Genomic DNA, 81,465 nt, shown 5'->3' on the forward strand with positions numbered 1-81,465 from the left:
AAACCAGTCGAAATTGTTCGGACCGTTGCCGCTTACCGTACGTGAGGGTCCACCCAGGCTGAAGTTGTCCTGGGTACCTCCATAAATGTTGTAAAATGGTTTGGCGTTATCCACAGCCACCTTGTAAAACTGGGTAACTGGCAAATTGGGCTTGAAAGACCAGTGTTTACCGCCATCCCAGGATTCGTACACCCCACCATCATTACCCGAAAGCAGGTGCATATTATTGTTTGGGTTGATCCAGATCACGTGATTATCAATATGCTTGAAATCTTCCCCAACATAGTCAAAGGTCTTTCCCCCATCGCTGGTAACGCGCATCCAGTTGTTCATGGCGTAAACGCGGTCCGGGTCTACCGGATCGGCTATAATCTCCTGATAGTAGTTACCACTGGTTGCGTAGCTGTTTCGCTTTTCCCAGGAAGCACCCCGGTTGGTGGAAATAAAGAAGCCTCCCTTGCCTTCAGCCGCTTCAACAATCGCATAAATATATTCGGGATTGGCGGGGGAAATAGCAAGACCGATCCTACCCAGCATGGTTTTGGGCAGTCCCTTGTTGATTTCCTTCCAGGTCTTGCCACCATCTTCGGATTTGTGCAGGCCTGAACCGGGTCCACCTCCAATGTAAGTAAAGACATGGCGCCTCCTTTGGAAGGTTGAGGCATACAAGACATCAGGGTTCCTGGGGTCCATGACTACATCGTTAACCCCGGTATGCTCATCCACCGTAAGTATGGCATTCCAGGTTTTACCGCCGTCTTCGGATTTGTACAAACCACGGTCCCCGCCTGCACTCCATAGAGGCCCTATAGCGGCTACATATACCACGTTGGAGTTATCCGGGTGGACAATGATCTTTCCAATGTGCTCGGAATTTTTCAAGCCCATGTGCTCCCAGCTCTTGCCCCCATCCAGCGACTTATAAACCCCGTCTCCATAGGAAACACTGCGCTGGTTGTTGTTCTCTCCCGTGCCTACCCAAACAATATTCGCATTGTTGGGATCCAGGGTGATACAGCCAATGGAGTAACTCCCCTGTCCGTCAAATACAGGCTGGAAGGTATTACCGGCATTGATGGTTTTCCATACACCCCCTGCAGAAGTGGCCACATAATACTCATTGAAATCATCAGGGTTAACCGCCAGATCAGAAATACGACCAGAGGTAAGTGCAGGGCCTATACTCCTGAATTTCAGGCCGGAAAGATTAGCCTCTTCCAGGACCGTTTTAGTAGTTTTTGAATTTGTTTGCTTTTTACGTTGTGCTGCTAATGATAATGTGCAAAGCATGATCACCAGAAGGAAAGTATTTCTCATTCTCATATAGATTGGTTTGAACTTAAATTGAACTGAAAGGTATTGAATATTCCTGTTCCAGTCATCCCAAAAAGACAAAAACTGTCCTGCCAGTTTAATTCCCCTCCTGCCTTTCCTGGCATCTAAAAAAATAGGGAGGTCTATCTGCAGTATTTATCCTTTGAAACCTCATTTTTAAATAATCTCGATTACTTTTTATGACTTATATCATAGGCAGTAAAAAGGAGCTGTCAGACCTTTGAATACTGCAAAAAAGGAAACTTTAGAGGTAACTATTTATAAACCTGAAAATCTTCCATTTGTACTCGCAAGAACAGACGCATTCAGTGTATAAATGCCTTCGTAGAATGATGCTGAAAATGCCTTCTCCCGTATTTTCTGGTATACAAGACCAAACAGTAATAACATCCTATAATCAATTGTAACATGGCTACACAAAACAGAAGCTTCGTAATACTGGGGGCAACCCTAATTCAACTGGCACTGGGCGCTATTTATGCCTGGCCTGTATTTACTCCTGTATTGAAAGATGCGGACTGGAGTAAAACCGAAACCCAGATCGTATTTGCGGTGGGACTGGCCATGTTTGCCCTTTCCATGATCTTTGCCGGTAAGAAAATGAAAACCTGGGGCCCCCGAAAGCTGGCAATTTTGGGAGGTATTGTCCTTGGGGCAGGCTACTTGTTTGCGGGGCTTTTTGGAGCTACTGATTTTATAACCTTGCTGATCAGTATTGGAGTCATTGGCGGGATAGGGATCGGACTGGCCTATGTAGTTCCCATAGCTGTGGGCATTCAATGGTTCCCCAACCGCAAGGGAATGATCACGGGGATTGCCGTGGCCGGCTTTGGATTTGGTGCCTTATTCTGGGTAAAACTGGCGGGTTCCTGGGGAGATCTGCTGATCCAGATAGGCATCGCCAAAACGTTTATGCTCTATGGGGCCCTTTTCTTTTTGATGATCGTATTGGGCAGTATCTGGATGAAAAACCCTCCGGCAGGCTGGGAACCCGAAGGAGGTATCAAGGAAGAGGAAAGAAAAAAAACAACTACGGTGGTTCGGGAAATGAGTCCCAAAGAAATGCTGCGTACTCCGCAATTCTACATGATCTTCCTGACCTTTGCCTTTAGTGCAGGTGCCGGGCTGATGTCTATCGGCCTCATGAAATTATACCCTATGGAAGCTCTTATGGCAAACGGATTTTCAGAACTCCGGGCCAGTGCTATAGCCGGCACGGCTATTGCTGTGTTCTTTAGTCTGGCCAATGGCCTGGGAAGGATCTTATGGGGTGTTATCAGCGATGCCCTGGGCAGGAGGCGATCTATCATCATCCTGACCTTTACACAGGGAGTATTCGTAATACTTTTCACCTATATGGCTGGAAGTGAACTGTTGCTATACCTTGCAGCAACCCTTATTGGCTTTAATTACGGCGGACTTTTTGCACTATTCCCTGCAACTACAGCAGATGTCTTTGGTTTAAAAAGTGTGGGGCAGAACTATCCCTATGTGTTCCTGGCCTATGGCTTTGGCGGGATCTTCGGACCTATACTCGGTGGTTACCTGGGCGACCTCGGCAATTTCCCGGCAGCCTTTACCATATCAGGGGTTCTGGTATTGTTAAGCACCCTGCTGATCTATTTTGTAAAGCACGTGCGGGAAGCCCGTTCTTAAGTAATATTGTAAACCCGACTTAATTCAGGTTACGGAATTCGTTAGGTGAATGCCCTACTTTTTGTTTGAATAAGCGGCTGAAGTGCTGGGGGTATTTAAATCCGAGCTCATATGCAATTTCACTGACGGATTTGCTGGGGTCGAACACCTTTTCCTTGGCCACCTCGATTAGTCGGTTCTGTATATATTCCTGTGCCGACTTCCCGGTTTCTTTCTTGACCATATCCCCAAAATAATTAGGGGACAAATGGAACTGGTCTGCAAAATAACTTACGGAAGGCAAGCCTTGTTTTTGGGGTAGCTCCGATGAAAAATAATCGCCCAGCATGCTGTCGAACTTCTCCAGGGATTCCTGATGAGCTACTTCCCGGGTCAGGAACTGCCTATCGTAAAAGCGCAGGCAATAATCCAGCAACAGTTCCAGGTTGGAGACGATCAGTTTTTTGGTGTGCTTATCCATGTTTTGTTCCAGCTCAAACTGGATCTTATCTAGCAAACTAAGAATAATCTTGCGTTCCCTGGTCGAAAGGTGCAGGGCCTCCTTTACCGAATAGGAGAAAAAAGTATAGGCATGGATTTTTTTGGCCAGATCGGTACCCTGAAGCAGATCAGGATGAAACATCAGAGCATAACCTTCGGGCTTATAATTTGGATCCGGACTAAGGCCAACGGTTTGATCCGGACCTATAAAAACCAGGGTCCCCTCATCGTAATCATAAGACTTACCCCCGTATTTGATCTTGCAGTGTTTGCTGTCTTTCAGGAAAACGGCATAACAACTAAAATGCAGTCCATCGTAGCCTTTGTTAGAATATTGTCCGTGGTCAAATTTTGAATAGTCCAGAATGCTGATCAGCGGGTGTAAGACTTCATAATTACGCAACTTAAAATAATCGGATACCGAGTTGACATGCAAAATATTTTCCATGGCCTGCTAAATTTTTACCTAAAGATAAGCTATTGATTTCCAGGAAATCAAATCCAAATCCAGGAATCCGTAATTAAGGTATAAACATCCGTAATTTGGGTAATAAAGGATGGCAAATGAAGGACTAATTTTGTCGTAGTTCCATTTATAAGAAAGTATGTCATTCTCACGTTCCCTTTTCCTGGCTACTTATTTATTTATCGGAGCTATTGGTTTCAGCCAGAACAGCTCCAAGCAACTTAAAGCTAAATTCATTGAAGAAGAGCTGGTCCTGGACGGATACCTTGACGAAGCTGTTTGGGCGGAAGCCGAGGAAGGCAAGGATTTCATGCAGTTCTTCCCTACCGATTCTGTTCAGGCCACTCACCAGACCAAAGTTAAGGTGGTGTATTCTGAAACTACGCTGTACGTAGCATTCTATGCCGAAGCACCGGATGGTGCCTACGTGGTTTCTTCTCTCCGCAGGGATTTTGGTGGGACCACCAATGACAATGTCTCCCTGCTATTCGATACCTTCAATGACGGGACCACAGCTTTCTTTTTTGGCATTACACCTTACGGGGTTCGTCGGGAGGGGCTGGTGTCCGAAGGAGGTACGAGCTTCAACAACACCTGGGATGTCAAATGGAAGGCCGAGGCACAACGCTACGACGACCATTACACCGTTGAAGTAGCCATACCCTTTACTTCCCTAAAATTTGTGGAGGGTGCCACCCGCTGGCGGTTTCGACCCTATCGCTGGAACATACAGACGAACGAACAGAGCACCTGGGTAGGCGTTCCCCAGCAGCAAATATTTTCAAGCCTGGCATACATGGGGGAATTAATCTTTGAGAAGCCTCTGGGACGATCCCGCACGCCATTTACCCTTATTCCCTACATTAATACCCTGGCCGATTATAATTATGCAACCGACCAATCCGAAACCAACTTCAAAACCGGGGGCGATGCCAAAGTAGCCGTGGGCAATAGTATGAACCTGGATATTACCCTGAATCCGGATTTTTCAAATGTAGAGGTCGATGATATCTTTACCAACCTCACCCGTTTCGAGTTGAGGCTTCCCGAAAAACGACAGTTTTTCATTGACAACAGCGACCTTTTCGAAAGTTTTGGGAACACCTTTAACGAGGCCCGTCCGTTCTTCTCCAGGAGAATTGGCCTGGCACGGGATACCCTGGGCAACCTTATCCAGAATGATATTATCGGTGGGGTGCGCCTTAGTGGAAAATTGAACAAGGACTGGCGACTTGGGGTACTCAACATTCAGACCGAAAAGGACGCCGCGAATGAAATTGCCTCTAACAACAACATGATGCTCGCCTTACAGCGCAAGGTGGGTAAACGTTCCAATATAAGTGCGTTCTGGGTAAACAGGCAGGCCATGGGCGACAGGGAGTTCCTGCAGCCCGAAGAAGCGTTTAACCGGGTCATCGGGGCCGATTACAACTTGGCTACGGCAGACAACATTTGGACAGGCCGGGCTTACCTCCATAAATCGTTTCAACCAGGGGATTCCAAAGGCAACCTTTCTTCCCAGGCTACCTTTACTTATAATCCGAGACGTTGGCGCATAGTGCAGGATCTGGTCTACGTGAACCAGGATTTTCAGGCCGATCTGGGCTTTGTTCCCCGTACGGACTTCATCAAGTGGGGTAATGGCATACAGCGCATCTTCTACCCCTCCAAAGGAATTTTTAACACCCATGGGCTGCGGTTTTTATCCATACTCTACTGGCGCCCTTCCCTGGACTATCAGAATACAGACCGGCTCTTTAACTTAGAATGGGAGACCGCTTTTAAAAACAATGCAACAGCCCAGGCCTCCTTTGCCCATAATTATATTTTCCTGGCAGCACCCTTTGACCCTACACGGACTCCTGGAGCAACTCCATTGCCAGGCAACCAGGGCTACCATTTCAATCAGTTGCAGTTTCGATACCAGTCCAACAACACTAGCCTGGTCACCTACGGCGCCAATGCTGCTGTCGGCCGCTTTTTTAATGGTGAAGTACTTACGCTGGGTGCCCAGTTGGGATATCGTTTCCAGCCCTGGGCCAACGTACAACTGGGGGTTAATTATGACGGGATTCGGTTACCCGAACCCTATGCCGATGCAGATATCTGGCTGGCCACGGCAAGAACGGAGATCACCTTCAGCAAATCCCTTTTCTGGAATACGCTGATCCAATACAGCAACCAGCGGGACAACTTTGGGGTCAACTCCCGACTACAATGGCGGTTTGCCCCCTTATCTGACCTGTTCCTCGTGTATAACGACAACTATTTTACGGAAACCTTTGCGCCCCGGTTCCGTTCGATCAATTTAAAACTGACCTATTGGTTGAACCTTTAACTAAAATCATTACAGGAGGATTTGAGTCTCAAAAAATCGTAAATTCAGAGAAACTATATATCATGGCAAATTTCAAACTAAACATCAATGGCAAGATACAGGAGGTAGATGTAGATCCGAACACCCCATTGCTTTGGGTATTGCGTGAACATCTGAACCTCGTGGGGGCAAAATACGGTTGCGGAATTGCACAATGCGGCAGCTGTACCGTACATGTACAGGGCGTAGCAGTGAGATCCTGTATGCTTGCAGTATCAACTGTGGGCAATCAGGAAATAACCACCATAGAAGGACTTTCAGAAAACGGGGAGCACCCGGTTCAAGAGGCCTGGCTGGAACTGGATGTGCCCCAGTGCGGGTACTGCCAGACGGGGCAGATAATGACTGCAGCAGCATTGTTGGAGAACAACCCAAACCCATCGGATGAAGAAATTGACATGGCTATGAACGGGAACATATGCCGGTGTGGTACCTATGTACGAATCAAGAAAGCCATCAAACTGGCTGCCAATTCCTAATCCTCAAAAATCAGAAAAATGAAACTCGTACAAACACAAATCGGAAGACGCGCTTTTATTAAGAACACAAGTCTGGCTAGTGGCGGATTGGTACTGGGATTTAGCATTTTAAATTCCTGCAAGCCCAAGGATATAGAGACGATGGCTGTTAAGGAAATGCCCAATGAATGGTTTGAAATCAATGCCTATCTGAAAATTGGCGACAATGGCCTGGTTACCATCATGTCGCCCAACCCGGAATTTGGGCAGGGTGTAATTACTTCCATGCCTATGATTGTGGCAGATGAACTGGATATTGCCTGGGAGAATGTGCTTGTTGAACAGGCTAACCTGAACGCAGAGGATTACGGATGGCAGTTTACGGGCGGAAGCCAGGGGATTAGACGCAGGTGGCAGGGTCTCCGGATGGCAGGGGCTACTGCCAGACAAATGCTGAAAGAAGCGGCTGCTGAGTCCTGGAAGGTACCGGTATCTGAAATCACCACTTCAGAAGGGATCCTCCTCCATGAAAATAGCGGCAATTCTGCAGGATACGGTGAAATGGCCTCTTTGGCTGCGCAGCGAGAAGTACCTGAGGAGGTCCCATTGAAGGAAGTCAAAGATTTTACCATTATCGGCACTCCTAAAAAAGATGTAGAGGCCAGGAAGGTAGTTACAGGTAAGCCGTTATTCGGAGTAGATTATCAGTTCAAGGGGGCACTGGTTGCCATGGCCACGCATCCCCCGGCATTTGGACTTAAATTAAAATCGTATGACGACAGCGCCGTAAGAAATATGCCCGGAATTGTTGATGTCTTCCCGATTAAATCCCTGGAGGAGGGCGCCACACGCGGTTATTTCGACACCACTGCCTTTACCGATCTGGTTGTGGTGGTTGGTAAAACCACCTGGGAGGTCATGAATGCAAGGAAGCAATTAAGGGTAAGCTGGGAACCCATTGCAGACCACAAGTTAACCATTGACCGCTTTGGCAACCAAATGGAAATTGATGTACCCAAGGGGCTTGAAAATACAGACCAGCATTATGCCCAAATGAATGAAATGGCCAGCATGCCGGGTACAATTGCACGTAAGGACGGTGATCCGGAAAAGGCTTTTAAAAATGCTGCCAAGGTCATAGAGAGATCATACAGTTGTCCCTTCCTGGCCCATAATTGTATGGAGCCCATGAACTTCTTTGCGAATGTGACGGAAGAAAAGGCGTTACTTGCTGGTCCTTTACAGGCACCGGCTCTTGCAGAAGCAACTGTGGCTGCCCGTTTGGGCATACCCATTGAAAACATAGAAGTAGAACTCACCCGCATGGGAGGCGGTTTTGGAAGAAGGGCTTATGGCCACTACGCCGTGGAAGCGGCCGTTATTTCAAAACAGTTAAAGGCCCCTGTTAAACTGGTATACGATCGGGAAGACGATATGACCTTTGGAATTTATCGTCCCTCCTATCATGCCACTTACAGGGCTGCCCTGGATGAAAACAACAATCTGGTCGCTTTTCATGTAAAAGCGGGAGGCGTACCAGAGACTCCCCTATTTGCCAACCGGTTCCCGGCCGGGGCGGTTGACAACTACCTGGCGGAACAATGGGAGATCAATTCCAATATCACCATCGGTGCCTTCAGGGCCCCGCGTTCCAATTTTATGGCAGGTGTGGAACAGGCCTTCCTGGATGAAGTTGCGGAACTCGCCGGTAAGGATCCGATAGATTTCAGGTTGGAGCTTTTGAAAAAAGCAAAAGATAATCCCGTTGGTGAAAACAATGATTACGATCCCGTACGCTATGCCGGAGTACTCGAATTGGTGCGGGAAAAATCAAATTGGGATAATTCCCCTGCGAATGCCAATAGGGGTGTTGCGGCCTATTTCTGTCATAACAGTTATGCAGCCCACGTACTCGATGTGATCATGGAAAATGGCCAACCCAAAGTAGAAAAAGTGGTTTGTGCCCTGGATTGTGGAATAGTGGTTAACCCGGATGCTGCAGCAAACATGGCCGAAGGTGCCATTGTAGACGGAATTGGCAATGCCATGTACGGAACGCTTTCCTTTACGGATGGCAAACCCGATCAAACCAATTTTGATCGTTATCGCATCATTCGCCATGCCGAGGCGCCGAAAGAGATTGAGGTGCATTTTGTTAAAAACGAAATCGACCCAACAGGTTTAGGGGAACCTCCTTTCCCACCTGTACCCGGAGCCTTGGCCAATGCCCTATACAAAGCCACCGGTAGAAGGTTATACCACCAGCCATTTATCAACGACAGGCCTCCTCTGGTTGGTTAATCCTAACTGGAGCAATGCACCTGTGAATGAGTAAAAAAAACATTTTTGAAAGACTGAGGTCCGGTGAGGTCATCCCTATGGACGACCCGGACTATGGCCATATTCGGGAAGCCGTAAATACAACCCTGGGCATATCGAAAAAAATGAACAATGCCGGTAATCTGGATGAAATACGCCAGTATCTGGGAGATATCATAGGGAAACCGGTTGATAAAACCACTACGGTTTTTACACCTTTTTACACCAATATCGGAAGGAACATTTCTCTTGGAAAAAATGTCTTTATCAACCATGCCTGCAGTTTTCTGGATTTGGGTGGAATCGTCATTGAAGATGGGGTAATGATTGGCCCGAAAGTAAATATTACCTCAGAGAGTCATCCCACGGAGGCTGGTATCAGAAAGACCATGGTGCCAAAAATGGTGATAGTAAAACGCAATGCGTGGATCGGTGTGGGGGCCACCATCCTGCCAGGGGTTACTATAGGTGAAAATGCGGTAGTGGCAGCCGGGGCTGTGGTCAACAGGGATGTACCCGCCAATACCGTAGTAGCAGGAATACCGGCCAAAGTAATTAAACATTTGAATTAACATTAAAGACGCTATAATGAAAAAGTTATTTGTTGTATCAGGCATTTTCTTTTTGGTAGCAGTTTCCTGCAAGGATGCAGCAGAAGGGAAATCTGAAGAAAACGAACAGGCAGAGGCCATCTTTCCAAAAGGTCAAAAAGGTCCTTCTGAATTTTTTACCGGTAATGCCTATCCCTATGGCCTGGTGGCAATGGATTCTGTCTATACCACCCTGGCCGGGAATGTCTACTTTGAGCCTGGTGCCAGAAGCCATTGGCATTCCCATCCCCCCGGGCAAATATTGATTGTAACCGGGGGTGTTGGCTATCACCAAATTGAAGGGCAGGCCAAAGAAACCATAAAAAAGGGTGATGTGGTTCAATGTCCCCCAAATACCAAGCATTGGCATGGCGCCTCAAAAGATGAAGGTATGTCTCACATTTACATCATACCCAACACGGAAAAAGGGGTGGTTAATTGGATGGAAGCCGTTACGGATGAACAATATTTGAACAATTAATATTTCAATATGAAAAGAATAGAAATTCTTACGGCCCTTTTCCTGCTTTCCACAGTTGTTACTGCCCAGCAGGACATATTTACACGACGTGGCCTTAGCTCTCCCGAGATTCATGAAGATGGTACCGTAACGTTTCGGGTCCAGGTACCCAAAGCCTCAGAAATAGCTATTTCAGGGAGTTGGATGGCTGCAGAAGGGCTTGCCCCAGGAGTAGCCATGATGGAAAAAGAGAATGACAGCGTCTGGAGTTTTACCACGGACCCTTTGAAAGCAGAAATGTATCGCTACAACCTGTTTGTCAACGGGGTTCGGACCCTTGATCCGGCAAATGCCCATGCCATCCGTGATGTGGCTAACCTTTCCAACGTTTTTATTGTAGGGGATGGTCAGGCAGACCTGTACCGTGTAAACAAAGTACCCCATGGGACCGTGACCTTCCGATGGTATCCCTCTCCTACTGTTGATAAAACCCGAAGAATGGCGATCTATACACCTCCGGGCTATGAAAATAATCAAGAAGATTATCCTGTTTTGTATTTGCACCACGGTATAGGAGGGGATGAAGAGGCCTGGTTAGGCTCCGGAAGGGCTGCCCAGATCATGGATAATCTTATTGCCAGGCGTTTGGCCAGACCTATGATCGTGGTTATGCCCAACGGCAATGTGTTCCAGGAAGCTTCCCCGGGAAATGGAAGCAGGGGTTTTGTACAACCCACCTTTATGCTGCCCAATACCATGGATGGCAAGTTTGAAGAATCTTTTGGAGACATACAAGCATTCGTCGAAAGCAATTACAGGACCATTGCTAAAAAAGAAGGCAGGGCCATAGCAGGTTTGTCCATGGGCGGCTTTCATACAGCGAATATTTCGCTGAATTATCCCAATACCTTTGACTATGTGGGACTGTTTTCTTCCGCGCTTGGCGTGCGGCCCATGGGCGACAGCACTTCTGAAATGTATAAGAACAAGGATCAAAAATTAAAACAGCAAATGGAGAATGGCTACAAGCTCTATTGGATGGCCATTGGGGACGGCGATATGGAAATGCTGTTAAAAGGAAATGCTTCTTTTAGAAAGAAGATGGATGGTATGGGTATGAATTACGAATATCTGGAGACTGGAGGCGGTCATACCTGGGACAACTGGAGAAGCTATTTAAGCATATTTACACAAAAAATATTTAATTAATCATTTTATACTTTACTGATGAAACAAGTGAAAATAGCAGTGATAGGTTTGCTCTTAATAGGCATTTCGGCTTGCAGGAGCGAAAAGGAGAGGCCTGAAAAGAATATCCCTGATATAGCATTGCAAAAAACCTCGGTCAAAACCGAAATGGAAGGAATGGTCTTTCGGGACCTGAATAAAAATGGTAAACTGGATGTTTATGAAGACATAAATGCACCTATTGAAGCGCGTGTCAATGACCTGGTGTCACAAATGACCCTGGAAGAGAAGGCTGGTGCCATGTTTATGCCCGGAGTACCTGTGAATGAAGATGGAACACTGGAAAAAAATCCAAACGCCACAGGCCCTGGAGCACGGTACCCTGCAGCTATAGACAATATTGATCAGGGAAAACTGAACCATTTCAATGTTTGGGCCATTCCCTCAGAACCCAGGTTGATGGCCGTCTGGTATAACAGGCTCCAGCAACATGCAGAACAATCCCGGTTGGGCATTCCGGTAACCATCGCCTCGGATCCAAGGCACCATTTCAGCAATACTATATTTTCCATGGCTGCCAATGGGTTTACACAGTTTTCTGAAACTCCCGGACTGGCTGCTATTGGTAATGATTCCCTGGTAGAAACATTTGCAGAAATTGTGCGAAAGGAATACCTGTCAGTGGGCATACGCGTGGCACTCCACCCCCAGATCGATTTAGCCACCGAGCCCCGGTGGGCGCGGATCAGCGGTACTTTTGGTGAAGATGCAGAGCTGACAGCCCGTATGGTAACCGCCTATTTAAAGGGACTTCAGGGTGATGAAGTAAATGAACAAAGTGTGGCCTGCATGGTGAAACACTTTCCTGGTGGCGGACCACAAAAGGAAGGTCTGGATCCCCATTTTGCCATCCAGAAAGGGCAGATCTATCCCGGTGATAATTTTGATTACCACCTCATTCCCTTCGAAGCCGCTTTCAAAATGAACCCGGCTTCCATTATGCCCTATTACGGCATACCTACCGGCCAGACCGATGAAGATGTGGCCATGGCTTACAACAAAATGATCATAACAGACTTGTTACGGGAAAAATACAATTATGATGGAGTAGTCTGTACGGATTGGGGGCTTATCACCGACGTTCAGATGGGTCCCGATATTACCTGGCCTGCACGCGCCTGGGGGGTTGAAGACCTGGAACCAGTACAAAGGGTCAAGAAAATTATTGAAGCGGGCTGCGACCAGTTTGGCGGGGAGAACCGTCCTGAACTCGTCCTTGAACTCGTCAATTCCGGCCAGCTCAGTGAAGCACGCCTTGATGAATCGTTAAAACGGCTCATGAGGCAAAAGTTTCAGCTGGGGCTTTTTGACAATCCCTTTGTTGACGAGGAAAAGGTACCTGAAATAGTAGGTCGTGAGGAGTCTCGTAAAATAGGTGACCAAAGCCAACAGCATGCTATGACGCTCCTCAAAAATGAAGCGTATACCCTGCCATTGAAATCAGGGGAGCATAAGGTATACATACAAGGGATGGACAGTACCGTGGTGGCTGCGTATGCCACAGTGGTATCTACACCGGAAGAAGCCGATTTGGCCATAATTCGATTAAACACCCCATGGTATCCAGCGGATACCCGAAATCCATTTGCACTCTCTTTCCATCACGGCGACCTTGATTTTAAAGGTGAAGAAAAAGAAAACATCCTTTCGCTGTTGAAGAAGGTTCCTACGGTGGTTGATATTTATTTAGATCGGCCGGCAGTATTACCGGAAATTGCAGCTGCTTCAAATGCATTGATTGCAGATTTCGGGGCCAGTGATAAAAATGTTTGTGAGGTACTTTTTGGCAATTCCAGGCCAATGGGTAAACTCCCGTTTGAATTACCCTCTTCCATGGAGGAGGTGCGCGAGCAATTAACCGATGTACCCTATGACACCGAGAATCCATTATTTGAATTTGGTTTTGGCCTCTCGTATCAATAATGCATAGACAACTATAGTGCTTTAGTCTCGATTACGCGTCTGAAGCAGGCCTCCAATAGCCAGAAAACCTCCGGGTTCGGAAGAATTATTAAACTCAATGCCCTTTGCCTTTCTGCAGGCAGAGGGCAGTTGTATTTTTTTCGTTTACTTTTCCCTATTTTTGATGGATTTTTAAAAACCCTGAAAAAATGAAAAAATTGTTATGGCTATCCCTGGTACTGATATGGGCCTGTAATTCCACCCAGAAATCTGCAGGCACAGAGGCAAGTGCAGAGGATACTCCTGTAAGCGTGGATCCCGTAGATTATGCCAGCACTATTACCGAAGAAGACCTTAAGGAGCATTTATACATATACGCTTCCGACGAATTTGAAGGCAGAGAAACTGGTAAAGAAGGTCAGAAAAAGGCGGTTGAATATCTGAAAGCTACCTACGAGGAGCTCAACATACCCGCCGCACAGGAAAACGGTGATTATTTTCAGAAAGTCCCCCTGGAAATGTCAAAACTCCCCGTAGGATCAATCAACATAGAAGGTAAGGAGTTTGAGATTGGGAACGAGTTCCTGGCCTTTACGGCTGGAGAGGGCTCCTTTGACGAAATAGTTTATGTAGGCTACGGAATAGAGGATGAAAATTACTCTGATTACAAAGATGTTGAGGTTAAAGGCAAATTGCTCGTGATGAAGTTTGGCGAGCCCCAAAATGCGGATGGAACCTATGTATTGTCAGGTAACGAAGAAGCTTCGGTCTGGAGCAACATGTCCGAAGCCATTGGTAAGCGCACTGAGGTTGCCAGCGCAAAAGGAGCTAAGGGAATCCTTTATTTTGATCCCGCTAATTATGCCCGTTACAAGGGGTATTACCAATACATGAAACGCAACAACAGCGGACGCATGGCGATCAAGGAATCTGCAGAAAATCCGGTTCTTGTGATAATGGATCAGGAAATGGGAGATGCACTTATGCCTAATATGGATGGGGATTCAAAAGCACAGCAAGTTGCAAAAAGTGTAGAGGTTAAACTGCAAAGTGTAAATGAAGATGTGGATTCGGAAAATGTTGTGGCCATTATCCGTGGATCCCAATACCCTGACGAATATGTAGTGATCTCTTCTCACCTGGACCACGTAGGGGTGAATGACAAGGGAGAGATACATAACGGGGCTGATGACGATGGCTCAGGTTCTGTTGCCATGCTGGAAATTGCCGAAGCCTTCAAGATTGCGGCCAGCAAAGGGGTGAGACCAAAAAGGTCTATCGTATTCCTTCACGTTACCGGGGAGGAAAAAGGGCTGCTGGGATCGCAATATTATACGGATTTTGATCCTATTTTCCCGCTTACCCAAACCGTGGCCAATTTAAACATCGATATGATAGGAAGGATAGACCCGAAACGAGAGGGAGACCGAAACTACGTATATCTCATCGGTTCAGATAAATTGAGCAGTGAGTTGCACCAGTTGTCTGAGGAAGTTAATACCAAATATGCCGGAATAGAGCTGGATTACAAATACAATGACGAGAATGATCCCAACCGTTTTTATTACCGAAGCGATCATTACAACTTTGCCAAAAACAATATTCCTATAATCTTTTATTTCAATGGTACCCATGACGATTACCACCGGCCTGGTGATACCCCGGATAAGATCAACTATGACTTGCTAAGAAATAGGACCCGACTTGTATTTCACACTGCCTGGGAAGTAGCTAACAGGGAGCAACGGGTAGCCGTGGATAAGATGGCAAAATAAAGCCGTTCATCGGCTTCAAAAAACAAACCCCGACATACACATCGTCGGGGTTTTTATATTAAGCCGTATTTCCGGATAAAGCGGATTTTCCTTCTTCGGCTCAGATTCTTGAGCTTTCTTTCTAGTATTATCGCTTCCTTTAAATTTGGCTTTTCAATTATGCATTCCAACTGCCATGGGATACCTTTAGAAGTGTAAGCGGACATCCCCTGATTGTGCTCAAAGATACGTTTGGATATGTTATTAGTCTGGCCTACATAAAACCGTCCTAGTCTTTCTGAAGAAATTATATAGACGTAAAAGGGCATATAAATCCTTTTTAAGTCAATATAATATCAGGACAGGTAATTGTTCTGCGGTATAAAAAAGTAGTGCTGACGATCCTTTTTGGATGTCAGCACTGCTTCCGCTAGCTCTTTGGTCTAAAGGCCTTGTGACAGAAGAAACCAAAAAGACGTGGCAAGTATACCGTGTCCCGTTCGCTTTTGTTTTGGAAACTAGTACGTATTCTGAAGAAGGGAGATCTTGCCAAAAAAAGTAGTGCTGACGATCCTTTTCGGATGTCAGCACTGCTTCCGCTAGCTCTTTGGTCTGAAGGCCTGCTGACCGATCGACGGGAGTATCCGTAGGATCGACCAAAGAGAGCGTCAGTAGGGTGGAAGACCGGGTTCGAACCGGCGACCTCTGGAACCACAATCCAGCGCTCTAACCAGCTGAGCTACAACCACCGTTTGTAAGCGGAGCCAAAGGTACTTCATTTTCTCCTATGAATCCAAAAAAATACATCGCAATTTGGGAGGAATCAGATCAGTTTATGTCATTTGAGAAAGCAAGGCATCTGGCGGTAAAGGACCTCTAAAAATGCATATTTATCGACAAAATACACGAAATGTCAGATCAAACACACAAAAAATGGCGTTTCACAACATTAATTGGTGCCGCCAGATATGAGGGCCTACTTTTAGGAGTTATAATAAAAAAGGAATATGCCCTCTAAACCAGCCCTTTTTCCACATGCCTTATTCTTCTGGAAAAATAAGAAGGCCGTTTCAATTCTGCTTGCCTTTTTTTGGGCCTGTCTTTCTTTTGCCCAAAGCGCAAAAGTAGAACAGCTATACGATTCTATCAGTCAGCTGCGTTCACAACCTGAATTTACGGAGAGGGATACCACACATATCAACCTGCTCAACCAGCTGGCAGCAAGCCTCAGATATTACGATGTGGAGAATGCCTATAATATTGCAAAAAAGGCACTGGAGTTAAGTCGTGAGACCCAATACAGCCTGGGAGAGGCCACTGCCCTGTTAAGAATTGGTGATTACTTTTCCGATAAGGGACAAAGCGATAAGGCCATAGAGAATTTTGAGCAAGCCCTTGAAATTGCCAATAAACTTGACGATACACTCACCCCCTTCAGGATCATTAATAACCTGGCATCCGAACACACCTATAAAGGCGATTTTGCCGAAGCACTTAAGGGGTACTTGCATGGCATTGAACGCATCAACGTACTCCTGGAGGAAGGCGAAGAAGATGACAAGAAGCTCATCGTGGTCCTGTCAATTATGAATGAAAACATCGCCAACCTTTTTGCTTCCCAAAAAGATTATGAGCAATCCCTGAAATACTATGAAAAAGTAAGGAAGATCAACACCGAAATTGGCGATCCCATAATCATGGCCGAGACCAATAGTAATCTGGCCTCGGTATACGCAGAGAAGGGTGCCACGGATGATGGTGTGCAAAAAGATTTTGAATATGCCATGTTCCACGTGAACAGCAGCATCCAGACTTTTGAGAAAGATAAGATCATGGACTGGCTGGCCTATGCATACGAAGTAAAAGGCAAAATCCATCTAAAGCAGAACAATCACAAGTGGGCGCTGCACTGGTACAAGCAAAGTGAAACGATTCATGAAGAAATTGAAGACGACAGGGGTAAAATTGATCTGTACAACGGAATGGCCCAGGCCTATTTAGCCCAGGGAAATGACAGCCTGGCTAAAAACTATGCCCTGAATGCGTACGCGATTTCGGAAAGGATCAAAGATTCCGAAGGAACACAGGAATGCGCTAAAACCCTTTACAAGGTGCATGAGAAAAGTGGAAACTTCAAAAAAGCGCTTGAATACCTGGAACTCTACCAGGAACTGTCGTCCAACATATACCGCAACGAAAACAAAAAGAGCCTCGTACTGATTAAAACCCAATCCGAATATAATGAGCAGATCAAAGCAGAAAAGGAAGCTAATGAAAAGGCGCTAGCCAGAAGGGACCTCTATGTTTGGATTTCCATTTCCATATTAATTGCCCTGCTTATAGTGATCTTCCTGGTACAGCGCAACCAAAAAATACAGAAAAGGCTCAATGGGGTTCTGAACGCCAAGAAAGAGCTACTGGAAAAACGTGAATCCGAGCTGAGGGAAAACAACGAGACCAAAACAAAGCTCTTTTCTATTATTGGTCATGACCTAAGGGGGCCTATTGGTGCCTTGCAGGGGCTATTGAACATGTTTGGGGAAGGCGAGATTACCAAAAAAGAATTAATGGATTTCCTGCCCAAACTCCGGGGAGATGTAGACCATATCTACTTTACACTGAACAACCTGCTATCCTGGGGGCATTCTCAGCTTAATGGCTCTGTTACCAAACCTGAAGTGACTGCGGTTGAAGCCATTGTAAAAGAGAATATCAACCTCCTTTCCGAACAGGCGCAGAACAAATCCATACGCATTGTAAATGAACTTCCTGACAATACCCATACCTGGGCAGACGCCAACCAGATAGATATCGTAATCCGCAACCTTATGAGCAATGCCCTGAAGTTCACCCCTGAAAACGGCATGATTAAAATTTCCGGAGAGGAGTATGCAGACCACTGGCAAATTTCTGTTCGAGATACAGGAGTGGGTATGGATCAGGCCACGGTGGATAAGCTATTCGACAAAAATTCCAATGTAACTACCTATGGTACGAATAATGAAAAAGGTACCGGACTGGGGCTTTCACTCTGCAAAGAAATGGTAGAGAAAAACAAGGGAAAAATATGGGTAGAAAGCACCCTTAGAAAGGGTAGCACCTTCCACTTTACGCTACCCAAAATCAAACAGAGTTACCCAAAGGCGAGCTAAATCAGATCGTCCAGATGCTTTACGCCTATAAAGCGTTCTACTGTAAATCCTTCGGCGTACTCCACCCCTATCAACCTGCCCAGATCCCTTGCTCTGTAGCGGACACTGTCTGTAAAGTTCTTACTGCTAATCGGTGTATCGGGTTCCTTGCTGTTAGGGTCATAGAACTGAGAAGCATAAGCATTGATGGCTTCCATCTTCTTGTCGATAAAATCAGACACATCCACAACAAAATCCGGTTCCAGGTTCTTCCATTGTATATAGTGATATACCTTTTTAGGCCTCCATGGATCCTGCCACTCATCATCCCCTACCCACTTGGTGTCTATTTTGAGCAGGCCGCTAAGAAAGCAGGCATCGCTTACCAGCTTACTGCCCTTGGCGTGATCAATGTGGCGGTCTTCAACAGCATTGCAGAGTACAATATCAGGCCTGTACTTCCGAATAACCTCGATGACCTGCAATTGATGCTCCTTATCGTTGACAAAAAAACCATCTGCAAATTCCAGGTTGATCCTAGCGCTCAAGCCGAGAATATCTGCAGCCTTCCTGGCCTCTTTATCTCTTAGTTCAGGGGTGCCCCGGGTGCCAAGCTCTCCACGGGTCAGGTCTACGATACCCACTTTTTTTCCATTCGATATTTCCTTGGCTATGGTGGCTCCTGCCCCCAGTTCAGCATCATCAGGATGCGAACCAAATACTAAAATGTCCAGTTTCATTATTATTTATTTCTTGAATATTTAGACGGGTAACGCCTTTTTTCCCTGACTAATGGACCTGAGCGCCTGCTCAAGGTCGGCAATAAGATCTTCGGTTTCCTCTATACCCACGGAAAATCGGATAAGGCCATCTGATATACCCTGTTGTAGCCTTTCCTCAGCGGAAAGCAAGGCGTGGGAGGTCTTAGCCGGACTCAGCAAAGTGCTTTCCACTCCTGCAAGGCTCATGGATGATTTAACTAGCCTTAGGGCATTCTGGAATTCCGGTGTCTTTTTCGCATGTTTCAGTTCAAAAGAAAGCATCCCCCCAAATCCATGCATCTGGCTTTTGGCCAGTTCATGCTGGGGATGGTCTTTCAAACCAGGGTAATATACCCTTGCTACATCCTTGTGGGCCGACAGGTATTCTGCCAGTTTCTGTGCGTTTTCATTCTGGGCCCTAACTCGCAGTCCCATGGTCTTCAGGCTGCGCTCCAGCAACCAGACTGTATAATCGCTAAGGCTTCCACCCAGATTTTTAGCAAGCTGGAAGATGCGTTCCATATAAACCCCGGAAGAAGCCACAGCCCCGGCGCAGATATCGGAATGCCCACCCATATACTTGGTAGCACTATGTATAACTATGTCTATTCCAAAATCCAAAGGGTTCTGGTTTACAGGACTGGCAAAGGTATTGTCTATCATGGAGACCATGTTGTTCCTTTTGGCTATCTCAGCTATTCCCCTGATATCAGTTAATTGAAGTAAAGGATTGGAAGGTGTTTCTATATAGACAACCTTTGTGTTTTCCTGAATTTCTGCTTCAAAATCGGAAACCTCCATTCCCCTGGTAAAGGAATAGGCAATGCCGTATTTATCAAATTCCTCCAGGATCAGGTTATGGGTACCTCCATAAATCTGGTTTTGCAAAACAATATGGTCTCCTGCCCTCAGGAAAGCCAGTAAGGAGGTACTTATTGCAGCCATCCCGCTTCCAAAAATGAGCGCAGCTTCCGCATTTTCCAAAGCAGCAATTTTTTTGCACAGGGCTTCCTGATTGGGTGTGTTGAAATAACGTGGATAGCGCTTAATATCCACGTCCTCATAGGCGTAGGAAGTACTCATATACAAGGGAGAGATGGCGCCTTTATAGACTTCATCCTCTATTTCCCCCACATGGGTACAGATGGTATTGATTCCCTTTTTCATCGTGCTTTAACTAAGATTCAGACAAGTGTTAAAGGTACGAAATTCGCTTAAACCTCTACTTTTTTCCAATGTCCTTTGCGGAACCAGATAATAGCAATTATGGAAAGCAGAACTTCGGCCAGCGTAATGGCCAGAAAGACTCCCAGGGCACCCATGTTGAAGGTAATCGCCCCAAGGTAGGCGAACGGCAGCTGGAAGATCCAGAAGGCTATGAAATTGATCTTTGTAGGAGTGCGGGTATCCCCTGCACCATTAAATGCCTGTGATATAACCATCCCGTAAGCATAGAACAGGTAACCAGCAGCAACAACCTGCAAACAAAGCGCCCCATTTTCAACTACGCTGGGCGTATCGTTAAACAGGGTGATAATTTCCCTGGCAAAAAACAGGTAAAAAAAGGAAATGGCAAGCATAAAAATTGCGTTGTAACGCCCGGTTAGCCATACGGATTTTTCCGCCCGATCCGGTTTTTTAGCCCCCAGGTTTTGCCCTACCAGTGTAGCGGCGGCATTGCTCATCCCCCAGGCCGGCATAAAGGTGAACATCATAACCCGGATGGCAATGGTATAGCCCGCCAGGACTTCACTCCCAAATTCAGACATGATTCGCATTAGGAAAACCCAGCTGGAAGTCCCGATCAGGAACTGAGCAATACCCCCAAGGGAAACCCGGATCAGATTCATCATTACCTCAAAACGCAGGATAATATCCTTCAAAACCAGCTTTATCCTGCCCCATCCATAAAAGAGAATAAGCAACTGGAATAACACTGCTGTACCCCTGCCTATATTGGTAGCTATGGCGGCACCCATTACCCCAAATTCCGGGACAGGCCCCAGACCAAATATAAAAATAGGGTCCAGGATAATGTTTAGTGCGTTGGACAGCACAAGCGTCCACATGGCCATGGAGGCATCCCCTGCCCCTCGGAATATGGCATTGATTAGAAAAAGAAGCAGGATGGTAATGTTTCCGCCTATAAGAAGTTTGGTATAGCCATAGCCTTCTTCAATCAGGTCGGGCTCTCCTCCCATTAAGGCCAGTATTTCCTTGGAATACAAGAATCCCAGAACCCCGATGATGGCTGCGACAAATACGCCCAGGAGTATGGCCTGCATGGCAGCCTCCTGTGCTCCCTTGACATCCTTTTCCCCTATCCGCCGTGCCACCACTGCAGTGGCTGCCATACTTAACCCGATGGCAATAGCGTAAACGAGAGTAATAACAGATTCTGTAAGGCCAATGGTGGCCACCGCATTAACACTGACCTGGGATACATAGGCAATATCTACGACTGCAAATATGGATTCCATCATCATCTCCAGAATCATGGGAATGGATAACATGAAGATGGCTTTTCGAATACTGCCTGAGGTAAATTCAGTTTCCCTTCCGGTTATGGCAATAATGAAATAGCGAAAAAATTTATTGATTGGGTTGTTATTGTGGGTCATGATGTGAAATTATGCTGTTAGAAGGAGAAAATAGTCTTGTTTAAACCCTGTTGTTCAGGGTTTTATCGGATGGCAATCGCCAGCAAGACATTTACGGTAAACATAATTTCTATTGCTTCATGATGGAGCAAAGATGCGATTTTTTTTAAAGAAGTAAAATTTTTATTCGATGGGGCAGATTTTTATAGTTTGGTTCGAATCCTTGATCTCAGAAACTCAATCTAGTTTTTGAGGTCCTTCTGAAGTTTCATTGATCACCCAATGTTCATTCTGGATAGACTTATATCTGATCTCGTAAGGAATTCGTTCCAGTAATTCAATCAACCTTAGTATTTTAGGCCGATCTTCTTCGGTAAAATTCACCTTAAAAATATTATAGGTGGTATTAGCTGGAATAGCTATACCCTTATTCAGTGTTGAAGTAGAAACGCTTTTAAGGCTATCCAGGATCGAATCTTGTGAGACAAGTAATTCCCAAAAATAGTCATGGTATTCTTTCAGATCTAAGAATTCTCCCTGCATTTCAGATTTCACAGATTCAATAATTGCGGGGCCTACTCCGTGATTCGATATATCAACAGAAAAAGTCCCTTCAGCGGTATTATTTGACGTAGAAATCTGCAAATAAGGCAATATGGAAAGGTAATTTTGCTTGCTCATCAGGTTGGTCTGATAAATAAAAATGACGAGGGTGATGAAACTAATACTCATCGCACTCATACTCAGGATACGCTCGGAATTCCATTTGATCTTAAAATTGGCCATATGCGCAGTAATCGATATCCTTAAAATAAATTTTATTACCCTTTAAAAAAGTGACTTTATTTGTTCCTGTAGTTCACCTGATACCTCCAGTAACTGATAGCTCCCAGGATCAGGATACCCAGCACAGTATACCAGACAAATGAAGGGGTAATTACCTGGTCACCACTCGCATAACTATGCAGCCCAACGAGGTAAAAATTCACCCCAAAATAGGTCATCATAATACTTCCAAAAGCTATGATACTCAAAAAGTTAAATGTCCATCGCCCCCTTAAACCGGGTACAATTCTGGCATGCAGTACAAAGGCATAAACCATAATGGAAATCAGGGCCCAGGTCTCCTTGGGATCCCAGCCCCAGTATCTACCCCAGCTTTCGTTGGCCCACTGTCCGCCCAGGAAATTCCCAATGGTAAGCATGATTAACCCGACGGTAAGCGCCAGTTCATTAATCACGGTGAGCTCTTTGAGGTTATGCTCCATGCGTTTCCTGTTTCTTTTGTTGGTCAATACGATCAGCAGCAGGGCCACAATACCCAGTATCATACCAACAGTAAGGGGGCCATAGCTGCCTACAATTACGGCCACGTGTATCATCAGCCAGTAACTGTCCAGTACGGGTACAAGGTTGGCAATGGCCGGGTCTACCCAGCTTTGGTGGGCAATCCACAGTAGCATTGAGGTAACGAAAGCCGTTGCCGCGATGGTGATATCACTTTTCCGTCCCAGTGACAACCCCATGGCCATCGTTGCCCAGGATACATAGAGGATGCTTTCATAGGCATCACTCCAGGGGGCATGCCCGGAAATATACCATCGCATAATAAGTCCGGCCGTATGCCAGAGGAAAAAGATGATTATGATGCCCTTGAAGAAATAGGTGGCTACCTTCCAGATCTCTCGCTCCTTGAATATCCGGAAGATAAGCACGAAGAACATCAGGATACCAACCATAGCATACCATTTATAAAGTCGGTTGAAGATATCCAGTTTATTGTAGATAATCTCCGCCCTTACCTTTTCCCTGGGAGGCAGTACTTCACTGCCAAAATCGGCCTGGTTCTTGTGAAATGCCTCCAGGATCTTTTCTGCATCCGTGTAATCTCCGTTCGATAGCCCTGTTCTTAGGGACAACAGATAATATGGCAAGCCGTTACTAATAAAATTAGCATAAAGGCTATCGGAAACCTGGTACCTCCCTGAACGGAATTCCACAGCGGATATCCACTTGTTGTTTTCATCATTCTTCAGTGGGAAAATCTTGAATATTTCCCCACTCAAAGCCCTGTCGAGCAAGCTCAGTCGAAAGTAGGCGTCTTTGAAATCTGATTGAAACTTATTAGGTGTATTGGTGGCAAATGCCTCCTGCAGATAAGGTCCCAATTTGTTATTTCCTTTTTCATCGAAAAAATCCGTGGCTTTGATTAGTTTCTGCCCTTTTGGTATACCTATAATGCTCCGTATACTGTCGTTCTGCCCTTTTTTATCCAACGCTATAAATTCATTATTATACCACAAGGGCGGGTTCAGCATCATCGACAGGAATACCTGGTTGGCATCGAGGTCTTTGTATGAGTCCTTGAAGCTAAGTTTTCGCAGTAATTCGGAAGCAAAGGTGTTAACAGGCTTCATTCGCCCGCCATCATCCTGAATAACCAGTTCCCCGAAGAGTGCTGCATGCTCTTTGGGCACGGTACTCTGGCGGATCAGGGAATCTACCTCTTGCTGAGTTGGAGGCTCCGTATGAATATGATCCTGGGCTGGAACCTCAGTATGAACATGCCCATCGGCATCCTGAACCTCCTGTGCATGGACAGGGAACCAAAGAAACAGTATGAGCAAAGTGGCCAGTTTGGTCCGCTTGCGCCTGAGTTTATCCAAGGTATTGGCCAGTTCCTTAAATCTGGTTTTACCGTAAAACATGATACCCAAAAGCCCCAGGTATAGCAGGAAATAGCCGATGTAGGTAATCCATGTTCCCCAAAGGTCGTGGTTTACTGAAAGTACAGTTCCTTTTTCGTCCTGATCAAAACTGGCCTGGAAAAATCGGTAACCTCTATGATCCAGTACATGGTTCATGTAAATATCGTAGTCGAACGGCCGCTCATCGTTCACGGTAATACGGCTCATAAATGAGGAGTAGCCTTTCTCAGTACCCGGGTACTTTTCCGCTATAAAGTCATTGAGTTTTATACTAAACGGCAATTCATAAACCTTTGACCCGTAACTCATCGTGAATTCGAGCTCGCCTACTCTGATCTTGTCTGAGTAGGTTGCCCTGCCTTTACCGCCCAGCAGTTTGGCCTGGACTTTTTCACCTCCGGAAGTAATGTCCAGGATCAGGGCATCGGGGTCAGCATCCGTCTTCTCATCCTCCGGAACAGGTACCACATCGTATATTCCATTCATCAGGGGTTCGGGAAGTACAAACTGTATTCCAGCTACATTGTAGAGGGATCGCAGGTATAAGGTTTGCAGGCTGTCTGCAACAACTTCTCCGCGCAGCTGATCAGCCATGCGCATAAATCCACCCTCAAAGGGGGATTGAATTTGATAACCCTCATCATTGGCTATGATATTTATGGCTCCTTCTGTGGGTTTATTCAATGAAAAAAGCACGTTATGGATACTGCTTACCGTTCCACTTTCCAGGTAGTGATCATGGCGGCCACCTCCTCCGGATTCCACAACTTTTAAAAATTTTTTGCCATCGGGATCCCTTACCAAGGCTTTTTTAGCTCCCTGAATAAAACCGCCATAGGCAACAGTGAAATCAGTCCCGTTAAAATCCAGTTCCCAGGGCAGATTTGTCTTTAATGCTTCCGGCGTTACCATCAATTCGGACTGGAAAGTCCTGCGCATTAATTCGCCATCAATATCCCCGTCAACCAATAGGGTGAGATAGGTTTTATCCGAGTAAAAGATGTTGGAAGTATTTCCCTCCCTTATAGGCATCATACCCTCATAACTGATGTATCTGGTAACAAAAGCTCCAACAATGATCAGGATCCAGGACAGGTGCAGGGTTAATACGGACCATTTCTCTTTCCTTAGTAACTGGTATCGCTTGATATTACCGATAAAATTGACCAGAAAAAAAGCCATTATAGCTTCGAACCACCAGGCGTTATAAATCCAGATCCTGGCTGTTTCGGTGCTGTACCAGCTCTCTATAAAAGTTCCGAAAGCCATTGCTGTGGCAAATACCAGAAAAAGAATAGCCATTAATCGCGTAGAAAAAAGAGTCTTTCTAAGAAGATCTTGCATTTTTAGAGGGTTTTATTTAGAGCAAGTAAAAATAAGGTCTTTTTCTCTATTAACACGGGATTATTGGGCATAAAAAGTTGAACACTTTTGTTAATAATTACGAAAGCCCTGTGGGTGCTAAAATTCGTATTTTTGGGCATGCTAAAAATAGTTCTTCTGGGTACCGGAAATCTGGCAGTACATCTTTTTGATGCTTTGGCCACTAACAAGTTCGCCACGGTGATCCAGGTTTTTGGACGTAATAAGGAAGCCCTTTCCTACTTCCAGGACAGAACCGATATAACTGATAGCAAAGACAATATTCGGGATGCAGACCTTTACATCTGCGCGGTTAGCGACGATGCCATAAAAGCAGTTTCGCAATACCCCCGTCATAAAGAGGCTATAATCCTGCACTGCTCCGGGGCTGTTCCCCTAACCGCCCTTCCTGGCGACTGTAAACGAGGGGTGTTCTATCCGCTGCAAACCTTTAGCAAGGGTAGAAGCATCGATTTTACAAAGGTCCCCATTTGTGTTGAGGCAGAGAATAATGAAGTACTGGAAGTGCTGCTAGCTCTTGGAAAGAGTATTTCTGAAACCTGTGTGGCCATTGATTCGGATCAACGCAAAGCGCTACACCTGGCTGCCGTATTTGCCAATAATTTCACCAATCATTTATTTGAACGAGCGGCTGCAATCTGTGCAGATAACAAGCTTCCTTTTAACTTGTTGAAGCCCCTTATAGAAGAAACAGTCGCCAAACTGGACACGTTAAGCCCACTCGAAGCCCAGACCGGACCGGCCAGGAGAGGTGACCAATATACCCAGGAGAAACATTTAAATTTAATGACCGACCTCCGGGATCGGGAAATATATCGGATACTTAGTCAAGCAATCGAGGAAAAATATGGAAACCAGCTATAAAAAATACCTCAAAAACATTACCACCTTTGTTTTTGATGTGGACGGTGTCTTCACAGACGGTACCGTGCTTATTACAACAGAAGGAGCACTGCTTAGAAAAATGAGCATTCAGGACGGTTATGCGGTGAAGACCGCGCTGAAAAAAGGATACCGCATCTGCGTAATTACCGGAGGCACCAATGAAGGGGTCAGAAAAAGGTTGCAGGGCCTGGGTGTAACCGACATATACCTCGGCGCAGATCTAAAAGAACAAACCCTTGAGGAATATCTGGAACTTTATGAGATAGATCCTGCAAACGTGCTTTACATGGGAGATGACTTGCCGGATCTGCCCTGCCTGCAAATGGTTGGACTGCCCACCTGTCCGCAAAATGCCGTACCGGAAATCAAAGCCCTGAGTAAATATGTTTCTCCCAAATCAGGGGCAGAAGGATGCGTCCGTGATGTGATTGAACAGGTACTTAAGGTCAAAGGTGACTGGCAGGATAATTTCAGCGCTGCTAACGACTAGATTATGCTGGTTGAAAAACTCAAACATTTACGGGTTATTCTCGCTTCCGGGTCCCCGCGCAGGCAGCAACTTCTCAATGAGATGGGTATCGCTTTTACCTTATTTAAAAATACAGTTGATGAGGACTACCCCCTTCATCTTCAAGGAGAAGCTATTCCATCTTACCTGGCCAAAAAGAAGGCTGAAGCTCTTTTAAACCGGCTAAAACCCAATGACATTCTCATTACTGCTGATACTGTAGTCTGGCACAAAGGAAGTTCATTGGAAAAGCCTGCAGGTAAAACCGAAGCTCAGGCCATGTTGAAGGCATTGTCTGGCGACTGGCATGAGGTATTCACTTCCGTTTGTATTACGCATGCGGGTAAACATCAGGTGGTTTCAGACATTACCCGGGTGAAATTTGCATCCCTTGGTCAGGAAGAGATTAACTTTTATATAGACCAGTACAAACCCTTTGACAAGGCCGGAGGGTATGGAATACAGGAATGGCTGGGCCTGGTGGGCATAGAGGAAATATCAGGATCTTACACCAACGTTGTAGGCTTACCCACCCAAAAACTTTACAAAACGTTAATGGACATGGTCGTACCTCCTGCATAAGGTACTTTCGTTAAAAATTTAAGCTATGAAAAGATTGGCCAAATACGGCGTATTACTGTCCCTTGTTTTTATATCAGGATTCCTTTTGTACGGTTGCAACGATACCGCGAAAGCCAGCGCGACTGAAGTAAAATCTTCACCTGATCTGACAAAGCCAACTGCACCGCCTAAAGCAAACGCCATTTCCAAAGAGTTTAAATCGTACTGGTATGCAGGGGAAGCAGAGGTAAGCAGTTTTGAACTGGAATTGCTTCGCTATGGGGAGCTTAGAAAGGGACACGCTGTTCAGGTGTTCGTTACTGAACCCTTCCTTGCTGAAGAGCAGGTCAAAGCCAATTACAGCAGAGCCGATAATATTCCTGTGCTTAAATTGAATAATGTAAAAAAGTTCCTGACCGGTATCTACCCTTATTCCATAATGACAAGTACTTTCTCACCAGTCCGCCAGCCAGATCATGCCTTGAAGGTTACCAATTCCGTGCAGGAGTGGTGCGGACAGGTATATACCCAGATAAACAACAGGGATGTTTTTGAGGTTGTTTCCCATTCCTATTTTGAGGGAGAGGCAGATCAAAGCCTGAGCCTTGAAAAAGCGGTCCTGGAAGATGAGCTCTGGAATTTAATCCGTCTAAGGCCGGAAACATTGCCCACTGGAAATTTTAAAGCCATTCCTTCCCTGGAATATTTGCGGCTAAACCATAAAAAAATTACTACTTACTCCGTTACGGCAAAAAGAACGTTTGAAGATGGCAGAGTAAATTATATGCTCAATTATCCCGAACTGGGCCGTTCACTGCAGATTAGCTATGCCCTGGAGTTTCCCCATCAGATAGAGGGTTGGACTGAAAGCCTAGGCAGCCGATCAGGAGGTAACGCAAGAACTATTACTTCAACAGCACGTCGCATAAAAACCATAAAAACTCCTTATTGGCAAAAAAACAGTAACAGGGACGTTATTTTAAGGGACTCCTTAGGGTTACCACAATAGGAACCGGCTGTTAAAGAAGTGTAAAATACCCCGTGAGGGCACGCAATCTTTCTATCTTTGGGTACCAGCTAACTGTATATTTTATGCGGAAGTCCTACCTTATCCTCCTGGGGAGTATATTTATCCTTTCTACAACACTGGCCCAGGCACCTAAAAAGCATAGCTCATCTGAGTCGTACCAGCTCTTGGAAAAACTGAATTTCCTGGGGTCGGCCCTTTATATAGCCGCTCACCCTGACGATGAAAATACAAGACTGATATCCTACCTTTCAAACGAGCTCAAAGCGCGTACCGGATACCTTTCAATAACCCGTGGTGACGGGGGTCAGAATTTGATCGGAACGGAACTGCGAGAATTACTGGGTGTTCTTAGGACTCAGGAATTACTGGCGGCAAGACGTGTTGACGGGGGGGAACAATTCTTTACAAGGGCCAATGATTTTGGGTACTCCAAACACCCTAATGAAACTCTTCGTATTTGGGATAAGGAGGCCGTGCTCGGTGATGTGGTACGAGTCATAAGGAATTTCCGTCCGGATATCATTATTAACCGTTTTGACCACCGTACCCCCGGTTCAACGCATGGGCACCATACCTCATCCGCAATTTTGAGTGTTGAGGCCTTTGACATCGCCGGGTCCAAAGAGGCTTATGCAGAACAACTGCAGACATTATCACCATGGCAGCCCAGGCGCATTTTCTTCAATACTTCATGGTGGTTCTATGGCAGCCCTGAAAATTTTGAAAAGGCCAACAAGGACAATATGCTCCAATTCGATATTGGCACTTACTACCCCATGAAGGGCCTTTCCAACAATGAGATTGCTGCGAAAGCAAGCAGTCAGCACCTAAGCCAGGGATTTGGCAGGGTCTCAGAAAGGGGATCTCAACCTGAATATATTGAATTGCTCAAGGGGGACCTTCCAGAGGACAAAACAGATCTTTTTGACGGGATCAATACTACTTGGACCCGAGTGTCCGGGGGTAAAGCCATTGGCGAAATCCTGGATAAGGTACAGGCCAATTTCAATTTTAAAGATCCATCAACGCATCTTCCCGAATTAATGAAGGCTTATGATTTGATCACTGAGCTGGAAGATGCCCACTGGCGTGCAATCAAAACACGCCAGATGCAGGAATTGATCGTTGCGGTATCCGGGCTTTTTATCGAGGTTTCAGCAGCTGCCTCGGAGGCAACCCCGGGAAGTACGGCAGACCTCAATATTGAACTGGTTAACCGCAGTAAAGCCAATATGCGTCTGGTTTCTGTACAACTTGCCAATGGAAGGACGGACAGGAGAACTATTGAACTGGTCAATAACCAAAAGACAGAATTTACATTACAGACTCAAATAAATCCAAACACAACCTATACCAGTCCCTACTGGCTGGCAAAAAAAGGATCGCTGGGAATGTACAAGGTGGCAGACCCTGATCTCATAGGGAAACCGGAAACACCTCGTGCACTGGTGGTTTCTTTCAATATGGAGATCGAAGGAAAACCCATAACCTTTGATCGAGATGTCATCCATAGATACTCCAAACCCGATAAAGGTGAGCTCTATGAACCTTTTGAAATCCTTCCGGCTGCCACTGCAAGTTTCAAGGACAAGGTGCTTTTATTCACGGACGTCACTCCTAAAGAGGTTCCGGTAACCGTTGTTGCCCACAAGGATAATGTGGAAGGAGAGGTTGAGCTTAAAACAGCAGAGGGTTGGAAGGTTGATCAGTCTATTCAGAGGTTTTCCATTGACAGGAAAGGAGAGGCTGTTACGCTGAATTTTATGCTTGAGCCACCTACAGGCGAAGCAGAAGAATATATCTACCCGATTATAAGGATTAACGGCAAGGAGATCACCCACCAATTGGAGGTTATCCCCTACTCCCATATCCCAAAGCAGTCGGTACTGCTGCCTGCTGAAGTTAAAGTAGTGCGCCTCAACCTGAATAGAGCGGGAGAAAATATTGCTTATATACCGGGAGCCGGAGATAATGTTGCGGAGAGTTTAAGGCAAATAGGTTATCATGTTCAGGTTTTGGAACCTGAACAGATCCAGCAGGGAGAACTTGATAAATTTGATGCCGTAGTGGTCGGAATCAGGGCCTACAATGTATCCGAGGACCTGAAGTTCCGGCAACCCTTACTTTTTGAGTACGTGGAAAACGGAGGCACCCTGGTTCTGCAATACAATACTGCAGGCCGCAGGGACAGACCCTATGAAGAACTCGCTCCATACCCCATCCAACTCTCCAGGGACCGGGTAACAGATGAGAATTCTGAGGTAATCTTTCTGGCTGGGGACCATCCCGTACTGAACTTTCCCAATACAATTACCAAAAAGGATTTTGATGGCTGGGTGCAGGAACGCGGCTTGTATTTCCCTAATGAGTGGGACGAGCGTTTTACTCCTGTTTTATCAATGAATGATGAGGGAGAATCTCCAAAATCGGGCAGCTTATTAGTCGCACCCTATGGAAAAGGTCATTATATTTATACAGGGCTGAGTTTTTTCAGGGAACTACCTGCCGGGGTACCAGGAGCGTTCAAGTTATTTACCAACATCCTTTCAATAGGCAAGCAAGACCTGAAAAAGAAACCCAATATAAAGGGATAATATGAAACACGATTTTATCTGGAAAAAAGCATACACCTGGGTTCTTGTTTTGAATGCCCTGTATATCCTTTCCTTTTATCTAATCATGAAAGGATACCTGTAGGATGGCTTCACTGGACTGGATAATATTATCAGGGGCACTCCTTTTCATTGTGATCTACGGTGTGCTGAGGACCCGCGGCAGCAAAGATGTTTCGGACTATGTGCTGGGCGGCAAAAAGGCTAAATGGTGGACTATTGGTCTTTCCGTTATGGCCACACAGGCCAGCGCCATCACCTTCCTTTCTACTCCGGGCCAGGCTTTCCATGACGGGATGGGCTTTGTGCAATTCTATTTTGGCCTTCCATTGGCCATGATTATCATATGCATTGTATTCATTCCACTGTACCACAGGCTGAAAGTCTATACAGCTTATGAATTCCTCGAAAAGCGCTTCGATCTTAAAACCCGTACTCTGGCTGCTATACTCTTCCTTATCCAGAGAGGACTCGCTGCAGGAATTACCATTTTTGCGCCTTCCATAATCCTTTCTGCCGTATTGGGATGGGATCTGCGTACCCTGAATATTATCATTGGCCTCCTGGTTATTATTTACACGGTTTCCGGCGGAACCAAAGCCGTAAGCGTTACGCATAAGCAACAGATGTTTATTATCATGACCGGAATGATCATGGCCTTTTTCTTTATCCTTGGGTACCTCCCTGCAGATATCACTTTTGACAAGGCTATGAAAATTGCTGGTGCCAGTGGAAAGTTGGAAATACTGAATTTTGACCTCGATACTTCCAGCAGGTATACCTTCTGGAGCGGTATCACCGGAGGTCTTTTCCTCGCTCTGGCCTATTTCGGAACTGATCAAAGCCAGGTACAGCGATATCTGTCCGGCCAATCCGTTAGGGAAAGCCAATTGGGGCTTATTTTCAATGCCATTTTCAAGATACCCATGCAGTTCTTTATACTGCTGGTGGGCGTGATGGTTTTTGTTTTTTACCAGTACAATCCCTCCCCGCTGAACTTCAACCCAGCTGCAACGGAGGCTATTCTCAATTCCGATCGGGCAGAAGAATACCAGCTTCTCCAACAGGGGCATCTGGAAATTGAAAAAGAGAAAAAGGCAGCTCAGGATTCCTATTCCCTTGCTCTTGACTCTGGAAATCAGGATGAGATCCGCGGCGCCGAGACCCTGCTTACGGAAGTTATACAGATTGAAAAAAATAACCGGGATGCGGCACGGAGCCTTATTGCCAAAGCAGATGATGTTGTTGAGACCAATGACAAAGACTATGTCTTTATCCATTTCATCCTCAACTATCTGCCCACGGGCCTAATTGGCTTGCTGCTGGCGGTAATCCTGTCTGCTGCCATGTCTTCCACGGCTTCGGAACTCAATGCTCTTGGAACCATAACCGCTATAGACCTTTACAAGCGAAACAGAAAAGATTCCTTTGCAGCCAAACATTATGTAATGGCCTCCAAAGGGTTTACCCTACTTTGGGGTATAATAGCAATACTGATTGCCTGCGTCGCGAACCTGTTTGATAACCTGATACAATTAGTGAATATTATCGGATCTATATTCTACGGTAACGTGCTGGGGATTTTCCTTCTGGCATTCTTCTTCAAGTTTGTAAGGGGCAATTCGGTTTTTATTGCAGCAATTGCCACACAGGTAATTGTTATTATAGGATTTAGCCTGGATTGGATGTCGTACCTCTGGTTAAACGCCTTCGGTTGTGGTTTGGTGATCCTGTTGGCCTTACTGCTGGAGGTTTTTGACCGTTTCCAGAATAATCCTACCCTCGATAACATAAAAAAACCGACGGGTTAATGACCGCCGGTCTTTCTTAAGCTGTTTTCTCTTGGATTACATTGCACCCCATTCTTTGAGGGAATCCATGTTCATTTTTACATAATCCGCATTGTTGGCTGCCTTGGCATCTGCCAGTGATTTTTTAGCAGCTTTGATAGCTCCGGCCTTATCTCCCATCTTAGCATAAATAAGGGACTGTTGTCTGCTCATCCAAAAGGCCTGGTCGTTCATAGAAACGGCTTTGTCAATCCACATCTTGGCCTTGTTCAGATCCAAATCCTCCTGTAAATAGTAAAGGGCTGCAGAGAAATAGTCGTTAGCGGACGGCCCACCCATGGCGGCTTCGATGCTTTGTTGTGCCTTAGCTCTGGTAGGAACCGCAAAAGGTACTCCTACTAAGGTTTTTTCCCACATCATACCCAGCGCGGCCCCGTTATTGGTAAGATTGTAGAAATTCATAGTAAATGTTTGGACATCGTCCGCAAGTGCGTATACCGGAACATTTATCTGTGCCGCTATCTTTGATTCATCCCAGTTAGAAGGTGTGCCTCCACCTGCTGTATCGGTGTAGAAGTAAATGTCCCAGCTGGATTGTCCTGGTTTGGTGAAAATCGCATACGTGCCGGCCTTAAGTGTAGTTTCACCAATGGTTACATCATCACTAAAGGTAATTTTAGTTCGTGCATTGGCACCGGTACGCCAGACCTTATCAAATGGTACCAGGTCTCCAAAAATGGTGCGGCCTCTCATGGATGGCCTGGAATACTCCAGGGTTACATCAGTAAGTCCAACTACCTGGTGAATTTTGGAAAATGGACTGGGCTGTGGGGTGGAAATTTGCCCCTGCAGGCTAAAAGACATTACTGCAGCAGCTACTAAAAGCAATAATTTTTTCATATCAAAAGGTTTACGTGTTCCACACAAAGCTAAAGATTAACGCAGGTGCAGATTGTTAAGAAATCCTTAAATAAGCAACGTTTAGACAATTCAATCCAGAAAAAAAGGTTTGGCAATTGTTGTGCCCCGGAGGTAAAAAGCTAGGTAGTAAACAGAACTGCTTAATGCAGATATATCAATTTGATTACCAGTGTTTTGATCGCCAATTAGCCCATCTACTCTGCGACCTGTCGTATCAAATATTTCCCAGCCAATAACCTCCCTGTTGGTTTGCAGGGTATACTCCAGGGTCTTGGTTCCAAAAGGCACGAATACGGACAATTGGGTGCTCACTGTCTCTTCACCGGTATCACCGTTATCTTCAGGTTCTTCAACGATATCCTCAGTTTGCAGGCTGAATAGCGAGGGATTTAAAGTGATTGGAGGTGAATCCCTGCTAAAAGCCTCGGAAGACAGCAAATAGTTGTTTTCATCAATAGCAGCTATGGCCTCAATCTGCGCAAATCCAATATCCAGATTAAAACGTTGTCCCGATCCCGTTAAACTGAAAGGAGTAGCAAGGTCTGTAAGACGATAGAGGAAAGGCTGTAGTAAAGTGCTGTATCCCACAAAATAAACCACCTCTGACCCCGTATGGTAAGCTGCTCCGGTTACCAGCCCGTTAATGGCATTGCTGCCTGCACGCTGCGCAATATAATCACCGGGTGTTTTGGGCAACGTATATGCAACAGTTCCAAGGGACTGCCATTGTTTGGTAAATACAATGAGTTCATCTCCATAAGAAATAAGCGCTTCAGCGTCCCAGTCACTATCGGTTTCCGCATCAAAAACAGTTTGGTCTGCGTACGAATAACTAATGACCTCGGCAGTTGCTGCAGTTCCTGTATCCAATTCCGATAAGAGTACACGATAAATCCTCAGGTCCGTCCGGGCACCCAGGTTATTACCAATATCACCGATATAGAGGTAACGCTCATCTCTGGCCAGGTCTTCCCAGTCTATATTCTGCGCTCCGTTAATTTGAATGGTTCTTCGGATGCTGAAATTAAGGGTGTCAATTTCGTAAATCACTGCTTCTGATCCGGAGTCGTTATGGGTGTAAACCTTACCGTTGTAAAACATAAGACCGGAAGTTTCCCGTATTTCCTGAGGCAAGGTACCCAGGAAGGACAGTTGTGGTTGTGCTTGAAGGCCAAACCCCAATAGCAATACAAGTATTTGTCCGAACCGGATAATAAGTGTTCCCATATCTCGCGGAAAAGGTACGAAATCGAGCCCAGCACAACCAAAAATTCGGCCATTCCGCTTTTTAAATAGCTGTCTGTATCCAGAATTTATTTTTGTTTAACAATATAAAAGCATATATTAAACAAAATGAGTTTATCTTTGTTCAAAAGCAAAGATGAAAATCTACTCCTTACATGCCAGACAAGCGCTGCCTATCAAGAGGGATCAGGCCTGGGAATTTTTGTCTGATCCGGCTAACCTAAAGGTAATTACCCCAGATCATATGGGTTTTAAGATTCATTCCGGCGCAGAAAGATCCATGTATGCAGGACAGATCATACAATATAAAGTTTCTCCTTTTCCAGGATTTACAACCAAGTGGGTAACCGAGATCACTCATGTGGAAAAGGGCTCCTATTTTGTGGACGAGCAGCGTTTTGGGCCATACAAATTATGGCATCACAAGCATTTTATTCACCAGATTGATGAGGGAATGGAGATGGAAGACCTTATCCATTACAAACTACCCCTGGGATGGCTGGGCCAGTTAGCACACCCCATTCTGGTTAAAAAGCAGTTAAAGCAAATCTTTTCCTACCGGGAAGCTAAACTCAAGGAGTTGTTTGGATCGGTTCCAGGTAAGGAAACCCAACTAAAATTCGATAGTTTTTAATATGAAAAAGAACATTCTACTAATTGGAGGCTCCTATGGAATTGGCAATGCTCTTGCGTCAATGCTCCAAAACGGAAATCAGGTTTTTGTAGCTTCCCGGAGCAATGAAGGATTGGAAGGCATGAGTGTTACCCACATCCCTTTCGATGCCGCTTCGGATTCACTGGATTTAAGTGCCCTGCCCGGGGAACTTCATGGTTTTGTATATTGTCCGGGTAGCATTAACCTTAAGCCGTTCAAGATGATGAGTACGGAATCCTTTGTTACGGATATGCAACTCAATTTCTTCAACCTCGTCAAGGTTACCAAAGAAGTTATGCCATTGATGGCAACGGGTTCCAGCATTGTTTTTTTCAGCACAGTTGCGGTAGGTACAGGAATGCCTTTTCATAGCAGCGTGGCAGCAGCTAAAGGCGCTATTGAGGGCTTTGCCAAATCTCTGGCAGCTGAATATGCCCCTAAAATCAGATTCAATGTAGTAGCGCCATCCCTCGTGGATACGCCCCTAGCTTCCCGATTGCTGAGCAATGACCGCAAACGTGAAATGATGGCAGAACGCCATCCATTAAAGCGCTTTGGAAAAGCAGAAGATATTGCTGCAGCGGCAGCTTTCCTCTTGTCTGAGGATAGTAGCTGGATGACCGGCCAGATACTCGGTATAGACGGTGGCCTTTCTACCTTAAACGTAAGCTAAATGGCTCAGGAAGTCTGCTTGTTCTGGTTCAGGAGAGACCTGCGAATTGAAGATAATGCAGGTCTTTTTTCAGCTTTGAAATCGGGTTACCCTGTTCTGCCTCTGTTTATTTTTGATTCGGAAATCCTTAATTCCCTGCCAGAAGACGATGCCCGTGTGAGTTTCATACACCAGAACCTACAGCGTATTCGGGAATCCCTCAAACAATCAGCCGCATCATCCTTAGCTATATTTCAAGGTAAACCAGGAGAAGTTTTTCAAAATTTACTGGAAACATATGACGTTAAGTCCGTTTATACCAACGAAGACTACGAACCCTATGCCCTAAAACGGGATTCAGCCATATCAGCACTCCTGGCTGACCGCCAGATCCCTTTTATATCCTGTAAAGACCAGGTAGTTTTTGCTAAAGATGAGATTACCAAGGACGATGGAAACCCTTATGTGGTATACACCCCCTACATGCGAAAATGGAAAGCTTCGCTGGAGCCGGTAAATCACCTGCAGGAGCATAACAGCCAGGATCATCTCAATGCCCTGATAAAGGATACTGACCTCCCCAACCTGAGTCTGGAGGAAATCGGGTTCAGACCTTCGGAGATACAAGTACCGCCATATAAAGTAGATAGTTCCATAATTGACCAGTATGGTAAAAAAAGGGATTTCCCGGCCGTTAATGGCACCTCACGCCTTGGTCCACACCTCCGTTTCGGAACAGTTTCCATCCGTCATCTGGCTAAAAAAGCCCTCAGGAGCAAGGAGGAAACTTTTCTTAATGAACTTATCTGGAGGGAATTTTTTATGCAGATCCTATGGCATTTCCCCAGAACGGTACACGAATCCTTTAAAAAGCAATACGATAATATTGTTTGGAGAAATGATCAATCCGAATTCGAAAAATGGAAAGAAGGAAAGACAGGATATGCCCTTGTAGACGCCGGCATGAGGGAACTGAATGCAACAGGCTATATGCACAACCGAGTTCGCATGCTGGTTGCCAGTTTCTTATGCAAGCATTTGCTCATTGACTGGCGTTGGGGAGAAGCCTATTTTGCAGAAAAGCTCCTGGATTTTGAACTGAGCAGCAATGTGGGCAACTGGCAATGGGCCAGTGGTAGCGGGGTGGATGCAGCTCCTTATTTCCGGATTTTCAACCCCATGACGCAAATCGAAAAATTCGACAAGCAACGACGATACATAAAAAGATGGGTTCCGGAATTTGAAACGGAGGCTTATCCCGAAAAAATAGTCGACCATAAAATGGCTCGCGAGCGCTGCCTGGAAACTTACAAGGCAGCCCTGAATTAAGCTTCATTTTTTCCTTATATTTAAAGCAGGCCGATTTGACATTTGGTGCTTTCCTGACATTTTGGTTTTTCACCCTTAAAGAAATGTTTTTAGGATATTAAACAGACTAAACCTATGAAACGTATTATTACTTTTTTACTGCTATTATCTATTTCTTCTCCCTTGTTAGCTCAAAATATGGGAAAGAACAAAAGGGATGTTATTGCTGCCATAGAGGAGAACAGGGAAGCATTCATAAATGCCAGTGATTCCATCTGGGCACTGGCTGAAACTGCATTTGATGAAACTGTTTCAGCAGAAATCCTGGCCAGTATGGCAGAATTTAATGGGTTTAAGGTTGAACGCGGTGTGGCGGGCATGCCTACTGCTTTTGTTGCCACTTATGGATCAGGAAAACCCGTTATTAGTGTACTTGGTGAGTTTGATGCCCTTCCGGGTATCTCTCAAAAAGCGCAACCTGAAAAAGAAGCCTTAAAAGAAGGGGCGGCTGGGCACGGATGCGGACATAATCTCTTTGGTGTGGCCAGCCTGGCATCGGCCATTGCAGTCAAAGAACTCATCGAAGATGGAAAACTTAAGGGAACCGTAAAATTCTTTGGAACCCCTGCCGAAGAGAAGTTTTTTGGAAAGATTTGGATGGTACGTGAGGGGCTCTGGGATGATGTGGATGTAAACCTTAGCTGGCATCCGGGAGCAAACACCGAAGCAGATGTGCAAAGCACCCTGGCACTGGTTGATTTTAAGGTAGAATTCTTCGGGCAGGCTGCCCATGCTTCTGCCGATCCCTGGAACGGGAGAAGTGCCTCAGACGCACTTGAATTATACACTACAGGGATCAATTACTACAGGGAACACATCAAACCCACGGTAAGAATCCATTACCATATTCAGGATGGCGGACAGGTAGTAAACGTTGTACCTGATTACGCCAAACTTTGGGTTAGGGTAAGGGATACTAAACGCAGTGGGATGTTGCCTGTTTATGAACAGGTTCAAAAGATGGCCGAGGGGGCTGCTATCATGGCCAATGTGGATTATAAAATATCGCTTATTTCCGGGATCTATGAAGTGCTTGTAAATCGCAGCGGAGGTGAAATCATGCAAAAGAACCTGGAGTTGCTTGGGCCCATTACCTATACCAATGAAGAAACCGCTTTTGGCAAGAAGATCCAGGCCGCAACGGGCAAACCGCTGGTGGGAATGGATAGTAAGATCAGTCCGCTTAAAAGAACCCTGGAAAACCCCGGAGGGGGCTCTACGGACGTGGGAGACGTAAGCTGGAATGTTCCTAACATAAACCTGAGCGTTACGGTTGCTCCAAAAGATACCCCCTGGCATTCCTGGGCTGTAGTGGCCTGTGGTGGAATGAGCATTGGGCACAAAGGCATGATCTATGCCGCCAAGGCTCTGGCGATGACTATGGTAGACCTGTACGAAAAACCAAAGCTGGTAGAAAAGGTTAAGCAGGAATATATTGAGAGAAAAGGAGATGAAATATACAAACCCCTCGTGCCGGAAGGTCCACCTCCCGTTGGAAACTAAACATACAAACAATTAAACCTATAAAAAGAGCAAACCGATATGGCAGAAAGAGAGATTATCAAAGAATATCAGAATGGCGACCTTGTGGTGGTGTGGAAACCCAAGTCGTGCATTCATTCCGGGATTTGTGTAAAAACCCTTCCCAAAGTCTACAATCCGAATGAAAAGCCCTGGATAAAAGCTGAAAATGCCACTACAGATGAACTAAAAGCCCAGATAGACCTGTGCCCTTCCGGGGCCCTGAGTTATTATATGAAAGGTGAAAAGCAGACAGCAAGTCCTGCTGTACCGGCAACCCGGGTGGAAGTAGCTTCAGGTGGTCCCCTGCTGGTTCACGGTGCAATCGAAATAACCGGCACTGATGGACAGGTGGAAATGAAAAAGCGTACAACAGCTTTTTGCCGATGCGGAGCCTCCGGGAACAAGCCCTACTGCGATGGAACCCACAACAAAATTGATTTTTCTGATTAAAACCCCCATTAGATGAAAGGAACAGGCATATTCGTTTCGGGTCGTTGGCCTATTATAAAAGCCCCTTTGTTTTTCCTTTTCGCACTGCTCATGAATTTATTGAATGCTCAGGAAAATTCGGAACTTATCTCTCAGCTGGAAACCTATGCGCTGGACACAGGTAAGCGAACTGTTGTCCTGACTGAGAATGCCCATTTTGAAGCCCCCAACTGGAGCACTGACGGGTCTTACCTGCTCATAAACCAGGAAGGCAAACTTTACAGGGTTTACCTCAAAGACAGCCGTAAGGAGCAGCTGAATAGCGGCATGGCCACACGTTGCAATAATGATCATGGCATTTCTTTTAGCGGAAAGCTTATTGCTATAAGCAACAACGATCCCCCCCCAAACCCTAACTCAGGAGGTTCACGTATTTACGTGCTGCCTGTCACGGGGGGAAAACCAGAACTGATCACTCCAAATGCCCCCTCCTACTGGCATGGCTGGTCTCCGGATGATAAGTGGCTGGTCTATGTGGCAGAACGGGGTGGAGAATACGACATTTATAAAATCAGCTTGGATGGTGGTGATGAAATACGGCTGACCGATTTACCTGGCCTTCAGGATGGTCCTGAATACAGTCCGGATGGTAAATATATTTATTACAATTCCGCCCACTCCGGGTCTATGGAGTTGTGGAGGATGGACCCGGACGGGAAGGAGCATACGCAATTAACAGACGATAAGTTCTCCAATTGGTTCCCACACCCGTCACCTGATGGCAGGTACCTGGTTTACCTTTCTTACCTTCAGGACCAGGGTGAAGGCCATCCGCCAATGAAAGAAGTGGCCTTGAAATTAATGGACCTGAAGGACAAGTCGGTCAAAACCCTTACCTCCTTTACCGGGGGACAGGGAACCATAAATGTACCTTCCTGGTCTCCTGACAGTAAACATTTTGCCTTTGTAACCTACAGGTACAAATAAAAACGATCAAACTAAAATTCCTTTATGAAATACATGCTGATGTCCGTTATCTTGCTGGGGTTATCCACCAGCAATGCCCAGGAATTTGACTTTCATTACGATCATTATTCTTTCGTAGTCCAGGATTTAAAAAAGGTTGGGGATTTTTATGCGGAGGTACTTAAACTTGAGGAGATTCCCCATCCATCAGATCCTGATGGGTTTAGATGGTTCAGGATCCGGGGCAGCCACCAGTTGCACCTTATTGGCAAGGATACAGTGGTCCGCCAGGAAAATAAAAGTGTGCATCTTTGTTTATCCACGGCTAATCTGGAAACATTTATAGAACATTTAAATGCCAGAGAAATACCCTATTGGGACTGGCCTGGCAATAAAGGTGCTGTAACCAACAGGGCCGATGGGGTTAAACAAATCTATATACTTGATCCGGAAAGGAATTGGATTGAGATCAATAATGCCAAACACTAAACCCTTGTATATGAATTCTGATATCAAACGAATATATCCCCTTGGATTTCCCTGGCAGACCCAGGATCCCTTCTTGTTTTGTGTTTACCATCTGGACCATTACCCCCAAGGCAATGAGGAAATGGGTCCGGATGCCCCCCTTGAAGGAAGGAACCTGGGTGGAGATTTTGTAATTAAGGATGGCTGGCGGATGTATCACGGGAAAAAAGTACCTGGGTTCCCCTATCATCCTCACCGGGGTTTTGAAACAGTTACCATAGTTAATCAGGGGTATTGCGACCATACAGATTCCCTGGGTGCCGCGGGGCGCTTTGGGGAAGGAGACGTACAATGGATGACCGCTGGTAAAGGAGTACAGCACTCTGAAATGTTTCCGCTGATCAATCGGGATGCGCCTAATACGCTGGAACTTTTTCAGATATGGCTCAACCTGCCCAGACAGGATAAATTAACAGAGCCCTACTTCAAAATGCTTTGGCATGAAGACATTCCCATAGTAAAGCGGCAAGGGGTACAATTGAGGATCGTTGCTGGTAAATGGGGGGAAGAGAAGGGAGTAGCGCCTCCGCCAAACTCCTGGGCTGCGAATTCCCAGAATGAAGTAGGCATCTGGGAAATAACAATGGACCCTGGTGCAAGTCTTCAGTTGCCCGTAACAGGCGATTCCATCAATAGAAGCCTTTACCTCTTCGAAGGGGAAGAAGTAAGCCTTAATGATTCACAAATGAAGGTTGATCACGGTGCTGATCTGGTAGCTGGAGCAGCAATTACTGTTCAGAATGGCAATAAACAGGCTGGCCTTCTGCTTTTGCAAGGAGCCCCTATAGCTGAGCCTGTGGCAAAATATGGCCCATTTGTAATGAATACGCAGGAGGAAATACAGGAAGCCATGCGAGAATACCGTGATACGGAATTCGGAGGATGGCCCTGGCCTGAAGCAGAGTATGTTCACGACAGGGATAAAGGGCGCTTTGCGCTATATCCGGATGGACACCTTGAAGAACGAAATTAATGGAAACCCCTTTACTAGGTTTGCTGGCAGATGCAGGGTTATGCGTACTGGCCTGGATGGTTCAATTAATCGTTTATCCCGGGTTTCTGGAATACAATCCTTCTGACCTTATTTCATGGCATCGCAAATATACCCCAAGGATAACCGTTATCGTTGCACCCCTGATGCTTGTGCAGTTGGGGATAGCCATCTATCATATAATTCGGGAACCATTTGGATATAATCTTATTTCGTTTATCCTAATCCTGGCAATCTGGTTGTTTACCTTCGCCTACTTTGTTCCCATTCACCAAAAAATTGATGCGGGTAAAGCAAAGCAGGCAGATCTTCGAAGGCTGGTCAACCTGAGCTGGTCCCGGACCCTGCCCTGGACCCTGGTCTTTTTGATTAACCTGATTAATTACAGGGTTTTGTAATTCTGTAGTTACACTGCGGATAGCCGTTTTCAGGAAATGGAGTAACCCGGGGCCAGGATCTCGTTTGCGTGTTCCGGATGCTTTTTTAAATAAGCCGCAACAAAAGGACAAAGGGGTGCCATTTTCAGGCCTTCACCGCGAATATACTCCAGTGTCCTGGAAACGATAAGGCTTCCCAGTCCATTCCCTTCAAGGGATTGGGGAACTTCGGTATGGGTCAGGAATATGGTATTCTGCTTATTCTGAATAAACTCGATAAAGGGGGTTATATCGCCTTCTCCTAATTGAAAGCGTTTTTTTCCTCCCATGTCTCGCACCAGTAGAGGTCTGCTTTCCCATTGTGATCGTTCCATTGCTTAACCTCAGCTTTTATTAGGATTTAAACACGGTCAATTTTAGCCCCGATAGCCCGGAGTCGGGTATCGATATCCTCATAACCCCTGTCTATCTGCTCGATGTTATGTATTATGGATGTCCCTTTTGCGCTTAGCGCAGCAATTAACAGGGATACACCGGCCCGTATATCCGGTGACACCATTGTGGTAGCCTTTAAGGTCGATTTAAAGTCGTGCCCAATAACGGTAGCCCGGTGTGGGTCGCACAAGATAATCTTGGCTCCCATATCTATCAGTTTATCAACGAAAAAGAGCCTGCTCTCAAACATTTTTTGATGAATGAGTACTTCTCCCCTCGCCTGTGTAGCCACTACGAGAATAATACTGAGCAAATCGGGGGTCAGTCCCGGCCAGGGTGCGTCGGCAACGGTTAGAATGGAGCCGTCTATATAATTGTGGATCTTATATCCCTCCTGATGTTCCGGGATAAAGATATCATCTCCCCTGCGCTCAATGGAGATCCCTAATTTGCGAAAGGCATTGGGTATCTGCCCCAGGTCGTCCCAGCTTACATCCTTGATGGTAAGTTCACTGCGGGTCATTGCCGCCAGTCCTATCCAGCTGCCGATCTCAATCATATCAGGCAACATGGTGTGTTCAGTTCCTCCAAGTTCCGAAACCCCTTCAATTTCCAGCAGATTGGAACCGATCCCGGAAATTTTAGCCCCCATGCGATTTAACATCTTGCAAAGTTGCTGCAGGTAAGGTTCGCATGCGGCATTGTAAATAGTGGTCTTCCCTTCTGCGAGGACTGCAGCCATTACAATATTGGCCGTACCTGTTACTGAAGCTTCATCAAGCAACATATAGGCGCCTTTAAGTTTGGTAGCTTCTACGCCATAGAAGTACTCTTCCTTGTTATAGCGGAATTTGGCACCCAGGTTAATAAAACCTTCAAAATGGGTGTCCAGTCGCCTTCTTCCAATCTTATCGCCTCCAGGTTTGGGAATATAGCCCTTTCCAAACCTGGCCAAAAGTGGACCAACAAGCATAATAGAGCCTCTCAGCCCCCTGCCGTCCTGCTTGAATTTTTCAGATTGAAGGTATTCCAGGTTAACGTCATCTGCCTTGAAGGTGTAGGACCCCTTGCCCTTTTTCTGGATCTTGACACCCAGATCTTCCAGCAGCAGGATGAGTTTGTTTACATCCAGAATATCCGGGATGTTGTGAATGGTTACTTTTTCTGGGGTTAATAAAACAGCACAAAGGATTTGCAAGGCCTCGTTCTTGGCTCCCTGGGGTTTAATCTCCCCGTGAAGTTTGTGGCCTCCTTCAATTTTAAATGTACCCATAAAATATGGTGGTTAATAACGTTTCTTTCCGCGACTACCTCCTCGAGAGCTCTTTTTACCGGAACCGCCACGGTTGGATTTTGCAGTGCGGTTTTTCAGGAATTGCCCGCTATCCGTTAAATTTTCGCCATCTGATGCCAGGTCGATCTTGCCATCACTAAGTTCATATAAATGCTTAAATATTACCTTATCATCTACGGAATCCTTGTTCCAGTTGAGGTAACACTTTTTCATATGGTTGGCTATGGCATATTCCAGGCCTGATCTTTTATCCCCTTTCTCCCAATTGGTAGCAACATCAATCATTCGTTTGATATTATTGCCGTAAAAGCGGTATTTGGGGTGATTCTGTGGGTATTCCAGAGGGTCAGGTCGTTGCTGGAGCACTTCCTTGCTTGTAATGGGAAATGGAGAATCTACATCCAGTTTAAAATCAGACATTATAAATAACTGATCCCAGAGTTTATGCTGAAAATCAGGAACGTCCCTCAGGTGGGGCTGTAAATTTCCCATTACGCTTATGATTGCCTGGGCTACGCGGTTACGTTCTTCCCGATCTTCTATGGATACGGCATAATCCACCATCTTCTGGAAGTGGCGACCGTATTCAGGGATAATTAACTTAGGGCGTTCTGTATTGTATTCTAAATGGTTAACTGCGTCCAATATATATGTAGTTTAAGGGTAGTAATTGGATAACGGAAGCAAGGTAACAAAATTATGGTTCATAAGTAGCTTTATAAGGAGATTACCCCTTCTACCTTCCCTACTTCCTTGTATTTTTCAATTACTTCATCCGGATTTTTCAAATGAACTGTGATGGAAAGGCTGGTATATTTTCCTTTCCTGGATTGTTTGGATTCGATTACCGCCCCCGTATTGTCAAAAACATCCTGAATTTGGTTTATCCGTTTCGGATCCGTGGGGACAATAAATTTATAGAGGTAGTCCGCAGGCCATGTAGTGTTCTTGAGTAGCTCGCCTTTCAACCTGTTGTAAAATGCCTCGGCTTTTTCGGATTCCATCACAATCTTTTTGCAAAGATACGCGAACATTATCAATTTTAAGAGCAGGGCCTGAATGATTACTTTTGTAATACCAGAATCACTTTCAATGCCACCAAAAAAAGTTGTAATAACAGGAGGTCCGGGTACTGGAAAAACCAGTCTGATAAATGCCCTTCTCAACCGGGGGTATACCTGTTTTGAGGAAATTATAAGGAGCCTTACCTCTGAGGCTAAAAGGGAGACTCCTGCCCATGAGGTGGCCCAAAATCCTCTTGCCTTTGTTCAGGATCCCTTTGATTTTAACACCAAATTGCTCGAGGGGCGCATGGAACAATACCACAAGGCCAGTATGCACCAGACTTCCATAGTGTTCTACGATAGGGGCATCCCGGATGTAATTGCATACATGAATTACTTCGGGCAGTCTTATACCCAATATTTTGAACAGGCCTGCAGGGAATTGCGGTATGATGAAGTAATTTTGTTACCCCCCTGGAAAGATATTTACAGGGCCGATGACGAGCGCCTTGAATCCTTTGATGAAGCTGTAGCCATCCACAGCCACCTGGAAGAGACTTATCAGGGACTTGGATATGGCCCGGTAATGGTTCCGAAGGGAACCGTAGCAGAGCGCACAAAATTTATAATTGAAGCATTAAACCTGGAAGAGTGAGGGAAGATGCATCCCAAATCCTTAAAAAGTACTGGGGCTTTGAAAGCTTTCGCGGCTCTCAGGCAAGTATTATCGATGCCGTATTGCAAAAAGAGGATGTCCTGGCCCTTTTGCCAACCGGGGGTGGAAAATCAGTATGCTATCAGGTCCCTGCGCTGCTACAGGAGGGTATATGCATCGTGGTCAGCCCCTTAATTGCGCTTATTGAAGACCAGGTACGGGCGTTAAAAAACAAAGGCATCAAAGCCCTGGGACTTACTGGCGGACTTCGTTTTGAAGAGGTGCTGACTCAGTTAGACAATTGCCTTTACGGCAACTACAGCTTTCTTTATTTATCACCTGAACGCCTTCAACAGGAACTGGTACGGGAGAAGATCAAGGGCATGCCGGTAAAGTTGATCGCCATTGATGAAGCCCATTGTATTTCCCAGTGGGGGCATGATTTTCGTCCGGCTTACCTGGATTGCGCTATTCTAAGGGAGTTGCACCCTGAAGCCCCTGTAATGGCGCTTACAGCCACAGCCACTAAACAGGTAGCCCGGGATATTGTTGACAATCTTGGCCTTTCCTATCCTCGTGTTTTCAAAGATTCCTTTTTGCGTAAAAATATCAGCTACACCGTTTTCTGGGAAGAGGATAAAAGATATCGCCTGGCAATGCTTTGCAAGGCAGAGGCCAAAAGTGGCATCATCTACGTGCGCTCCAGGCGAATGACCCAGGAACTGGCTTATTTCCTGAATGAAAAGGGATTAAAGAGCCATTTTTTCCATGGAGGCATATCTTATTCCGAAAAATCAGACAAACTGAATGACTGGTTGCAGAATAAGGTACAATTCATGGTGGCCACCAATGCATTTGGTATGGGGGTGGACAAACCCGATGTTGGTCTGGTTGTACATTACCAGATCCCGGATAATTTGGAGAATTACTTCCAGGAATCGGGCAGGGCTGGCCGGGACGGAGAAGCTGCCAGGGCAGTCTTATTAACAAATAAGGCTGATGAAACCCGATTAAAAGAACAGTTTTTAGGCGTTCTCCCCAGTATAGAATACCTTAAGCTGGTCTACCGCAAATTGAATAATTATTTTCAAATACCTTACGGGGGCGGGGAACATGAAAGCTACCCCTTCCATTTTGATGCATTTTGCGAAGCTTATGATTTTCAATACATGCTTACCTATAACGCCCTTCAGATTCTGGACCAGCAGTCTGTTATCAGTCTGTCCCAGGAATTTAGCAGGCATACCACGGTTAAGTTTGAAGCTTCCAAGCAGGACCTGTTTAACTACATGGAAGGAAATCAGAGTCTCTCTGAAATCATACAGGTACTGCTCAGGACCTATGGCGGTGTCTTCGATTTTGAAACCCGCATCAAGCCTGTTTTAATTGCCAGGAAAAGCGGGAAATCTGAAAATGAAGTCTTCAATACACTGAAAAAGATGGAAGCCGATGGACTGGTCAGCCTGAATATTCAGGACCAGGATATGAAGCTTACATTTCTTATCCCCAGGGAAGACGACCTCGTAATTAACCGGTTTGCCAAAATAGTTACAGCACATCACAAGCTTAAGGAACAAAAGCTCAGGTTAATGTTAGACTATGTAGAAAACGACAGGAAATGCAGAAGTAAGCAGCTGCTTCACTATTTTGGGGAGGAACTGAAGGAAGATTGCCGGGCCTGTGATGTATGCAGGAGAAAATACGGTGAATTTAAACTGTCTACGGACCTGCCCGACAGGATAATGGAGGAGCTCCGGAATTCGGGAAGCACTTCGAGGGATTTAATAGCCCGCCTGCCCGATGAAGAGGAAATAATCCTGGAAAGCCTGAGGGAAATGCTGGAAGATGGGAGCATAAGCCTGAATCATAAAAATGAATACATTCTGAATACATGAGAGCACTACGAATAGTCTTTATGGGAACGCCGGATTTTGCTGTACCCACCCTCGACGCCCTGCTGCGGGAAGGTTATGAAGTTGTGGGAGTAATAACGGCCCCGGATAAACCAGCCGGTCGTGGGAGGAAACTACACGAATCAGCGGTAAAGCGATATGCCAGGGACAAGGGGCTTACCCTGCTTCAGCCCACAAATTTGAAAGATCCTGATTTTCAACGGGAACTGGCCTCCCTTAAAGCCAACCTCCAGATTGTTGTGGCTTTCAGGATGCTGCCCAGGGCGGTCTGGGAAATGCCTGAATACGGCACCGTAAACCTGCATGCTTCCCTCCTGCCCCAATACCGTGGTGCCGCCCCTATAAACTGGGCCATTATTAACGGAGAAACCGAAACCGGCGTGACTACCTTCTATATAAATGAGCGAATAGACACAGGGGAAATTATCCTCCAGGAAAAAACCAGCATTGATCCGGATGAAAATGCCGGGCTTCTGCATGACCGTCTAATGCAGTTGGGAGCCGGACTCATATTGAAGACGGTAGAGCTTATAGCCAAAGGTGAAGTAAAACCGGTAATACAATCCGAATCGGCGGAGTTGAAGGCCGCCCCAAAGATCCATCGGGACACCTGCAAAATAGATTGGACCGAACCCGGTCAGAAAATATTCAATAAGATCCGTGGTCTGAGTCCTTACCCTGCCTCCTGGTCCAACCTTTACAACCCCGACAAAGCTGTTGTACTCAAAGTGTACCAGGCTACATTCCGGGAAGAGGATCACGGCCTTGAACCCGGAAAGCTTGTGCTAACCAATAATGAGCTGAAGGTTGCTGTTGCTGATGGCTTTATTTTGCTTCAGAAAATTCAGGTTTCGGGTAAAAAGAAAATGTCCGTAAAAGAGTTTCTGAACGGCCATCAAATCCATAATTTGGCAAAGCTTGGCTGAAGCCCCGTCCCTGTTGCCTTTAAGGAGATAAGTCAATTTTTTGCTACTTTATCAACAAAGGCCCGAAGTTATTAACAAAATAGCCGATTTCCCCCGGATTTACTTGCGTTAACCGCAAATCCATATAAATTTGTTTACGCTTTGAAATATTTAACAACAATTAATTGATTTAAATTATGAACAAAACAGAATTGATTGATGCCATGGCAGCCGATGCCGGTATCACTAAAGCCGCCGCCAAAAAATCACTGGAATCTTTCCTGAGCAACGTAGAAAAATCACTTAAAGGTGGTAACCGGGTTTCTCTTGTAGGATTTGGATCCTGGTCTGTTTCCAAAAGAAATGCACGTGAAGGAAGAAATCCATCTACTGGAGCTACTATCAAAATCGCTGCTAAGAATGTAGTTAAGTTTAAAGCTGGATCTGATTTAAGCAGCGCTGTAAACTAATCCGGACTTTCTAAGATATTCCAAAAGCACCTTCCAAATCAGAAGGTGCTTTTTTGATTTATTGCCCTTTTTGTTTTTTAGCGCAATTATTCTATTTTTATTTTAGAGTTAAAACCATGCAGACACTTAAACCCAAAAAAGGTAAGTTGCTTATCGCCGAGCCTGCACTAACCGGGGATGTATCATTCAACCGGTCGGTAGTACTGTTGGCAGAGCACAATGAAGAAGGTTCTGTAGGTTTTATTTTGAATAAACCGCTTGATTTTGACATTAGCGATCTGGTAGAGGAAATCCATGTACCCTTTCAGGTGTTCAATGGGGGGCCTGTAGAACAGGACAACCTTTACTTTATCCATAAGGTGCCCCACCTCATTAACGGGAGTATTGAAATCTCCGATGGTATTTATTGGGGGGGCGACTTTGAACGTACCGTAGAATTGATCAACAGTAAAGAGATCACCGATAAGGATATCCGGTTTTTCCTCGGATATTCAGGATGGGCTTCCCTACAACTGGATCAGGAACTCTCCTCCCGGTCCTGGATTGTTGCGCGTAACGACTATGAAAGCGACATCATAAAGAAATCCACAATCGCATTCTGGAAGGAAAAGATGATAGAGTTGGGTGGAGATTACCTTTTATGGAGCAACGCTCCTGAGAACCCCGCACTCAATTAACCCAGACGGGCCAGGGCATTTAACTTGCCAAGGAGATTCCGGGAAACTTCAGTTTTAAAATTTGCTTTTCGATATTTGGTTACTGGCTGTATTCCCTTTCGGATGCTGGTGATAAATAATTCATCTGCCTTTTGCAATTCGAAAGGAGATATGGAGGCTTCAAAAACTTTAAAGTCTTCTGTTTTTTGCAGGATTTCCAGTATTTTCCTGCGAAGTATGCCATCCCTGCAACCATCCTTAAGAGGAGGTGTCTTTACTTCATTGCCCTTCACCAGGAATAAATTTCCATCAAGGGCCTGTACAACGTTTTTGCTGGCATTGATCAGAAGGCAATCCTGATATCCATTCTCCCTGGCGTAGATACCGCCAGTTACAGAAAGAAGCCTGTTAGTGCTGTTCAGGTTAGACAACATGTCTGCATTGAGGTAGAAGTCCTTGTAAAGCTCAACTTCATAGGCCTGTTCCGAAATGGTATAAAATGGCGCATCCCCCTTTTCTGAGGCTATCAGGTAGGCAACCTCATTGTCTTCCTGAAAAAGATCGGCTCCATGCTTTCTGAAGACAAGGATCCTGACGAATGCCGGTTGATTCCCCAGATCATTGGCCTGTATCACGGCCTTAATCTGTTCCTCCAGGAATTCCATGGTGAAGTTCATGGGTATTTCCATCCTCAGAATACGCATGGAAGACATAAGCCGGAGATAATGCTCTTCCCAGAAATACAGTTCACCATTAACTGCCTTGATATCCTCGTAAAGGGCATCCCCAAGGATTAGTCCTCTATTGTTGTGGTTCAGTATAGGATCTTCTTCGGAAATTAGATTTCCCTGATAATTGATCATAAAAAAGGCCTTCAGGAAATGAAGGCCAAAGATAATTGATTTCTATTGATTTCTTATGTCGAACCCAGCACCTGCTTAAGATCCCCTACCTGGTTTTCCCAAAGCATTTTGGCTTCATCCAATTCATCATCTTCAGCAAAATCAGTGATGAACAGACTGACATCCTTGGTAATTTCGTCCACAATGATTTTCATTTCAAAATAGTAATCGTCCTCATTGGGCAACCAGGTGAATTTGACAAATTCATCGCTCTTCTTCTTCAAGAGTTTAGCCTGTTCTTCGGCACCATCCCAAATGAAACTGAAGACCTCACCCCTTGAATTTACATTGTCAGCAAACCACTCCGAAAGGCCGGAGGGTGTGGACAAATACTGATAAAGTAGTTGTGGGGAAGACTGAATTACAAATTCGAGTTGATATTTTGTTTTGTCGCTCATGCCATAGCAAATTACTCCGGACAATATAGCATTTTAAGAATGATTAAAAAATAAAAGCCAAAGAAACTTTTTTGATCACGGAATGTTGAAGAAGACGATTTTTACCGTTATATTTGCAGCCCATTTTTAACCCCATGGCGAGGTAGCTCAGGTGGTTAGAGCGCAGGATTCATAACCCTGAGGTCGGGAGTTCAAGTCTCCCTCTCGCTACAAAAAAAGGCCGGTTAACCGGCCTTTTTTATTTGCGTCCCTCGAGAAACTGTGTTACGTTTCGTTCTATGCGCTGTTCTATGTGCGACAGATCAGCTTTAACAAAACTTTCCCCGGTAATATTTTCGTAAAGCTCAATATAGCGTTCGGATACCGTTTGAATGTAGGCATCCGACATTTCTGGGACTATTTGTCCCTCGAGCCCCTGGAAGCCATTGCTTATGAGCCATTGGCGCACAAATTCCTTGGATAGTTGTTTTTGGGGTTCCTGTTGCTTTTGCCTTTGCTCATAACCATCGGCATAGAAGTATCTGGAGGAGTCCGGAGTATGGATCTCGTCTATCAAAACAATTTTTCCTTCAGCCGTCTTGCCAAATTCGTATTTGGTGTCTACCAGAATAAGCCCGCGTTTAGCGGCAAGCTCGGTCCCTCTTTTGAATAGGGCCCTCGTATATTGTTCAAGGACCTCATAATCTTCCTTGCTTACCAGTCCCCTTTCCAGTATTTCCTCCCGGGAAATGTCTTCATCATGGTCGCCTTTCTCAGCTTTGGTAGCCGGGGTTATGATCGGTTCGGGAAATGCATCATTTTCAATCATACCTTCCGGCATGGGGACCCCGCATAGCATTCGTTTACCAGCTTTGTATTCCCTGGCGGCATGACCGGATAGGTAACCGCGTATTACCATCTCCACTTTAAACGGTTCGCAGCCATAGCCTACGGCCACATTGGGGTCTGGTGTGGCCATCAACCAATTTGGAACCAGGTCTTCGGTATCTGCCATCATTTTCGTGGCGATCTGGTTGAGGATCTGCCCTTTGTAAGGGATTCCCTTAGGCATTACCACATCGAAGGCAGAAAGACGGTCCGTAGCTACCATAACCAGCAACCCCCCATTCAAACGGTATACTTCCCGAACTTTACCCCTGTATACCGATTCCTGTCCGGGGAATTGAAAATTGGTAGACATTAAGGTATTTGACATCCGGGATCAGTTTTGGTGTTCAATGTTCTTGTAAGCATCTATCACCTTTTTTACCAGTTTGTGACGGATAACATCTTTGTCGTCCAGGTAGATCATGGAAATGCCCTCGGTATCCTTCAGGATCAGGAGGGCTTCTTTCAACCCGGAAATGACCCTTCTGGGAAGATCTATCTGTCCGGGATCACCCGTAATGATGAACTTGGCATGCTTACCCATACGCGTTAAGAACATCTTCATCTGGGCATGGGTGGTATTCTGGGCCTCATCGAGGATCACAAAGGCATTGTCCAGTGTACGCCCCCGCATAAACGCCATGGGCGCAATCTGTATGGTGCCATTCTCGATAAGATTGACCAGCTTTTCGTTTGGGATCATATCCCGAAGTGCATCGTAGAGTGGCTGCATGTAAGGGTCGAGCTTTTCCTTGAGGTCTCCCGGAAGGAATCCCAGGTTTTCTCCGGCTTCCACAGCCGGACGGGTAAGGATGATCCGTTTTACCTGTTTGTTTTTCAATGCCCTGACGGCAAGGGCAACACCGGTGTAAGTCTTTCCTGTCCCTGCCGGACCGATGGCAAAAACCATGTCATTTTCATTTACTGCATCTACCAGTTTCCTCTGGTTGGCTGTCCTTGCCTTTATAAGCCTTCCGCTTACCCCGTGGACCAGGATGTCATTGCTAGAATCTGAAGAATCGTAATCTTCGTGCCCGTTGCTGCTCAAAACCCTTTCAATAACGTTGGTATCCAGGGTATTGTATTTAGCAAAGTGGGCCGTAAGCATATGAAAGCGCTTATCGAACTCGTCCAATAATTGCTGATCCCCGTAAACTTTAATTTTGCTGCCCCTGGCAACAATTTTGAGTTTTGGGAAATGCTTCTTTAGTAAATCAATGTTCTCGTTTTGCTGCCCAAAGAAATCTCTTGGGCTGATTTCGGTAAGTTCTAGTCTTAGTTCGTTCAAAAAGCGCTGAAAATTTGATTGTGAATACCTGTGCTGTACTTTTCCGTACGCTATTTTTTTATGTAATTTTGCTTAACAAACTTAATTAAAAAAACAGTTTGCCCGGGCAAAAATATATCAACAGTATTGCATGGCAATCATAACCTTAACTACAGATTTTGGGCTTAAAGACCATTTTGTAGGCGCCATTAAAGGAACCATATACAGTGAGTTAAAAGATGCCAAGATTGTTGATATTTCGCATTCCATAAGCCCTTTCAACATACAGGAGTGTGCCTATATCCTCAAAAATTCATACTACGCCTTTCCCAAAGGCAGTATCCACATTGTGGGAGTAGATGCGGAACCTACTGTTGAAAACCCGCACATTGCCGTTTATGTGGATGGCCATTATTTTATTGCAGCCAATAACGGCGTGGTGAGCCTCATCACTGCTGAAATCAATCCCGAAAAGGTTTTTGAAATTAAATTACCTGACGTGCTGCACGGTGCTTTCCCCGTCCTGGATGTATTCGTTAAAGTGGCCTGCCACCTCGCCAGAGGCGGCAAATTGGAAGTTGTCGGTAAACCCTTTGATGACCTGAAAATCCTGAAAGAGTTTTCCCCAAGGGTTTCCAATAATGGAAATACCCTTACGGGAAGCGTCATTTATATTGATAATTATGGCAATGTAATTACCAATATCCAGAAGGGACTGTTTGAAGCCTACCGGAAAGGCAGGAAATTTGAAATCAACGCCAGGAATAAACGCTTAACGGAGATCTATGATTCGTACAGCGATATTATTAATTTCAACCTGGATAAAAGCCGACGGAAAGGACCCGGAGACCTGCTTGCTTTATTTAACTCTTCGGACTATATAGAACTGGCCATTTATAAAAGTAATCTGCAGACCGTTGGGGGTGCTTCTACCCTGCTGGGGCTGGATTACCGGGATACCATAATCATTAATTTTGAATGAATGCTTGTCCGCATAGTAAAACTGAATATCAAGAAGGAAAATATTGCTAAGTTTGAAGCGATTTTTGCAGAAACAAAAGCATATATCAGAAATTCAGAAGGATGCCTTCTCCTGGAGCTTTACCAGGATAACAGGAATCCCTCTTTATTTTTCACCTACAGCCACTGGGAAGAAGAGTCCTTTCTGGAAAAGTACCGGCAATCCGATTTTTTCAGGGATGTCTGGGGAAGAACGAAACAACTTTTTGCCTCGGCCCCGGAGGCATGGAGTTTGCATAAATTAGAAAGTCTAAGCTAATGCTGGCTATATTTAAAAAAGAAATCAGATCATTCTTCACCACCCCGACAGGTTATCTGGTTGTGGGGTTGTTTCTACTGCTTAACGGCTTGTTCCTTTGGGTGTTTGATGGACCCTACAACCTCCTTGAATACGGCTTTGCCGATCTGAGCAATTTTTTCGCCATCGCGCCCTGGATCTTTTTGTTTCTGATACCGGCCATATGCATGCGCAGCTTTTCTGAGGAACGTAAACTGGGCACCCTCGAACTACTTTATATCAAACCCACTACGCTGTGGCAGATCGTTTTGGGTAAGTTTTTAGGTGCTTCTGCCCTTGTATTGATCGCCCTGCTGCCAACACTCTTGTATGTGTATGCGATTTCCGAATTGGGGACTACCACAGGCAATCTGGACCTGGGATTGATATGGGGTTCCTATTTTGGTATGGTTTTTTTGATCTTCGCCTACGTGGCGATCAGTCTTTTCGTCTCTTCACAATCTGAAAACCAGATCGTTGCGTTTCTGATAAGTATTTTGATTTGCTTCTGCCTCTTCTACGGTTTTGAGGCAATAGCTTCCCTTATAGACAATGGGACACTGGCCCTGGGAGTTAAAGCCCTTGGGATGAAATCGCATTATGAAGACATGGCAAACGGGGTTCTGGATTCCCGGGATATGGTATACTTTCTTTCATTAGGATATCTGTTCCTGTTTTTCACGCAGGCCTATTTAAAAAACAGGGAGCGCTAATGGGAAAAGGTTGGATTAAATCGGGAATTACAGTAATACTGGGAGTGATCTTGCTCAACTTCCTGGCTACTCATTTTTATTTGCGATTCGACCTAACTGAAGACCAGCGGTATACCCTATCTGAAGCTGCCGGGGATGCAGTACAAAAACTGGAGGGGGAAGTAATGGTAGATGTGCTTCTGGATGGGGATCTCCCACCAGAATTCCTGCGATTGCAAAAGGAAAGCAGGCAAATCCTGGAAGAATTTGCAGAAGAAAACCCGGGCCTTATCATTGACTATGTAAATCCCCTTGAAGAGGAGACAGATATTGAAGCTACAATTGCCCAATTGCAGGGTTTAGGACTTACCCCGGTTAACATTACTGTGGAAAACACTGGAAAGACTACACAGGAACTCCTCTTCCCATGGGCACTGGTTACCCATAAAGAACGTACGGTGAAGGTACCCCTTTTAAAGAACAAACTTGGGGCCAGTACGGAAGACCGGATCAATAATTCGGTGCAGAATCTGGAATACGCCTTTTCCGATGCTTTTTACAAACTGGGTATTAAGGATAAAAAGAGAATAGCGGTACTAAAAGGAAACGGGGAATTGCCGGATGCTTACATGGCAGATTTCCTGACTACGATCCAGGATTACTATAATATCGGAGCTATAACCCTGGATTCAGTTGCTTCCAATCCTGAAGGCACCCTTGACATATTAAAGCAGTACGATCTTGCCCTCATTGCCAAACCCACTGAGGCCTTTACGGATGGGGAAAAGTACTTACTGGACCAGTATATGGTCAACGGGGGACGCAGCATCTGGCTGGTTGATCCAGTGGTTGCCGAGTTAGACAGCTTATTCAATAATGAGGGTAAGAGCCTGGCCTACATTCGAGACCTCAACATTGATGACCTCCTGTTCCGATATGGAGTAAGGGTTAACCCCAATTTGGTGAATGACCTGTATTTTACACAGGTGGTACTGGCCTCAGGAGAAGGAAATGATGCCCAGTACAATCCTGTCCCCTGGTTCTATCATCCCATGGTTTTTTCTCAGGAAAATCATCCTGTTAACAGTAATATTGAGGCCTTGAGGTTTCAGTTTGCCAGTGTTTTGGATACACTGTCAAACACCTACAAAAAAACGGTTTTGCTCCAGAGTTCTCCATTGTCAAAGGCCGATGGGGTGCCCAGAACCATTAGCCTGGATATGATTACCAGTGAACCCGATCGGGAAACCTATAAACCGGGGGGAATGCCACTTGCTGTTTTGGTGGAAGGCGAATTTAAGTCGGCCTACGTCAACCGCATCCGCCCCATAAAACTTAGCAGTCACCAGGATCAGGGGCCTCAAAACAAGATGATCGTAATTGGTGACGGAGACCTGATCAGGAACCAGATGAGAAACGGACGACCCCTGGAACTTGGGTACGATAAATGGACCAATAATTTCTATGGAAACAAGGAGTTTTTGATCAATTGCCTGAACTATATGCTGGAAGATACCGGACTTATAAACATCCGGGCCAAGGAAATCAATATCCCGCTGCTGGACCAGGAGAAAATTGCGCAGCATAAAACGAAATGGCAACTTATAAATATTGGGCTTCCCCTATTGGCAACCTTGTTGTTTGGACTGATCTTTAATGTGCTGAGAAGACGCAAATACGCCCGATAACTGTTAATAAGTTTGTCCCTTTGAGGGTGACATTTCAGATATATGAAATATATTTGTTTTACGGCCAAAACGGGCTGTTAATGCTTAGCATCAAATTAAAGGAAAAAAGACATTCTTCATATGAAATTTATTGTATCGAGCACCTATTTGTTAAAACAACTTCAAGTACTGGGAGGCGTTATCAATACCAGCAACACCCTGCCTATTCTGGACAATTTCCTTTTTGTTTTGGAGAAGGGGAAACTGACGGTTTCGGCTTCCGATCTGGAAACCACGATGAGTACCGTCCTGGAAGTTGATTCAGATAATGAAGGCACCATAGCCGTACCGGCCCGACTCTTGCTTGATACGCTTAAAACCTTCCCCGAGCAACCGCTGACCTTTGTGGTGGAAGACAACAATACGGTTGAAATCAGTTCCAACCACGGAAAATACGCTTTGGCTTATGCCGATGGGGCCGAGTTCCCCAAAGCCGTTGAACTGGCTGACCCCAGTTCGACTTCTATTATGGGTGATATCCTGGCCACCGCGATCAACAAGACCATTTTTGCTGCAGGGAATGACGACCTGAGGCCGGTAATGAGCGGTGTTTTTTTCCAGTTTTCACCGGAAAACCTGACGTTTGTGGCTACAGATGCCCACAAACTGGTAAAATACCAGCGTACGGACGTTCATGCCTCTGAGGTAGCGGAATTCATTATGCCTAAGAAACCTTTGAACTTGCTTAAGGGTATCCTGGCTGGTAGTGAGGAAGACGTGGTGATAGAGTACAACGATAGCAATGCCAAGTTCAGCTTTGACAATACTGAACTGATTTGCAGGCTGATCGATGGCAAATACCCCAATTACGAAGCGGTTATTCCCAAAGAGAATCCAAATAAATTAAGTATTTCCAGGAACCAGTTCCTGAGTTCCGTACGAAGGGTATCTATCTTTTCCAATAAGACCACGCACCAGATCCGACTTAAAATTGCAGGGGCAGAGTTGAATATTTCGGCCGAAGACATCGATTACAGCAACAAGGCAGAAGAACGCCTGACCTGTGCCTACCAGGGGGACGACCTGCAGATAGGGTTTAATTCGCGTTTTCTGGTAGAAATGCTGGGGCATTTATCCTCTGACGATGTTTCCCTTGAAATGAGCCTGCCCAACCGTGCCGGTATCCTTACCCCCGCCGATGGCCTGGATGAAGGTGAGAGCATCACTATGCTGGTAATGCCGGTGATGTTGAATAACTAGTCGTGAACATTTTCTTTAATATGCACTTGTTTAGCCAACATTAGGGCATTTTCCTACATTTAAAAGACACAATTACCTGTTATCCATATTTTTAGGTGTTATAACGGCATTATATAATACACCTGAAGTCAGTTTACTACTTTTAACAAAGATTTATGCAAAATGATGAAGGTCATTGTATTCCTATGGCTCTCTTATCAGATTTGTATTTACAATTTAAATTAACCTTTAATAAACGCTATTATTATGAAAAAACTCGTACTAACGCTATTTGGACTATTTGTTGTTCTATGGTCCTGTACTAATGAAAAATTGGATGATGAAACCATAAATGGTACTAATCTCTCATTCTCTGTAGACAGTGAATGTACATTATCCGACTCGGATAATTGCGGGCAAGGACCCGATTTTAATTTAGCTTACTATGCCGCTTTTGACCCTGTTTACTGGGGCTCCACTGAAACCCATAAGCTTTCATTTCAACCACAGGCAGACGGAAGTATACATATTTTTGGAACTACGAAGTTACTTAGTGGAACTTCATGCATTGCCCAAATAGATTTATGGCTTGTAGAAGGTAAAACCTATACTGAATTATTGGGAATTAACGGGGAATTTTGGTCAAGGGATGTTTGTACTAATGCTATTGTTGACCCAGAACTTCTCAACTATTTTAAAATAGATTCTTCGCGAAGTTCTATTACTTTTACAGATTGTGAATCTGACAATTTACCAGTGGGTCAATTCGAGGTTGAAAATGCGGTTAGATACGAATGGCGACAGGATAAATTAGTAACAAAAGAAGTCCAAATAGGACCCGGTGCCGCATTTACAGATTCAAGGAATTTAGATGGTCTGAGTGCATGGGTAGACTTGCTTATAGATGGTCAGAAAATAGCTTCTAAACTATACTTTACCCTTGATTGTTTCGAGGATATAGAATGCGAAACCGCCTTTGCAAGGAGTGATGATGGTGCTACCTGCTTCTCTGATACTCCGGAAGCTTTTGATCGCTGGGGATGGACAATCGGGCCACTTTCAGAAGGAGACTATACCTACGAAATTTACTCCGGGGCTGGCCAGTGCGATATTTCCAAAGGAGAACTGGTTGGAACGGTAGACGTTAGTTATATGAATGGAAACGTATCGTTTACTTACAATATCGATTCTCAGTACAATGTAGAAGAGACTCACTCTTACGCTGGAAACGCTATGTTCCCAACAAATAAGAAAGGTAACCCTACGGTTGCTCCTGGCCAATACACAATTCAGGAAGATCTGGAAGGAGAAATTTATGTAATTGCTCACGCAGTTGTTTGCAATTAAGTTTACAGTAAAATAAGTAGAAAAGGCTATCCAATGGATAGCCTTTTTTGTTGGATATAAAAGAACTTGAAAGCACTATAAAAAAATCCGGCCCTTTTCGGAGCCGGATGCTAAACAAAACTAACCTTTATCCTGTCTTAGGAAATAAAAGGTATTGTCATAAAATAGCTGGGCGATTCCCCGTTATTAGCTCTTACTGCATTTACTATAGGCATTACAAATCCCAATATAGCTGTAGCGATCAGGGTTAGGATACCCAGGCCTAATAATAAAATGGCAGGGATACTTATTATTATGTAAAGTATAATGCTCAACTGCAGGTTTACGACTGCCTTGCCGTGCTCGTTCATATCTTCAACGGTATTCCGAGTGGATAACCAGATGATAAGGGGTACTATCAGGCTGCCAAAACCAATTACATAAGAAAGTAACTGGGTTAAGTGGGTTACCACGAGCAGGGACCTGTCGGTTCTCATGGCAGCGGGTTGATTGATTACATGCATTTTTTTGATTGATTTAAGTTATTCTACTCTATTAGTAGCAAGATTGAACAAATTGTTACAGGCTACTGCTTAACTGATGGCTATAGTAGCCTCTTTTGGCTATTTTTGCATGGATACAAATTCATATGATCTCAGAGGATACCATAATCGCTTCAGCAACTGCCCCGGGAATTGGTGCCATAGCCGTGCTCCGTATTTCAGGTGTAAAGGCCATTTCACTGACTGATCAGGTATTCTCCAAAGATTTGCCAACAGCAAAAACCCACACCATCCATCTCGGGGAGATCAAAGATGGTGACCGAATCCTGGACCAGGTATTGGTTTCCCTATTCAGAGGTCCACATTCCTATACCGGGGAAAATGTGGTTGAGATCTCCTGCCATGGCTCTCCCTATATACAGGAACAAGTCATACAGCTGTTTTTAAGAAAAGGGTGCAGAATGGCCAATCCGGGTGAATTTACCCTGCGGGCTTTCCTCAATGGCAAGCTGGATTTAAGTCAGGCTGAGGCTGTCGCCGATATTATTGCGAGCGACAGTGAAGCTTCCCATAAGATTGCGATGCAGCAAATGCGGGGTGGTTTCAGCTCGGAAATACAATTACTACGAACAGAATTACTAAACTTTGCTTCCCTCATTGAACTTGAGCTGGATTTTTCTGAAGAAGATGTTGAATTTGCAGATCGCGAGGCCTTTCTAGAACTCCTGAATCGCATCGAAAAAACCTTAAAGAAGCTTATTGATTCGTTTTCTCTGGGGAATGTGATCAAAAACGGGATACCTATTGCCATCGTGGGAAAACCCAACGTGGGGAAATCCACCCTGCTCAATGCCCTGCTGAACGAGGAACGGGCCATTGTTTCGGAGATCGCGGGAACTACCCGGGATACCATTGAGGATGAGATCACTATAGGGGGTATCCGCTTTCGTTTTATAGACACCGCCGGTATCCGGGACACCGGGGATCAAATTGAACAGATCGGAATAAAACGGACCTTTGAAAATATTGAAAAAGCCAGGGTGGTTTTCTTTTTATTTGAAGCCAAAGAGCTTCAAACCCATCCTGAAGAACTGCATGCGACCATAGATAAGGTCCGACAAAAAGCCAGGGAGCAACCTGTACTTCTGCTTGCAAATAAGGCAGACGCAATGGAGACTGAGGTTTACAAAGAGCAATTGCATCAACTTGGTAATTCAACGGGAATGGACTTTTTAGCCCTCTCTGCCCTGGAACACACCGGACTGGACCAATTGAAGGACAAGCTTTTACACCTGGTCAATACCGGAACCCTGCAAAAGAACGAAACCATAGTGACCAATTCAAGGCATTATGATGCCCTGTTGAAGGCTCTTGCTGAGATCCAGAAGGTACAGGAAAGTATGGAGGAAGGAATTTCCGGCGACCTGCTCGCTATTGATATCCGACAGGCTCTGTACCACCTCGGCGAGATTACCGGCGAGATTACTACTGATGACCTCCTTGGCAATATCTTTGCCAATTTCTGTATCGGGAAATAGAACTAGCTGATTTAACAATTTCATTTGGGCAATTGTCCCAAAACTGACGTAAATCATTCAGGACAAGACAAAAGTTCATTTGTTTTGTAGTGAATCCTGGTATATGATGACAGAGAAAATAGTTTTGGCAATAGACATAGGCGGCAGCCTGACCAAAATTGGCCTGGTTACCCGGACTGGTAGTATTTTGGAGAAAAGGGTGTTCAGGACCAATGGGCAGGATCCTTTCAATATTTTTCTGGAAAAGCTGAAATCTGAAATCGAAATATTAATTACCAGTCTGGATTCCACCCATAAATTGATTTCCATAGGCATTGGAGCTCCCAACGCAAATTCCCTCACCGGAAATATTGAAAATCCGCCCAATTTATCATGGGGTCCCCTCACTCCCATTTCAAAAATTATCGGGGAGACCTATAATTTACCCGTAGTACTGGCCAATGATGCCAATGCGGCTGCCCTGGGCGAAATGAAATTTGGAACTGCAAAAGGCATGAAGCACTTTGTGGTGCTTACCCTGGGTACCGGACTTGGTAGCGGCATAATATCCGATGGTAAACTATTGATAGGAGAACATGCTTTGGCCGGGGAGATTGGCCATGTAAATGTGGATCCCGATGGTCGCCAATGCAATTGTGGATTACAGGGGTGCCTGGAAACCTATGCCTCGGTGACTGGTATCCGGCGGACTGTTTTTGAGCTCATGGCTGAGATGAGCGCAGATTCCCCTCTGCGCGGAATCAGTTTCGAGGATATGACCGGGGAGCATATCTCCGATGCGGCCCTGGCAGGAGATGCTATTGCGCTAAAGGCATTTGATAAAACAGGAGAGATACTGGGCAGTAAAATGGCTGATATTGTGGCCCATCTGGACCCGGAAGCTATTATTTTATCAGGAGGACTAAGCAAAGCAGGAGATATTTTACTTAACCCCATTAAGCGGTTCATGGAACTTCGTCTTTTTAATGCTTACAAAGGAAAAGTAAAGGTTTTGATATCAACTACCACAAGTTCCGATGCCATTCTGGGACCTGCCGCCCTGGCATGGTCGGCCTTAGAAAAAGACACTCCTAATAGTCCGAACAGCTGATTATTTTGTAGAGATGTATCTATTTCTCAATGCAGAGATGTATCTATTTCTCAATAAAGAGATGGTTTCCCTCCAAAACAATCTTATGGATTAAATTACTTTATATGCCCTTGAACTGAAAAACAACAGAAAACGAACTGTTGCCAGCAGCATCTTGCGTTACCAGCTGCCAGTAATACGTGGATCCGGTATTAACCTGAACCTCAAAACTCATTTGATCCGTTGTTCTTCTTGCCCTGCCGGATTGTTAATAACTTTTTTAATAACTCATTTTGCTAGTCCTAACACACTTTTGTGTGTGCTGTAATTTTATATATGATAATTTAATCATTTATTATTTTATGCATTGTTATGATTTCAACGTGGTGCTTCAGGAAGTACCAGGTGAGATAAGCCTTTGTTTTAGCATTTCCGGCTGCCCATTGCGATGCCCCGGTTGCCACTCCCCCTTTTTATGGAAAAATCAATCCGGTAATAAAATCACCCTTGAAAACTTTAAGGAATTCCTGCACCAGTATTACGGTTTCGCCTCCTGCATTTTGTTCATGGGTGGCGAATGGCACCCCCATGAGCTTATTCCTATGCTTAAATATGCTCAGAGTATGGGCTATAAAACTTGTCTTTACACAGGGCAAGAGCAGGTAGAACCAGGAATACTGGAATATCTGACCTACATTAAAACAGGCCCCTGGATCGAGGAACTTGGGGGGTTATCCAGCAAAAAAACCAATCAGATTTTCCGGGAAGTCAGCACCAATAAAATCCTTAATCATCTATTTATACCTAAATAACAACTCCTATGACCCGACTAACAGAAGAACAGATAAACAACAAGATTTCATTCATAAATCGTTACCTCGCCTCTCAAAATGCCGCAGATGGATCAAAAGTGGATTCGAATGCCAATGTTACCTCCAAGAATATTGCTACCATGGAGGCCGAACTCAATAAAGATTTCAATATCCAAATAAACCGTACCCTGGTCAGGCAAAAAATTGCCAGCCTTTTTGGGAATGATCTGGCGGACGAATATATCAGGCAAATTGAATCCCATGAGATATATGTTCACGACGAAACTTCCCTGAAGCCCTATTGCGCATCCATAAGCATGTATCCGTTTTTACTGGATGGCCTGACAAAAATAGGTGGAGAGAGCAGGGCCCCCAAGCATCTGGAAAGCTTCTGTGGTGAATTTGTAAACCTCGTATTTGCCGTAAGTTCACAATTTGCAGGTGCCCTGGCAACCGTTGAATTCCTGATGTATTTTGACCACTTTGCGGCAAAGGATTACGGTGACAACTACCTGAAAACGCATAGAGGGATCATAGAAAATCATCTCCAGCACGTAGTGTACGCCATAAACCAACCCGCGGCGGCACGGGGCTATCAATCCGTATTCTGGAATATCTCCGTATATGACGAGCCCTATTTTAAAAGTATGTTCGGCGATTTTGTCTTCCCGGATATGAGCCAACCGGAATGGGAGCGAATTAAGAAATTGCAAGCCTTCTTTATGCATTGGTTCAATGAAGAACGCAACAAGGCTGTACTTACTTTCCCGGTTGTTACAGCTGCTATGTTGATTAAAGACGGGGTCCCGGCAGATCCCGTCTTTACTGAAATGTGCGCAAAAGAACTCAGCGAAGGCAACTCCTTTTTTATTTATCAATCTGAAAATGCGGATAGCCTGGCCTCCTGCTGTCGATTGCGAAATGAGATAAGTGACAACACCTTCAGCTATTCCCTCGGAGCCGGTGGAGTAGCAACGGGCTCCATAAACGTGATTACCATGAATATGAACCGTTTGATACAGAATGGTGCTGATATCGCTTCAGAAGTGCGCAAAATCCATAAATACCAGGTTGCATTCCGCAAACTTATGGACGACTATAACAGTAGCGGTATGCTACCGGTCTATCATGCTGGCTTGATCTCTATGGAAAAGCAGTTCCTTACTATTGGTATAAACGGAATGGTGGAAGCAGCAGAAAGCCGGGGAATTACGGTAGGGAATAATTCGGCATACAAGCGTTTTGTTAACCACTATCTCAAAGCGATCTATGAAGAAAATAAAGCGGCTAAAGCAAAATACGGTTATCTCTTTAACACAGAATTCGTTCCCGCCGAAAATTTGGGTGTAAAAAATGCAAAATGGGACCATCAGGATGGCTTATTTGTTAAAAGAGACTGCTATAATTCTTACTTTTTCGTGGTAGAGGATAACAAGACCAACACCCTGGACAAGATAATACTTCATGGAAAGGAAATAATTAAATACCTGGATGGAGGTTCGGCATTGCATCTGAACCTGGAAGAAACCCCCAATAAGGAAGGGTTTATTAAACTGATCCATGCCACGGCACAAGCGGGCTGCAATTATTTTTGTTTTAATATAAGAATTACGCTTTGCAACGATTGCGGGCATATTGACAAACGCACCAGATACAGCTGTAACAAATGTTCTTCTAAAAACGTGGACCATGCCACCCGGGTAATAGGTTACCTGAAACGTGTTTCCAATTTTAGTTCCGGCAGGCAAAAGGAGCATAACCTGAGACATTATCACATTAACCAATCCAGGGGAAAGGATACTTCCCTTCAGGAAATGGAAACAGAGCCTTGTGTACTATCGTGATTGATCTGTAGCAAACTGCTGCATGAAGTATTTACAGAAGGGAAGCAAATATGGGTTTACTTTTCGAGGAACCCCTTCAGGGAAATAACCCTCCCCTTCTCCTCTATTTCCTCAGCCAGTGTAGCGATTGTTTTCTGACGGAAGTCCTGCAGTAGTTCATCCTTAAATGGGGAAACAAGATGATGTACCGGACAGGGATTAACATCGTCACATTTTGAAAGGCCCAGAAAGCATTCATCAAATTTATACGTGCCGTCAATGGCGCTTATTATTTCCCATATGGTATTATCCCGATTGGATTGATCCAGGAAAAAGCCCCCTCCCGGACCTTTTACAGAGGATACCAATCTATTTGTTGCCAGTTTCCGTAATAATTGCGCCAGAAAAGGTTGGGGCATTTCCAGTTCTTCGGCAATCGTCCTTACCCCATGTCTGGCCTTTTCATCACTGTGCAATGCGAGGTATATCACAGCCCTTATGGCATATTTACAGGCGTTGGATAACATATGATCTAAATTGAGTTTTTAAAGATAACTAAAAGGTCGTTTTATCATAGATGATTTTTGACCGATGCAAAAGATACCATTTCATCGAAAAAATCGTTTTTGAAGTAGGGTATGCCAATACTTGATTGTTATACCCCCGAATCATTAAATCTAAATGCTATGTTTACCTTAAAATCTATTATGAGATCACTACTGGTTTTATTTTCATTTTCCTTTTTATTCGTTAGCTGCTCCAATGATGAAGCTGATGGAATGGGAACCCTGAAAGTAAGTGCCAGGGCCGCTGTTAATCAGACTTCAGGTTCCGCTAAGGAAGCAGGTTCCGCAAGATCGGTCAATACCGATGTTTTTGTAAGTACCTTCCTGGTTAATATCACTGAATTTGAGCTGGAAATGGACGACTGGGAACTGGAAATTGAAACTGAGTCAGAAATTGATGACGATTCCTGGGACGATGACGGGTATTACGACTTTGAGGATGAATTTGAGCTGGAAGGTCCTTTTGAGTTGGATCTGCTTGCTGGTGAGATCAGCTTCCTTGCCGTGGATGTGCCCAATGGGGAATTTGAAGAACTGGAATTTAAATTTGACCGAAGTACTAATCCAGAAAGCAATCTGTTCGGTAAATCTGTACTCATTGAGGGTACTGTGAATGATGTACTCTTTATTTTCTGGCACGATTTCGAAGATGAAGTTGAAGTAGACTTTGAAGAGCCTGAATTCGATATCACCATCAACAATAATACGGAAGGGATTTCAATTGAATTCGACCTGTCGCTCATCTTCGATGTGGTAGCAGGTATCGACCTTTCCCAGGCAGTAGATGGAAACGAAGACGGTACCATTGAAATCAGCCCTGAAGACCCAGATGGCAACAATGAACTTGCTCACATGATCAGGGAGCGCATCAAAACGGCAATTGATCTCCTGGATGATTAATTTTCCGTTACATAATAAAAAAGCTTCCTGTTCCTCAGGAAGCTTTTTTTGTACCACATTATTCAAAGAAAAGCCTAATCCCGTATCATCTCCAGCCAACTGGCCATGGAGTCCAAATAATCATCGTGTAGCTTGGCCCAATATGGAAAGTCTGTTTTCCCGGTATGGTGCATAGAATGATTTGCACCCTTCAGTATTACAAGCTTAAAATCTTCATTATTTGCTTTTTCAAGTGCTACGCTAATTAATTTATGGCTATTTGGCGGTATAATCTCGTCAGCCATCCCCTGAATAATCAATACAGGCTGTTTTATCTTTTCAAAATACGGCAATGGATTAAAGAGCAACTTCTCATCAATGGTTATCTCATCAAGGTTGGGAACCCACACCGAAGAAAACCAGGGAGCCGACTTTTTGGTTTGTATTGACTTCTCCAGATCAGCCCTTGAAACAGTCCCGGCTATATGTTGAAACACTTGTTTCTGAAACAAACTGGCTGCCTCAAGATTGTCTCCCAGAATTTCCCGGTTCCTGTTCTTCCAATAGTTCAGATCACTCTCCAGCAAAGAGCTGCCTGGGCAACTAACAGCAATACCAAAACGGAGTTCTTCTAATTCTCCCAGAATTTTGGGCACCTTGGTTGCTCCCTGGCTACTTCCCTTAATTCCAATTTGCGATATAGGAATATTGGTCTTTTTGGTAAAATATTTAATAGCATTGACATCGTCCATTACCAGTTCATCCATCGTTGCCGTATACCAATCACCTTGTGAAATACCGGTCCCTCTTTTGTCATAATGAAAGGTCGTATAACCTTTTTGGGCAAAATAGATAGCTTCGGCCCTAGAGCCACTCCGATCTCCCGGACCAGAGGAAGTAACAAAAACAAGAGCTTTATTATTAGCATTTCCAGGTTTCCATATGGTTCCAGACAATAGCAGCCCATTGGATTGAAATACGATATCCTGAGATTGAACTTTATGGGCTTCAGCATCCAATTCCTTCTTTAGGTTATAATTAACCGTTAGCGTGTCTACAGTCAAAGACCCTGTTAGAGAAGCCTCTTTAGCATGCCATTTGTTCTTAAAGGTGTAGGTGTACTGGTCGCTTTGTAAAATGAAGTTAATGGAATCTCCTATGCTCACAACATTTCTTGCGGGTATCTGAATAGCGTTTTGTTCCAGACTGGAGAATGATACTCGCCAGGCCGTAGAATCTTTATCTATTTCAAAAGAAATATTATCGCTGAAGTTGCCATAATTAAAATCTCCTGTGAATTTTCCCTCTATATCTTTGGTGTTTTCGGTACCTGAGCAAGATAGCAGGAGTATTGAAGCTAAAAGTAATCCGAATAGCTTTTTCATATTTCCAGTAGTTTTACCAGTGTATTTACCATTATTATAAATTTAGCATAAGCTCGCCTGGTGATTGAATCTTTATCTATAATAGACTGTTTGTAGTACTGCTTGTTACGTAATTTAACAATCCATTATTAATTAAAGGTTCGTTTTAACCCTCTCGTCCCCCCAACTAAAAAAGCTTCCCATTTATCAGGAAGCTTTTTCTTTTTTTAAAGAGTTAAGTTCTAAAATTTTAATTGCTCATCCTTATCCCAAAGACCCCAATAGGCACCTACATCTCCTTCGGCTCCAACTTTCCAGGATTCATCGAAAGAGGAGAAGTAGAAGATCTCAATATCGTCTTCCTGGGCCCACTTCATCATATTCATGAAATACTTCAGGTAATTTTCATAGGATGGATACGCTCCCTCCAGGCTGGTACCCTGACTGGGCCATCCGGTTTCTGAAATAATTACTTTCTTACCGTTTCCTGCACGTAAGGCCCGCTGGTACATATCTTTGATGTAAAGCAGGGAATAATCCATATCGCAGCCTTCCCAGAAAGGATAGCAGTTTGCAAGGATCACATCACAGGCATCCGCAATTCGGGGTCGTTCAGCAAACTCGTAATAAGCATCTACGTAGGCCACAGGCACATCTACATTAATTCCGTCTTTAACTTGTTGGATAAAGTCCAGTAACTGGTCTTCATTCAAATCGCCCCGCAGCATAACCTCATTCCCCACCGCGGCGATATCCACATAGCCCTGGTTGGTTATTTCAATCAGGTTTTTGATTTCGTTTGCATTGATCTCAGGGTCGTCTCCAAGCCAGGCACCGGCCATGGATTTGATACCAAATTCCCTTGCTATCCTGGGAATTTCTTCGTTTCCTTCCGTACAGGAAAACGAACGTATCCAATCCGTATAGGGTGCAATGATCTCCATGCGCCTTCTAATTTGTTCCTCAGAGATTTGATCTCCAGGTTTCTGGCCCTCTTCATAGGGGCTAAAACACAGGCCATGCATTCCTTCCTCAAGGATCTCGCGTGCTAATTTTTGCAAATCCTTTTTAGACATCCCGGCATAATCTAGTGCCGCAAGTGCCAATCGTTTTTCTTTTCTTATGTAGGACATAAGTGTTCCTTTTTAATCGTTTCTATTAATCTATTTTTCAATCTCTGCTTATAGCTCCCCACGACGGGCTATCAGCGCTTCTTTAATTTCACGAGCCCGTTCTTCATTAAGGCTGTATTTCCACATTACCAGGATAGCAATACCCGCAGTTACCGCCGGGATTACAATATCTGCGATCCTTAAATTGGTCATGGTTTCCAGGGTCTGCGTTTCCGCATCTGAAATAAATCCTACCATTTTCAAGACCAGACCTCCAAGTACCAATGCCAGGGCCTGACCTAATTTTACCATCCACCAGTAAATAGCGCCAAAAGTACCTTCTTTTCTCGGCATTCCGTTCTCCAATTCATCTAAATCGCACACATCAGCCGTCATACTCATCATCAAAGTAAACAGGCCTCCCAATCCAAATGCGATCAGTGGTATGGGGATAAATATGAGCCATGGTGCCCCCTGGCTGGTATCAATGCTAAACCAAGACATCCCAACACTTTCCAGGAACGGATTCATCCACTCAAATAAGGATCCCACTCCATTATTCAAGGCCTGACCTACTGAGGTTTCATTGAACTGGGCGTTTAATGAATTATCAAATCCCCACCATTTTAACAAGTAACCGATAATAGAAAGTACCGTTGAAATAATAAATGCCTTGCGCTTTCCCCATTTATTTGACATCCAGGAGATAATGGGTATTACTACAAAGGCTGTCAATACTGCTGTAATGGTGGAGAACCATGCCGGCCATGTACCGGCCATACCGTAATCACCGTTAAACATGTAGAAAACAATGATATAAACGCTGAATGCTGCCACCATCTGGAATCCATTAAAAACAAGGAAGGTGGCTCCACAAAGCTTCATAAAAGGTTTGTTTTTAGATACCTGAACGATTCCTTTAAACAGGTCTTTCAAATTGGAGGCCAAAGATTTTAGGTTGATCTCTTTCCTGTTTTCCATATGGGAAGAATCAATACCCTTACAGAAAATTGCGGGAAGAACACCCAGTACAATACATACTCCTGCAACTATCATTGAAAGTTGCCTGACCCCAACCGCCTGATCTGCAAAGATATCGGGATCGGCAATGATCACCCAGAACCATGGCACTATCATCCAGGCAACCTGCCCTATAGTGTTCGCAAAAGCCATCAGGCGTGTACGTTCGTTGTAGTCAGAGGTCATTTCATAGCCCAATCCAACGAGCGGGGTAGCATACATTGTATTACCAATCAGGAAAATCAGCGACAGGATCAGGAAATACCAGAAATTATAGGTTTGCCCATTCTCTGCATCCAGTTGCCATAAAAGGGCGAACAAGATACCACTGGCAATTGCTCCAAGGAATATATACGGCCTCCTTCTCCCCCATTTGGATTTGGTATTGTCCGAGATGAATCCCATTATGGGATCCGTAATGGCATCAAATATTCTGGGTAAGCCCCCAAGTAGTCCTGCCAGGAAAGGGTCCATTCCAAACGCGGTAAGCAGGAAGAACATAAAAAACCCTAAGGCCCCCGGTAAGAGGTTCAGGACAAAATGTCCAGCTCCAAATGCCGCCTTTTGGGTAATAGGCACCTTATCTTTTGCTGCGGTTTTGTAAGTTGACATAATTTTTGAGTATTAATTAGTTGGTATTCGTTTTAGTCTTGTAGCCAGGTATGATCAGGGTTTGAAGGGCCTGGCCACTAATTTGAATCGTATCTGTGTTTTCCCCTCCCAATGCCAGGGAAACTTGTTTGGATTCCTCGTCCTGATTCAGCATCACCACTATAATGGAACCGTCGGGGTTTTGAGCCGCCGTAACCATCAATGAATCCTCCGCATGCTCAAATCCGATCCTTACGGCACCGGGACGTATGTATTTGCTGAAATGGGCCATGGTATAGTACAGGGGTGTAAAATACACCTCATCCTGATCCGGATCAACGATTACCGGAGCCACACACCAGTTTTTAAACCAGTTGGGGCCGCCCTGCTTATCGAGTACCATATTCCAGTCTATCCAGCCATCTACCCAGTTATTAAGGCATCCAATAATATCCCTGGCATATCGATATACCGGTACATATTTGGGGTGCAGGTGCTTATCCTGCTCCGGAGCCCAGTCCCAACCCCAGTCGGTTGCTTCCTTAGACCAGTACCACTGATCGTCCTGCCATTTTGGAACTTCGGCATCCACACAGGCTTCGGATTGGATCAGGTGCTTATCCGGTGCCGCTGCATGGGCCGCCTGCAGGTTTTCGGGAAACCAGTCGAATGTACTGGCATACCAGTGTACTGCTGTCCCGTCAAAATATTTTCGGGAAAGTTCATCCTGAAACATGGTATCTACCCATTCTTTAAGCTCTTCCCCCCTGTTCTGGTCGTACCCAAGCACCTTAACATCATGACCATCCGCCTCTAAACGTGGGCCCAGGTGGTTTTTTACAAAATCAGTCATTTCCTGGGGGGTATAATGCATACTTTCCCAGTTGTTATCATTCCCCAGGGGCTCGTTCTCAACGGTAAAGCCCCAGATATCTATACCCTCAGCCTTGTATGCATCTATGTATTTAGAAAAGAACAGGGCCCAGGTATCGTAATATTCCGGCAATAGTTTGCCGCCACGCCAATCTTTGTTGTCCTTCATCCAGGGCGGTGCGGTCCAGGGAGAAGCCATAATCTTAAATCCATCTTCGGACACTTCCATAGCTTCCCTGATCATGGGGATGATATCGTCCAGGTCCTCCTCTATGGAAAAATGGGTAAGATCCAGATCCCCTTCCACGGGGGCATAGGAATAATTGCTCACCGAGAAGTCGCAGGAATTCATATGCGTCCTTGTAAGGGAATATCTGGCACCATCCGACCCGAAATAGGCATTAATAATTTTCTTTCGGTTTTCTGGCCCTAATTTATTGAGCAAGTAAGCCGAAGCTTCTGTAAAAGAACCTCCAAAACCGGTAATGGTCTGGAATTTCTCTTGTGGAAGCAACTTTATCGGTAAAACCTTCTCGCCTGCCTCTACTGCGGTAACCGGAGTCATTTTATTACCCCCGGCGGAAGTTTCATAAACCTCAACGGTTAATTTTTTTTCGGGTGTACTACAAGCCACAAGTGTCAAAATCAATAGTATTATTAGTTTGCTGGTTATGTTTTTCATTTTCCCCCGAATTTATTCTAATGATGTGCCATGGTATGCTCCTGCTGTGTGGGTGGCACCAGCACATCTTTCATAAGCTTCTCTTTTTTACCATTATAGGTTTTGGTAATCGGATTGCCATCTCGGGTAAGGCCTTTGAAAACTCCCTGGTCCACCAGGTCCCACAACGCATACTTTGCTTTCCCATCTACCGTAAATAGGCCAAAGTGGTTTTCAGAACCTTTTTTGTTGTGGGCGTCTTTCCACTTCTCGTCAAAAGCCTCAAAATAGAAACAGGAAATACCATTGGCATTGGTCCATTCGCGCATATGCTTGTAATAGAGCGCTTCTTTATATTCATCTGTAGCTTTGGAACCCTCAGGGCCGTAATATCCACTGGAAACCGTAGCCCAGCCCGTTTCACCAATATGTATCGGTTTATCAACGCCCAGACTCTTCACATAATTCACCACGGAATCATACTTGGAAATGGCTGTTTCCCTGGCACGTATCATTGCAGCCTCTATTTTCTGAATATCAGACAATCCCTGCTCTTCTTCAGGAACCCACCAGAACTCGGGAACATAATGTGAATAGTGATAGGGATAGGTGTGCATTGAAATATAATCTACCGCTTTTACCAGCCTTGCCAGGTCTTCCGTATGGTACATAGGGTCTCCCCCGCCCCAGGATGCAAAATCATCAGAGCTGGTTATCCATAGATCCCCGGGTAATTTGCCGGCCTTCTTTAAATCTTGCAGACGGTTTACCCATTTGAGGATTACTTTTGGCTGCACATAATAAGCTTCTGCCCATTTAACCATGGCTTCATTACCAACCGCAAGCACTTTTACAATATCCGGGTACTTATTTGCAAGGGCAATGGCCCTGTTTATTTCCCCTTCATTCTGCTCGCTTTCGAGGTTATGGTCGGGTACCTGGCCTGTCCAGGCATTCAGGCAATCGATCCATGCGCCCAGCATCACATACATTTCAAATTCAGGGTCCGCCTGTTTAAGCTCGCTAATCGCCTTCAGGATATTGGAGGCATGCGGAAGTTGCACGTTATAGGTGCGTAGCACTTTAATCCCCATGGCAGACATAATCTTCATATCTTCCTTCAGCTCATCCAGGGTGGGTTGTATTTCACGGGTATTGGCCCGGTAGCCCCCATAGGAGATGGCTAAATATTCCGGATTTCCTAATATATCTTTCGCAGTCACTTCTTTGTCTGTTTGGGTTATGTCCTTGGCATCCTCTTTTTGTCCTTCTTTACATGTAACCATTACTAGCAGAACTACAGCCGTCAGTAATATGGTTTTTAATGTTTTCATAATCGACTCTAATTTTGTTCCATGCAGCGCTTCGGCTTATTTTGATCCCCATACCCGTTTGCAATAGTTAACTTTTTTGATATTCCAATCCAAAACCGATTGGAAAAAGCGGTTCAGGCTTTTTCTGCCAGAAATTGGGTCCGTATTTATTTTCATAATCTACTTCTGATTCCGGCCAGGAATGCGGGAGCTTACCGGTAAAATTGTAGTCTCCAAAAAGCACATCGGCAACCCCCCTGCCCTCAGACCCGGGCAACCAGGCTGCGATAAAGGCATCTGCCATTTCCAGCTCTTCCGTAACCACCAGGGGTCTTCCAGACATTAAAACCACAACCGTGGGTATTCCCTGGGCTACATAATGTGATATATAATTTTTATGTTCCCGGGTTAAGGTTAACTGGCAATCACTCTCCTCATGCCCAACATCCCCAAAGAATTCTGCGTAAGGTTTTTCACCCACGCAGATTATGGCAACATCGGCATCCGGATGCTTGTCAACACCAGCCACGTCATAAACCACTTCGCCGTATGCCGCCTCACGAATTCCGTCAATTATGGTACTGGCGCCCTGATAATTTTCAGTAGAACCCTGCCAGTTAATTGTCCATCCACCGGACTGTAGTCCGGAGTTATCTGCATGTTCGCCCACCACAACAATTCGTTTTATCTTCTTGTCCAGCGGAAGCAAGTTAGCCTTATTCTTTAGCAGGACCAGGGATTCCCGGACCGCCTGCCGGGCTACTTCCCTGTGGCTATCACATCCTATACTTGCAATTAAATCAGAATCCGGAAAAGGATTTTCAAATAAGCCCAGACGGAACTTCTGCCTGAGAATCCTCCTGACCGCATCATCTATACGTTCCATAGGTACTTCTCCTGAACTGATCCCCTGATTCAATACCTGGTGAAACTCCTGCAGGTCCCCATCAACCGCCATAACCATATCTACCCCTGCATTGATAATGTCGTTCTGGCCATATTTAGAATAACCTTTCCAATCGGACACGACAATACCATCAAACTTCAATGTTTGTTTCAGGAGATCTGTAATCATGGCCTTATTGGCATGCATGGGTATCCCATCTAATGTATTGAAGGAAGTCATCACAGAACCTACCCCACTTTTCACTGCTTCCTCATAGGGCGGGAGTAATCGTTCCTCCACATGTTTGGGTGTAAGGGAGGTTTCGCCCCCTTCTACCCCATACTCGGTAGACCCGTCGCCTATAAAGTGCTTTACGGTTGCCATAACGGTACCCTTGTCCGAAAGTATACCCTGATGCCCTGTTACGGAAGCCCTGGTAAGCTTGGTAGTAAGGGCCGTACTTTCCGAAAAGGCTTCATAAACGCGCCCCCATTTTTCGTTATAAGGTATGGCTACACAGGGAGAAAAAACCCAGTTGAATCCGGTGGCCTGAGCCTCTTTGGCGGTAATTGCGGCAGCCTTTTCTACAAGCCTGGCATTTCCCGTGGCACCCAGCCCGATATTATGCGGGAAGATGGTGGCCCCCTCATAGGTGTTCTGACCATGAATGGCATCGACCCCAAAGAGCAAAGGAATTCCCATTCGGGTTGAAAGGGCAATTTCCTGGAGTTCCCTGAATCGAGCCTGCCATTCCGCAGCATTATGACCGGGTGTAGGCCCTTGCGTATGGATAATTGAACCAATATGCTTCCGGGCTACATCTTCATCATCAATATCATCAAAATGGCGTACCTGCGTCATCTGACCTATCTTTTCTTTGAGGGTCATTTTGGCTAGCAGCGCCTCAACTTTACGTTCTATTTGCAAATCTTCTCTTATTTCAGTACGCATAATTCCTGCGTGGCTTAAGATTAGAATACAGGTTAGTATCTAACCGTTTGCTTTTACCTCAACCTTCCTTCTTTGAGGTAAATTTTAATCAAATTAATTTCTCCTGTTCTTTCAAAAAGTTTCCTGCTGTTTTCAGTGTCGAGTTCCAGAGAATCGCTGTTAGTTTCGGAACCATCACTAAAACTAATCTCCATGCCTTCCTCATCTGCTATCTTGTAGATTACCGGTACCTGGCAATAGGTAAAGCATATGGAACCGGGTTCCAATTGCAATTCAACCTGCTCTCTTCCAAGATTTACATAGGTGAAAGCCTTTTGCTCCTTGAGAAATTCATTTTTCCTCAGGAGGCAGGGATCGAAACACAGTTTTCCGTTTCTGATAAACACACCCAATTCCCCGAACCGGCTCAGTATATCTTCCTTGACCTGGCCCGTCATACCGGGTTGCTGGGCACCCTTACCCTCCGGTGTGTGTGAATAAGGATCGGTGGAAAAAGCTCCATATAATTCGGGCGACTTATGTACACCAATTCCTTCATTGATCTCATAATAGTGCTCAAGTAACTTTCCAACAATTACAGGATCTGCTTCTTCTTCAATGGCAGTTAAACAGACTTCCTGTACGGCCAGGAGCAATTTAGATACCATATGCCAGTAAATGGACCCCAGGCCTTCATAGCCAAAGAATGTACCCGATCTTCCCGTGAACGCCTTGTGGTTGAATACAGATTCGAAGGCCTTTAAAACTCCTTGCTTTTCCTGTTCGTTGAGGGAAGCAATACCTGAAGCGTCCAGTGTATTTAAGGCCTCCTTAAGATCATTTGCATTTTTAAAGTTACCATTGAAATGAACCTTGTTATCTATATCTTTTTTAACTATTTGAGCATTTCCTTTTGCTAATAGTTCCTTTAAAAGTCCCGACTGTTCAATGATTTCGTCCGGGATGGTATTCTTCTCCGCAAAAAGTGGTAAATTTTTATTTGGATAAAGCAAGTAACTATACTGATCCGGACGGAATAACGCACTGTTTTTAAGTCCGTCCAAAAGGTCCAGTGCCTCTTCAGAGGTCAAGGCTCCTGAACTCAGGGCAGCTACCTGACCTTCCAGCATTTCACTGAGGTAGGATATGGATACTTCTTCCTCATTTTCCACCGTCATAAGGTTATAGGCATGGTACAAACGGTCTTCCCTCCTGTTTGCCTTAATGGCGTGTTCGCAATACTGCATGCTTACATAAACAAAGGACTTTAAATCAGAAAGGCTGATTGCCTGCTTCTCTCCGGAGAATGCACTGCTGTAGATCTTCTTGCGATAATCACTTCCGGCCTGTCCCAGGCCATCCAGTATTGTTTTCCGTTCATTATCACTGATCGAACCTTCCAGGGCAGACTGATTCTCCTCAAGTGTGGCTACAACGCCCTTGAAAAATGCTGCTAATTCTTTGGAAACGGCTACTTCTTCGGCCTTTGAATTATCAAATAAATCGTTCAGGAAATTCAGGAACCTTCTCAGGTAATACAGCGTAACCATTGAAACTCCATTACCCACCAAAGCGTTGTTGGCGTCGTTCCATTCAGGCCGCTGGGTGTTCATCCAGATACCGCCTTCAGGAATAAAATTGGATATCTTGGCCAATACAGTGGCAAGTATCTTTTCAACGAAATTTACGCGATAGATATCATTGGATGCACTGTAGATCAAAGCACCATCTGCTCCCAACTCTGCCCTTTTCCTTCGTATCTGATGATCCAGGGACTCATCGAATTCGATAGTATCCTTAGGATCTTTAAGCAAATCTTCATAGGCTTTGATCTTGTAGGGTACATTGGCATACACAAAGAGATCCTGGTCAAAATAACTCTCCAGCCTTCCGGGCGCAAGGTCTTCCGCAAATTCGAGGAATTTGAGCAGATAGATGAGTTGGTGATCTCCCCAATAGCCGATATAGGACCATGGATCATCAGGTTCTATGGTCTCCCAGTCGAACCCATCTTTGGTTACCCTGTAAGGGTTATAGCCGTCAAAGGTGGTGGCGTTCAGGAATTTATGGATCATGCTTTCAATAAATTCCGGGTAAGAAAGTGCAAGAGCCTCCCAGTTCTGGAATATATCGCGCCAGTTTCCCTCGTAATCCAGTATTTTGGAACCGTCTACCTCGTCTCGCGTATTGATTGAGAAAACATTCCAGGGCCTACTGGGGTCTCCGTGCCTCCTGCTGAATTTCAAAGGCATGTATTCCAGGCATAGACGTTTGAAGTTATTATCGTCTGCACCTGCCGATAAGGCTTTAAGCCGGGATAAAGAAAATACTTCCGGAAGTGCATCAACGGCTTTTTCAAATTGACTGAATACTTCCAGGTTGGCCTTGCGCAGGTATTTCTTAAAATCCCATTTTTCAATATTATAATTGTCATCAAAGATCCCACCCCTCATAATATTGAAAAGGGTATTGGAAAAATGCCGTGTATCCCTCAGTTGATCACGGGTGTACTGTAAACCATCTGAAGAAGCATTTAGCATGATGAGTCGTTGTGTACCCAAATCTATGTCTTCTTCCAGCTTTTGGAGGAGCTGACCGTCTTCTTCAATGGATTTTGAGAGTTCTGCTATGGCCGAATGGTCCTGGTTTACGTTGGCCACAATGGTCCATTTCTTTTCATCCCCGGAGTCCAGAGTCATTTCCTTATGCAGGAGGTAGGCTCCCTTCTCTGCTTTTACATCGGTTTCTCCATGTACCGGTTTACCTTTTCTGAATGTGTTCAGCTGAAGTGATGACAAGAGGTGGGTTGGATTTTCCATTCCCAGCGACCAGGCGACATTGGCCTTCAGTGCCTCACTTGGCTCAGCCTTATCCACAATTATCGCGCTAAGGGCAAAGATCCCAAGTCCTGAACTTTTTAGGAGTTCGGTCCTTTTGTAGGCGTCAACCAGGTTACTCTGCCTGTTCTGCAGATCGCTCCCCACACCGTAGGGCAATACATTCTGGATACCGTCAATCAGGCTGATTTCCAATTGTGCATCCCCATTATTCCGCAATGAAGATTTCCTTACAAAACCGTAAACGTTGCTGGAGTTCCATTCATAGCTGAAGGTAAGCCCCAGGTCGTGATTGATCTCTTCAAAGAGGATCTTATTCCCGTAAATGCTTTTATAGAGGTTACGTGTAATATTATAAACACCGTATAATCGCTCGGAAAAAGGTTCCCATAAAGCGGTTTCACCATTGGTTTTTACCCGTAAAATGGTCTTGCTCCCGGTTACCTCTGTAGATTCTGTAATCTTGTCATCCGTATAATAGGGAAAGAGCGAAAACTGAGCGTTTTTTCTACCTGCCGTCAGTCCACCGTTGCTGGAAATAAACATCCAGTGATTGGAATCGCTTACAATGCTCATAAAAAATGGACGCAATGAATCGCTATTCGAAATTTTATAAAATACATCGTCCCCAATATGGACACGGGTTAGTTCTGAACTATTTGTGTTTTTTTCTTCCATGAGTTTTAACTCAACTTCTTGGTTAGTTGTTTTCAAGGTCTTATCAATAATTCCTCTACCTGCTCCAGGGATTTGCCCTTGGTTTCTATCACGTAGCGGTAGACAAATAAGATCGCAATAAACGACAAGAGGGCGTAAAGCGCAAAAGTAGTTGTTGGGCCCAGGTTGGTAAGTTCCCAGGGAAATATCTGCGTTACCGAGAAACTCACCAGGGAATTGAAGAACCCGACTACCGAAATCGCAATCCCTTTGATCTTTGTTGGGAATATTTCCGAAATAAGGGTCCACATCACGGGGCCCAGGGAAATAGCAAAGGCAGCTACATAGAGCAGTATGGCGACCAGTACAAGCGTTGCATTTACGCTGATAAAATTGGTGATCTGATTGCGTTTAAAATCCAGGAATGAGGCATTATCCAGTTTGCCTTCAAGCGCTTCGAAAAGTTCAGACTGACTGCTAAAAGTGTTCCCGTCCAGATAATCCAGCTTATCCCTAAGTTCAACGTTTTCTATTTTATTTAAGGTTGATTGATCAAAAGTATAGGTTGCATTGTTAAAGGCCAGGGTTGCTAGTAACAGGGCTATGGTCATGCAAGTGGTTCCAATCAGCAATAAGGGTTTCCTGCCAAGCCTGTCTATCAGCCAGATGGCAACCAGGGTAAATACAAGGTTGGTAAGGCCTACAACAATGGCCTGTAAAAAGGAAGAATCTGTACTTCCGCCTGCCTGTTCAAATATGGTTGGAGCGTAATAGAAGATGGCATTGATCCCTGTGATCTGCTGGAAAAATGCTACCCCAAGGGCAATGGTCATTATGGTCCCATACTTACTTTGAAAAAGATCAGCAAGTCTGCCTTTCTTTTCTTTTTTGGCAAGGCCTCCTTGAATTTCTGCTACCGTAGCTTCTGCATAGGCCTCACCGCCTATTTTAGCAGTAATGCTACGGGCCAGATCTACCTTGTTGAATTTCAGGATAAGCCACCTGGGGCTTTTGGGCACGGTGAAAAGAGAAAGGAAGTAAATTAGTGCCGGAATGGCTTCTACCCCAAGCATCCAGCGCCAGCTATCCTCACCCAGGTTAACCAGGAAGTAATTGGAAAAGTAGGCTACTGAAATACCGATTACAATATTCAGCTGGTTAAAGGAAACCAGGCTTCCCCTTAGTTTTGGCGGGGCAATTTCGGCAATGTAAATGGGAGCTATCAAAATGGCGCCCCCGATACCCACGCCTCCAATGATCCGGGCAATGATAAACTCGGTATATCCGGTTGCCAGGGCCGACCAGGAGGCAGAAATAGCAAATAATGCCGCTACAACAATCAATACCGATTTACGGCCAAAGCGGTCTGCCATGGGTCCGGCCAGGAGGTTTCCGGCCATGGCACCGAAGATCACACAGCCTACTGCAAAGCCGAGCATGGCATCGGTCATTTCAAAATATACCGTAATTCCCCTTACGGCTCCCGAAATTACCGCACTGTCAAATCCTAAAAGGAACCCTCCCAAAGCCACAATAAGGCTGATCAGGACGGTATAGGATTTGTTCATTTTTATTGCTATATCATGCTTTTCCATAGGTATTTGATTAAAATACCAATATAGCGCTATTATTAACTTTATTAATAAAGGCCAAGAATAATGAGTTTCTTAAAATGCTCTTCTTAATAAGAACATGTTAACAGCAGAGATAAGTATCTCTGCCATTAACATGCTATTTAAATTTAATTACGGATTAAGCGTTACTGAAACATTATCAATATTCATAGTAACGCTGCAGCCAGTTACTCCAGCTCCACATACTGTTTCTATCAGGAATGAAATTCCATCTGTCACATCAGTACCGCCAGGAATTGTAAAGGTACCCGTATATGTTGTCCATGTATTCTCCAATACTGGTCCAGGGGTAAGTACTTGAGTGAAAGAAACACCAGTGGCTCCTTCACCAAAAAGAAGCACATTAACAGCAGCTCCAGGTTGAACAATAGATCCAATGTGGTCAAATTGAACCTGAACTACATCTCCTGCTGCAACAGTTCCTGCGCCGATCCTTTCTTGCTTGAAAGCCGGATTTCCACCAGATTCACCAACGGTAAGTTTACCAGACCATGTACCGCCATTACTTAAGGTGTTGTCCAATGCAGCTGTTCCTCCATTCTGGAAGACAAACCAGCCGGTCTCATCGCCCGTTTCAAAATCACCATTAGAGGCCAGATTACTGCCGGTACCACCGCTACCGACCGTATAGAAAAATACATTATCTACAAAGATAGTCGCCTCTACCCCATCACCCAGAACGTCAAAGATGATCTGGTTGATCGTTGGGTTGTCCGGTAACGGTCCTTCAGCGCCGGCTG

Annotated in this window: 70 protein-coding genes and 2 tRNA genes (1 of these 72 running past the window's edge); 42 read left to right on the forward strand and 30 right to left on the reverse strand. The window is 45.0% G+C overall.

Going from position 1 to position 81,465, the window contains the following annotated elements; translation table 11 throughout:
- Window positions 1-1,323 carry the beginning of a WD40/YVTN/BNR-like repeat-containing protein gene (locus tag OO016_RS09125; protein WP_266012741.1) on the reverse strand. The gene continues 1,962 nt to the left of window position 1, outside the view, so only the first 1,323 of its 3,285 coding nucleotides appear in the window; its start codon is at window positions 1,321-1,323; its stop codon lies off the left edge, out of view.
- Window positions 1,324-1,743: 420 nt separating this feature from the next.
- On the opposite strand from OO016_RS09125, the gene OO016_RS09130 reads away from it, so the two are divergent.
- Window positions 1,744-2,991 carry an L-lactate MFS transporter gene (locus OO016_RS09130; protein WP_266012762.1) on the forward strand — a complete coding sequence of 416 codons (1,248 nt, stop codon included), beginning with the start codon at window positions 1,744-1,746 and terminating at the stop codon, window positions 2,989-2,991.
- 19 nt (window positions 2,992-3,010) lie between these two features.
- On the opposite strand, the gene OO016_RS09135 is transcribed toward OO016_RS09130, so the two are convergent.
- Complete coding sequence (locus OO016_RS09135; protein WP_266012765.1) at window positions 3,011-3,919, reverse strand: helix-turn-helix domain-containing protein; 909 nt, start codon at window positions 3,917-3,919, stop codon at window positions 3,011-3,013.
- A 157-nt stretch (window positions 3,920-4,076) separates the two neighbouring features.
- Here OO016_RS09135 and OO016_RS09140 point away from each other — a divergent pair, with 157 nt between their 5' ends.
- The 8 genes from OO016_RS09140 to OO016_RS09175 all read left to right on the forward strand — a co-directional run bounded on the left by OO016_RS09140 (window position 4,077) and on the right by OO016_RS09175 (window position 15,066).
- Window positions 4,077-6,275, forward strand: coding sequence for a DUF5916 domain-containing protein (locus OO016_RS09140; RefSeq protein WP_266012768.1), 2,199 nt, complete (start codon window positions 4,077-4,079; stop codon window positions 6,273-6,275).
- A 62-nt stretch (window positions 6,276-6,337) separates the two neighbouring features.
- Entirely contained in the window at window positions 6,338-6,793 is a 456-nt protein-coding gene (locus tag OO016_RS09145) for a (2Fe-2S)-binding protein (protein ID WP_266012771.1), read from the forward strand.
- Between the two features lie 18 nt (window positions 6,794-6,811).
- Window positions 6,812-9,073, forward strand: a complete 2,262-nt coding sequence (locus OO016_RS09150) for a xanthine dehydrogenase family protein molybdopterin-binding subunit (protein ID WP_266012773.1) — start codon at window positions 6,812-6,814, stop codon at window positions 9,071-9,073.
- A gap of 26 nt (window positions 9,074-9,099) precedes the next feature.
- Entirely contained in the window at window positions 9,100-9,663 is a 564-nt protein-coding gene (locus tag OO016_RS09155; RefSeq protein WP_266012774.1) for a DapH/DapD/GlmU-related protein, read from the forward strand.
- Between the two features lie 16 nt (window positions 9,664-9,679).
- Entirely contained in the window at window positions 9,680-10,162 is a 483-nt protein-coding gene (locus OO016_RS09160) for a (R)-mandelonitrile lyase (RefSeq protein WP_266012776.1), read from the forward strand.
- Between the two features lie 9 nt (window positions 10,163-10,171).
- Entirely contained in the window at window positions 10,172-11,350 is a 1,179-nt protein-coding gene (locus OO016_RS09165) for an esterase (RefSeq protein ID WP_266012778.1), read from the forward strand.
- An 18-nt stretch (window positions 11,351-11,368) separates the two neighbouring features.
- Window positions 11,369-13,312, forward strand: coding sequence for a glycoside hydrolase family 3 protein (locus OO016_RS09170; protein WP_266012780.1), 1,944 nt, complete (start codon window positions 11,369-11,371; stop codon window positions 13,310-13,312).
- Between the two features lie 188 nt (window positions 13,313-13,500).
- Window positions 13,501-15,066, forward strand: coding sequence for a M28 family metallopeptidase (locus OO016_RS09175; RefSeq protein WP_266012782.1), 1,566 nt, complete (start codon window positions 13,501-13,503; stop codon window positions 15,064-15,066).
- A 53-nt stretch (window positions 15,067-15,119) separates the two neighbouring features.
- Here the strand turns inward: OO016_RS09175 and OO016_RS14470 are convergent, their stop codons facing one another.
- Window positions 15,120-15,374, reverse strand: a complete 255-nt coding sequence (locus OO016_RS14470; protein WP_369413837.1) for a GIY-YIG nuclease family protein — start codon at window positions 15,372-15,374, stop codon at window positions 15,120-15,122.
- A 345-nt stretch (window positions 15,375-15,719) separates the two neighbouring features.
- Window positions 15,720-15,795 (reverse strand) — tRNA-His (locus OO016_RS09180).
- A gap of 257 nt (window positions 15,796-16,052) precedes the next feature.
- On the opposite strand from OO016_RS09180, the gene OO016_RS09185 reads away from it, so the two are divergent.
- Window positions 16,053-18,197: an ATP-binding protein gene (locus OO016_RS09185; RefSeq protein WP_266012784.1), complete on the forward strand. Its 2,145-nt coding sequence runs from the start codon at window positions 16,053-16,055 to the stop codon at window positions 18,195-18,197.
- Here the strand turns inward: OO016_RS09185 and bshB1 are convergent.
- The 5 genes from bshB1 to OO016_RS09210 all read right to left on the reverse strand — a co-directional run bounded on the left by bshB1 (window position 18,194) and on the right by OO016_RS09210 (window position 25,589).
- On the reverse strand, window positions 18,194-18,916 hold the full coding sequence (gene bshB1, locus OO016_RS09190) for a bacillithiol biosynthesis deacetylase BshB1 (RefSeq protein ID WP_266012786.1): 723 nt from the start codon (window positions 18,914-18,916) through the stop codon (window positions 18,194-18,196). The genes OO016_RS09185 and bshB1 overlap by 4 nt on opposite strands.
- 21 nt (window positions 18,917-18,937) lie before the next feature.
- On the reverse strand, window positions 18,938-20,104 hold the full coding sequence (locus OO016_RS09195; RefSeq protein ID WP_266012788.1) for a trans-sulfuration enzyme family protein: 1,167 nt from the start codon (window positions 20,102-20,104) through the stop codon (window positions 18,938-18,940).
- A gap of 47 nt (window positions 20,105-20,151) precedes the next feature.
- Window positions 20,152-21,558 (reverse strand): MATE family efflux transporter, encoded by a 1,407-nt coding sequence (locus tag OO016_RS09200; RefSeq protein ID WP_266012790.1) that lies wholly within the window; start codon window positions 21,556-21,558, stop codon window positions 20,152-20,154.
- 216 nt (window positions 21,559-21,774) lie between these two features.
- Window positions 21,775-22,323 carry a hypothetical protein gene (locus OO016_RS09205; RefSeq protein ID WP_266012792.1) on the reverse strand — a complete coding sequence of 183 codons (549 nt, stop codon included), beginning with the start codon at window positions 22,321-22,323 and terminating at the stop codon, window positions 21,775-21,777.
- A gap of 56 nt (window positions 22,324-22,379) precedes the next feature.
- On the reverse strand, window positions 22,380-25,589 hold the full coding sequence (locus OO016_RS09210; RefSeq protein ID WP_266012794.1) for a cytochrome c biogenesis protein CcsA: 3,210 nt from the start codon (window positions 25,587-25,589) through the stop codon (window positions 22,380-22,382).
- Window positions 25,590-25,727: 138 nt separating this feature from the next.
- Here OO016_RS09210 and OO016_RS09215 point away from each other — a divergent pair, with 138 nt between their 5' ends.
- The 6 genes from OO016_RS09215 (at window position 25,728) to OO016_RS09240 (ending at window position 33,035) form a co-directional block, all read left to right on the forward strand.
- Window positions 25,728-26,492 (forward strand): Rossmann-like and DUF2520 domain-containing protein, encoded by a 765-nt coding sequence (locus tag OO016_RS09215; protein WP_266012796.1) that lies wholly within the window; start codon window positions 25,728-25,730, stop codon window positions 26,490-26,492.
- On the forward strand, window positions 26,476-27,003 hold the full coding sequence (locus OO016_RS09220; protein WP_266012798.1) for a KdsC family phosphatase: 528 nt from the start codon (window positions 26,476-26,478) through the stop codon (window positions 27,001-27,003). The genes OO016_RS09215 and OO016_RS09220 overlap by 17 nt, the downstream gene beginning before the upstream one ends.
- 3 nt (window positions 27,004-27,006) lie before the next feature.
- Window positions 27,007-27,603: a Maf family nucleotide pyrophosphatase gene (locus tag OO016_RS09225; protein ID WP_266012800.1), complete on the forward strand. Its 597-nt coding sequence runs from the start codon at window positions 27,007-27,009 to the stop codon at window positions 27,601-27,603.
- A 25-nt stretch (window positions 27,604-27,628) separates the two neighbouring features.
- A complete protein-coding gene (locus tag OO016_RS09230) occupies window positions 27,629-28,591 on the forward strand; it encodes a septum formation inhibitor Maf (RefSeq protein ID WP_266012802.1) in 963 nt (320 codons plus the stop codon).
- 83 nt (window positions 28,592-28,674) lie between these two features.
- The gene (locus tag OO016_RS09235; protein ID WP_266012804.1) at window positions 28,675-31,206 is read left to right on the forward strand and encodes a PIG-L family deacetylase; all 2,532 of its coding nucleotides are present in this window, start codon (window positions 28,675-28,677) and stop codon (window positions 31,204-31,206) included.
- 104 nt (window positions 31,207-31,310) lie between these two features.
- Window positions 31,311-33,035 carry a sodium:solute symporter family protein gene (locus OO016_RS09240; protein WP_266012807.1) on the forward strand — a complete coding sequence of 575 codons (1,725 nt, stop codon included), beginning with the start codon at window positions 31,311-31,313 and terminating at the stop codon, window positions 33,033-33,035.
- A gap of 36 nt (window positions 33,036-33,071) precedes the next feature.
- Here the strand turns inward: OO016_RS09240 and OO016_RS09245 are convergent, their stop codons facing one another.
- Both OO016_RS09245 and OO016_RS09250 read right to left on the reverse strand, forming a co-directional pair.
- Entirely contained in the window at window positions 33,072-33,914 is an 843-nt protein-coding gene (locus OO016_RS09245) for a DUF2911 domain-containing protein (RefSeq protein WP_266012810.1), read from the reverse strand.
- Window positions 33,915-34,004: 90 nt separating this feature from the next.
- Complete coding sequence (locus OO016_RS09250; protein WP_266012813.1) at window positions 34,005-35,162, reverse strand: hypothetical protein; 1,158 nt, start codon at window positions 35,160-35,162, stop codon at window positions 34,005-34,007.
- A 154-nt stretch (window positions 35,163-35,316) separates the two neighbouring features.
- On the opposite strand from OO016_RS09250, the gene OO016_RS09255 reads away from it, so the two are divergent.
- The 9 genes from OO016_RS09255 to OO016_RS09295 all read left to right on the forward strand — a co-directional run bounded on the left by OO016_RS09255 (window position 35,317) and on the right by OO016_RS09295 (window position 42,691).
- The gene (locus OO016_RS09255) at window positions 35,317-35,814 is read left to right on the forward strand and encodes an SRPBCC family protein (RefSeq protein ID WP_266012816.1); all 498 of its coding nucleotides are present in this window, start codon (window positions 35,317-35,319) and stop codon (window positions 35,812-35,814) included.
- Between the two features lies 1 nt (window position 35,815).
- Window positions 35,816-36,508 carry an SDR family NAD(P)-dependent oxidoreductase gene (locus OO016_RS09260; RefSeq protein WP_266012819.1) on the forward strand — a complete coding sequence of 231 codons (693 nt, stop codon included), beginning with the start codon at window positions 35,816-35,818 and terminating at the stop codon, window positions 36,506-36,508.
- Window positions 36,509-37,816: a cryptochrome/photolyase family protein gene (locus OO016_RS09265; protein WP_266012822.1), complete on the forward strand. Its 1,308-nt coding sequence runs from the start codon at window positions 36,509-36,511 to the stop codon at window positions 37,814-37,816.
- Window positions 37,817-37,930: 114 nt separating this feature from the next.
- Window positions 37,931-39,358, forward strand: coding sequence for an amidohydrolase (locus tag OO016_RS09270; RefSeq protein WP_266012825.1), 1,428 nt, complete (start codon window positions 37,931-37,933; stop codon window positions 39,356-39,358).
- 39 nt (window positions 39,359-39,397) lie between these two features.
- Window positions 39,398-39,829 carry a (4Fe-4S)-binding protein gene (locus OO016_RS09275; protein ID WP_266012828.1) on the forward strand — a complete coding sequence of 144 codons (432 nt, stop codon included), beginning with the start codon at window positions 39,398-39,400 and terminating at the stop codon, window positions 39,827-39,829.
- Between the two features lie 12 nt (window positions 39,830-39,841).
- Window positions 39,842-40,795, forward strand: a complete 954-nt coding sequence (locus tag OO016_RS09280; protein WP_266012831.1) for a TolB family protein — start codon at window positions 39,842-39,844, stop codon at window positions 40,793-40,795.
- 24 nt (window positions 40,796-40,819) lie between these two features.
- Complete coding sequence (locus OO016_RS09285; RefSeq protein WP_266012834.1) at window positions 40,820-41,263, forward strand: VOC family protein; 444 nt, start codon at window positions 40,820-40,822, stop codon at window positions 41,261-41,263.
- A 10-nt stretch (window positions 41,264-41,273) separates the two neighbouring features.
- Entirely contained in the window at window positions 41,274-42,275 is a 1,002-nt protein-coding gene (locus OO016_RS09290) for a pirin family protein (RefSeq protein WP_266012837.1), read from the forward strand.
- Window positions 42,275-42,691, forward strand: coding sequence for a hypothetical protein (locus OO016_RS09295; protein ID WP_266012840.1), 417 nt, complete (start codon window positions 42,275-42,277; stop codon window positions 42,689-42,691). Before OO016_RS09290 ends, OO016_RS09295 begins: the two co-directional genes overlap by 1 nt.
- 29 nt (window positions 42,692-42,720) lie before the next feature.
- On the opposite strand, the gene OO016_RS09300 is transcribed toward OO016_RS09295, so the two are convergent.
- From OO016_RS09300 to OO016_RS09315, 4 genes are all read right to left on the reverse strand, one after another.
- The gene (locus OO016_RS09300; protein WP_266012843.1) at window positions 42,721-43,044 is read right to left on the reverse strand and encodes a GNAT family N-acetyltransferase; all 324 of its coding nucleotides are present in this window, start codon (window positions 43,042-43,044) and stop codon (window positions 42,721-42,723) included.
- 26 nt (window positions 43,045-43,070) lie between these two features.
- Window positions 43,071-44,378 (reverse strand): UDP-N-acetylglucosamine 1-carboxyvinyltransferase, encoded by a 1,308-nt coding sequence (gene murA / locus OO016_RS09305; RefSeq protein ID WP_266012846.1) that lies wholly within the window; start codon window positions 44,376-44,378, stop codon window positions 43,071-43,073.
- A gap of 12 nt (window positions 44,379-44,390) precedes the next feature.
- Window positions 44,391-45,047, reverse strand: coding sequence for a DUF4290 domain-containing protein (locus OO016_RS09310; protein ID WP_439649318.1), 657 nt, complete (start codon window positions 45,045-45,047; stop codon window positions 44,391-44,393).
- Between the two features lie 68 nt (window positions 45,048-45,115).
- A complete protein-coding gene (locus tag OO016_RS09315) occupies window positions 45,116-45,403 on the reverse strand; it encodes a DUF493 family protein (protein WP_266012851.1) in 288 nt (95 codons plus the stop codon).
- 88 nt (window positions 45,404-45,491) lie between these two features.
- Between OO016_RS09315 and OO016_RS09320 the strand changes: the two genes are divergently transcribed.
- The 5 genes from OO016_RS09320 to OO016_RS09340 all read left to right on the forward strand — a co-directional run bounded on the left by OO016_RS09320 (window position 45,492) and on the right by OO016_RS09340 (window position 50,023).
- Entirely contained in the window at window positions 45,492-46,058 is a 567-nt protein-coding gene (locus OO016_RS09320) for an AAA family ATPase (protein ID WP_266012854.1), read from the forward strand.
- Entirely contained in the window at window positions 46,055-47,953 is a 1,899-nt protein-coding gene (locus OO016_RS09325; RefSeq protein WP_266012857.1) for a RecQ family ATP-dependent DNA helicase, read from the forward strand. Before OO016_RS09320 ends, OO016_RS09325 begins: the two co-directional genes overlap by 4 nt.
- Window positions 47,950-48,897: a methionyl-tRNA formyltransferase gene (gene fmt, locus OO016_RS09330; protein ID WP_266012860.1), complete on the forward strand. Its 948-nt coding sequence runs from the start codon at window positions 47,950-47,952 to the stop codon at window positions 48,895-48,897. The genes OO016_RS09325 and fmt overlap by 4 nt, the downstream gene beginning before the upstream one ends.
- Window positions 48,898-49,073: 176 nt before the next feature.
- Window positions 49,074-49,346 carry an HU family DNA-binding protein gene (locus OO016_RS09335; RefSeq protein ID WP_266012863.1) on the forward strand — a complete coding sequence of 91 codons (273 nt, stop codon included), beginning with the start codon at window positions 49,074-49,076 and terminating at the stop codon, window positions 49,344-49,346.
- 116 nt (window positions 49,347-49,462) lie between these two features.
- On the forward strand, window positions 49,463-50,023 hold the full coding sequence (locus OO016_RS09340) for a YqgE/AlgH family protein (protein WP_266012866.1): 561 nt from the start codon (window positions 49,463-49,465) through the stop codon (window positions 50,021-50,023).
- On the opposite strand, the gene OO016_RS09345 is transcribed toward OO016_RS09340, so the two are convergent.
- Window positions 50,020-50,865, reverse strand: a complete 846-nt coding sequence (locus OO016_RS09345; protein ID WP_266012869.1) for an aminotransferase class IV — start codon at window positions 50,863-50,865, stop codon at window positions 50,020-50,022. The two genes, OO016_RS09340 and OO016_RS09345, sit on opposite strands and share 4 nt — an antisense overlap.
- 53 nt (window positions 50,866-50,918) lie before the next feature.
- On the reverse strand, window positions 50,919-51,302 hold the full coding sequence (locus OO016_RS09350; protein WP_266012872.1) for an START-like domain-containing protein: 384 nt from the start codon (window positions 51,300-51,302) through the stop codon (window positions 50,919-50,921).
- Window positions 51,303-51,438: 136 nt separating this feature from the next.
- Here OO016_RS09350 and OO016_RS09355 point away from each other — a divergent pair.
- Window positions 51,439-51,512 (forward strand) — tRNA-Met (locus OO016_RS09355).
- A 28-nt stretch (window positions 51,513-51,540) separates the two neighbouring features.
- On the opposite strand, the gene OO016_RS09360 is transcribed toward OO016_RS09355, so the two are convergent.
- Together OO016_RS09360 and OO016_RS09365 are read right to left on the reverse strand one after the other, a co-directional pair.
- Window positions 51,541-52,497: a phosphoribosylaminoimidazolesuccinocarboxamide synthase gene (locus tag OO016_RS09360; protein ID WP_266012875.1), complete on the reverse strand. Its 957-nt coding sequence runs from the start codon at window positions 52,495-52,497 to the stop codon at window positions 51,541-51,543.
- Between the two features lie 6 nt (window positions 52,498-52,503).
- Entirely contained in the window at window positions 52,504-53,457 is a 954-nt protein-coding gene (locus tag OO016_RS09365) for a PhoH family protein (protein WP_266012878.1), read from the reverse strand.
- Window positions 53,458-53,587: 130 nt separating this feature from the next.
- Here OO016_RS09365 and OO016_RS09370 point away from each other — a divergent pair, with 130 nt between their 5' ends.
- From OO016_RS09370 to OO016_RS09395, 6 genes are all read left to right on the forward strand, one after another.
- Window positions 53,588-54,418, forward strand: coding sequence for an SAM hydrolase/SAM-dependent halogenase family protein (locus OO016_RS09370; protein WP_266012881.1), 831 nt, complete (start codon window positions 53,588-53,590; stop codon window positions 54,416-54,418).
- Window positions 54,419-54,715 (forward strand): putative quinol monooxygenase, encoded by a 297-nt coding sequence (locus OO016_RS09375; RefSeq protein WP_266012884.1) that lies wholly within the window; start codon window positions 54,419-54,421, stop codon window positions 54,713-54,715. It abuts the gene before it with no gap.
- The gene (gene gldF / locus OO016_RS09380; RefSeq protein WP_266012887.1) at window positions 54,715-55,446 is read left to right on the forward strand and encodes a gliding motility-associated ABC transporter permease subunit GldF; all 732 of its coding nucleotides are present in this window, start codon (window positions 54,715-54,717) and stop codon (window positions 55,444-55,446) included. The genes OO016_RS09375 and gldF overlap by 1 nt, the downstream gene beginning before the upstream one ends.
- The gene (gene gldG / locus OO016_RS09385; RefSeq protein ID WP_266012890.1) at window positions 55,446-57,113 is read left to right on the forward strand and encodes a gliding motility-associated ABC transporter substrate-binding protein GldG; all 1,668 of its coding nucleotides are present in this window, start codon (window positions 55,446-55,448) and stop codon (window positions 57,111-57,113) included. Before gldF ends, gldG begins: the two co-directional genes overlap by 1 nt.
- A gap of 120 nt (window positions 57,114-57,233) precedes the next feature.
- Window positions 57,234-58,352 (forward strand): DNA polymerase III subunit beta, encoded by a 1,119-nt coding sequence (gene dnaN, locus OO016_RS09390; protein WP_266012893.1) that lies wholly within the window; start codon window positions 57,234-57,236, stop codon window positions 58,350-58,352.
- Between the two features lie 246 nt (window positions 58,353-58,598).
- Window positions 58,599-59,678 carry an SP85-like N-terminal domain-containing protein gene (locus OO016_RS09395; RefSeq protein WP_266012896.1) on the forward strand — a complete coding sequence of 360 codons (1,080 nt, stop codon included), beginning with the start codon at window positions 58,599-58,601 and terminating at the stop codon, window positions 59,676-59,678.
- A 137-nt stretch (window positions 59,679-59,815) separates the two neighbouring features.
- On the opposite strand, the gene OO016_RS09400 is transcribed toward OO016_RS09395, so the two are convergent.
- Entirely contained in the window at window positions 59,816-60,181 is a 366-nt protein-coding gene (locus OO016_RS09400) for a DUF4870 domain-containing protein (protein WP_266012898.1), read from the reverse strand.
- Window positions 60,182-60,306: 125 nt separating this feature from the next.
- Here OO016_RS09400 and mnmE point away from each other — a divergent pair, with 125 nt between their 5' ends.
- The 4 genes from mnmE (at window position 60,307) to nrdD (ending at window position 65,423) form a co-directional block, all read left to right on the forward strand.
- Window positions 60,307-61,698, forward strand: a complete 1,392-nt coding sequence (mnmE, locus tag OO016_RS09405) for a tRNA uridine-5-carboxymethylaminomethyl(34) synthesis GTPase MnmE (RefSeq protein WP_266012900.1) — start codon at window positions 60,307-60,309, stop codon at window positions 61,696-61,698.
- Between the two features lie 103 nt (window positions 61,699-61,801).
- Window positions 61,802-62,788, forward strand: a complete 987-nt coding sequence (locus OO016_RS09410) for an ROK family protein (protein WP_266012902.1) — start codon at window positions 61,802-61,804, stop codon at window positions 62,786-62,788.
- Window positions 62,789-63,129: 341 nt separating this feature from the next.
- Window positions 63,130-63,579, forward strand: coding sequence for an anaerobic ribonucleoside-triphosphate reductase activating protein (gene nrdG, locus OO016_RS09415; RefSeq protein WP_266012905.1), 450 nt, complete (start codon window positions 63,130-63,132; stop codon window positions 63,577-63,579).
- Window positions 63,580-63,587: 8 nt separating this feature from the next.
- Window positions 63,588-65,423: an anaerobic ribonucleoside-triphosphate reductase gene (nrdD, locus tag OO016_RS09420; RefSeq protein ID WP_266012909.1), complete on the forward strand. Its 1,836-nt coding sequence runs from the start codon at window positions 63,588-63,590 to the stop codon at window positions 65,421-65,423.
- A 56-nt stretch (window positions 65,424-65,479) separates the two neighbouring features.
- Here the strand turns inward: nrdD and OO016_RS09425 are convergent, their stop codons facing one another.
- Window positions 65,480-65,929: an RrF2 family transcriptional regulator gene (locus OO016_RS09425; protein ID WP_266012911.1), complete on the reverse strand. Its 450-nt coding sequence runs from the start codon at window positions 65,927-65,929 to the stop codon at window positions 65,480-65,482.
- A gap of 180 nt (window positions 65,930-66,109) precedes the next feature.
- Here OO016_RS09425 and OO016_RS09430 point away from each other — a divergent pair, with 180 nt between their 5' ends.
- The gene (locus tag OO016_RS09430) at window positions 66,110-66,868 is read left to right on the forward strand and encodes a hypothetical protein (RefSeq protein ID WP_266012914.1); all 759 of its coding nucleotides are present in this window, start codon (window positions 66,110-66,112) and stop codon (window positions 66,866-66,868) included.
- A gap of 74 nt (window positions 66,869-66,942) precedes the next feature.
- Here the strand turns inward: OO016_RS09430 and OO016_RS09435 are convergent, their stop codons facing one another.
- The 9 genes from OO016_RS09435 to OO016_RS09475 form a co-directional block, all read right to left on the reverse strand.
- Window positions 66,943-68,232 (reverse strand): alpha/beta hydrolase family protein, encoded by a 1,290-nt coding sequence (locus OO016_RS09435; RefSeq protein ID WP_266012917.1) that lies wholly within the window; start codon window positions 68,230-68,232, stop codon window positions 66,943-66,945.
- Window positions 68,233-68,453: 221 nt separating this feature from the next.
- Window positions 68,454-69,344 (reverse strand): glycoside hydrolase family 17 protein, encoded by an 891-nt coding sequence (locus OO016_RS09440; RefSeq protein WP_266012919.1) that lies wholly within the window; start codon window positions 69,342-69,344, stop codon window positions 68,454-68,456.
- 48 nt (window positions 69,345-69,392) lie between these two features.
- A complete protein-coding gene (locus tag OO016_RS09445; RefSeq protein ID WP_266012922.1) occupies window positions 69,393-70,955 on the reverse strand; it encodes an MFS transporter in 1,563 nt (520 codons plus the stop codon).
- Between the two features lie 16 nt (window positions 70,956-70,971).
- Window positions 70,972-72,489, reverse strand: coding sequence for a glycoside hydrolase family 30 protein (locus OO016_RS09450; protein ID WP_266012925.1), 1,518 nt, complete (start codon window positions 72,487-72,489; stop codon window positions 70,972-70,974).
- 17 nt (window positions 72,490-72,506) lie between these two features.
- The gene (locus tag OO016_RS09455; protein ID WP_266012928.1) at window positions 72,507-73,802 is read right to left on the reverse strand and encodes a glycosyl hydrolase family 17 protein; all 1,296 of its coding nucleotides are present in this window, start codon (window positions 73,800-73,802) and stop codon (window positions 72,507-72,509) included.
- A 67-nt stretch (window positions 73,803-73,869) separates the two neighbouring features.
- The gene (locus tag OO016_RS09460; RefSeq protein WP_266012931.1) at window positions 73,870-75,618 is read right to left on the reverse strand and encodes a glycoside hydrolase family 3 protein; all 1,749 of its coding nucleotides are present in this window, start codon (window positions 75,616-75,618) and stop codon (window positions 73,870-73,872) included.
- 53 nt (window positions 75,619-75,671) lie between these two features.
- Window positions 75,672-79,112: a 1,3-beta-D-glucan phosphorylase, GH149 family gene (locus OO016_RS09465; protein WP_266012934.1), complete on the reverse strand. Its 3,441-nt coding sequence runs from the start codon at window positions 79,110-79,112 to the stop codon at window positions 75,672-75,674.
- Window positions 79,113-79,144: 32 nt separating this feature from the next.
- A complete protein-coding gene (locus tag OO016_RS09470; protein ID WP_266012937.1) occupies window positions 79,145-80,686 on the reverse strand; it encodes a sugar porter family MFS transporter in 1,542 nt (513 codons plus the stop codon).
- A gap of 150 nt (window positions 80,687-80,836) precedes the next feature.
- A partial coding sequence (locus OO016_RS09475; protein ID WP_266012940.1) for a carbohydrate binding domain-containing protein occupies window positions 80,837-81,465 on the reverse strand: 629 nt, incomplete at its 5' end.

This window comes from Lentiprolixibacter aurantiacus (assembly GCF_026241225.1).
GTDB classification, from domain to species: Bacteria; Bacteroidota; Bacteroidia; order Flavobacteriales; family Flavobacteriaceae; genus Lentiprolixibacter; species Lentiprolixibacter aurantiacus.

What these genes read in the sequence shown, in the direction of transcription:
- OO016_RS09375 (WP_266012884.1), top strand. Translation starts at nt 54,419, where the DNA reads ATGCTTGTCCGCATAGTAAAACTGAATATCAAGAAGGAAAATATTGCT.
- OO016_RS09300 (WP_266012843.1), bottom strand. Translation starts at nt 43,044, where the DNA reads ATGGAACGATCACAATGGGAAAGCAGACCTCTACTGGTGCGAGACATG.
- OO016_RS09435 (WP_266012917.1), bottom strand. Translation starts at nt 68,232, where the DNA reads ATGAAAAAGCTATTCGGATTACTTTTAGCTTCAATACTCCTGCTATCT.
- dnaN (WP_266012893.1), top strand. Translation starts at nt 57,234, where the DNA reads ATGAAATTTATTGTATCGAGCACCTATTTGTTAAAACAACTTCAAGTA.
- OO016_RS09130 (WP_266012762.1), top strand. Translation starts at nt 1,744, where the DNA reads ATGGCTACACAAAACAGAAGCTTCGTAATACTGGGGGCAACCCTAATT.
- OO016_RS09240 (WP_266012807.1), top strand. Translation starts at nt 31,311, where the DNA reads ATGGCTTCACTGGACTGGATAATATTATCAGGGGCACTCCTTTTCATT.
- OO016_RS09440 (WP_266012919.1), bottom strand. Translation starts at nt 69,344, where the DNA reads ATGTCCTACATAAGAAAAGAAAAACGATTGGCACTTGCGGCACTAGAT.
- OO016_RS09235 (WP_266012804.1), top strand. Translation starts at nt 28,675, where the DNA reads ATGCGGAAGTCCTACCTTATCCTCCTGGGGAGTATATTTATCCTTTCT.
- gldG (WP_266012890.1), top strand. Translation starts at nt 55,446, where the DNA reads ATGGGAAAAGGTTGGATTAAATCGGGAATTACAGTAATACTGGGAGTG.
- OO016_RS09175 (WP_266012782.1), top strand. Translation starts at nt 13,501, where the DNA reads ATGAAAAAATTGTTATGGCTATCCCTGGTACTGATATGGGCCTGTAAT.
- OO016_RS09340 (WP_266012866.1), top strand. Translation starts at nt 49,463, where the DNA reads ATGCAGACACTTAAACCCAAAAAAGGTAAGTTGCTTATCGCCGAGCCT.
- OO016_RS14470 (WP_369413837.1), bottom strand. Translation starts at nt 15,374, where the DNA reads ATGCCCTTTTACGTCTATATAATTTCTTCAGAAAGACTAGGACGGTTT.
- OO016_RS09370 (WP_266012881.1), top strand. Translation starts at nt 53,588, where the DNA reads ATGGCAATCATAACCTTAACTACAGATTTTGGGCTTAAAGACCATTTT.
- OO016_RS09285 (WP_266012834.1), top strand. Translation starts at nt 40,820, where the DNA reads ATGAAATACATGCTGATGTCCGTTATCTTGCTGGGGTTATCCACCAGC.
- OO016_RS09165 (WP_266012778.1), top strand. Translation starts at nt 10,172, where the DNA reads ATGAAAAGAATAGAAATTCTTACGGCCCTTTTCCTGCTTTCCACAGTT.
- OO016_RS09270 (WP_266012825.1), top strand. Translation starts at nt 37,931, where the DNA reads ATGAAACGTATTATTACTTTTTTACTGCTATTATCTATTTCTTCTCCC.
- OO016_RS09295 (WP_266012840.1), top strand. Translation starts at nt 42,275, where the DNA reads ATGGAAACCCCTTTACTAGGTTTGCTGGCAGATGCAGGGTTATGCGTA.
- bshB1 (WP_266012786.1), bottom strand. Translation starts at nt 18,916, where the DNA reads ATGAAACTGGACATTTTAGTATTTGGTTCGCATCCTGATGATGCTGAA.
- OO016_RS09170 (WP_266012780.1), top strand. Translation starts at nt 11,369, where the DNA reads ATGAAACAAGTGAAAATAGCAGTGATAGGTTTGCTCTTAATAGGCATT.
- OO016_RS09455 (WP_266012928.1), bottom strand. Translation starts at nt 73,802, where the DNA reads ATGAAAACATTAAAAACCATATTACTGACGGCTGTAGTTCTGCTAGTA.
- OO016_RS09260 (WP_266012819.1), top strand. Translation starts at nt 35,816, where the DNA reads ATGAAAAAGAACATTCTACTAATTGGAGGCTCCTATGGAATTGGCAAT.
- OO016_RS09445 (WP_266012922.1), bottom strand. Translation starts at nt 70,955, where the DNA reads ATGTCAACTTACAAAACCGCAGCAAAAGATAAGGTGCCTATTACCCAA.
- OO016_RS09290 (WP_266012837.1), top strand. Translation starts at nt 41,274, where the DNA reads ATGAATTCTGATATCAAACGAATATATCCCCTTGGATTTCCCTGGCAG.
- OO016_RS09395 (WP_266012896.1), top strand. Translation starts at nt 58,599, where the DNA reads ATGAAAAAACTCGTACTAACGCTATTTGGACTATTTGTTGTTCTATGG.
- OO016_RS09470 (WP_266012937.1), bottom strand. Translation starts at nt 80,686, where the DNA reads ATGGAAAAGCATGATATAGCAATAAAAATGAACAAATCCTATACCGTC.
- OO016_RS09360 (WP_266012875.1), bottom strand. Translation starts at nt 52,497, where the DNA reads ATGTCAAATACCTTAATGTCTACCAATTTTCAATTCCCCGGACAGGAA.
- OO016_RS09315 (WP_266012851.1), bottom strand. Translation starts at nt 45,403, where the DNA reads ATGGAATCCGAAAAAGCCGAGGCATTTTACAACAGGTTGAAAGGCGAG.
- OO016_RS09135 (WP_266012765.1), bottom strand. Translation starts at nt 3,919, where the DNA reads ATGGAAAATATTTTGCATGTCAACTCGGTATCCGATTATTTTAAGTTG.
- OO016_RS09210 (WP_266012794.1), bottom strand. Translation starts at nt 25,589, where the DNA reads ATGCAAGATCTTCTTAGAAAGACTCTTTTTTCTACGCGATTAATGGCT.
- OO016_RS09460 (WP_266012931.1), bottom strand. Translation starts at nt 75,618, where the DNA reads ATGCGTACTGAAATAAGAGAAGATTTGCAAATAGAACGTAAAGTTGAG.
- nrdG (WP_266012905.1), top strand. Translation starts at nt 63,130, where the DNA reads ATGCATTGTTATGATTTCAACGTGGTGCTTCAGGAAGTACCAGGTGAG.
- fmt (WP_266012860.1), top strand. Translation starts at nt 47,950, where the DNA reads ATGAGAGCACTACGAATAGTCTTTATGGGAACGCCGGATTTTGCTGTA.
- gldF (WP_266012887.1), top strand. Translation starts at nt 54,715, where the DNA reads ATGCTGGCTATATTTAAAAAAGAAATCAGATCATTCTTCACCACCCCG.
- OO016_RS09255 (WP_266012816.1), top strand. Translation starts at nt 35,317, where the DNA reads ATGAAAATCTACTCCTTACATGCCAGACAAGCGCTGCCTATCAAGAGG.
- OO016_RS09350 (WP_266012872.1), bottom strand. Translation starts at nt 51,302, where the DNA reads ATGAGCGACAAAACAAAATATCAACTCGAATTTGTAATTCAGTCTTCC.
- nrdD (WP_266012909.1), top strand. Translation starts at nt 63,588, where the DNA reads ATGACCCGACTAACAGAAGAACAGATAAACAACAAGATTTCATTCATA.
- OO016_RS09320 (WP_266012854.1), top strand. Translation starts at nt 45,492, where the DNA reads ATGCCACCAAAAAAAGTTGTAATAACAGGAGGTCCGGGTACTGGAAAA.
- OO016_RS09230 (WP_266012802.1), top strand. Translation starts at nt 27,629, where the DNA reads ATGAAAAGATTGGCCAAATACGGCGTATTACTGTCCCTTGTTTTTATA.
- OO016_RS09250 (WP_266012813.1), bottom strand. Translation starts at nt 35,162, where the DNA reads ATGGGAACACTTATTATCCGGTTCGGACAAATACTTGTATTGCTATTG.
- OO016_RS09160 (WP_266012776.1), top strand. Translation starts at nt 9,680, where the DNA reads ATGAAAAAGTTATTTGTTGTATCAGGCATTTTCTTTTTGGTAGCAGTT.
- OO016_RS09185 (WP_266012784.1), top strand. Translation starts at nt 16,053, where the DNA reads ATGCCCTCTAAACCAGCCCTTTTTCCACATGCCTTATTCTTCTGGAAA.
- murA (WP_266012846.1), bottom strand. Translation starts at nt 44,378, where the DNA reads ATGGGTACATTTAAAATTGAAGGAGGCCACAAACTTCACGGGGAGATT.
- OO016_RS09205 (WP_266012792.1), bottom strand. Translation starts at nt 22,323, where the DNA reads ATGGCCAATTTTAAGATCAAATGGAATTCCGAGCGTATCCTGAGTATG.
- OO016_RS09195 (WP_266012788.1), bottom strand. Translation starts at nt 20,104, where the DNA reads ATGAAAAAGGGAATCAATACCATCTGTACCCATGTGGGGGAAATAGAG.
- OO016_RS09265 (WP_266012822.1), top strand. Translation starts at nt 36,509, where the DNA reads ATGGCTCAGGAAGTCTGCTTGTTCTGGTTCAGGAGAGACCTGCGAATT.
- mnmE (WP_266012900.1), top strand. Translation starts at nt 60,307, where the DNA reads ATGATCTCAGAGGATACCATAATCGCTTCAGCAACTGCCCCGGGAATT.
- OO016_RS09140 (WP_266012768.1), top strand. Translation starts at nt 4,077, where the DNA reads ATGTCATTCTCACGTTCCCTTTTCCTGGCTACTTATTTATTTATCGGA.
- OO016_RS09425 (WP_266012911.1), bottom strand. Translation starts at nt 65,929, where the DNA reads ATGTTATCCAACGCCTGTAAATATGCCATAAGGGCTGTGATATACCTC.
- OO016_RS09275 (WP_266012828.1), top strand. Translation starts at nt 39,398, where the DNA reads ATGGCAGAAAGAGAGATTATCAAAGAATATCAGAATGGCGACCTTGTG.
- OO016_RS09465 (WP_266012934.1), bottom strand. Translation starts at nt 79,112, where the DNA reads ATGGAAGAAAAAAACACAAATAGTTCAGAACTAACCCGTGTCCATATT.
- OO016_RS09215 (WP_266012796.1), top strand. Translation starts at nt 25,728, where the DNA reads ATGCTAAAAATAGTTCTTCTGGGTACCGGAAATCTGGCAGTACATCTT.
- OO016_RS09200 (WP_266012790.1), bottom strand. Translation starts at nt 21,558, where the DNA reads ATGACCCACAATAACAACCCAATCAATAAATTTTTTCGCTATTTCATT.
- OO016_RS09155 (WP_266012774.1), top strand. Translation starts at nt 9,100, where the DNA reads ATGAGTAAAAAAAACATTTTTGAAAGACTGAGGTCCGGTGAGGTCATC.
- OO016_RS09280 (WP_266012831.1), top strand. Translation starts at nt 39,842, where the DNA reads ATGAAAGGAACAGGCATATTCGTTTCGGGTCGTTGGCCTATTATAAAA.
- OO016_RS09225 (WP_266012800.1), top strand. Translation starts at nt 27,007, where the DNA reads ATGCTGGTTGAAAAACTCAAACATTTACGGGTTATTCTCGCTTCCGGG.
- OO016_RS09450 (WP_266012925.1), bottom strand. Translation starts at nt 72,489, where the DNA reads ATGAAAAACATAACCAGCAAACTAATAATACTATTGATTTTGACACTT.
- OO016_RS09145 (WP_266012771.1), top strand. Translation starts at nt 6,338, where the DNA reads ATGGCAAATTTCAAACTAAACATCAATGGCAAGATACAGGAGGTAGAT.
- OO016_RS09345 (WP_266012869.1), bottom strand. Translation starts at nt 50,865, where the DNA reads ATGATCAATTATCAGGGAAATCTAATTTCCGAAGAAGATCCTATACTG.
- OO016_RS09400 (WP_266012898.1), bottom strand. Translation starts at nt 60,181, where the DNA reads ATGCATGTAATCAATCAACCCGCTGCCATGAGAACCGACAGGTCCCTG.
- OO016_RS09410 (WP_266012902.1), top strand. Translation starts at nt 61,802, where the DNA reads ATGATGACAGAGAAAATAGTTTTGGCAATAGACATAGGCGGCAGCCTG.
- OO016_RS09150 (WP_266012773.1), top strand. Translation starts at nt 6,812, where the DNA reads ATGAAACTCGTACAAACACAAATCGGAAGACGCGCTTTTATTAAGAAC.
- OO016_RS09335 (WP_266012863.1), top strand. Translation starts at nt 49,074, where the DNA reads ATGAACAAAACAGAATTGATTGATGCCATGGCAGCCGATGCCGGTATC.
- OO016_RS09245 (WP_266012810.1), bottom strand. Translation starts at nt 33,914, where the DNA reads ATGAAAAAATTATTGCTTTTAGTAGCTGCTGCAGTAATGTCTTTTAGC.
- OO016_RS09430 (WP_266012914.1), top strand. Translation starts at nt 66,110, where the DNA reads ATGAGATCACTACTGGTTTTATTTTCATTTTCCTTTTTATTCGTTAGC.
- OO016_RS09220 (WP_266012798.1), top strand. Translation starts at nt 26,476, where the DNA reads ATGGAAACCAGCTATAAAAAATACCTCAAAAACATTACCACCTTTGTT.